At 34.1% G+C, this 115,343-nt stretch carries 109 protein-coding genes, 1 tRNA gene, 1 riboswitch and 2 other annotated features; of the genes, 18 read left to right on the top strand and 92 right to left on the bottom strand.

Annotated features, from left to right (window positions below):
- Positions 1-533: 533 nt before the first annotated feature.
- Positions 534-2,171: a hypothetical protein gene (locus Q0977_RS01655; protein ID WP_299510037.1), complete on the bottom strand. Its 1,638-nt coding sequence runs from the start codon at positions 2,169-2,171 to the stop codon at positions 534-536.
- Between the two features lie 193 nt (positions 2,172-2,364).
- Between Q0977_RS01655 and Q0977_RS01660 the strand changes: the two genes are divergently transcribed.
- The 6 genes from Q0977_RS01660 (at position 2,365) to Q0977_RS01685 (ending at position 7,190) form a co-directional block, all read left to right on the top strand.
- Positions 2,365-3,345 (top strand): ParM/StbA family protein, encoded by a 981-nt coding sequence (locus Q0977_RS01660; RefSeq protein WP_299510039.1) that lies wholly within the window; start codon positions 2,365-2,367, stop codon positions 3,343-3,345.
- Positions 3,338-3,619 (top strand): hypothetical protein, encoded by a 282-nt coding sequence (locus tag Q0977_RS01665; protein WP_124217086.1) that lies wholly within the window; start codon positions 3,338-3,340, stop codon positions 3,617-3,619. The genes Q0977_RS01660 and Q0977_RS01665 overlap by 8 nt, the downstream gene beginning before the upstream one ends.
- Before the next feature lie 857 nt (positions 3,620-4,476).
- Positions 4,477-5,142 carry a MutH/Sau3AI family endonuclease gene (locus Q0977_RS01670; protein WP_299510043.1) on the top strand — a complete coding sequence of 222 codons (666 nt, stop codon included), beginning with the start codon at positions 4,477-4,479 and terminating at the stop codon, positions 5,140-5,142.
- 77 nt (positions 5,143-5,219) lie between these two features.
- Positions 5,220-5,759: a hypothetical protein gene (locus Q0977_RS01675; RefSeq protein ID WP_299510045.1), complete on the top strand. Its 540-nt coding sequence runs from the start codon at positions 5,220-5,222 to the stop codon at positions 5,757-5,759.
- Between the two features lie 19 nt (positions 5,760-5,778).
- A complete protein-coding gene (locus Q0977_RS01680) occupies positions 5,779-6,570 on the top strand; it encodes a site-specific DNA-methyltransferase (protein WP_299510047.1) in 792 nt (263 codons plus the stop codon).
- Between the two features lie 62 nt (positions 6,571-6,632).
- Positions 6,633-7,190 (top strand): hypothetical protein, encoded by a 558-nt coding sequence (locus Q0977_RS01685; protein WP_299510049.1) that lies wholly within the window; start codon positions 6,633-6,635, stop codon positions 7,188-7,190.
- Between the two features lie 56 nt (positions 7,191-7,246).
- On the opposite strand, the gene Q0977_RS01690 is transcribed toward Q0977_RS01685, so the two are convergent.
- A complete protein-coding gene (locus tag Q0977_RS01690) occupies positions 7,247-8,173 on the bottom strand; it encodes a Dam family site-specific DNA-(adenine-N6)-methyltransferase (RefSeq protein ID WP_299510051.1) in 927 nt (308 codons plus the stop codon).
- 129 nt (positions 8,174-8,302) lie between these two features.
- Here Q0977_RS01690 and Q0977_RS01695 point away from each other — a divergent pair, with 129 nt between their 5' ends.
- Positions 8,303-8,533, top strand: a complete 231-nt coding sequence (locus tag Q0977_RS01695; RefSeq protein ID WP_299510053.1) for a helix-turn-helix domain-containing protein — start codon at positions 8,303-8,305, stop codon at positions 8,531-8,533.
- A gap of 251 nt (positions 8,534-8,784) precedes the next feature.
- On the opposite strand, the gene Q0977_RS01700 is transcribed toward Q0977_RS01695, so the two are convergent.
- A complete protein-coding gene (locus Q0977_RS01700) occupies positions 8,785-9,690 on the bottom strand; it encodes a type II restriction endonuclease (RefSeq protein ID WP_299510055.1) in 906 nt (301 codons plus the stop codon).
- Positions 9,691-9,928: 238 nt separating this feature from the next.
- On the opposite strand from Q0977_RS01700, the gene Q0977_RS01705 reads away from it, so the two are divergent.
- Positions 9,929-10,549 carry a type II restriction enzyme gene (locus Q0977_RS01705; protein ID WP_299510057.1) on the top strand — a complete coding sequence of 207 codons (621 nt, stop codon included), beginning with the start codon at positions 9,929-9,931 and terminating at the stop codon, positions 10,547-10,549.
- Positions 10,550-10,701: 152 nt separating this feature from the next.
- Here Q0977_RS01705 and Q0977_RS01710 read toward each other — a convergent pair whose 3' ends face one another.
- The 14 genes from Q0977_RS01710 to Q0977_RS01775 form a co-directional block, all read right to left on the bottom strand.
- Positions 10,702-11,208 (bottom strand): hypothetical protein, encoded by a 507-nt coding sequence (locus Q0977_RS01710; protein WP_124217078.1) that lies wholly within the window; start codon positions 11,206-11,208, stop codon positions 10,702-10,704.
- A gap of 397 nt (positions 11,209-11,605) precedes the next feature.
- Positions 11,606-12,106: a DUF7004 family protein gene (locus Q0977_RS01715; RefSeq protein WP_124217077.1), complete on the bottom strand. Its 501-nt coding sequence runs from the start codon at positions 12,104-12,106 to the stop codon at positions 11,606-11,608.
- Between the two features lie 552 nt (positions 12,107-12,658).
- Positions 12,659-14,509, bottom strand: a complete 1,851-nt coding sequence (locus Q0977_RS01720; protein ID WP_124217076.1) for an ATP-binding protein — start codon at positions 14,507-14,509, stop codon at positions 12,659-12,661.
- A gap of 196 nt (positions 14,510-14,705) precedes the next feature.
- Positions 14,706-14,867, bottom strand: a complete 162-nt coding sequence (locus Q0977_RS01725) for a hypothetical protein (RefSeq protein ID WP_164489513.1) — start codon at positions 14,865-14,867, stop codon at positions 14,706-14,708.
- 57 nt (positions 14,868-14,924) lie between these two features.
- Positions 14,925-15,236: a hypothetical protein gene (locus tag Q0977_RS01730; protein ID WP_299510062.1), complete on the bottom strand. Its 312-nt coding sequence runs from the start codon at positions 15,234-15,236 to the stop codon at positions 14,925-14,927.
- A 200-nt stretch (positions 15,237-15,436) separates the two neighbouring features.
- Entirely contained in the window at positions 15,437-16,411 is a 975-nt protein-coding gene (locus Q0977_RS01735; RefSeq protein WP_241155027.1) for a site-specific integrase, read from the bottom strand.
- 202 nt (positions 16,412-16,613) lie between these two features.
- Positions 16,614-17,588, bottom strand: a complete 975-nt coding sequence (locus Q0977_RS01740) for a site-specific integrase (RefSeq protein WP_124217074.1) — start codon at positions 17,586-17,588, stop codon at positions 16,614-16,616.
- Between the two features lie 183 nt (positions 17,589-17,771).
- Positions 17,772-17,845: transfer RNA gene (locus Q0977_RS01745), tRNA-Arg, on the bottom strand.
- A 77-nt stretch (positions 17,846-17,922) separates the two neighbouring features.
- Complete coding sequence (locus Q0977_RS01750) at positions 17,923-18,423, bottom strand: metallophosphoesterase (protein ID WP_299510066.1); 501 nt, start codon at positions 18,421-18,423, stop codon at positions 17,923-17,925.
- 12 nt (positions 18,424-18,435) lie between these two features.
- On the bottom strand, positions 18,436-19,029 hold the full coding sequence (locus tag Q0977_RS01755) for an XTP/dITP diphosphatase (protein ID WP_299510068.1): 594 nt from the start codon (positions 19,027-19,029) through the stop codon (positions 18,436-18,438).
- Between the two features lie 173 nt (positions 19,030-19,202).
- Complete coding sequence (racE, locus tag Q0977_RS01760; RefSeq protein ID WP_119415554.1) at positions 19,203-19,997, bottom strand: glutamate racemase; 795 nt, start codon at positions 19,995-19,997, stop codon at positions 19,203-19,205.
- A 1-nt stretch (position 19,998) separates the two neighbouring features.
- A complete protein-coding gene (locus Q0977_RS01765; protein WP_119415555.1) occupies positions 19,999-20,469 on the bottom strand; it encodes a MarR family winged helix-turn-helix transcriptional regulator in 471 nt (156 codons plus the stop codon).
- Between the two features lie 75 nt (positions 20,470-20,544).
- Entirely contained in the window at positions 20,545-20,763 is a 219-nt protein-coding gene (locus Q0977_RS01770) for a helix-turn-helix transcriptional regulator (protein WP_119415556.1), read from the bottom strand.
- A gap of 82 nt (positions 20,764-20,845) precedes the next feature.
- Entirely contained in the window at positions 20,846-21,313 is a 468-nt protein-coding gene (locus Q0977_RS01775; protein ID WP_299510074.1) for a thioesterase family protein, read from the bottom strand.
- 199 nt (positions 21,314-21,512) lie between these two features.
- Between Q0977_RS01775 and Q0977_RS01780 the strand changes: the two genes are divergently transcribed.
- Positions 21,513-22,037: a GNAT family N-acetyltransferase gene (locus tag Q0977_RS01780; protein ID WP_299510076.1), complete on the top strand. Its 525-nt coding sequence runs from the start codon at positions 21,513-21,515 to the stop codon at positions 22,035-22,037.
- On the opposite strand, the gene sdhB is transcribed toward Q0977_RS01780, so the two are convergent.
- The 3 genes from sdhB to Q0977_RS01795 are packed head-to-tail and all read right to left on the bottom strand — an operon-like array spanning position 22,034 to position 25,230.
- A complete protein-coding gene (gene sdhB, locus Q0977_RS01785; RefSeq protein WP_119415558.1) occupies positions 22,034-22,807 on the bottom strand; it encodes a succinate dehydrogenase iron-sulfur subunit in 774 nt (257 codons plus the stop codon). The genes Q0977_RS01780 and sdhB overlap by 4 nt on opposite strands.
- A gap of 2 nt (positions 22,808-22,809) precedes the next feature.
- A complete protein-coding gene (gene sdhA, locus Q0977_RS01790; RefSeq protein ID WP_119415559.1) occupies positions 22,810-24,561 on the bottom strand; it encodes a succinate dehydrogenase flavoprotein subunit in 1,752 nt (583 codons plus the stop codon).
- A 60-nt stretch (positions 24,562-24,621) separates the two neighbouring features.
- Positions 24,622-25,230 (bottom strand): succinate dehydrogenase cytochrome b558 subunit, encoded by a 609-nt coding sequence (locus Q0977_RS01795; RefSeq protein ID WP_119415560.1) that lies wholly within the window; start codon positions 25,228-25,230, stop codon positions 24,622-24,624.
- Between the two features lie 274 nt (positions 25,231-25,504).
- Here Q0977_RS01795 and Q0977_RS01800 point away from each other — a divergent pair, with 274 nt between their 5' ends.
- Complete coding sequence (locus tag Q0977_RS01800; protein WP_119415561.1) at positions 25,505-25,924, top strand: DUF2507 domain-containing protein; 420 nt, start codon at positions 25,505-25,507, stop codon at positions 25,922-25,924.
- 193 nt (positions 25,925-26,117) lie between these two features.
- Here Q0977_RS01800 and Q0977_RS01805 read toward each other — a convergent pair whose 3' ends face one another.
- The 13 genes from Q0977_RS01805 to zapA form a co-directional block, all read right to left on the bottom strand.
- Complete coding sequence (locus Q0977_RS01805; RefSeq protein ID WP_299510081.1) at positions 26,118-27,350, bottom strand: aspartate kinase; 1,233 nt, start codon at positions 27,348-27,350, stop codon at positions 26,118-26,120.
- A 123-nt stretch (positions 27,351-27,473) separates the two neighbouring features.
- Positions 27,474-27,657, bottom strand: a riboswitch (Lysine riboswitch).
- Between the two features lie 43 nt (positions 27,658-27,700).
- Complete coding sequence (gene uvrC, locus Q0977_RS01810) at positions 27,701-29,491, bottom strand: excinuclease ABC subunit UvrC (protein WP_119415563.1); 1,791 nt, start codon at positions 29,489-29,491, stop codon at positions 27,701-27,703.
- Between the two features lie 65 nt (positions 29,492-29,556).
- A complete protein-coding gene (gene trxA, locus Q0977_RS01815; RefSeq protein WP_102691131.1) occupies positions 29,557-29,871 on the bottom strand; it encodes a thioredoxin in 315 nt (104 codons plus the stop codon).
- A 155-nt stretch (positions 29,872-30,026) separates the two neighbouring features.
- Positions 30,027-31,001 carry an electron transfer flavoprotein subunit alpha/FixB family protein gene (locus tag Q0977_RS01820; RefSeq protein ID WP_119415564.1) on the bottom strand — a complete coding sequence of 325 codons (975 nt, stop codon included), beginning with the start codon at positions 30,999-31,001 and terminating at the stop codon, positions 30,027-30,029.
- Between the two features lie 31 nt (positions 31,002-31,032).
- Complete coding sequence (locus tag Q0977_RS01825; protein ID WP_119415565.1) at positions 31,033-31,806, bottom strand: electron transfer flavoprotein subunit beta/FixA family protein; 774 nt, start codon at positions 31,804-31,806, stop codon at positions 31,033-31,035.
- Positions 31,807-31,827: 21 nt separating this feature from the next.
- The gene (locus Q0977_RS01830) at positions 31,828-32,601 is read right to left on the bottom strand and encodes an enoyl-CoA hydratase (protein ID WP_119415566.1); all 774 of its coding nucleotides are present in this window, start codon (positions 32,599-32,601) and stop codon (positions 31,828-31,830) included.
- A gap of 65 nt (positions 32,602-32,666) precedes the next feature.
- Complete coding sequence (locus tag Q0977_RS01835) at positions 32,667-33,251, bottom strand: TetR/AcrR family transcriptional regulator (RefSeq protein ID WP_119415567.1); 585 nt, start codon at positions 33,249-33,251, stop codon at positions 32,667-32,669.
- Between the two features lie 96 nt (positions 33,252-33,347).
- Positions 33,348-35,036, bottom strand: coding sequence for an AMP-binding protein (locus Q0977_RS01840; RefSeq protein WP_119415568.1), 1,689 nt, complete (start codon positions 35,034-35,036; stop codon positions 33,348-33,350).
- 351 nt (positions 35,037-35,387) lie between these two features.
- Positions 35,388-35,801, bottom strand: coding sequence for a DUF350 domain-containing protein (locus Q0977_RS01845; protein WP_119415569.1), 414 nt, complete (start codon positions 35,799-35,801; stop codon positions 35,388-35,390).
- 27 nt (positions 35,802-35,828) lie between these two features.
- On the bottom strand, positions 35,829-38,195 hold the full coding sequence (locus Q0977_RS01850; protein ID WP_119415570.1) for an endonuclease MutS2: 2,367 nt from the start codon (positions 38,193-38,195) through the stop codon (positions 35,829-35,831).
- A 12-nt stretch (positions 38,196-38,207) separates the two neighbouring features.
- A complete protein-coding gene (gene polX / locus Q0977_RS01855) occupies positions 38,208-39,911 on the bottom strand; it encodes a DNA polymerase/3'-5' exonuclease PolX (protein ID WP_299510100.1) in 1,704 nt (567 codons plus the stop codon).
- Between the two features lie 53 nt (positions 39,912-39,964).
- Positions 39,965-40,504, bottom strand: a complete 540-nt coding sequence (locus Q0977_RS01860; RefSeq protein WP_119415572.1) for a CvpA family protein — start codon at positions 40,502-40,504, stop codon at positions 39,965-39,967.
- Positions 40,497-40,769 (bottom strand): cell division protein ZapA, encoded by a 273-nt coding sequence (zapA, locus tag Q0977_RS01865; protein WP_119415573.1) that lies wholly within the window; start codon positions 40,767-40,769, stop codon positions 40,497-40,499. Before zapA ends, Q0977_RS01860 begins: the two co-directional genes overlap by 8 nt.
- Positions 40,770-40,856: 87 nt before the next feature.
- Between zapA and rnhC the strand changes: the two genes are divergently transcribed.
- A complete protein-coding gene (rnhC, locus tag Q0977_RS01870) occupies positions 40,857-41,792 on the top strand; it encodes a ribonuclease HIII (protein ID WP_119415574.1) in 936 nt (311 codons plus the stop codon).
- A 186-nt stretch (positions 41,793-41,978) separates the two neighbouring features.
- Here the strand turns inward: rnhC and Q0977_RS01875 are convergent, their stop codons facing one another.
- From Q0977_RS01875 to Q0977_RS01915, 9 genes are all read right to left on the bottom strand, one after another.
- On the bottom strand, positions 41,979-43,769 hold the full coding sequence (locus tag Q0977_RS01875) for an oligopeptide ABC transporter substrate-binding protein (protein WP_119415575.1): 1,791 nt from the start codon (positions 43,767-43,769) through the stop codon (positions 41,979-41,981).
- 18 nt (positions 43,770-43,787) lie between these two features.
- Positions 43,788-44,702, bottom strand: coding sequence for an ABC transporter permease (locus tag Q0977_RS01880; RefSeq protein WP_119415576.1), 915 nt, complete (start codon positions 44,700-44,702; stop codon positions 43,788-43,790).
- 37 nt (positions 44,703-44,739) lie between these two features.
- Complete coding sequence (gene opp4B, locus Q0977_RS01885) at positions 44,740-45,702, bottom strand: oligopeptide ABC transporter permease (RefSeq protein WP_119415577.1); 963 nt, start codon at positions 45,700-45,702, stop codon at positions 44,740-44,742.
- Positions 45,683-46,654 (bottom strand): ABC transporter ATP-binding protein, encoded by a 972-nt coding sequence (locus tag Q0977_RS01890; protein ID WP_119415578.1) that lies wholly within the window; start codon positions 46,652-46,654, stop codon positions 45,683-45,685. Before Q0977_RS01890 ends, opp4B begins: the two co-directional genes overlap by 20 nt.
- Positions 46,651-47,664, bottom strand: a complete 1,014-nt coding sequence (locus Q0977_RS01895; protein WP_233548056.1) for an ABC transporter ATP-binding protein — start codon at positions 47,662-47,664, stop codon at positions 46,651-46,653. Before Q0977_RS01895 ends, Q0977_RS01890 begins: the two co-directional genes overlap by 4 nt.
- A gap of 441 nt (positions 47,665-48,105) precedes the next feature.
- On the bottom strand, positions 48,106-50,511 hold the full coding sequence (pheT, locus tag Q0977_RS01900) for a phenylalanine--tRNA ligase subunit beta (RefSeq protein ID WP_299510110.1): 2,406 nt from the start codon (positions 50,509-50,511) through the stop codon (positions 48,106-48,108).
- 12 nt (positions 50,512-50,523) lie between these two features.
- Positions 50,524-51,561, bottom strand: a complete 1,038-nt coding sequence (gene pheS / locus Q0977_RS01905) for a phenylalanine--tRNA ligase subunit alpha (protein WP_299510390.1) — start codon at positions 51,559-51,561, stop codon at positions 50,524-50,526.
- 125 nt (positions 51,562-51,686) lie between these two features.
- Positions 51,687-51,919 (bottom strand) — a binding site (T-box leader).
- A gap of 51 nt (positions 51,920-51,970) precedes the next feature.
- Positions 51,971-52,741, bottom strand: a complete 771-nt coding sequence (locus tag Q0977_RS01910) for an RNA methyltransferase (protein ID WP_119415580.1) — start codon at positions 52,739-52,741, stop codon at positions 51,971-51,973.
- Between the two features lie 21 nt (positions 52,742-52,762).
- On the bottom strand, positions 52,763-53,743 hold the full coding sequence (locus Q0977_RS01915) for a zinc-binding dehydrogenase (RefSeq protein WP_119415581.1): 981 nt from the start codon (positions 53,741-53,743) through the stop codon (positions 52,763-52,765).
- 116 nt (positions 53,744-53,859) lie between these two features.
- On the opposite strand from Q0977_RS01915, the gene sspI reads away from it, so the two are divergent.
- Together sspI and Q0977_RS01925 are read left to right on the top strand one after the other, a co-directional pair.
- Positions 53,860-54,066 (top strand): small acid-soluble spore protein SspI, encoded by a 207-nt coding sequence (gene sspI / locus Q0977_RS01920; RefSeq protein ID WP_119415582.1) that lies wholly within the window; start codon positions 53,860-53,862, stop codon positions 54,064-54,066.
- Between the two features lie 148 nt (positions 54,067-54,214).
- Positions 54,215-55,597 (top strand): FAD-binding oxidoreductase, encoded by a 1,383-nt coding sequence (locus Q0977_RS01925; RefSeq protein WP_119415583.1) that lies wholly within the window; start codon positions 54,215-54,217, stop codon positions 55,595-55,597.
- 98 nt (positions 55,598-55,695) lie between these two features.
- Here the strand turns inward: Q0977_RS01925 and Q0977_RS01930 are convergent, their stop codons facing one another.
- The 16 genes from Q0977_RS01930 to hmpA all read right to left on the bottom strand — a co-directional run bounded on the left by Q0977_RS01930 (position 55,696) and on the right by hmpA (position 71,425).
- On the bottom strand, positions 55,696-56,418 hold the full coding sequence (locus Q0977_RS01930) for an ABC transporter ATP-binding protein (RefSeq protein ID WP_119415584.1): 723 nt from the start codon (positions 56,416-56,418) through the stop codon (positions 55,696-55,698).
- Complete coding sequence (locus tag Q0977_RS01935) at positions 56,411-57,184, bottom strand: ABC transporter ATP-binding protein (RefSeq protein ID WP_119415585.1); 774 nt, start codon at positions 57,182-57,184, stop codon at positions 56,411-56,413. Before Q0977_RS01935 ends, Q0977_RS01930 begins: the two co-directional genes overlap by 8 nt.
- Positions 57,174-58,127, bottom strand: a complete 954-nt coding sequence (locus tag Q0977_RS01940) for a branched-chain amino acid ABC transporter permease (protein ID WP_119415586.1) — start codon at positions 58,125-58,127, stop codon at positions 57,174-57,176. The genes Q0977_RS01935 and Q0977_RS01940 overlap by 11 nt, the downstream gene beginning before the upstream one ends.
- A gap of 4 nt (positions 58,128-58,131) precedes the next feature.
- Positions 58,132-59,016: a branched-chain amino acid ABC transporter permease gene (locus Q0977_RS01945; protein ID WP_119415587.1), complete on the bottom strand. Its 885-nt coding sequence runs from the start codon at positions 59,014-59,016 to the stop codon at positions 58,132-58,134.
- 83 nt (positions 59,017-59,099) lie between these two features.
- Entirely contained in the window at positions 59,100-60,251 is a 1,152-nt protein-coding gene (locus Q0977_RS01950; protein ID WP_124217064.1) for an ABC transporter substrate-binding protein, read from the bottom strand.
- Between the two features lie 364 nt (positions 60,252-60,615).
- Positions 60,616-61,584 carry an ornithine carbamoyltransferase gene (argF, locus tag Q0977_RS01955; RefSeq protein ID WP_299510126.1) on the bottom strand — a complete coding sequence of 323 codons (969 nt, stop codon included), beginning with the start codon at positions 61,582-61,584 and terminating at the stop codon, positions 60,616-60,618.
- A 195-nt stretch (positions 61,585-61,779) separates the two neighbouring features.
- A complete protein-coding gene (locus tag Q0977_RS01960; RefSeq protein WP_299510128.1) occupies positions 61,780-62,100 on the bottom strand; it encodes a heme oxygenase in 321 nt (106 codons plus the stop codon).
- Positions 62,101-62,181: 81 nt separating this feature from the next.
- Entirely contained in the window at positions 62,182-62,859 is a 678-nt protein-coding gene (locus Q0977_RS01965) for an ABC transporter ATP-binding protein (RefSeq protein ID WP_119417166.1), read from the bottom strand.
- Positions 62,860-63,975, bottom strand: a complete 1,116-nt coding sequence (locus tag Q0977_RS01970; protein ID WP_119417165.1) for an ABC transporter permease — start codon at positions 63,973-63,975, stop codon at positions 62,860-62,862.
- A 99-nt stretch (positions 63,976-64,074) separates the two neighbouring features.
- On the bottom strand, positions 64,075-64,650 hold the full coding sequence (locus Q0977_RS01975) for a TetR/AcrR family transcriptional regulator (RefSeq protein ID WP_299510132.1): 576 nt from the start codon (positions 64,648-64,650) through the stop codon (positions 64,075-64,077).
- Positions 64,651-65,030: 380 nt separating this feature from the next.
- Positions 65,031-66,119: a M42 family metallopeptidase gene (locus Q0977_RS01980; protein ID WP_299510134.1), complete on the bottom strand. Its 1,089-nt coding sequence runs from the start codon at positions 66,117-66,119 to the stop codon at positions 65,031-65,033.
- A 68-nt stretch (positions 66,120-66,187) separates the two neighbouring features.
- Complete coding sequence (gene dut / locus Q0977_RS01985; protein ID WP_299510136.1) at positions 66,188-66,625, bottom strand: dUTP diphosphatase; 438 nt, start codon at positions 66,623-66,625, stop codon at positions 66,188-66,190.
- 97 nt (positions 66,626-66,722) lie between these two features.
- Positions 66,723-66,992, bottom strand: a complete 270-nt coding sequence (locus Q0977_RS01990; RefSeq protein ID WP_299510138.1) for a DUF1294 domain-containing protein — start codon at positions 66,990-66,992, stop codon at positions 66,723-66,725.
- A gap of 73 nt (positions 66,993-67,065) precedes the next feature.
- Complete coding sequence (locus Q0977_RS01995) at positions 67,066-68,514, bottom strand: DUF5776 domain-containing protein (RefSeq protein WP_299510140.1); 1,449 nt, start codon at positions 68,512-68,514, stop codon at positions 67,066-67,068.
- Positions 68,515-68,721: 207 nt separating this feature from the next.
- On the bottom strand, positions 68,722-70,005 hold the full coding sequence (locus tag Q0977_RS02000) for a DUF5776 domain-containing protein (protein ID WP_299510142.1): 1,284 nt from the start codon (positions 70,003-70,005) through the stop codon (positions 68,722-68,724).
- 232 nt (positions 70,006-70,237) lie between these two features.
- On the bottom strand, positions 70,238-71,425 hold the full coding sequence (hmpA, locus tag Q0977_RS02005) for an NO-inducible flavohemoprotein (protein WP_299510144.1): 1,188 nt from the start codon (positions 71,423-71,425) through the stop codon (positions 70,238-70,240).
- Positions 71,426-71,594: 169 nt separating this feature from the next.
- Between hmpA and Q0977_RS02010 the strand changes: the two genes are divergently transcribed.
- Positions 71,595-72,035: an Rrf2 family transcriptional regulator gene (locus tag Q0977_RS02010; RefSeq protein ID WP_299510146.1), complete on the top strand. Its 441-nt coding sequence runs from the start codon at positions 71,595-71,597 to the stop codon at positions 72,033-72,035.
- Positions 72,036-72,136: 101 nt separating this feature from the next.
- Here Q0977_RS02010 and Q0977_RS02015 read toward each other — a convergent pair whose 3' ends face one another.
- From Q0977_RS02015 to citZ, 17 genes are all read right to left on the bottom strand, one after another.
- On the bottom strand, positions 72,137-73,183 hold the full coding sequence (locus Q0977_RS02015; protein ID WP_299510148.1) for a serine hydrolase: 1,047 nt from the start codon (positions 73,181-73,183) through the stop codon (positions 72,137-72,139).
- 335 nt (positions 73,184-73,518) lie between these two features.
- A complete protein-coding gene (rplT, locus tag Q0977_RS02020; protein ID WP_299510150.1) occupies positions 73,519-73,878 on the bottom strand; it encodes a 50S ribosomal protein L20 in 360 nt (119 codons plus the stop codon).
- A 51-nt stretch (positions 73,879-73,929) separates the two neighbouring features.
- Positions 73,930-74,130, bottom strand: a complete 201-nt coding sequence (gene rpmI / locus Q0977_RS02025; protein ID WP_119417020.1) for a 50S ribosomal protein L35 — start codon at positions 74,128-74,130, stop codon at positions 73,930-73,932.
- A gap of 33 nt (positions 74,131-74,163) precedes the next feature.
- Complete coding sequence (infC, locus tag Q0977_RS02030) at positions 74,164-74,670, bottom strand: translation initiation factor IF-3 (protein ID WP_119417021.1); 507 nt, start codon at positions 74,668-74,670, stop codon at positions 74,164-74,166.
- Between the two features lie 409 nt (positions 74,671-75,079).
- Positions 75,080-77,017: a threonine--tRNA ligase gene (gene thrS / locus Q0977_RS02035; RefSeq protein ID WP_119417022.1), complete on the bottom strand. Its 1,938-nt coding sequence runs from the start codon at positions 77,015-77,017 to the stop codon at positions 75,080-75,082.
- A gap of 181 nt (positions 77,018-77,198) precedes the next feature.
- Positions 77,199-77,439 (bottom strand) — a binding site (T-box leader).
- A 75-nt stretch (positions 77,440-77,514) separates the two neighbouring features.
- A complete protein-coding gene (dnaI, locus tag Q0977_RS02040) occupies positions 77,515-78,459 on the bottom strand; it encodes a primosomal protein DnaI (protein ID WP_119417023.1) in 945 nt (314 codons plus the stop codon).
- 1 nt (position 78,460) lies between these two features.
- Complete coding sequence (locus Q0977_RS02045) at positions 78,461-80,278, bottom strand: DnaD domain protein (RefSeq protein WP_233548146.1); 1,818 nt, start codon at positions 80,276-80,278, stop codon at positions 78,461-78,463.
- A 24-nt stretch (positions 80,279-80,302) separates the two neighbouring features.
- Complete coding sequence (nrdR, locus tag Q0977_RS02050) at positions 80,303-80,782, bottom strand: transcriptional regulator NrdR (protein ID WP_119417025.1); 480 nt, start codon at positions 80,780-80,782, stop codon at positions 80,303-80,305.
- A gap of 206 nt (positions 80,783-80,988) precedes the next feature.
- On the bottom strand, positions 80,989-82,014 hold the full coding sequence (locus Q0977_RS02055) for a glyceraldehyde-3-phosphate dehydrogenase (protein ID WP_119417026.1): 1,026 nt from the start codon (positions 82,012-82,014) through the stop codon (positions 80,989-80,991).
- Positions 82,015-82,147: 133 nt separating this feature from the next.
- Entirely contained in the window at positions 82,148-82,744 is a 597-nt protein-coding gene (gene coaE, locus Q0977_RS02060; protein WP_119417027.1) for a dephospho-CoA kinase, read from the bottom strand.
- 14 nt (positions 82,745-82,758) lie between these two features.
- Positions 82,759-83,631: a bifunctional DNA-formamidopyrimidine glycosylase/DNA-(apurinic or apyrimidinic site) lyase gene (gene mutM / locus Q0977_RS02065; RefSeq protein WP_124218636.1), complete on the bottom strand. Its 873-nt coding sequence runs from the start codon at positions 83,629-83,631 to the stop codon at positions 82,759-82,761.
- 12 nt (positions 83,632-83,643) lie between these two features.
- On the bottom strand, positions 83,644-86,271 hold the full coding sequence (gene polA / locus Q0977_RS02070) for a DNA polymerase I (protein WP_119417029.1): 2,628 nt from the start codon (positions 86,269-86,271) through the stop codon (positions 83,644-83,646).
- 269 nt (positions 86,272-86,540) lie between these two features.
- Positions 86,541-88,082 carry a two-component system histidine kinase PnpS gene (gene pnpS, locus Q0977_RS02075; RefSeq protein WP_299510392.1) on the bottom strand — a complete coding sequence of 514 codons (1,542 nt, stop codon included), beginning with the start codon at positions 88,080-88,082 and terminating at the stop codon, positions 86,541-86,543.
- Positions 88,082-88,801, bottom strand: coding sequence for a response regulator transcription factor (locus Q0977_RS02080; protein ID WP_119417030.1), 720 nt, complete (start codon positions 88,799-88,801; stop codon positions 88,082-88,084). Before Q0977_RS02080 ends, pnpS begins: the two co-directional genes overlap by 1 nt.
- A gap of 101 nt (positions 88,802-88,902) precedes the next feature.
- Positions 88,903-89,349, bottom strand: coding sequence for a MaoC/PaaZ C-terminal domain-containing protein (locus Q0977_RS02085; protein ID WP_299510164.1), 447 nt, complete (start codon positions 89,347-89,349; stop codon positions 88,903-88,905).
- Between the two features lie 187 nt (positions 89,350-89,536).
- Positions 89,537-90,802 (bottom strand): NADP-dependent isocitrate dehydrogenase, encoded by a 1,266-nt coding sequence (gene icd, locus Q0977_RS02090; protein WP_119415111.1) that lies wholly within the window; start codon positions 90,800-90,802, stop codon positions 89,537-89,539.
- 78 nt (positions 90,803-90,880) lie between these two features.
- The gene (citZ, locus tag Q0977_RS02095; protein WP_119415110.1) at positions 90,881-91,996 is read right to left on the bottom strand and encodes a citrate synthase; all 1,116 of its coding nucleotides are present in this window, start codon (positions 91,994-91,996) and stop codon (positions 90,881-90,883) included.
- Between the two features lie 312 nt (positions 91,997-92,308).
- On the opposite strand from citZ, the gene Q0977_RS02100 reads away from it, so the two are divergent.
- Positions 92,309-93,217: an AI-2E family transporter gene (locus tag Q0977_RS02100; protein WP_158582322.1), complete on the top strand. Its 909-nt coding sequence runs from the start codon at positions 92,309-92,311 to the stop codon at positions 93,215-93,217.
- Here Q0977_RS02100 and Q0977_RS02105 read toward each other — a convergent pair.
- From Q0977_RS02105 to Q0977_RS02140, 8 genes are all read right to left on the bottom strand, one after another.
- Positions 93,198-93,587: an FxsA family protein gene (locus Q0977_RS02105; protein ID WP_119415108.1), complete on the bottom strand. Its 390-nt coding sequence runs from the start codon at positions 93,585-93,587 to the stop codon at positions 93,198-93,200. The genes Q0977_RS02100 and Q0977_RS02105 overlap by 20 nt on opposite strands.
- Before the next feature lie 60 nt (positions 93,588-93,647).
- Complete coding sequence (gene pyk, locus Q0977_RS02110; RefSeq protein ID WP_119415107.1) at positions 93,648-95,408, bottom strand: pyruvate kinase; 1,761 nt, start codon at positions 95,406-95,408, stop codon at positions 93,648-93,650.
- A 19-nt stretch (positions 95,409-95,427) separates the two neighbouring features.
- On the bottom strand, positions 95,428-96,387 hold the full coding sequence (pfkA, locus tag Q0977_RS02115) for a 6-phosphofructokinase (protein WP_299510174.1): 960 nt from the start codon (positions 96,385-96,387) through the stop codon (positions 95,428-95,430).
- Between the two features lie 286 nt (positions 96,388-96,673).
- Entirely contained in the window at positions 96,674-97,627 is a 954-nt protein-coding gene (gene accA, locus Q0977_RS02120; RefSeq protein WP_119415105.1) for an acetyl-CoA carboxylase carboxyl transferase subunit alpha, read from the bottom strand.
- Complete coding sequence (gene accD / locus Q0977_RS02125) at positions 97,628-98,485, bottom strand: acetyl-CoA carboxylase, carboxyltransferase subunit beta (protein ID WP_124217760.1); 858 nt, start codon at positions 98,483-98,485, stop codon at positions 97,628-97,630.
- Between the two features lie 2 nt (positions 98,486-98,487).
- Complete coding sequence (locus Q0977_RS02130) at positions 98,488-99,135, bottom strand: FadR/GntR family transcriptional regulator (RefSeq protein WP_119415103.1); 648 nt, start codon at positions 99,133-99,135, stop codon at positions 98,488-98,490.
- A 157-nt stretch (positions 99,136-99,292) separates the two neighbouring features.
- Complete coding sequence (dnaE, locus tag Q0977_RS02135; RefSeq protein ID WP_299510183.1) at positions 99,293-102,388, bottom strand: DNA polymerase III subunit alpha; 3,096 nt, start codon at positions 102,386-102,388, stop codon at positions 99,293-99,295.
- A 15-nt stretch (positions 102,389-102,403) separates the two neighbouring features.
- Entirely contained in the window at positions 102,404-103,345 is a 942-nt protein-coding gene (locus tag Q0977_RS02140) for a bifunctional oligoribonuclease/PAP phosphatase NrnA (protein ID WP_299510185.1), read from the bottom strand.
- A 116-nt stretch (positions 103,346-103,461) separates the two neighbouring features.
- Here Q0977_RS02140 and Q0977_RS02145 point away from each other — a divergent pair, with 116 nt between their 5' ends.
- Positions 103,462-103,779 carry a YtpI family protein gene (locus Q0977_RS02145; RefSeq protein WP_119415100.1) on the top strand — a complete coding sequence of 106 codons (318 nt, stop codon included), beginning with the start codon at positions 103,462-103,464 and terminating at the stop codon, positions 103,777-103,779.
- 44 nt (positions 103,780-103,823) lie between these two features.
- On the opposite strand, the gene Q0977_RS02150 is transcribed toward Q0977_RS02145, so the two are convergent.
- Positions 103,824-105,134 (bottom strand): DRTGG domain-containing protein, encoded by a 1,311-nt coding sequence (locus Q0977_RS02150; protein WP_119415099.1) that lies wholly within the window; start codon positions 105,132-105,134, stop codon positions 103,824-103,826.
- 106 nt (positions 105,135-105,240) lie between these two features.
- Entirely contained in the window at positions 105,241-105,921 is a 681-nt protein-coding gene (locus Q0977_RS02155) for a metal-dependent hydrolase (RefSeq protein ID WP_299510190.1), read from the bottom strand.
- Positions 105,922-106,081: 160 nt separating this feature from the next.
- Between Q0977_RS02155 and Q0977_RS02160 the strand changes: the two genes are divergently transcribed.
- Positions 106,082-107,179 carry a Xaa-Pro peptidase family protein gene (locus Q0977_RS02160; protein ID WP_119415097.1) on the top strand — a complete coding sequence of 366 codons (1,098 nt, stop codon included), beginning with the start codon at positions 106,082-106,084 and terminating at the stop codon, positions 107,177-107,179.
- Between the two features lie 119 nt (positions 107,180-107,298).
- Here the strand turns inward: Q0977_RS02160 and ald are convergent, their stop codons facing one another.
- Positions 107,299-108,411, bottom strand: coding sequence for an alanine dehydrogenase (gene ald / locus Q0977_RS02165; RefSeq protein ID WP_119415096.1), 1,113 nt, complete (start codon positions 108,409-108,411; stop codon positions 107,299-107,301).
- Positions 108,412-108,707: 296 nt separating this feature from the next.
- Between ald and Q0977_RS02170 the strand changes: the two genes are divergently transcribed.
- A complete protein-coding gene (locus tag Q0977_RS02170) occupies positions 108,708-109,166 on the top strand; it encodes a universal stress protein (protein ID WP_119415095.1) in 459 nt (152 codons plus the stop codon).
- A 141-nt stretch (positions 109,167-109,307) separates the two neighbouring features.
- Here the strand turns inward: Q0977_RS02170 and Q0977_RS02175 are convergent, their stop codons facing one another.
- The 6 genes from Q0977_RS02175 to Q0977_RS02200 all read right to left on the bottom strand — a co-directional run bounded on the left by Q0977_RS02175 (position 109,308) and on the right by Q0977_RS02200 (position 115,264).
- Positions 109,308-110,249 (bottom strand): class I SAM-dependent methyltransferase, encoded by a 942-nt coding sequence (locus Q0977_RS02175; RefSeq protein WP_124217764.1) that lies wholly within the window; start codon positions 110,247-110,249, stop codon positions 109,308-109,310.
- A 77-nt stretch (positions 110,250-110,326) separates the two neighbouring features.
- Positions 110,327-110,833, bottom strand: a complete 507-nt coding sequence (gene tpx / locus Q0977_RS02180) for a thiol peroxidase (RefSeq protein WP_299510194.1) — start codon at positions 110,831-110,833, stop codon at positions 110,327-110,329.
- Between the two features lie 98 nt (positions 110,834-110,931).
- On the bottom strand, positions 110,932-111,480 hold the full coding sequence (locus tag Q0977_RS02185) for an RDD family protein (protein WP_233548029.1): 549 nt from the start codon (positions 111,478-111,480) through the stop codon (positions 110,932-110,934).
- Positions 111,481-111,494: 14 nt separating this feature from the next.
- Positions 111,495-112,505 (bottom strand): signal peptide peptidase SppA, encoded by a 1,011-nt coding sequence (sppA, locus tag Q0977_RS02190; RefSeq protein ID WP_119415092.1) that lies wholly within the window; start codon positions 112,503-112,505, stop codon positions 111,495-111,497.
- Positions 112,506-112,549: 44 nt separating this feature from the next.
- On the bottom strand, positions 112,550-113,470 hold the full coding sequence (rarD, locus tag Q0977_RS02195; protein WP_299510197.1) for an EamA family transporter RarD: 921 nt from the start codon (positions 113,468-113,470) through the stop codon (positions 112,550-112,552).
- 213 nt (positions 113,471-113,683) lie between these two features.
- Positions 113,684-115,264 carry an acyl-CoA synthetase MbcS gene (locus Q0977_RS02200; RefSeq protein ID WP_119415090.1) on the bottom strand — a complete coding sequence of 527 codons (1,581 nt, stop codon included), beginning with the start codon at positions 115,262-115,264 and terminating at the stop codon, positions 113,684-113,686.
- Between the last annotated feature and the right edge of the window lie 79 nt (positions 115,265-115,343).

A 115,343-nucleotide genomic window follows, 5' to 3' on the forward strand; every position in this document is an offset into this window, starting at 1 on the left:
TATTCGGACACGTCCTCTCGTTTGTTCTATCATAAATAATTTAACTAGAGTGTGTCCATACATCTATACTACAATCAATTAATTGATAAGTGATGTTGTTTCAGTATCAAAGTAAGTTTTCAATCATCACAAATAAAAACTTTAGCCAAATGTAACTAAATAATTAATCCAAGCCTTAAGCCAAGGCTTAAACCAGGGCTTAATTATTTAATTGCATTTTTCTTTATATATCATATGAAAGAGCAATTTATCATTAACATTATCCATCACCTAATAGTTAAAAATTAATTTAAATGAATGTTTTTTATTATTTTTAACTCTTGAAAATTGGATAAACTTAACCTAATCATCCTTGTCTTTTTTTGATAATAAGCAAATAATGAGTCAATATTCACCAAATTAATTAGGAGAATATTTCACCAATCAATTAAACAACAATAAGCTTAAAGTTAACATCTACTACCTTATATATAAGAAAAGAAAAATGTTAACTTTACTAGTCGTGTATATAGGGGCAAGTCTGCTGGCAATTATTAACTTAAAACGAAGCATCGAGTTTCTACTTTAATATTATTCATTTTTAAAAATAGATTAATCTTTTTGATTTCCCTTGAAAGTTGATGCTTATCAATTCCAATCTTCTCGCAAACAGCTTTTTTAGAAATTGTAGGTATTTTATTTTGCTGACATTCTTCCAAACAACTAATCAGTCTATCAGATACCAATTCTTTTTTTGCTTTTTGAAATCTGATTTTTGGAACTTTACATTCTTCAAATTGTATTTTAGGTAGTTGTGTCCTCACTAGTTTTATGGCATCTTTGTTTGTCGTGTAAATATAATAAGTGGCCGTCATACCTGGTGAGCGAGCAATTCGGCGCATTGATTGATAATAATCGCATGCAATAAGTGATATTCGCATTTTTTCAATATTATCTTCTTCGAAAGCTTTAATTTTTTTAAAATTTCCTATGCCTTGAGAATTATAAAAAGCATATCTCAATAAATAATCAACATAGCTATAGTTAGGAGTTTTCATCAGAACGGCTACATTATAATTTTTGTAATTATTTTTCCCTATCAAATTTCCAAAATAATCAACTTCATAGTCTTTTATTAAATCTCTACTATCCCAGACTCGTAATTGGTTAGTATCGTCAATTACAGGTTTTAATTTTTTTGAATTATTCTTAGCAGTAATAAAAAGTATTTTATCACTAGATTTTATTTCTAAGGTATCAAAAATAATCTGATGTATTCTTTTTTTATCACTACGATAATCAACATCTCCTGTCTTTAATTCAAAAAGCTTTATAAGACTTGTTGAATAATTAAATGCCTTTTTCTGAGGATGAACATTAAAAATATCCGATATTGTATAACGATAGTCAATCTCGGCACTGGCATCTAAAATAATATTACATTCTAGTAAAATGAAATTAAAATTACTATTATATGTATCGATGTTTCTATCTATAATAAAACTTGGATTTTTTAGAATAAACTTTAATTTTTCAAGCATTTCCTTATCTTCATTCGACTTCTTTTTCTTTAATATATCTATCGCCCCTATATACTCACTTATTTCTTCTTCTGTATAATTCAACTCTAGTTTATTAACTATTCTTTTATCTCTGCTATCAATTTTTTCTAAGCAAACGATGATTTTTTTTGCAATATCCTTTAATATCTCATTTTGTTCAAATCTTGCTAATAAAGCTGCATGGCCCAAGTCAGCAAAGCTAAATGTCACTTTATTAAATACATCAGGATGTTCATCAATAATTAAAATCTCTCTATCTTTTATTAAATCTTGATGATAACCTAAACAAATTTGCAGATACATTTTATGAGAAATGCATAATACCTGTGATTTTTCTGCTTCTACCATTTTGGCTTTTTTTCCTGATTCGACAGTTGTAAATTTACAAGCTCTATTCTTATCATTTGCTAACTTATTTATAGTATCCACTGTATTTTCAATTCCACTATCTTTAACGAATCGTTGTACATATAATGCTCTATAAGGTGTGCTAGCTAATAACTCTTGGACTTTTTTACTTTTTCCTGCCCCAGCTTCGTACGAATAAACATCAAAATGCTTATTATCCCATGATTGCGTATTCGTCATCTTTTCTACCAATTCTTTAAAGTCAATAGAACTACTTAACATTATTCAATCACTTCTTTTATTATATTTATATACTTTATTATACACCCCATAAGTATTATAAATAATACTATTATTACCTTAAACTAGTACGATTTATATGAATATTATTACGTCTACTGCATATTATATAAATATAGATTCTTTCAATATTATTGTTGAAATTATCTAAGTAAAATAATAGAGGAGTGATATTATGGCAAATAGTTTATTAATTGCAGTTGATAGCGGAAAATATGCTACTAAAGCTAGATATAAAGGTGGTGATTTTGAAAATAGTAAGAAGATGTACTTTCGTACAAAGGTTCAAGAAATAGATAAAGGTTTATCTTACAATATTAAAGGTGTTGATATAATAGAGTATAATAACAAAACATATATTATAGGCGATAGTGTATCTGAGAAAAGAGCTAATTATGATGTATCAAAAGACACGACAGAACATCTTGTATGTATTTACTTAGCAATATCAAAAGCAATAGAAAAATTACAAATTACAGCAAACTTAATAAGAATAAATCTAGCGGTTAACGTCCCTATTAACATCTATCAGAATGTGGATTTGAAAGAACAGTATGCAAATCATATTAATAACAATAAAATTATTCATATTAAGCATAATGGAAAGCAATTACATCTTCTTATTGATAATTTAATATTATTACCAGAAGGAATGGCCGATATCTATACAAATCTTAGTAAATATCGTACAACTAAAAACTTAGTATTAGATATTGGAGGACTGAATACAACTTATTGTGTTTATAAAGGTATTGTGCCTCAGATAGATACAATGATTTTGGCTAATACAGGTGGTAACATTATACGCAGCAAAATCGCTAGCGCTCTCTCAAAGCAATATGGGATTGTCATTGCAGCTGATGATGTAGAGCAAATCATTAAAGATTCTTTTCTATCAAAAAATGGAGTTGTTATGGAAGACAGTCATGATTTAATTCTTAAAGTATTAACAGAACATGTTAATGAAATTATTAATTTCGCGAAATCTCATGATATTTCCTTTTACAATACCAATGTTATTATTTGCGGTGGTGGTTCGCAATTGCTTAAAAAGGTTTTGCTTTCTAAAATACCTAATGCGAATATTGTAGAGGATGGAGCTTTCTCGAACGTTAATAGTTTTTTTACAATTTTAGATGTGAAAATCAATGGGTAATCGCAGAATTTCCATAAGTATTAGAACAGACTTTAATGATGTATATACATACTTGCAATCACTTGATAACGTTAGTCTATACGTTTGTAAGCTTATTAGGGGTGATATTCAACAAAAAAAGAGGACATCAACAGATGATGAATCTTTAAAACGCCTTGTTGATTCACTTATTGATAATAAGCTCGCCAATCTTAACCTTGACAATTTGCCAACAAGCAGTAATGTCAAAGAAATCACTGAGGATGATAAAGATTTAATCAGTTCAATATTTTAAATACATACATAAGGCTATTCATAGTAGAATAGCTTTTTTCTTTTATAAACCCATAGTTGATATGAAACTGAAGTGACTTACTAACCTCTTCAATAATGGATATTTGATAATTGCCAAAAATTGATTTACCCCTAAGAATTTTATATATTAATAGAATTATTTTTATAAATCCATATGTTAATTACAGATAAAATCATGCTTAATTTTTTTGTGATTAAAATAAAAATTCAACTTTTTTAATGTATATATAGGTTTATGTTTCGGAATTGTTTCCTCTAGGAAACTTTTGATTAATTATTATAGTGTGACATTTTATTTTAATCTATAGCATTACAATTATTTTTTTGCTATTTAATCAATTTATATAAAATACATTTACCACAATATGTTTTATCTTGTATATGAAATGTCTTTAAGCTTTATTTTTTAATTAATTTACATAATGATAGATTATATTAAATAGATTATATTTTAATATGGCATTACGGTAACTAAAGACTATAAATTATCATCTTTCATGCCATATTTTTATAAAGAAAATCATTATATAGGTTATTTTATTAGCATTTACAATTAATATTTCAAATTATCGACCACAAATAATATTGAAATATTTGAAATAAATTCTTCTCTCGTCTATATGTAAAAACAGCTTATATATGTACCCTGTCTATATTAAACTAAATAATTCCAATTCAAAATTCAAAAGCGGTAATATTCGTGCCATAGCAACTTATTCAATTTGATTAAATATGTTCAGCTACCAATAGATACAATTTAATAACTACAATGCTTACTTTCACCTTTTATTATACAATACAGTTAGTAAGGTAAAAATATACTAAGGGTGATTATTAATGAAATTAATGGATGCTTTAGAAATTTTAGAGAATGGTAAAATTGAGAATATCCCTTTCAAAGAACTATTTTTAAATGTTCCAATAGACAAATTAAACAAAGGAAAAGTCGGACAACTTCTTGAAATATATTTAGGCCTTGCTAATACTCCAAACGCTCTAGATTTTGAAGATGGCGAGCTTAAAACTAATAAAGCTAAGTTAAACGGTGAACCCCTTGAAACTATGTTCATTTCACAAATTGCTTCGCAAGTTGATAATATGTTTTCTGGTATGACATTTGAACAATCATGGGTATTCAATAAGATTAAGCGAATGATATATCTACCAGTAGTTAAACTTTCGAAAAAACCTGAAGAATGGTATTTTAAACCACCAATTTATTTTGAAACAAGTCCTGACGACAATTTTTTTGCTCAACTTCAAGATGACTATAATAATATAGTTTTTCAAATGAAGAACTCTATAGAAAAAGGTGATGGTTACTTACATACTTCTAATGGAAAATATATTCAAATACGAACTAAAGACTCCAAACCTTATCATCCTATCTATTCAAATCATTACAAAAAATACATTTCAAATAAAAATTTTGCTTTTTATTTCAAAAAAGAATTCATGACTGATTTATTAAAAAATTCAACAAAATATCCTAATATAATCTAAAAAATTTTTTAGGGTTACTTTGCATAAAAGGCAACTCTCCAAGAATTGCCTTTTAATATAGGAGATGAAGTTTTATTATGCCTTTTTCTTATTCTATGAACGAAGCGGATAATATTGCCCAGCTAGCTTATAAAGATATTGAAAAGTATTTGAAACATTTTGATGTAACAGATGAAGTAATAGATGTTCAAAACGACAAAAGATTTCAATCTTTAGATATCGATTTACTTTGGAAGAGAACGGTAAATGGAAACAAGGAAACGATTAAAATAGAAATAAAAGGTGATAGATGGCATAGAACAGGAAATTACTTTTTTGAAACAATTAGTAATAACAATAAAAACACTCCTGGTTGTTTTATGTATACAGAGGCAGATTATATATTTTACTATTTTCTTGAAATAAAAGAATTACATATACTGCCAATGCCTACAACAAGAAATTGGTTTGTTTTGCACCAAGATGATTTTGAAGAAAAAGCTACATCAACACCTGGAGCAAATGGTCAAATAGCATATAAAACCATTGGTAAACTTGTTCCCAAAAAAACTTTACATGATAATAAAAAGCTTCCATTTCAAATTAAAGTAGTAAAATTAAATAACTGTTTAAAGTAAATTAAAAGTGAGGAATTTTATGAACATCAAATATCCTAATCCTTATTACACATCAATAGACCAAGACTATTCCCTAATTCTTGGGGATAGTTTAGAAATATTAAGTTCTCTTCCAGACGAATCTATTGATGTAGTTTTTGCTGACCCACCGTATTTTCTTTCGAACGATGGAATTACATGTTCAGGAGGAAAAATGGTGTCGGTAAATAAAGGTTCTTGGGACAAGAAAAACTCGTTTGAAGACATTTATCAATTTAACTTGGCATGGTTAATAGAGGCAAGACGAATATTAAAGCCAAACGGAACACTATGGGTATCTGGTACACTTCATAACATATATACTGTAGGATTTATCTTGCAGAAACTAAATTATAAGATTCTAAATAATATCACATGGCAAAAGACTAACCCTCCCCCTAATTTAGCCTGTAGAACTTTTACACATTCCACAGAGACAATTATTTGGGCAAAAAAGTCTGAGAAAGCTAAGCATTATTTCAACTATGACTTAATGAAGAGTTGGAATAGTGGGAAACAGATGAAGGACGTATGGACCACTTCGATTACTAAAAAGTCTGAAAAATCATTTGGTAAACATCCCACTCAAAAGCCACTTGAATTATTAGAACGTATAATCTTATCTTCAACACACGAAGGTGATGTTGTTTTAGACCCTTTTAATGGAAGTGGCACTACAGGTGTTGCTTGCTATGAATATAATCGGAATTACATTGGAATTGATATTAATTCTACTTACTTAGATATCACGATTGATAGAATAAGTCATACTACCAAAAAGTTTCTAATTTAAAGAGAAGAGTAATAACATTATCTGAATTATATTATAAAAGATAATATTTGGAGGTTATTGATATGAGTAGAATAATGTATGTAAGTCCTGGAAAAGAAAATTTCAAAAGAAACTCCCAATCTTTCCAGTCAATATTAGATATTCATATAAATCAAAAATATATTTTAGCAATTTTTCCAGGGAGTTTATCCATAAATGATTATTTAATAAAATACCGTGAAGTTATTAACGGAAAAAAGACTCGTCTAAGAACTCCTAAACATATCCATTGGGTAACAGATTTACTAATAAAAAAAGAATGTAATCCTAAATTAACTGATAAACTGATTTATGCCTTATTAAAATCTTGGAATAACTCTTCTTCTATTTCTAATCTTAATAAGAACTCTATTGTTAACATACTAAAATCCTCCAAAGTGATTTCCAACATGGGCCACTATTCCGTATTAAGTAAATACGGATTTTACGATATAGAGTTTCTCATTATACTTGCAGAGCTTTTAGCAGTACAGGAAAAAACAAATAATTCTAATGCATATATGTTCAGGCATGTTTTAGAAAAATCTTTAACAAATGATTTATTTAGTATAATTTCAACAGCAACACATAATGGTAGATAACTTTTTTTATTCATTTAAAAACACCCCTTTCCAAATAGAAAAGGGTGTTTATTAATTTATTCGTTTACAACTAGTATCTCCGTAACTGCTCCACGCTTTGATGCCTTTGAGTTAATTGCTCTTGCAGCTTCTATATCTTCATAAATTTTAAATCCATTATACAATTCTTCAAAAAATGTATCATCTGGATTAGTATTTTTAGGATTTGAGTTACTAAGCATCATAGCTGCACCCTTATCACTCATACTATGGTACCACTTTGCTAAACGACACTGTTCCTCATCATCAAAATTCCCCTTAGAATAACTATTAAAGCTTGATGTCACATTTAAAGGTCTATATGGAGGGTCCAAGTATACAAACGTATCTTTCGTCACAAAATCAGATAGTTGTTCAAAATCTATATTGGTTAGTTTTACATTTTTTAAAACTTCACTAACATCACGAAGATTTTTAGCATCTACTATTTGTGGATTTTTATATTTTCCAGCTGGAACATTAAAACCACCCTTTTTATTTTCACGATAAAGTCCATTAAAACATGTTCTATTCAAAAATAGAAAACATACACTAGCTTCTATTCTAGTATTATCGATAATATTTTCTCCATAGCTGTCATATTCTATTTTATTCTTAATATTATTAAATTTATCACGCATTTCATAATAATAACTTTCTCTTTCTTCAGGAGATTTCTCCAAATAATTCGCTTGCACTCTTTCTAGTTTATCAATCAATACTTCCACGTTTTGTTGAATAATATAATAGGTTGAAATCAATATATTATTCACATCATTTAATATTACTTCTTCAAATTGATATTTTTTTATTAAATCAAAAAATACAGCACCACCACCAACGAATCCTTCAATGTATTTCTTAATTTCTCCATTCTGTAACCGTTTAGGATACTTATCTACGTAAACAGGTAATAGTTTTCTTTTTCCTCCTGCCCACTTTACAAATGGTTGCGCTGAATTCATTCTTATCTTTTCCTCCTGAATTTTATTATAATTCTTATATTTATAATAGCACACTTTCACTGTGAGTGAAAGTTTAAGTTTTATTTATATGTTATAATTTGCTTAAATATATACCGAAGGAGAAGTAATATGTCAGCTGATATTATCTTTGAAAAAGAGTATTACAAAATCGGTCAAGTTATTAAAAATATTCGGATATCAAATCAATTGTCGCAAGAAGACTTTAGTAATTCTATAGGAATTAGCTTGAGCCATTTATCCAAACTAGAAGCTCCAAGTTCATGTCAAAAAGTTTCATTAGATGTCTTATTATGCATTTCTAAAAAATATAATATACCTATGAAAAAGTTTTTTGATTAGTAAATATAATTACAAAAAAGGAACATTTAACTTAATGAAAATTTATATTTGCTTTTTAAAATAGTCAGACTTATTCCACATTGCAGCTTTAATCTAAAGATATCTCTTTAATGCCTCAAATTTAATCGATTGCTGCTAAACTAAAAAAGGAACTTCTCATCATCGAGGAGTTCCTTTAATTTGAGGCAATTTCTATTTTCTAAATGGTCCATTCTTTTCTCTTCAAAACTAAGCTAAATTAAATGCACTACTTAATTAAACAACTCAAACAGATAATTTTCACTTAACATATTTAAATTAAATACATAACTAATATGTCCAAATGCTTCTTCAAGAGGTAAATGAGCAGTGTGCCATCCTTGTCCATCTGTAACCCAAACAAAAGTAACATCATCTGCTGAGTTTGAAACAAATTCATTCAGTGTGGTAAATTCTCCTGCTACCGCTTTTAGCTTACTACCTCCCCCACCATAGTAATTTGTTTCTATCAACCATAAACGGTTTGTATTAGGGTCAAACACTGCATCATCAAATCTACGTTCTGACTTATCGACTGGAACGTGAATCCCCCAATTACTTAATATCCATTTAGCTGTAGCTTGTGGATGGTGTTCAAGTGAGAGTTTATTTGCAACTTTTGCAACATTTCTTTCAAGTATCCCTTCCATTGTTGTCCCACTACGATTCTTACGACCGTTACTATCAAGACCAGCTTCTACGCCGTAAACATAATCAACTAAAGAACGATTAGCTTCATTTTCTAAGAAATTCAGTAACCCTGATTGCTCTGCAAAATCAACATACGACTTAATGTTATTTATATCAATATCTTTGAAATCGAGTTGATAAAACGACATACTATCATTTTCATCTATTGATAAAACATCTAGAATTTTATCCCTGCTAGCAATTAGACTCGGCAAAGCTTTGATTAAGTCAGGTTGTTTTGTGAATAAATTAAGAGTTTCTTGATAGATATTTTCTTTACCTATTAAATAGTTTAACGTGTTTAATTCTAACTCATATTTTTTTGTTTCACGATTCACTTTTTCCCAATTCACATAATACTCGGGAGTACGATTGGTTACAGATAAAGTATCCATAAAATAAGCCAACCGTTTATCAGGTGATAAGTTTGCATATTCTTCAAATTTCATATGTAAAATCCCTCCATTTATGTATTCCTATTAGAAGTTTCTGGTTTTATTTTAACAGATAGATAACTATGTCTGTTCAATAAAATCTTTTAGCTTTTTACCTTATGACTATTTTAAACCCTTCGGTCAACCTATAAAATTGCAACTATTTTTAAAACATATAAAAGTATTTCATCACATATTATATTATCAAATCGAAAATATAGATAAAGGAAGTGCCAATAATGAGTAACAATTCTTGAAAAAAATCTTTGAGGATTTGAACTTAGACCAACATGATTTTGAAACTTCACCTTACTATTTAAGTGCTGAACAAATAAAAGTCGCTTGCCAAGACTTTACGAAAGTGGCGGAAAAAGAAGTAAGAATTTTATGCAAACAAGATACACGTGAAAGTAGACCCGATGTTTTTAAGGAGAAAAACCTTTTTCTATTACCCGTAAAAAACGGTAATTATGCTATTATCCGAGATGAAGGGTATATAGATATACCAGAAATAGATACGGATGCAATTCTTTTTAAATCAAAACTTTCATTTAAACCTATTACAAGCACTATCGGGAATTCCGAGATGCAGCATGTTGATTATGCATTTGCAGCTGGACTTATAGAGAAATTTGTTAATGATAATTCTTTAATATTAACAATAAGGGGAAGAAAATATACACCAAAGTTCGAATTTTCTGTCGGCAAAAATCACATAGAAGTAGAAAGTGTTCAAACAGAGGTAGATGCTGGATACGAAGGAAGTAATAAAATTGTTTTAATAGAAGTTAAAAACTCTTCAACTAGAAATACAATTATTCGTCAACTTTACTCCTTTTCACATTATAATAAAAACCACCCTAAGCCACTGTAAAGCATTAGGTTGGTTCAACAAAAATAAATTAGTGACTACTACCACTCAGATAGTAATAGTTGTAAAGTGAGAAATTGTTACTAGCAGTCTTCATTTTAATTATTAAATTCCTATAAAAACTTGAATTACCACATTTACACGTATCTGCTGTACTAATAAGTATTCTTTCCTACATCTTTACATGCAGCCAAAAATTCATCATTAAAGTTGAGCTTAAAATTATGTTCTTCGCCATTTAAAACTTTACCTTGAATACTTACATTAAATAATGAAGATAAAATAAAAACATTACCTGTTGGCTCACTGATTTCCAGTTGCAATAATGAAAGTCCAGATAATATATCTTCAATCTCTTCTATCCCCATATTAGTTTGCTTAGATATGTTTTCTAGAGTACAATGAAGCGTACTTTGATAAACATATCTTGGATTGAAAATTAATTTAAATAGTATTTCGTTGAACAATCTAATTTCTGATACTTTCATTTTACTAAAATAGATTTGGAATTTTTCTTTATCGTCATAGTCTTTTAACCTATTTTGAATATATTTATCTAAACAGTCAAAAAAGATTCCCTTTTCTCTTTTATAGGGAATTAGCTTTCTTGGTTCTATTATAGTAATGTCCTCTATTAATTGGTGCAAAAAATTATATTTCATTGATTCTACATTCCTTCTTAATAATGTATTTGATATTCATTTTTCTTATCATGCCTTATAATAGTATCGTATTTTTAATAAAAATGCATTATTTATATTGAATTTTGAAATCAAAGAAAATGAAGAATGAATTGGACATACTACCATTAAAAGCTTTCCCTACAATGTAAATTACTGGTTATTAATATCACTTTTTCTAATAATACTTGAAGTTTTTTAGGAGGTTAATATCTCTTACTCTTTTTCAGATTTTTTCGTTGTTAGTATTCTCCATACATTTTCATCTTTTTATTAACATCTATTTTTTTCAAGCTTAAAACTCATCTTTCATTTAATATACATAAAAACAGTCTATTTATCGTTAATACAAGCATCACCGATAAATAGACCTGGAATTTTATCTTCTTAAACCACGTTCATCACATAAATTAGCAATTTCTCTCCATGGTCGCCCAATAGAAAAATTACACGCTTGTTCAACCGAATAACCCTCATAGAATAACTGATAAACAGCTAAACCTTTAATACGTTTACCAACTTTAGTTTCAACCCCATTTGCAAGCATGCGGTTTTGCTCGGCTAACATCACCAAATACAATGTACCGAATAACTTTTGGATTTCAAGATTATTAAAGTAATTATTTTCTAGATTAGTAGCTATTTCAGGTATTACATTATTCAATATTCTTTCTTCTACTTCTCTACCTGTTAAATTGTAAAGATTTAAAAACTCATTGTACACTTTATCCATTCCACAAGTTTGACCTAATTTATGAAGACTACCTAAATAATCTCTATCATAGGGTGCTCTTCCATTTATATAAATGCACCATTCATCAAAATTACCTTTATCACGTGATAATTCAGTTCCATCTTCGTATCTTTTTACTAATACCATAATTTATATATATATTAAACTAAATACCTATATTATTGTCAAAAAAAACATTTAATATATTAGATAAATAATATACTTCATTATGTATATATCAGTTATAGTAGATTGATAAATTAAGCATTCTATTGATAAACATACTTAAAATTTTCATTTTAATAAAAAAGCACACTGTTTAACTATTTGAACAATATTTAAATTCGTAAATGAATACGTTTTGACTAGGTAATTGACTACGTTCATTTTATATTTATCGAAACTACATGCAATTAAAAAAGTGCCAAAATCCTTATCTATAAAGGATTTTGACACTCATTGAAATCATCTATTTTCGTATTATGGAGACGGTGGGAATCGAACTCGCGTCCAGAAACTCCAATACTCAAACTTCTACGCGTGTAGTTTGCCTATTTGCAATTCGCGAGTCCTTATGCCGACTCTTACTGCTATAAGGGATTGGAGACTTTTCCCTACTCTTCATTTATCATTTTTTTCATTAGGGAGTATTACATATTTACGAACTTGGTTCAAAGACCTTAATAATCATATCATATTTTAAGAGGTTTCAACTAGATTTCCATTTACACATTGACTAATAAATGCAAACCACTTTCCTTCTATATCATCTTCGGTGTCCATTTCTTTAATCTGTTCATAAGTTAATTTCTGTGCTACATGATTATTAAGTTTTTTCTTCACATTACTTTCAGAATATCTTGTTAGACTTGCAATCAAATTAGGTACATCATCATCTGGACCAAATGTAAATCCATCTTCCAATGAATAAAATTCTTTAATTACATCTGGATGAATATAATTTTCTATTTCTCTTTTACTAGTTAGAAATGCAACGGAACCATCGTTTCTTTCTCTAACTTTTCTACACCATTTCTCATATTTAGGTTCTTCACCTTCTTTTACTACATCTCTATCGTAAATATGAATTTCTGGTATATTTAATTGTTTTAAATATTGATTTTCAACCCAACCTCTTAATGTATCCCCACCACAAGGAATTATTATTACTTCATCTGTATTAGTTAAATCTACAATATTAGGATTTCTACTTGCAATTATTTGGCTAAATATTTTTAAAATACTAAAGTCATTCGGTCCTTCAACAAAAACTGCTACCTTTACTCTACTACCAATAGGCGATGGATATACCCCTAATGTTTCAGCCACTTTTTCAAGAACTGTTTCGTCATTTTTAGATGACATTACTACTTTTCCATCATCTATATTCAATATCAATCTTAATGAATCTATAGGTAATAAACTAGCAAAGGCTGGAACATGTGTAGTAAGAATCACTTGTGTATTATCTTTTTTGCTTAATTCCAATAAAGCATCAGCTAACATGACTTGATTAGCAGGATGCTGGGCTGTTTCTGGTTCTTCTATAGCATAAATAATGTCCCTAGAATTAGTTATATCTTTTTTTTCCGCCGCAGCCCTAAAAAAGTTCAATAAAATTAACCTTCTAACTCCACTACCTCTCTTATTAACAGGTATCCCATTATCCCCCTCTAGCGTCAATTTAAATAAATTTTGCCACTTTGGTTGTTCTGAAATATATGGTGTTAATTCGTTCGCCAATGTTGGGTCCATTTCTTTTAATTTTTCTAATGTTTGTTTTGCTACACTCATTGCCTTATCTTGAACTAACTTTTCAATATCATCTAGCTTATCTCTTACTTCTTCTAGTGCTTCTCTTATAGCAACCTTCATTGGGTCTTGAACTTCAGAATCCCCATCGCTACTTGGTCTATCAGATTGGAATAAAGTGAATATAGGTAACATAGGTTCAATTTTTTCCCATACTGTACCACTGCTTCCTCTATGTAAAACGATTTTATGCGGTTCCAATTTGTTAGTATCAACTGTACTAAATATATCTTTACGCATTAAATGATTAGTTCTTAAATCTGTTGGTCCATTTTCAATATTCAAAGTCTTTACTTTACGCTGTAACTCTTGTTGTGTAAGTTGAATAAGAAATTTTCCGTTTTCTATTGCATCTGTAGGATATAATGCTTTCAAATAAATATCTGGTTTTATATTTTTCTTAGAACAGTCATATACTTTGTGAATCTCTAAATAACCATCTTCATTTAATAAAAATTCTTCTCTAAATGTTGTAGGTGCTGTATCGTCTAAAATAATTTCTTCATCAAATCCTGAAAAAACACATCCTATTAAGACGTTACGATTTTCCGATGTAACACAATAATCTTTACTATCAATTTTAACTGTACTGTTATTAAAGAATATCTCCAGTGCCTCTAAAATAGTTGATTTTCCTACATCATTTTTTCCAATAATAGTTGTTAAACTATTAAAGTCAATTTCTACAAGGTCTTGATACGAACGAAAATTATGAATGATAACTTTTTCTAATTTCATGCATTCACCCCTTATATTTTATATACAAATATTACCATGAAATATTTTGGAATGAAAGTATTATTTTGTGCGCAAAAAGGTTTCCAAACCACTGTGTAAATTGTGCATCCACTAGTAAAGGATACAGCTATCCCCGTCCCCCCTAGGGTAGAGCTTATACTGTATTTTTTATTTGCACAACTTCGCACAGTTTTTACTAAGCTACTTGCATAATGTCACTCACTTGTTTGAAGTCATTCAACGTCATCTGGACAGCTATTGGTTTACTATCTTTCATTTCTATCACCTTTATTGGTAGTCTATTTTTTACTGCGACTTTCATCATTTGTTCTAGTATTCGTGGCGTACATGAATACATCTCAATTTCGCCCGTATATTCCACTACCAATCTTGTTTATCACATAGGTTTGTGACTTTAACTTTCAAATAAATCCTCTAATCGTACTTTATCCATAACTACTTTTGATTCAATACTCTCCTTTCGTTTTTCAAATTTTAAAAATAAGTCTGGCACTTGTTTATATAACTCCTCTTTACAATGGGGCTGTAGAGGAAAATAAATATTATCGTTATTTTTGTGTTTTTTAATTATCAATAGACCAGCTTGTTCTAATCGTTTATTAGCAGTAACTATATTTTGCCTACTACAATTAAGAAGTAATTCTAATTGATAAATCGTTGGATATGCATAGGCTTGATTAGGATTAAATAACTCTAAATATTTCACATACAAAGCTACATCGAATGGTTTGATTAAACCTAACTCAACATAGCGAAATATATCTGTAGAAACCTTCTCCATCTTCTGTTGCAAAAGATTTTTTAGGAGTAATCATTATTTCACCTCTCTTTTCCAAAATAAAAAAGTGCAAAGAATTTATCCCTCACAGTTATGTACTTTCAAATATGTTTTAGTTTAGGACATTATTATAAAAAGTCTCTTAAATTAGTTGCCACCTCTTCTACATCTAAATCTAAATATTGTGTTGTGACAGCTAAATCACTATGTCCTAATGCTTTACTGATTAACGCTATACTAGCACCCTTCTCTAATAAATTCTTAGCATGAGCACGTCTAATAGCATGGGCATTGATATTCTGTAGTCCAAATCGTTTAGCATATTTGTTTAGCTGTTTAGATATTGCAAAATTAGATGACTTACTTGTATTCATTGGTAATCCATTTTGCGTAATAAATACATTAAAGTTCTCTGTTCCATAATAATTACGAATACCATTATTAAGCTGTATTAACGTTTTTAGCATATTTGCAATTTCATCATCAATTGGTAACTTTAAATGTTTATGATTTTTTAATGTAGAACCATCTAAACTTAAAACTAAGTTTTCAAAATCGATATGACGTTCCTTGAGTTCCCCTAAAGTACGGATACGAATTCCAGTCTTATACATTAACTTAATAGCCACCGCATCTCTAAAACCTATAAATGTAGTCTGGTCTATTAACTGTAATAATTTTTCAATATCTGATAACTTAGCACCACTTTTTACTTCTTTGTCTACTCTAATTTGAATTGTTGTCCAAAAACGGTCACTAAACCAACCGTTGTTATAGAACTTACTAAGAACTGCTTTAATTGATTTTAAACGAATTAACTTTGTTCGCTGTGATACTTCAATTGAATCTAAATAATGATAGATTGAATCAATTGTTATCTCTTCCACGTACTCTAATTTATTTATCTCTATAAATTGTTTAAAGATATAATCATAACTTTGAATTGTACGTTCACGATTACCCCCAATTTTCATTTGCTTAAAAACTGTTTCTAAAGCTGTTTCAATAGTAATAGCATTACGAACTTCCTCACGATTCATTGTAGTTAATGCCACTACATCACCACTTACAGCAAAGATTCCATGTTTTCTACTCTTAGACAAAATAAAAAACCTCCATTTTCATTAGTGAATTTGAAGGTCTTGAACAGTGTAAATATGTAGGTATGAAAAAAGGGACATTCAACAAGAGTTCAACTCCCGTTCAATATCCCTAATCTCGAAAATCGTTGATATGATTGCATTTACAGCCATTATTTTTATGGAGACGATGGGAGTCGAACCCGCGTCTAATAACCTTATTATTTCACAAATAATTCCTTAAATTTTCAGCAACTTCATCTACATCTAAATCTAAATACTGCGTAGTTACTTCTAAATTAGAGTGACCAAGTGCTTTTGATATAAGAGCTAAATTTGCTCCTTTTTTCAACAAATTCTTTGCATAAGCCCTTCTTATTGCATGTGCATTGATATTTTTTAAACCATATTTTTTACTATATTTAGTAAGCTGCTTAGAAATTGCGTTATTAGTTGATTTTGTATTTAGCGATTTACCTTTATATGAAATAAAGATAAATGAATTATCCTCATGATAGTAATTCCTAACTTTATTGTTTTGTTGTATTAATACCTTGTACAAATGAAGTAATTGATTATCCAAAGGTAGCTTTAGATACTTATGATTTTTCAATACATCCCCATCTAGCTTTAATACCCCCTCATTAAAATCAATGTGTTTTTCTTCTAACTGGCCTAATGTATTAATACGTATCCCCGTCTTATACATTGTAAGAATAGCAGTAGCATCCCTTAATCCAACAAATGTTTTTAAGTCTAACAAAGATAACAATAAATCAATATCTGATGGCTTGGTTCCCTGTTTTATCTTCTTGTCTACTTTTACATTGATGGATGCCCAAAATTTAGTCTCATACCATCCATTGTTGAAACACTTGCTTAAAAAGGATTTCAAAGATTTTAATCTTGTCAATTTTGTTTGGTTTGCTACATTCATTTTATCTAGCCAATTATATATTGTTTCCATAGTTATTTCCGACAAATATTTTATACCTTGAGCCTTTTCGAAATTACTGACAATTCTTCTGTAATCATCAGTAGTACGCTTTCGATAACCACTAGCTATCATTTGTCTAATAACTATCTCCAATGCATTATCTATCGTACGTGATTCTATATCCTTCTTCTTATTTTTCTTTTTTGTTTCAATCGGCAATAACCCATCAAAATCAACATCAAAAACGCCTGACTTTTTTGTCATAAAAAAATCCTCCATTCTTTTTTTGCAATGGAAGATGAAATCGGCTAGCTGCATAGAGCAACGGTGTTCTAAGCCAGAGGTGGTGCAAAAATAGGGATTTTTCTTTCCGGACCGACACCCTGACCGAATCCCTAAAAACAGAAAAACCCTTGCGTAGCAAGGGCTCTAGAGGCTAAAACTGTATGTCCCAGGAGGGATTCGAACCCCCGACCGACGGCTTAGAAGGCCGTTGCTCTATCCAGCTGAGCTACTGAGACAGGATGTCTTTTTGATATGTTATCCTTAAGACATTTCCTATTATAGCATCTCTGATAAAATTGTCAACACTATTTTATCAATATAATAAAGTTTTTTCTTCAATTACCTTTTTTTCTTCTGTATAGAAAATTATATGCCAACCATTTTCGATGTTTTCAATGATTGCGTAACTTTTTTCTTTGCGGCCTCTCGGTAGTAAAAGACTTCCCGGATTGATATAAAGAATATTATCAACGAGTTCAACGCCTAGAACATGAGAATGTCCAAATAAGACTACGTCTGCTTGTACTTCTCTTGCTCGATAAGATAACGCAGTTAGGCTTGATTTTATATGATATAAATGACCATGCGTCATATAGATTCGCTTTCCATCTATTTCTTTTATCATTTCAGTTGGAAATTCAATATCCTGATCGCAATTGCCTCTAACTTTTAAAACACCTTGAAGTTCTGGGGCCGAGCATGATAACTCGCTATCTCCACAGTGGAAAATAGCGTCTACATCGGGGTTTTGCGCGATTACATTGGTAATTACTGCTGCATCACTATGTGTATCACTCATGACTAATAGTTTCATCGCTACCCTCTCCTATTTAAACCAAGATGGTAATTCTTCTGCTAATTTACGAATTGCATTTCCACGGTGTGAAACAGACCCTTTTTCTTCAGCAGTCATTTGAGCCATTGTTCGTTCCATTGAAGGTACATAGAAAATTGGATCATAACCAAAGCCATTATTGCCACGTTTTTCAGTTAAGATAATACCTTCGGACGTACCAAATACAGTTTTTGTTTTATGTTCTGGGCCGGTAATAGCTAAGCAACAGCAAAATCGTGCTGTACGCTTTTCTTCAGGTACTCCCTCTAAATTTTCTAATACTTTCTTAATATTCGCTTCATCATCATGATCTCCTGCATATCTTGCAGAATATACGCCTGGTTCTCCATTTAAGGCATCTATTTGAAGTCCACTATCATCTGCAATTACAAATGTATTGAGATGTTTTGCAACGGTATCTGCCTTTAAAATTGCGTTTTCTTCAAATGTTGTTCCTGTTTCTTCAATTTCCATATCTGGTGCTACATCAAATAATGTTAAGACTTCATAGCCAAGCGGTGCAAAAATAGCTTCAAAATCTTTAGCCTTTCCTTTATTCTTTGTAGCAATAACAACTTGTTTCATAAAAATTCCTCCTAATATTCCAATTTATTTTATCATTTCGCTTTCTTTAACTCCAGTAGCTTAAAACATAACATTTTATAACTAAGAATCAATGACGAGCCGAGCAAAACTACTCGTCCTATGTATAATAACTCAAAAAGAAAGCCCGAAAAGAAAACTTTTCGAGCTTCATACTATAGTTTTATTCGTTTGACATGGACTTCTTTTAAGGGTAACCAATTACTTGCAATTGTTTTGAAGATAGGAACTGAGCCTGTTGTATAAAAAAGATACTCTGGAGATTTTTTGTCTGTTCTAGCAATATGCTGGAACTGTAAAATTTCCTTTACATGTTTTGCTGTTTCCTCTGCAGATGAAACAACATGAACTTGGTCGCCTACTACTTCTTCAATTAGACTTTGAATAATTGGATAATGTGTACATCCTAAAATCATCGTATCAAACTTTTCATTTTTTAATGGCGCTAGTGTTTCCGCTACCAAGCTTTTGGCAAATTCGCCTTGGTATTCTCCACTTTCAACAAGTGGTACTAATCTTGGACACGCTAAAGATGTTACGTTACTAGAGGAATATAATGAATAAAGTGCATTTTCATATGCACCGCTTTTAACTGTTCCTTGAGTTGCAATAACTGCAATATCATGTGATTTTGTTGCTTTGACAGCTGCTTGAGCACCTGCATTAATCACACCGATTACAGGGAATTTACAACGTTTTTGTAGTCCTTCTAATGCGACTGCTGTAATTGTGTTACAAGCAATCACAAGCATTTTAATATTCATTTTTTCAAGCTGATCGACTATTTGCCAAGTAAATTGAATCACCTGTTCCTTGGAACGGGGACCATATGGGCAACGAGCAGTGTCGCCTAAATAGGTTATCGATTCATTTGGTAAATAGCGAAGCATTTCCTTTACAACGGTTAGCCCACCAACTCCTGAATCAATTACTCCAATGGGAGCATTCACATTAACCGCCTCTATCCTGGTTCATTTCTTTGTATAGTTTGCTTAATAATATTGAAAGAGATTGAACTTCTTCGCATTTAAAATCTTTGACGATATCTGCCAAATAATTTTGACGTTGTTCAATTACTTCTTCAATAATACGTTCTCCTTCTTTAAGCAAATGGATACGAACGACACGACGATCCTGATTATCCCGAATTCGTTGTACTAGTTCGTTTCTTTCCATACGATCAACTAAATCGGTTGTCGTACTGAACGCTAAATACATTTTATTCGAAAGATCTCCAATTGTCATGTCTCCTAGCTCATGAAGCCATTGTAGAGCGATGAACTGTGGTGGTGTTATTGTGTAATCACTTAAAATTTCTCTACCTTTTTGTTTTATAAGAGCTGCAATATGACGTAACTCTTTTTCTAACAATGCAATTTGTTCAATATCATGTGTGTTATTCTGTTGCTCTTGGTTTGACATGTAGCTACTCCACTCCTCAAAAGGATTACTTATTCCTATTGTGAAGTGTTTTTTTCAAAATGGCAAGTGTACTTTTTACTCTAAAGTAAACTCCCCTAAACGGATTAACTCAAGCATTGCTTGTGCGCGACTAGATACGCCCAGTTTCTGAATAGTATTAGAAATATGGTTTCGAACTGTTTTTTCACTTATACCTAGCTCTTTAGCAATTTCTTTTGTCGTATAATCCTTCATTAATAAAAGAAATATTTCGTGTTCTCTTTTCGTCAAAATTGAATGATGAAAACGACTCATTTACGTGCGCCCCTCCAATCCCCTCACACTGTAAAGTATGATAGGAATTGAATAGCGGTGACGGCATTTGCCCGAAGTTTTTTTATAGAATAATATTACTTTTCTTTTGGTTGTTTATTTTGGATAATTGTCGTTCTTCCCAAGGTACTGATTTTCCAGTTTCTTGGTTCATCTGAACGACTGTCCCTCTACCTGTAAAACATATATGGTCAAGATCATCTACACCTAGATAATGTAGATCTAATGAAGATGTACCTATCTTGGCAATCTTAACATATACCTTTAATTGTTCATCAAAATATACCTGTTTTACATAATCACATTGTATGTCTGCAATCACAATTATGTTATTTATTTTCCTATCTAGCCATTCTTCCATAATTCCTAAATTATTTAGAAACTCAATTCTTGCTTGTTCAAAATATACAATAGGTACTGTATTATTCATATGCCCATACAAATCAGTTTCAGAAAACCTAACTTTAATAGGCGTGAAAAAAGTAAAATCCTTTTGCCACTCTTCTAAATCTTCAATATAACTTTTTATCATTTCAAAAATCCCCCTTGTTGTAAAATGAATGATTATTCATTTTATTATATCAGAACATTTAAATAATTCCACATAACTACTACTTCTGTTTTTCACAACTTATTACAGGATTATTTATTGTACATCTTTTAATGAAGGAATATAGAAACATCCATTGAATAGATATGATTACAAATTTATACACGCTAGGGGGATTTGTTTGGAAATAGAAATAAAACTTTTAAGTGAAAACAAGGAGTTTGTTAAAGCTGTTTCGCAGATGGTCTATGAAGAATTTGTATTACCTTCGAGTAGCAAAATGTCTTTTGATGATGTTGTAGACTTTTTTTCAGATACTTATTCATCGAAATTCCCAATAACATTTATAGCTATATTAGATCATCAATGTGTTGGCACAGTATCAATATTTGAAAATGATTTCAAGAAATGCACACATTTTAAACCTTGGTTAGCTTCCCTTTACGTGGACCCGAACTACAGAGAAAGAAAAATCGGAATGAGCCTTATTGATGCCTTATTAAAACACTTAGTCTCATTAGGTTTTAGAGAGGTTTATCTTAAAACTGAAAATGCTGCTGAATATTATCTAAATCGTGGTTGGGAATTTGTTGAGTCAGTAATAGATGATCGAAATGTGAATTTAGATATTTTTAAACACAATTTAATAAATAAAAAACTCCGTACCAGTAAGTACGGAGTTTCTCGTTATCTATCTTTTTACTAGTCAACCATATGGTCAGAACCAAAGAAGTTCTTGAACATTTGAACAGTTGTAGCACGGTTTAATGCTGCGATAGAAGTTGTCAAAGGAATACCTTTTGGACAAGCTAATACACAGTTTTGTGCGTTACCACAGCCTTCAAGACCACCTGGTGTCATAATAGCGTTTAAACGTACATCTTTAGTCATTGCGCCTGTTGGATGTGCGTTGAATAAACGTACTTGTGAAAGTGGAGCTGGTCCCATAAAGTCTGAATGACTGTTAACATTTGGACATGATTCTAAACATACACCACAAGTCATACATTTAGATAATTCATATGCCCATTCACGTTTACGTTCTGGCATACGAGGACCTTCACCTAAATCGTAAGAACCATCGATTGGAACCCAAGCTTTAACTTGTTTCAAAGAGTCAAACATGCGGCTACGATCGATTTGTAAGTCACGAATTACAGGGAAAGTACTCATAGGTTGTAATTTCAATGGTTGTTCCAATTTATCAACCAATGCTGAACATGATTGACGTGGGCGACCATTAATTACCATTGAACATGCCCCACATACTTCTTCTAAACAGTTCATGTCCCATGCAACAGGAGTAGTTTGTTTTCCTTCAACTGTTACAGGGTTTTCACGAATTCCCATAAGAACAGAGATTACGTTCATATTTGGACGATACGGAACTCTGAATTTTTCCCAATAGGGATTAGAGTTAGCATCATCTTGACGTTGAACTTCAACCTCAACATATTTTTGCGCTTCGTTTCCCATAATTAGTGAGCTCCTTTCGTATAGTCACGTTTACGAGGTTTGATAAGAGATATATCAACGTCTTCGTAGCTAATTTTTGGATCAAATGAAGGTGTAAACTCAGCAATTGTTGTTTTAAGGAATTTTTCATCGTTACGTTCTGGGAATTCAGGTTTATAGTGAGCTCCACGAGATTCATCACGAAGTAAAGCACCTTTAGTAATAACATTTGCTAAAGCAATCATATTTCTTAATTGGCGAGTGAATTGAACACCTTGGTTTGACCATTTAGATGTATCATTAATATTAATGTTGTTCCAACGTTCTTTTAATTCTTGTAATTTTACAAGAGTTTCTTTTAAACCATCGTTGTAACGAACAACAGTAACGTTTTTAGTCATTACTTCACCAAGTTCTTTGTGAAGTAAGTATGCATTTTCAGTACCATCTAAACGTAATACTTCATCCCATTTAGCTTGTTCTTCTTTAACAGCTTTATCGTACATAGATGATGGAAGATCATCAACGTGTTTATCAAGTCCATGAATATAGTTAACAGCATTCGGACCTGCAACGCTACCACCGTAAATAGCTGAAAGTAATGAGTTAGCACCAAGACGGTTACCACCGTGTTGAGAGTAATCACATTCACCTGCAGCGAATAAGCCAGGAATTGAAGTATGTTGATCAAAGTCAACCCATAGACCACCCATAGAGTAGTGAACTGCTGGGAAGATTTTCATTGGAACTTTGTGTGGATCATCACCAACGAATTTTTGGTAGATTTCAATGATACCACCAAGTTTAACGTCAAGTTCATGTGGATCTTTGTGAGAAAGATCTAGATAAACAACGTTTTCGCCGTTAATACCAAGTTTTTGGTTGATACATACGTCGAAGATTTCACGTGTTGCGATATCACGTGGAACTAAGTTACCGTATGCAGGATATTTTTCTTCTAAGAAGTACCAAGGTTTACCGTCTTTATAAGTCCAAATACGGCCACCTTCACCACGAGCTGATTCTGACATTAAACGTAATTTGTCATCACCAGGGATTGCAGTTGGGTGAATTTGAATCATTTCACCATTTGCATATTTTGCACCTTGTTGATAAACGATAGATGCTGCAGAACCAGTATTAATCATTGAGTTAGTTGATTTACCGAAGATGATACCAGGACCACCACTAGCCATGATTACAGCGTCAGCACGGAATGCTTTAATTTCAGAAGATGTAAGGTTTTGAGCTTTAATACCTTTACATACGCCTTCATCATCAAGAATTACACCTAGGAATTCCCAGCCTTCATATTTCTTAACTAATCCTTCAACTTCCCATTTACGAACTTGTTCATCAAGTGCATAAAGAAGTTGTTGACCAGTAGTCGCACCAGCAAATGCTGTACGGTGATGTTGTGTACCACCGAAACGACGGAAATCTAATAAACCTTCTGGGGTACGGTTGAACATAACGCCCATACGGTCAAACATATGAATAATAGATGGTGCTGCATCACACATTGCTTTAACTGGTGGTTGGTTTGCTAAGAAGTCCCCACCATATACAGTATCATCAAAGTGGATCCAAGGAGAGTCCCCTTCACCTTTTGTATTTACGGCACCATTAATTCCGCCTTGCGCACATACAGAGTGTGAGCGTTTTACCGGAACTAATGAGAATAATTCAACTTCTGTGCCCATTTCGGCAGCTTTCATAGTAGCCATTAAGCCAGCTAGTCCACCACCAACGACTATCAATTTACTTTTAGCCATGTTTTTTTCTCACTCCTCGTTCAAATAGTAATCAAGCGCTTACAAGTCTTCACTAGACTATTACAAAAATGCAAGTAGAGCGCCAACGCCGATTACAGATAACACTACAAAGAAAATCATTGTGATGAAAGTTGCAACTCTTTGAGATTTTGGAGATTGTGTAATACCCCAACTTACTAAGAATGACCAAATACCATTAGCTAAATGGAAAGTAGCTGAGATAATACCTAATGCATAGAATACAACCATGATTGGGTTAGATAAAATATCAACCATCATGTTAAAGTCAGCTTCTGTACCAAGTGCTTTTTGGATTCTTGTTTGGAAAATATGCCAAGCAATGAAAATTACTAAGAATACACCAGTAATACGTTGTAATAGGAACATCCAGTTACGGAAAGTACCAAAACGTTTGTTATTTGGTGATGCTGTAAATGCAATAAACACACCATAGAATGCATGGAACATTAAAGGAATGTAAATTACGAACCACTCAAGGAACCATAAAAATGGTAGATTCCCCATAAATTCACTTGCTTTGTTAAATGATGCTTCTCCGTTTGTTGCTGAGAAATTGATTAACAAGTGTTGCGTCAAAAATAGCCCTACTGGAATAATTCCAAGAAGAGAATGCAGACGACGCCAATAAAACTCTCGATCTTTCGACAAGACTGTTACCCCCCTTAGTACTTGGAAACAAGATGTCAATTTTTTGCCACGTTTTTGTAACCGGACATCTATTGACTGCTTGTTTCATAATGGTACAATATTATGACAAGTTTATTGTACTCTCATACCACAATAGCGTCAAGGAATCATGAACTTTTTATATAAGTAGTTCTTGTCTAGATTATTCTTAAATAAGTAGAGATTTCCTACTTGGCATTTGATATTTCTTTTTTAGAAATAATATAGGCAAAAAAATATGAAAGAAGGACCTTCAATGTCTACTCAACAAAAGCATGAAATAACACAATTTGGATATGAATTAATCCGTGATCACGTACTATCTTCTATTTTGGGCAAAAATGAAGAAGATATTCTATATTGGAGCGGAAAAGAATTAGCCCGGAAATTTCCACTCTATGAATTAGAAGAAGCAATCCCTTTCTTCCATGAAGCTGGTTGGGGAGATTTGACTATCGATAAGGTTTCCGCAAGTGAAGCATTTTGTACTTTAACTGGTGATCCAGAGATTCTTAAATTTGACCAACGTTGTTTTCGTCTAGAAGCGGGTTTTTTAGCTCAAAACCAACAAAAATGTAGTGGCTTTTTAACGGAATGCTATGAAGAGAAAAAAGTTAAGCAAGGTCAAGTCAAATTCCATATTAAATGGGACTTAAAAGATAAAATAGAAGAATAATAGATTAATACCACTTAGAAGATTAGCATGTCTTTAAAATCTTATATTACATAATAATCTAAGTATACGTCGGGTATTCAAAAAAATATTACTCTCTCATTGAATATTAGTGAGAGAGTCTTTTTATGCAAAAGGACTCCACTAAAACTATTTTTGTGAAGTCCTTTTAACATATCTATACATTTCTTTTTTATTATTGTGCAACCTTTTCTTTTAATGAAAGACCAAATTCCTCATGTAGTGCATTCGCAGCTTTTAACATATCTTCTTGTGGTACTACAACTGATACTTTTATTTCAGAAGTACTTACCATTTTTACTGGTATACCTTCACGATATAAACGGTCGAACATGGAAGCTGCTACACCTGGATTTGATACCATACCTGATCCTACAATTGAAACTTTTGCTAGTTCGCCTTCGTAATCTATATGATCATATCCAAGGATATCTTTATGTTCAGATAGAACTTGTAATGTATCTTGTAAATTTTCTTTTTTTACTGAAAATGATACAGATGGTTGTGTTCCTTGAATAATCGTTTGAACAATGATATCAACATTGACATGATTTTTTGCTAATGTTGTAAAAATATTAGCTAACGATCCATTATAGGCCTCTTTATAATATACTGTTAAACGAATAATATCCGGTTCAAACGCAACACCACGTACTACTAAATCTTTTTCCACTTCGATTTCCTCCTTCAAGATTGTACCTTCAACATCCTCGTAACTCGAACGAACAGACATAGGAATGTTGTGGTTTTTTGCTACTTCGACAGATCGTGGATGTAAGACACCTGCTCCTAGGTTCGCTAGTTCAAGCATTTCGTCATAAGACAATTCCTTTAACTTTCTAGCACCTTTTACAAATCGTGGATCACTCGTATAAACACCATCAACATCTGTATAAATATCACAACGTTCGGCATTTAACGCTGAAGCAATAGCAACTGCAGTCGTATCTGAACCACCACGTCCAAGCGTAGTAATATTTCCTTCGTCATCTATCCCCTGGAAGCCAGCAACGACAGCCACTTCCCCTGCTTTTAACGCATCATTGACTGCTTTTGGCTTTATGTTCTCGATTCTCGCGTTACTTGGTACATGTTCTGTAACAATACCTGCTTGCCAGCCAGTAAATGATTTTGCCTCGATTCCTAACTTATGTAATGCAATTGATAACAATGAAATCGTCACTTGTTCTCCAGTGGTCAACAATACATCCATTTCCCTCTTTGAAGGTGATTCGGAAATTTCGTGGGCCATATCCACAAGTTGATCCGTTGTTTTACCCATTGCTGATACGACAACGACAATGTCATATCCATTTTTTTTCTCACGCTGAATGCGCTTAGCAACATGCATAATTCTTTCTGTTGTTGCAACGGAAGTTCCGCCAAATTTCACTACTAAAGTACTCATCAAAACGCTCCCCCTACATCAGAATGTGTGGGCGACTTTCACAATGACTTCTAATGAAAAAAGAGCAGCTCTTCACATAAAGTGAATAGGCTGCTCTTAGCATGCACGTTCAAAAGAACATTCATGTGAGATAGCCCTCCAGAATCTATTTTTGACTCTGACAATTCTACATTTCTTCAATGTAGAACCAGCAGCAAGTTGGAATTAGCAAACTTGCAACTTCGGCGGCTTCCCCTTTCACCGACTTTCAAAGAATCTAATCATCCTCCGGTCGGGTACTATTGAAATCCGCGCCTCTATCATCACTAAATCAGTGATTTTTAATTGGTGACACTAAGATACCATATCATTTACTTCCCTTGCAATCGTTTTTCCGAAAAAAAGTCAATTATTGTCTGAGCTAGTTTTTTAGGTACACCAGCTTTTTGCAATTCATCAAAAGTTGCTTTTTTAATCTTATTAATCGATCCAAAATGTTTTAGTAATTGTTGTTTCCTTTTTGGGCCTACTCCTGGAATCTCATCTAAAATAGATGTAATAGCATTTTTTTCATGTAATTGTCTATGGAATGTAATTGCAAATCTATGCACTTCATCTTGGACACGCTGTAATAGATAAAACGCTTCACTAGTTCGTTTTAATGGAATAATCTCAGGCGGATTTCCATAAAGCAATTGAGACGTTTGATGCTTATCATCTTTTGCCAATCCAGCTATTGGTATATCTAGCCCTAGCTCATCTTCCAAAATTTCTCTGGCCACTTCCATCTGACCTTTCCCTCCATCAGTCACCAGTAAGTCTGGAAGTGGTAAACCTTCTTTTAAAACTCTCGAATAACGCCGACGAATAACTTCTCTCATTGCACCATAATCATCATGTGCATTTGCATTTTGGATTTTAAATTTACGGTATTCTTTTTTACTAGGTTTACCATCTATAAAGACAACCATGGCTGAAACAGTATCAGCCCCGAAAATATGCGAGTTATCAAACGCTTCAATTCGTAGTGGAGTAGCAATATTCATCGCATCACCTAGTTGTTCACAAGCACCCACTGTTCTTTGTTCTTGTCTCTCGATTAGTTGGAATTTTTCTGAAATTGCTATTTGAGCATTTTTTGATGCTAGATCAAGCAATTCCTTCTTATTTCCTCTTTGTGGTTGTAACACGTTGATATCTAAGACTTGTTGCAACATATCTCCTTCAATTTCTTTGGGAATAAGAATTTCTTTCGGTTTAATATGTTCCGCCTTTTCATAAAATTGGCCTACAAAAGTTAGAAACTCATCTTCCGGTTCACCATATGAAGGAAATAAAGATACATCTCGTTCAATAAGTTTTCCTTGTCTTACAAAAAATACTTGGACACACATCCATCCCTTATCTACCGCATAGCCAAATACATCTCTATTGGTAAAATCAGTTGTCGTAATTTTTTGTCTTTCCATTACAGACTCGATATGAGCTATTTGATCTCGATATTCTTTTGCACGCTCAAAATCTAGCTGTTCAGAAGCAGCTAACATTTTTTTCTGTAATTCTTCTTTAACCTTTGCGTGGCCACCATTTAAGAAATTCACAATCTCCTGAACCATATCATCGTATACCTTTTTTTCTATATCTTTTATACAAGGGGCTAGGCATTGACCGATATGGTAATACAAGCAAACACGATTAGGAAGGGTTTGGCATTTTCGTAAAGGATATAAGCGATCAAGCAATTTTTTAGTTTCATTTGCTGCATAGACATTTGGATATGGTCCAAAGTATTTGCCTTTGTCTTTTTTAACTTTCCGAACTGTCAATAATCGTGGGTGTTTTTCGTTTGTGATTTTGATATAAGGATATGTTTTATCATCCTTTAACATGATGTTGTATTTTGGATCATGTAATTTTATCAAATTTAGTTCGAGCAAAAAGGCTTCTTTATTTGAGGAAGTTACAATGTATTCGAAATCTTCAATTTCACTAACAAGTCGTTGTGTTTTACCATTATGCGTTCCAGTAAAGTATGAACGTACTCTATTTTTAAGTACTTTTGCCTTTCCCACGTAAATGATAGTACCTTGTCGATCTTTCATTAAATAGCATCCTGGTTGGTCAGGTAAGATAGATAGCTTTTGTTTGATTAAATCATTCATCAAATCACCTCTAAAAAAAACCGGGTACCTAGTAGGAACCCGGTTTCGTTTATAACCAAAAAAACTTACGCGTGTTTTTGGATGAATTCAGCTAATGCTTCTTTTGGTTGGAAACCAACAGTTTTATCAACTTGTTCGCCATCTTTGAACAATAATAGTGTTGGGATTGACATAATACCAAATTGGCTAGCAGTTTCTTGGTTTTGGTCAACATCTACTTTTACAATGTTCACTTTACCAGCTAATTCCTGATCAAGTTCTTCTAGTACTGGAGCGATCATTTTACATGGTCCACACCAAGTTGCCCAGAAGTCTACTAATACTAATCCATTTGCAATATCATTTGAAAATGTTGCGTCTGTTGAATGTACAATTGCCATTTTTATATTTCCTCCTTAATACTATATGTATCGGTAGTGTAGCATAAAAGAAATTATGAGGCGACTGTTCTGCTCACTATTGCACTATTTTAACATAATATTTTGTTTTAATAAAAATTAAAGCTCTGCAAAAGTTCACAGAGCTTTTCGAATCATTATTTTACAGCAACACTTTTGAATTCTTCGATCAACATTGGTACGACTTCAAATAAGTCTCCAACTATCCCGTAATCTGCTACTTTGAAAATATTAGCTTCAGGGTCTTTGTTAATCGCTACGATGATTTTTGAATTAGACATACCTGCTAAATGTTGGATTGCTCCAGAGATTCCGCAAGCAATATATAAATCTGGAGTTACGACTTTTCCAGTTTGACCAATTTGCAATGAATAATCGCAATAATCTGCATCACATGCACCACGTGAAGCACCTACAGCGCCGCCTAAAACTTTTGCTAATTCTTGTAATGGAGCAAAGCCTTCAGCACTTTTAACACCTCGGCCACCAGATACCACTACTTTTGCTTCAGATAAATCTACTCCATCTGTAGTTTTACGTACTACTTCTTTAATAACAGTACGTAAATTTGTAATATCTACTGATATACTAGAAACTTCACCTGAACGAGACTCGTCTTTTTCAAGTGGCGCAATGTTATTTGGACGAATTGTGATAAATACTAAGCCATCCTTTACCTTTACTTTTTCAAATGCTTTACCTGAGTAAATTGGACGGATAAATAAAGCATCATCACCTTCACCCTCAATTGCTGTCACATCTGAGATTAATCCACTTTGTAATTTACTTGCAATCTTCGGTGACAAGTCTTTACCAAGTGCTGTATGACCAAACACAATAGCATCTGGCTTTTCTGCATCTGCTACTGCAACAAATGCTTGGCTAAAGCCATCAGATGTGTATTGTTTTAAATGAGGATGTTCCACAGTCACAATACGATCAGCACCATATTGAATCAGTTCTGCACTTAAAGTTTCTACTGCATCTCCAATTAGAACGCCAACTACTTCACCGCCATCAGCAATTGTTTTTGCAGATGCAATTGCTTCAAACGAAACATTTCTTAAAGTTCCTTCACGTACTTCACTTAAAACTAGTACTTTTTTTGACATACGATTTCCTCCTCAGCAATATTAAATCAGCTTATATAACTTTTGCTTCTGAATGTAGTAATTGAACAAGTTCTTTTACTTGGTCTTGCAATTCACCTTGAAGCACGCGACCAGCTTCTTTTTGAGCTGGTAAGAAGATTTCTACTGTTTCTGTTTTTGCTTCAACGTCATCTTCATCAATGTCTAAATCATCTAATTCTAGTTCTTCTAATGGTTTTTTCTTAGCTTTCATGATTCCAGGTAAAGACGGATAACGAGGTTCGTTTAAACCTTGTTGTGCTGTTACTAATAATGGTAACGAAGATTCAATCACTTCTGAATCACCTTCTACATCTCGCACAAGTTTAACAGTATCACCATCGATATCTAAGTCTGTAATTGTAGTAACATAATTGATATCTAATAATTCAGCAACACGTGGACCTACTTGACCAGATCCACCATCTATTGCAACATTACCAGCTATAATCAGGTCTGCTTCTTTGTCTTTTAAGTATTCGGCTAAAATATATGCTACAGAGAATTGATCTAAATCTTCTACATCTTCTTCTGCATTGATTAGTACTGCTTTATCGGCACCCATTGCTAAGGCTGTGCGAAGTTGTTTTTCAGCGTCTTCTCCGCCAATTGTAACAACTGTCACTTCTCCACCTTGTGCATCACGGATTTGAATGGCTTCCTCAATTGCATATTCATCGTAAGGATTGATGATAAATTCTGCACCGTCTTCTTGAATAACGCCACCGTTTAATACGATTTTCTCTTCAGTGTCAAAAGTTCGTTTTACTAATACATAAATATTCATATAACTAACCTCCCAATACTTTTATTGACCTTTAAAAACAGGCTCTCTTTTTTCGATAAATGCTTGGATTCCTTCTTTCGCATCTTCTGTTGCAAAAACTTTTCCAAATCCTTCAGCTTCAGCAGAGATCCCTTCATAGAAAGATGCGGGTTTTGTAAATTGCAGTAGTTCGATTGCTGTTTTTAAAGCAATTGGACTTTTCTTTGCAATTTTCTTAGCAGTTTTAAGTGCTTCTTCTAATAAGGACTCTTCGGGTACCGCTCGATTCGCAAGCCCCCATTTTACAGCCTCAATACCAGATATAGGATCACTAGTGAACATCATTTCTGCCGCTTTTGCTGCACCAACATAACGTGGTAAGCGCTGTGTGCCACCAAACCCTGGTACTAGACCTAGCTGTAATTCAGGTAAACCTAATTTCGCTGTCTCACTTACGTATCTAAAATGACAGCTCATTGCAAGTTCAAGCCCTCCACCTAAAGCCGCACCATGAATTGCTGCTATGATTGGTTTAGGAAAGGCTTCCAGTTTTTCGAAGACATCTTGTCCTCTAGTTGATAATGTTGAAAAAGCATCAACTGTTGAAAATTCAGTAAATTCTTTTATATCTGCTCCAGCTGAAAAGAACCTACCTTCCCCATGTAACAAAACTACTCGTATATCTGGATCATTTTCAACTGTATCTAAAAGACGATTTACTTCCTCAACTAGTCCGCTAGATAAAGCGTTTGCAGGTGGACGATTAATCGTCACAATAGCAACACCTTCATCCACTCTATAATTTAGATATTCCATTCCCTATTTCCTCCTTTGTGAAAAAATATGTATGTGGCAAAGTTGTGACACTTTGCCACCTTTTATTACCCCTTTTGAATCCCTTTTTGTAAAATCTGATGAACGCGTGGTGCCATTTCAACTAAATCATATTTTTGCTCTTTCATTACCCAAGTTGTAGATACTTCATCTATCGTTCCAAAAATCACTTGTCTTGTTAAACGAATATCAATATTCTCTTGAAACTCTCCATCTTCAATACCCTTTTGTAATATTTCGTCAAGCAATTTTAAATATCCTTTTAAAATACTATTAATTTTCAAACGAAGTTCTTTATTGGATTGACGAAGTTCTAATTGAGTAACAACTGCTAAATGATGATCATTCGATAGCACCTTAAAATGTCCTTCAATCATTCGATAGAGCATTTCAGAAGCTGAATTACTATCATTAATAATTTCCCGCAAGTTATCAACAAAAACTGACATTTTCTCTTGAAAAACAGATATCAAAATATCCTCTTTGTTTTTGAAATATAGATAAATTGTTCCATCAGCTACACCTGCTTGTTTCGCAATCTTGGAAACTTGTGCCTGGTGATAACCATTTTCCGCTATTGCGATGACAGCAGCGTCAATAATCTGTTTGTATTTAGGCTTGTTTTTTTTCAATCTGATCACCACCGGTTTTTTAAAAATATGAATGACCATTCATTCATATTTTTATAATATATTTTCAGCCGGAGGATGTCAAGCATCGTACAATTTTTAGTTTAACTGTTCTTGTTTTGCTTTTTCTTCTTCCACTAAAGATCTACGTAAAATCTTTCCTACAGCTGTTTTAGGAAGTTCTGAACGAAACTCATATATTCTTGGGACTTTATATGCCGCTAAATTTGCACGACAATATTCATTGAACTCATCTTCGGTTACTTGATAACCTTCTTTTAATACAATATATGCTTTTACTGTTTCACCGCGATATGGATCTGGTACACCTGCAACAACACATTCTTGTACCGCATCATGCTCATATAAAACTTCTTCTATTTCACGTGGATATATATTAAAGCCACCAGCAATTATGATATCCTTTTTCCGATCAACCACGAAGAAATACCCGTTTTCATCCATATAGCCTAAATCACCTGTTAGTAACCAGCCATTACGTAAAGTCATCTCTGTATCCTCAGGACGATTCCAGTATCCTTTCATCACTTGTGGGCCTTTTACTGCAATTTCACCCACTTCACCTACAGGCAACTGTTCTAATGTATCTGTCTTAAAAATAGCCGCATCTGTATCTGGCCATGGAACACCTATAGAACCTTTTACACGTTCTCCATACCATAAGAAATTGGCATGTGTTACCGGTGAAGATTCTGTTAATCCGTATCCTTCTACCAATTTTCCTCCAGTAACTTTTTCGAATTTTTCTTGTACTTCAACAGGTAATGAAGCTGATCCACTTATACATGCTTTAATAGATGAGAGATCATATTTATCAATATCTGGATGATTCAGGAGGCCAATATATAATGTTGGTGCACCAGGGAACAGAGTAGCTTTTTGTTTTTGAATGGCTTTTAACGTATCTGTTGCATTAAATTTAGGCATTAACACCATTTTATCTTTACGCATTACTGATAGTAGTAAAACAGTTGTCATACCATACACATGGAAAAATGGTAATACCCCCATAATTACTTCTTCACCAGGTGTACATTCAGACATCCAGACACTGCACATTTGTACGTTGGCCACTAGGTTTTTATGCGTCAACATAACGCCTTTCGGAAAACCTGTTGTACCTCCAGTATACTGAAGTAACGCAATATCATCTTCATTGTTGGTTGAAACTTCAACCTTTTTCACTTGGCCAATCTTCATAATTTCAGTAAAAAGATGATTCATGCCACTATGCTCAACTGTCACTTTAAAACCATATTCCTTTTTTTGAACAAAAGGATACAACAGATTTTTCGGGAATGGTAAATAATCTTTTATGCCCGTTACAATTATATTTTCTAAATCTGTATTCTTTTGCACTTTCATAATACGAGGATAAAGTATATCTAATGTAACAATTGCCTTAGCACCTGAATCTTTAAGTTGATATTCTACCTCCCTTTCAGTATAAAGTGGGTTTGTCTGAACCACAGTACCCCCAGCATATAAGATACCGTAATAAGCTATAACACTTTGCGGACAGTTTGGCAGCATAATTGCTACGCGATCCCCTTTTTCGATGCCAATTTTCACTAAATAATTTGCAAACTTTAATGAGGATTCATATAACTCTTGATAAGTTAATTCTTTACCAAGAAAGTGAATCGCAATTTTCGTAGGAGTTTTTTCTACAGCCCTCGTCAAATATTCCTGTAATGGAATTTCCTCGTATTCCATTGTTGTAGGAATATTTGGAGGATAGTTCTTTAACCAAATTTTTTCGGTCAATTGATACGCCTCCTTTACCATGCAAAATTTTAGAATATTGCTAATTTTAATTATAAGGAAAATAGGGAGCGCTTTCAATTAATATTCACTAATTTTACGTTTTTTCTAGAAATTAATTGATTAATAGAGAATTTAATTAACATATCATCTTTATCATTTAAAGAATAGCCTTAAAATAAAAAGCTAGGCTCGCATCTAATTTGAGCCTAGCTTTTTATATATTAATCTATAATTACATCGTCTAACTGGCTTTTAGTTCATCATTAAATAGACAATTCCTGTAATAATGAAAAGGCCACATACCACCATTAAAACTTTTGCTAAAGTTTCCATTTGAACTCTCCTAAACTGCTAAGAAATACTTGCACCTATCACAAATGATAAACCAACTGAAATTGTAAAGGAAATAAAACCAACAGATTTATTATCCTGTTCAATTTCCTCATCAATATTAAATGTTGGTGTCAAAAATTCAAAAAGAATATAAGCGAAGATCAGTAAGATAAATCCAAACAATCCCCAACCAATCATTTCTATCAATGAATTGTGTCTCTCGATCGAATAACGGAATATATTACACACCCCTAAGATTTTACCGCCAGTTGCTAAGGCCACAGCGATATTGCCGTTCTTTATTTCTTGCCAGTTTTTATATTTTGTAACTAGCTCAAATATTACCATTGATACAACGAGGCATAGTACAACAATACTGAAATAGCCTGCTGTCTCAACAATTGGATGATGCCAAAAGCTACTTAGCAACATAAAATCCCCCACTTCCATAATTCTCTATTATTTCAATTCCACAACGGTAACACCATATCCGCCTTCCCCAGCTTCACCGTAACGGTATGATTTCACTCGTTTATGTCGTTTTAGTAATGCTTGGATTCCTTGTCGAAGAGCACCTGTACCCTTACCATGAATAATGGATACACGATTATAGTTAGACAATAATGCATCATCTAAATATTTTTCAGTACGGATCATTGCATCTTCATAGCGTTCTCCTCGTAAATCTAATTCCAATTTCACATAAGAATCACGATTTCGAACATTGGCAACTGATACTGTATCTTTCACTTTTTCAGGTTTCACATATTCTAAATCAGATTCTTCGAGCTTCATCTTCAAAATACCAATTTGAACAATCCATTCTTTATCTGAAACTTTTTCTAGTAATGTTCCTTTTTGACCGTAGCTTAGTACTTTAACTTCATCGCCCTTTTGCAAGTTGATAGCACGAGCATTTGCTTGGCGTTGTTTTTTCAAAATGCGATTTTCTTCAGGAGCAGCTTCTTCTAGTTTTTTACGTGCTTCAATGATTTCATGTTCTTTAACAACTTTGTTTGCATTTAAACGCATTTTATGAAGTTCATCGATTACTTCTTCTGCTTCTCGTTTTGCATCCTCAACAATTTTGCGAGCTTTTTCTTTTGCTTTTTTAGCAAGCTCTTCTTTGTTTTCTTCATATTCTTTTAGCTTTTTATCAAGTTCTGCTTGTAATTTTTCGGCCTCTTCTAATAATTGATGAGAGCGTTCTGCATCAGCTTCGGAACGACGACGACTTTCTTCAAGAGAAGCAATCATCGATTCGACTTCATGTCGATCTGTACCTGTGAAAGATTTGGCACTATTAATAATATGCTCTGGTAATCCTAGTCGAGTTGAAATTTCAAAAGCATTACTGCGTCCTGGGACACCAATTAGTAAACGGTAAGTTGGGCTAAGTGTTTCAATATCAAATTCAACACTGGCATTAATAACACCTTCACGATTATAGCCATATGCCTTAAGTTCGGGATAGTGTGTTGTTGCCATAACACGAGCACCTCGTCCATGAACTTCGTCTAAGATAGATATTGCAAGCGCTGCACCTTCTTGAGGGTCAGTACCTGCGCCTAATTCATCGAATAAGATTAATGAACGCTCATCAAACTTTTGAAGGATATCTACAATATTCACCATATGACTAGAGAATGTAGATAAACTTTGTTCGATGGATTGTTCGTCACCAATATCAGCAAATACTTCTGTAAATACAGATAACTCCGATCCATCTAATGCAGGTACAGGAATTCCAGCCTGCGCCATTAAAGTACATAAGCCTACTGTTTTTAAAGTAACTGTTTTACCACCAGTATTTGGACCAGTAATAACAATTGCTGTAATATCACGACCAAACTCGATATCATTGGCTACTGCTTCGTCTATTGGCAATAAAGGATGACGTGCTTTTCCTAATTTAAGATAACCTTCATCATTCATAATAGGCATTGTACATTTGTTGGCCTGTCCATATTTTGCTTTGGCCAATATAACATCAATTTCACCTAATAACTGAACTAGTTCGAATAACGAGTGTGCAACCTCTTGAACCAAAGCCGAAAGATGAAGCAATATTTTTTGAATTTCTACTTTTTCTTTTGCCTTTAGACGGTGAATTTCATTATTAGCTTGAACTACAGCATCAGGCTCAATATAAAGTGTTTGTCCTGATGCAGATTGGTCATGTACGATACCGCCATAGTGTCCTCGGTATTCTTGCTTTACAGGAATTACAAAACGATCGTTACGAATAGTAATGATTGAGTCAGAAAGCATTTTAGAAGCGTTGCTACCTCGAGTTAAACTTGCCAACTTTTCACGTACACGGCCTTCTTGCGCACGTAATTGTTGACGAATTGAGCGTAATTCAGAACTTGCAGAATCCATGACTGCTGCATTTTCATCAATACAAGAATTAATCTCATGTTGTAATCCAGTGAGCACAGGAATATCATTTTTCTTTTGTATAAAATGCGGAATTTGAATCACATCTTCATCTTCAATAACTTCGATAAATTCACGGAAGATGCGACTCGCACGAATGGTACTTGAGATTTCCATCAATTCTTGAGGACTCAACATACCACCAATTTGTGCACGTTTTGCATGAGGGCGAATATCGAATATTCCTCCCATCGGCACAGATCCTTTTACGCGTAAAATAGATAACCCTTCATCCATTTCATCTAATAATTTCTTCACTGTTGCTAAATCTGTTTCAGGTACTAATTTTTCAATTGCTGATGTACCGATAGAACATGTACAATAAGTTGCCACTTGGGCACGTACCTTATCAAACTCTAGTGTTTTTAGTGCGCGTTCTGCAATCACTTAAAACACCTCCTATTTTTTCTCTAAAAAATTCACAAAATCATTGAATGACCATGTGTTTACGATATTTTCTTTTTTCAACCAAGCTTTTTGAGCGTATTTTGTCCCAATTTCCATATAACGTAATTGCTCGATTGCATGAGCATCTGTATTAATCGCAATAGGAACACCCGCATTTGCAGCCATTTCTAAATGCTCAACACAAAGATCCAGTCGATACGGATTTGCATTTAACTCTAAAATTTTACCATATTCTTTCGCCCATGCAATAAGTTGAGGTATATCAGGATTATACCCATCACGTTGACCAATCACACGCCCCGTTGGATGTGCAATCATATCGACATGAGGATTTTTCATTGCATTATGCAATCGCTCCATGATTTTCTCTTGGGGTTGTGAAAAGCTAGAATGAATCGATGCAATCACAAAATCCAATTCAGCCATTACATCATCTTCAAAATCGAGGGAGCCATCTGGTAATATATCCATTTCAGTTCCCGCTAATAATCGGAAATCTGGATGTTTTTCATTGAAGGACCAAATTTCTTTTCGTTGCTCGATTAATCTCTCTGGTGTAAGACCATTCGCTACTTTTAGATATTGGGAATGATCTGTTATGACTGCATATTGATAACCTTTTGCTATTAAAGCTTCCCCCATCTCACGAACTGCATTCGCACCATCTGACCAAGTCGTATGCATATGCAAATCAGATTTAATATCACTAAGTTGCACTAGATTTGGTATATCATCAAGACGTTCAAATTCGTGAGTACCTGCACGTACAGTTGGAGGGATAAAAGGCAAATCAAAATGTGCAAAGAAATCCTTTTCAGTATTAAAAGTTAAAATAGATCCATCTTGCTGTTCTACACCATATTCACTGATTTTCTCGCCACGCTCTTTAGCGATTTGTCGCATTCGAACATTATGTTCCTTTGAACCAGTAAAGTGATGAAGCGCTGTTGCATATTCAGCCTGTGATACTAAGCGAAAGTCAACATTCACATCTTCTGTTTGTAACGTGACAGATACTTTCGTGTCTCCAGCCGCAATGATTTCTTTTACAGCCAATTTAGACAATAATGCTTCCTTCACTACTTCCGGCTTACTTGTTGCAATGATAAAGTCAACATCCTTACTTTGTTCTTTTACACGTCTAAAACTACCAGCTACAGAAGATTGTTGAATCTCCGGTATCTGTTCTAGGATCTCCTCAATTCCAGAGACAACTCCTTCTAATAACCATACAGGATGAAACTCTGCTCTTTTGCCAAAAGATTCTAGCTCTTTTAGTATCTTTTCTTCTGTTTTTTTACCAAATCCAGATAGTGCTGAAACTTTTCCATCTTCACAAGCTTCTTTTAAACTTTCTGCTGAGTCCACTCCAAGTTCTTGATAAAGTTTTGCTATCTTTTTCCCACCTAAACCTGGCAATTTTAACAATGGTGGCAAGCCTTTTGGAACTTCATTTTCCAATTGTAGCAGCACTTCAGATTGTCCATTTTCTAACAAATCATGAATAACAGCTGCTGTTCCTTTACCGATACCCTTTATAGCTGTAATATCTTCAATCTCATCTATACTTCGTGTGTCCGCTTCTAATGCTGCAGCAGCTTTTCTGAATGCAGATATTTTAAATGGGTTAACGCCTTGAAGTTCTAAATAGAGTGCTATTTTCTCAAGCGTGTTAATAATTATTTTTTTATTCATCATTTACCTCCTAATCGACAAAAGACTTCTCTCTATAGAGAGAAGTCTATCATTTACTTCATATAAACAAACCATAGATTTTGGAATGTTTTAGAAATTATAGGTGTATAATCTAGTATTAATGTCGTTAAAAATGAGCTATCTACGTATTTTTGAATACTAGCTAATGGTAACAAAGCTAATACATAAAGTACGATAAAAATAAGTAAGTAAGCTTCAATAACTCCAAAAAGTCCACCTAATATCCGATTTAAGCCACCTAGAATTGGGATATGTCTTAAAAAATCAAATAATGATGCGAAAATTTGTATAGCAAATTTCACAACAAAGAAGATCAATGCAAATGCTAGCAACTGATAAAAAGTCTGGCTTAAATCTAATTGCTCTACTGCAAATTTTAATGTAGTATTTTCATCAACGGAAGGATATGGAATCCATAACACTAATTTTTCCGCTAATGGCTTATAATATAAATAAGCTACAATAATAGAGATCAAAAAGCCAGCCATTTGGATTAGTTGTACGATTAAACCCCTTCTAGCACCGCTTACTAATCCAACAAGTAATAATATAATTATGATTAAATCAACCATTCACTTCATCCTTTAATTTTTTCAATTGTGATTCTAGTAATTCTACTTGTTTTTTTAATTTCAAGTAATCATTTACTGCATTACAGGCAGTAAGGACGGCTAATTTGGCACTGTCGAGGCTTGGGTTTGCTCGCTTAATCATACGCATTTGTTCATCAACACTTGCTGCTACAAATCGCATATGTCCTGGAGACTCTATTCCAACTATATTATATGTTTGACCATAGATTTCAACTGAAACTTTATTTTTTTGTTGCTCTGACAAAGCCGTAACCTCCTTCAAAGTCCTATTTCTTATGATAGCATGAAGTGTCTAAGTTGTGAATAATTTGAGAAGAAAGGAATATTAAATATGTCTAATATTGTCATTAAGTTAACTACAAAGGTACAAAAAGAAGTTATGAACTATTATTCTCAAAATATTATCGAACGAAAGGCTCCTGGCGTTATTTTTGCTGCAAAACTACCAGATTGCGCCATTACTGCCTATTCATCTGGTAAAGTCATGTTCCAAGGTAGCGGTTGTGAACGTGAAGCCAATCATTGGAAGTCACAAGCTGAAGACACACCTTCTATGACGTCATCTAAAGGTGATTCGTTGCCTAAAAACTTGTCCTCTTTATCTGTATTGGGTTCTGACGAAACTGGAACCGGAGATTATTTTGGTCCAATAACTGTAGCAGCTGTCTATGTACCACAAGACAAAATTGAATTGGTAAAAGAATTAGGTGTTAAAGATTCAAAAATGCTATCCGATGAATACATGCTCAAAATAGCACCAGATTTAAAAGCGACACTTCCTAATTGTGTATTAACACTCCCTAACGAAAAGTATAATGAAGTTCAAAAAAAGGGATTTTCCCAAGGAAAGATGAAAGCCTTACTTCATAACCAAGCACTTCGAAAAGTTCTCAATGAAATTGAGCCAGAAAGACCAGCTCACGTACTTATCGATCAATTTGCTGAAAGAAATACCTACTATAATTATATAAAAAATGAAAAAGAAATCGTATCAGAAAATGTGTTATTTGCAACAAAAGCTGAACAAATCCATGTTGCTGTCGCTGCTGCATCCATTCTAGCTCGCTGTGCTTTCTTACACGAAATGGACAAACTAAGCAAAAAAATCGGTATCTCATTGCCAAAAGGTGCCGGCCATCAAGTAGATGAAGTTGCAGCAAAAATATTATTAGCTCAAGGGGAAGATACCCTTTACAGTGTCACAAAATGGCATTTTGCAAATACCCAAAAAGCTTCGCGTATTGCATCTAAAAAACGTTTTAGATAAAGTAAACCTAAATTCAGAAGACATAACGATACTCAAATAACTTCAACTTTTACTGAGTATATCGTAATCATATTGCAAGAATATAACTAAATCATGATAATTCAATGACTTAAAGTAACAACGAAAAAGTGCTAATGGAAATAAAATCCACTAGCACTTTTTTCTTAAAGGTAAATAACTGTTAAATTATTTCACTGGTTCGTCAGCTACTAATTCAAGGTCTTGTAATTCAGTTTCATTTAAATAATCTATATTGTAGTTTTTCACACGTTTGTTAACTGGAATGATTTCAGTACGGAAGTACATTGGAATCGTAGTAGCTTGTTCACTCATGTATTCTTGCCATGCTCTGAATGCTTTACCACGATATTCTGAATCCATTGCTTCCTTAGAATCTATATCTGATAATAATTTTGTTAGATCATCCGAAACGAAACGGCTGAAGTTAAATTGAGCTTCTTTTCCGTATAATCCTACAGGTGATGGATTAGTACCTGTACCCCATGCAGCCATGAACATATCGATATCTTTATCATCCGCTTGTACTTTATCATAGAAACTGTTGAATTCTATCAGACGGCCAGTTGATAGTTCCACTTTTAGGCCAACATCTTTCCAATTTTGAATATAGAATTGAATAATTTTTTCATCTTTATCAGAACCCGACATCGCTGCTAGTTTGATAGAGAACTCTTTACCATCTGGATCTTCTACATAACCATCATTATTAGTATCTTTGTAACCTGCTTCTTCTAATAATTTTTTCGCTTGTTTCGGATCATATTTGTAGCCCTCTAATGAATCATCATAGAAGCTAGAGAATACTGGTGGAATTAAAGAATTAGCACGTGTACGTAATCCTTCATAATATACATCTGATACTTGTTCAATATCCATTGCATATGCAACCGCTTTGCGTAGATTCACGTTATTCATCTTCGCAGTATCATTCATCACACTTACGCCTTCTTTAGTATCGTATTTACCTAGTTTAAAGCCTACATAAGAATAAGCTAACTCTGGACGACCTAAGATTGTAGTATTTGACGCATCTTTAATAGCAGAATAATCATTTGCTGGGTAATTCTTCACAACATCATATTTACCTGCTTTAATAGCAGCTGCAGAAGATGATGATGGTACAACTTCTACTACAACACTATCAAGTTTAGGTTTTCCTTTGAAATAATTTGGATTGGCTTTAAATTTTACAGATTCACCTTTTACAATATTATCGATAACAAATGCACCCACTGTTACTGGATTTTTACGAACTGCATCTGATTTAATTAAATCTTTGATTTTGATATCTTTTAATTGGTGTTTTGGTGCAGCATAACCCCAAAGGCCATCACCGCCAGAGTAGATTGCTGGTGAAACTTTTTTGAATGAAATTTCCATTGTATAATCATCCACTTTTTTGATACCAGAAATCTCTTTTGCTTTGCCATCATGATATTCTTTAGCCCCAACGATATTTTGGAAGTCTGCATCATAACGAACTCCAGTATAATCCTTATCAGCGATAATATAGTAAGGGTAAATAACGTCATCAATTGTAAATGGCTTACCATCTGACCATTTAACATCTTTTTTAATTGTTACAGTTGCTTTGTTTGCATCCTCATCTACTTTAAGTTGTCCTAGACCTGTATCAGCAATTAAAAAGTCTTCTTTTGTATCAAAAATTGAATTTGAGGCGTAATCCAGAATATCCTTATCATTTCCATCTTCATATAACTCCCAGTTAAAAATCCCTTGGAATGGTGAATCTGTCACTAAGCCGACTTTTAATGTTCCTCCTTCAATCGAATCACCATCATTTTTTGCCTCAAAAGGTAATTTACTTGTATCTACCTTTTCCTTTTTAGTATCTTCTCCTTTGCTTTTATCTTTAGAATCTGATCCTCCACATGCAGCTAGTGCCAACATTAATACACATACTAAAGATAGTAAAAGCCATTTCTTTTTCTTCATCCAATCTCCTCCTCTTTTTTATCCTATTCTTTGTTTTGCATCTGCTGAACGACGTAATGCCTGCCCAACATAATTTATTCCTAACATCAATACTAAAATTAGCATAGATGCTGGTAACCATACCCACCACTTTTCAGCTAAGACTGTTTGGTTAAATGCAGAACTGACAAGTGTGCCTAAACTTGGCGTAGATTCAGGTAAACCAAAACCTAAGAATGAAAGACCTGTTTCAATCCCTACATTTCCTGCAAAGTTTAATGTCATTTCTACAATTAAGATAGAACTTAAATTTGGCACAATGCCCTTCAACATAATGGCAAAATCGCTTGTCCCCATAGTTTTAGAAGCATTAACATAATCTCGTTTTGACTCAGATAATGTCTTACTTCGTACTAGCCTTGCTGTTCCAACCCACATAAATGCACTCAATATTAAGACGAAAGATGTAACATTATATTTTGGAATGATTGTCACAAAAACGATGACAATCATCATAGTTGGTAAAGTCATGACAAAATCAACTAAGCGCATTAGAATATTATCGACTATGCCACCATAATAGCCTGCTAAAATTCCTACACCTATTCCAAGAATTCCAGTAATGATCGTAATCGCAATTGCGATAATCAGAGAATTCCTTGCCCCAATGACCAATTGGCCTAATACATCACTACCACCTTGATCAGCACCTAATATAAAACCATTTTCACCTGGTCTTGCAAATTCATCTAGTAAACTAATTTTCATCAGTTCCTCTTGATTGATAAAAGGTGCCCAAATAATAGAGCCAAATATAATTACAAACAATATAAGAAGTGAAAACATAGCTAATTTATCTTTTTTAAATTCACGCCAGATAACACGCCATCCCGTGACGGGCAAACTTGATGCTTCCACTTCTCTATCTGGACTCTTTTCTAACACTTTTTCCATATTAGATTCACCCCTCTTTTTCTAATATTTTTGTAGTTTATTCGATTCGAATACGTGGATCAACAATGCTTAAAATAATATCCGATAACAAACTACCTAATAATGTTAAGAATCCATATAGCATAATAAGTGTTGTAATAACGCTATAGTCACGGGCCATTATCGAGTCGATAAATAATTTCCCCATACCTGGATATCCAAAAATGGTCTCTATAAAAAACGATCCACCTAGTAATCCAGTAATGGTAAAACCTAGGAATGCAGCGATTGGCAATAGCGAATTTCGAAAAATGTGGCGTGAATATACTTTTTTCATCGGAATTCCCTTACTTCTTGCAGTTTTTACATAATCCTGTAATTGTGCATCTATAATTTCTGATCGTAGATATTGAATAATAGCTGTTGTACCAAGTACAGCATATGTAATTGCAGGTAGTAGAAGATGGTATATAATGCTCCAATAATAACCAAGTGTTCCCGCCTTTTCTTCTACATCTTTTGTTCCTGAAGTAGGAAACCACTGTAATTTGTAGCCGAAAACATAGACGAAAATCAAACCTAATACAAATGTTGGAATCGCATAGCTAATAAAGCTATACAATACGATTGTTTTATCTTTTAATGAGTTTTGATAACGTCCTGCTATAACACCTAATGGAATTGCAATAAGATACACTAAGAAAACACTTAATAAAGATAACCAAAGTGTATTTAATCCTCTATCACCAATAAGAGAAGCTACGCTCACTTTAAACGTATAACTATCACCAAAATCGCCTTGGAACATATTAACAATCCAATTCCAATATTGAACGTATACCGGATCATTTAATCCTGCCAATTCTCGTAATTCCTCAATACGATTTGGATCGGTTTGTGGTGTTATCAATCCCGAAAAAGGATCACCTGGCATAAATTGAGCTAAGATGAATATAAAAATACTTAAAACAAATAGTTGCGGTATCATGATTAAAAAGCGTCTAGCTATTGTTTTCCACACTTTCGTAACCTCCTTTCTCAATGCTCCCTATTGCAACAGAATGATTAGAGGAAACACTACTAAGCGGATATACCTTACCATCTTCATCGTAGTATTTATGTTGTTCTTTTTTATAGTCAACTTCTACTTGTCGTCGCTTATGTTTTCTTTCCAAGCGTGATTCGGGTGCAATATTCGGAATTGCGGACAATAAACGCTTGGTATAAATATGCCGTGGATCTTTAAATATCTCATTTTTACTTCCAGTTTCAACAAAGCGCCCTTTATACATGATAGAAATATGATCACACATATGACGGACAACCCCTAAGTCATGAGAAATAAATAAGTAGCTCAAACCATATTCGTTTTGAATATCCTTCATAAAGTTCAATACTTGGGCTTGTACAGAAAGATCCAGAGCTGACACTGGTTCATCTGCTATTATCATTTTAGGATTACAAGCAACTGCCCTCGCAATACCAAGACGTTGACGTTGACCACCTGAAAACTGATGAGGATACTTGTACATTGCTTCTTCTGACATTCCGACAATTTCTAGTAGTTCAATAATACGTTTACGTTCCTCTTGAACTGTCATATTCATAAAATTACGAATAGGCTCTGCAATAATATCAAGCACACGTTTTCTCGGATTCATACTTGACTGTGAATCCTGGAAGATCATTTGAATATCTCTGTTATAAGCACTATCACGCTTACGGCGTTGGTGCGTTACGTCTTCACCTTCATAAATTATTTTTCCAGAAGTAATTTTCTCTAGTCCAATAATTGCTTTACCAGTTGTCGATTTACCTGAACCTGACTCTCCAACTAATCCATATGTCTTTCCTTTTTCAAATTCCATAGATACGCCATCTACTGCATATACATGATCAATCACTGTATTAAAAAAGCCACCGCGAATTGGATAGTGCACACATAAATCTTTTACTTCCATAAAGCTACTCATAGATGGCTTCCTCCTTTCTCCCCATCGAAATGAAAGTTCTTCCAACAGGTACATCTGACAAAGTGCCCTGGAGAAATTTCATGAAGCTGCGGTTCTTTTTCATGTTTACTTTCATCAATCCACGGAATTCGAGGTGAAAAACGGCAGCCGTGTTTGGATAGCTTTGTCAATGTTGGCACGATTCCCTGTATTACTTCTAGTTTTTCACTTTCTCTTTCTACTTGAGGAATAGAATTTAACAATGAACGAGTATATGGATGCTTTGGATTATTAAATAATTCCTGTACGGATGCAATCTCAATAATTTGTCCTGCATACATCACTGCTACTCGATCTGCTACTTCAGCTACAACTCCCAAATCGTGAGTAATTAGAATAATTCCTGCGTTTGTTTCTGCTTGTAAATCTAATAATAAGTCTAGGATTTGGGCTTGAATTGTTACATCAAGTGCAGTAGTAGGCTCGTCTGCAATCATTATTTTAGGCTTACATGCAATCGCGATTGCAATCATGACACGTTGTCTCATGCCACCTGATAATTGGTGTGAAAACTGTCTCGCTACGCGTTTTGGATTGATAATTCCTACTTGATCTAAAAGCTCAAGCACTCTTTTCTTTCGTTGTTGTTCATCCAGCTTTGTATGAAAAAACAAGGACTCTTCAATTTGATCCCCTATTCTCATTAAAGGATTCAATGCGGAAAGTGGATCCTGGAAGATAAACCCTATATCATTTCCACGAATCTTATTTAAATCATCCTCTTTAAGCTTCACAATATTACTTCCGTTATATAGGATTTCTCCAGTTACCTTTGTATTTAATGGATTATGCAAACCTACAATGGAAGTTGCTAATGTACTTTTACCACAGCCAGATTCTCCAACAATAGCTAGAACTTCATTTTCCTTTAGTGATAGTGAAACATCATCTACAGCATCGTAGTAACTGTCCTTTATTCTGAAACTAGTGCGCAAATGATTGATTTTGAGTATTTCATTTGAGGATTTCAAATTGTTTGCTAGTACTTCTTCTGAGGTTTTCAAATATATGCCCTCCCTTAATAATTTGAATATTAAAAATATTAAAGTTGAACCAATAAACATTATGTAGAGAACAATCGACATATTTCGTTTTTCTAAATATATTATTTTTACTAATATAACATAAAATAGAATTTTGTCTATCTTTTTATTACAATATTCTGAAACTTTTATATATTATAAGTATATCAATATATAACATTAAGGTCTGACAACATTTTTATCCATTATAGCATACTGATATTAATTATCAATAATATTTTACTATTTATTTACATTAATAGAATTGCTTTGTATATCATATTATATATTCAAGTAATTTATGTGAAAAATATTACATAAACCATTTTTTCAAAATAAAAAGGCGATAACTAAAAGTTATCACCTTTTTAAAATAAGGATTATTACATATTAACGTAATTCTGCTCCAGATTCAGTAAGAGCGGCTACAACTTTATCATGTGCAGCTACAACTTCTTCATCAGTAAGTGTTCGTTCTGGTGTGAAGTAAGTTAATGTGAAGGCAACTGATTTTTTGCCTAGTTCCATTTTTTCTCCTTCATAAAGGTCAAATACATTGACTTCTTTAAGTAATTTACCACCAGCATTACGGATTGTTGCTTCTAAATCTGCTGCTTTTGTAGTACGATCAACGATTAATGCAATATCACGTGAAATAGATGGGAAACGTGGAACTGGAACATATACTAATGGTTCAATAGATGCTGCAATAATTTCTTCTAAGTTTAGTTCCATCACATACGTTTCTTTAAGGCCGTTTGCTTTTTGTTCCGCTGGGTGCAATTGACCTAAGAAACCAATTCTCTTGCCATCTAAAAGGATGTTAGCTGTGCGTCCTGGATGTAAACCATCGACAACTGCCGTTTCGTAAGTGATACGAGTTGTTAAGTCTAATTTAGCAAATAAAGATTCTAAAATTCCTTTGAGTACAAAGAAGTCGACTTTTTTATGTTCACCTTGCCAAGCGTTATTCAACCAATTACCTGTCATAACAGCCGCAAGATGTGATTCTTCTCGTGGAAGACCTTCTTCTGTTTCTCCTAAAAATACGGAACCAATTTCGTAAAGAGCTACAGAATCTTGTTGACGAGATACATTATAAGTAACACTTTCAATTAGATGAGGCAAAATACTTTGACGCAATGTACTGCGTTCTTCACTCATTGGCATTAAAAGGCGAGTTGTTGGAGCTGTTTCTAATGCGTATTTTTGTGAAAGCTCATCTGAAGTAAGTGAATAAGTCAATGCTTGATACAAACCTGATCCTTGTAATTGGTGATGAATAAGACGACGTTTTGCTTGGTATGCATTAAGGCCACCAGCTTTAGATTCACCAACTGGTACTGTTGCAGGGATTTCATCATAACCATATAATCGAGCAATTTCTTCTACGATATCTTCTTCAATTTTGATGTCTTGACGACGTGTTGGTGCATCGATATAAAGAAGACCATTAGCAGTTTCAACGTCAAATTTTAAACGAGTTAAGATAGTTACCATTTCGTTAAGAGAAATTTTCATACCTAAACGTGAATTGACAAAATCAGGTGAAACAACAACTTTGGCAGGTGTTTTATCTAATTCATCAAAAACAACAGCACCTGATAATACTTCTCCACCTGCAATTTCTGCTAATAACTGAGCAGCACGTTCTGCAGCAGGAATGACGCGGTTTGGATCAACGCCTTTTTCATAACGGGCACTTGCTTCACTACGTAACCCAAGATCTTTTGCAGTATATCGAACAGTTAGACCATCGAAGTATGCAGATTCAATTACTACAGTTGTTGTTTTATCTGTTACTTCTGAGTCATAGCCACCCATAACACCTGCTACTGCTACAGGTTCTTTACCATTTGTAATGACAAGATTTTTTGCATTTAGCACTCGATCTTGACCATCTAATGTTTTAATCGGTTCTCCTTCTTTTGCTAAGCGAACAACGATTTCACCAGTACCTAGTGCATCATAGTCAAATGCATGAAGTGGTTGACCATATTCCATTAAAATGTAGTTTGTAATATCAACGACATTATTTAATGGGCGTACACCAGCAGCCATTAAACGTTGTTGTAACCATAATGGTGATTCACCGATTTTGACGTTTTTCACGACTTTAGCAGTGTACATTGGGTTGACATCTTTTGCTTCTACACGAACTTTTAAAACTTCTTCAGCTTTTTGGGCTGATTCCTCATGAGCTGTTTCTGGGAGTTTGATCTCTTCTGAAAGAATAGCTGCAACTTCATATGCAACCCCTAACATACTCATGGCATCTGAACGGTTTGGTGTTAAACCTAATTCTAAAATGACATCATCTAAACCTAAAGCTTCGATTGCATCCATTCCTACTGGAGTTTCTTCAGGTAAAACATAAATGCCATCTGCATATTTTTTCGGAACAACTTTACCTTCAATACCTAATTCTTGTAAGGAACAAATCATACCATTAGATACTTCACCGCGAAGTTTCCCTTTTTTAATTTTTTTGCCGCCTACATATCCATTCGGACGAACAGCAACAATTTTTTGACCTTCTGCAACATTTGGAGCACCACATACAATTTGTGAAAGCTCATCTTCACCGAAATCTACTTGGCAAATATTTAAATGATCAGAATCAGGATGTTTTTTAATTTCCTTGATTTGACCAACCATAATTTTTTTAATACCTTTTGATAGGTGATGTACACCTTCAACTTCAATCCCTGAACGGGTAATTTTTTCTGCTAAATCTTCAGGTTCTAAACCTTGTAAATCGACATATTGTGATAACCATTTTAAAGATACTAACATGCCTTCCCCTCCCTACTCTTCTGTGCGATGGAATTGTGATAAGAATCTTACATCATTTGTATAGAAATGACGGATATCATCCACCCCATATTTCAACATTGCAATACGTTCTGGTCCCATTCCAAATGCGAATCCAGAAACTTTTTTAGGATCATAGCCAGCCATTGAAAGTACATTTGGGTGGACCATACCAGCACCAAGAATTTCAATCCAGCCTGTATGTTTACATACGTTACAGCCTTCACCACCACATTTGAAGCAAGAAATATCCATTTCAACTGAAGGTTCTGTGAATGGGAAGAAGCTTGGACGTAAACGGATTTCACGGTCTTCACCGAACATTTTCTTAGCGAAGATGTCTAATGTGCCCTTTAAGTCACTCATACGAATGTTCTCACCAACTACTAAACCTTCGATTTGAGTGAATTGGTGTGAGTGAGTTGCGTCATCATTGTCACGACGGAATACTTTCCCTGGACAAATAATTTTAAATGAGGCACCTTGTTTTTTCTCCATTGTACGTGCTTGTACTGGAGATGTATGTGTACGCATTAGGATTTCTTCTGAAATATAGAAAGTATCTTGCATATCACGTGCAGGGTGACCTTTTGGTAAGTTTAATGCTTCAAAGTTATAGTAGTCTTTTTCAACTTCAGGACCTTCAGCAACTTCATACCCCATAGAGATGAATAAATCTTCAATTTCTTCAATGACACGAGTTAAAGGATGTGCATTTGCTACTTTTACAGGACGACCTGGAAGTGTCACATCAATTGCTTCTTTTTCTAATTGTTCTTGGATTGCTTGTTCTTCTAATGTAGCTTTGCGTACATCGTGAATATGTTGAACTTCTGCGCGAACTTCATTAACTAAAGCACCCATTTTAGGACGTTCCTCTGCAGGAAGTTTCCCCATACCTTTTAATAGATCTGTAATTGGACCTTTTTTACCTAAATAAGCAACACGGACTTCATTTAATTGTTTAATATTCTCTGTTGCCGTGATTTTTTCTATAACTTCTTCTTTTAGTTGAGTTAGTTGCTCGATCATTGCCATTTGTAAATTCCTCCTTCCAAGATTGAAACAAATAGTAGGTGAAACCATTAAGATAGGGCGTTTTGCTATATTAGTTTCTACAAAATACATAGAAAAAATAAAAAAATCCTCGCCCCCTAAAAAGGGACGAGGTTATATTCGCGTTACCACCCTAGTTATTGCAAGAAAAAACTTACAATCACTCATTACTTAACGGCGTTTCACCGGCCATCCTTTACAGTAATTATACTGGTCCCGGTGGCTGCTAACGGGGTGAACTTCCATCCATCAACACAATATGCACGCTTTCAGTCTATGACATGCACTCCCTAAAAAGGTCAAACAATGTACTTTTCCCGCTCATTGCATTTTATTTATTATTTACTCTAAATCATTATACGCAATTCAAGTCTTTACTTCAAGTTTAGAATTCATCTGTTGAGAAATAATAAAGTACAATTCCTGTTGCAACAGCAACGTTTAATGATTCAGCTTCACCCATTATAGGAATAATTACATTGGCATCTGTTTTCGCTAAAATATCTGAATCAATGCCACTGCCTTCATTTCCCATTATGAGTGCAAACTTACCTTCTTTTTTCACTTGATGATAAAGCACTGCATTTTCTAATGCAGTACCGTAAACAGGAATGGCTTTTTCTTTTAATGAATCAATCCATTCACTTAAATCCCCTCGTACTACAGGTATATGGAAAATGGAACCTTGTGTTGATCGTACTGTTTTTGGATTATAAGGATCAGCACAGCCTTTTCCTAAAATAACAGCATCAATTCCAGCAGCATCGGCAGTTCGAATCATTGTACCAATATTACCTGGGTCTTGAACGGCATCAACTAGTAAAAGTTTCTTCCACTTAGTTTGCTCCTCTTTTGATACTGTAGGTTGTTTAACTTGAGCGAAAATACCTTGTGAATGTTCAGTTTCTGCAAATTCATTTGCAACTTGAGCAGTAACTTCTACAACATAGATATTATCGATATTCCAGTTTGATGGTATATCTACATCTTCACGCACAATTATATTTAGTATTTCGCTTTTATTTTTTATAGCTTCTTCCACTAAGTGGAAACCTTCTATTAGAAATTCGCCAGAGCGATCACGTTCTTTACGAGTAGTCGCTAGTTTTTTCCAATACTTCACAAGGGAATTTTGTGGAGATTCGATTCTTTTCATGTATTCTTTACCGCCTTTATATTATGAAATCGTTAAGACAATTTTGCCAAATTGACGATTTTCCTTTAAATAATCTAGTGCATTTTGTGCTTCATCCATTGAAAAACTACGATCTAAAATTGGGTGCGTATCATACTTTTCCAAGTGATCGATGCAAGCTCTAAATTCTTCACGACTTCCCATTGTCGTACCTAGCAATGTATATTGACCATAGAAAAATTGACGTAAGTCAAAGTCTACTACATCCTCAGTTGTTGCACCAAATACCACTATTTTACCACCCTTTTTCAAAACCGACAAAGAACGGTTGAACGTTGCACGGCCAACACTTTCAATGACTAAATCGATTGTTTCATTTTCAAGCTCTTTTAACCAATCACCATTTGTATCAACTGCAAGATCTGCACCGATTTTCAATGCAGCTTGTCGCTTTTCTTCTGAGCGTGATGAAACGATTACTCGTGCACCTACGTTTTTGGCCATTTGAATAAGGAATGTTGCAACGCCGCTACCTGCTCCAGGGATAAAGACAGTTTGCCCTGCTTGAATTTGTCCTTTTGTAAATAATGCCCGATAGCCTGTTAATGGTGAAATACCAATTACTGCAGCTTCTTCAAGCGTTAGATGAGATGGCTTTTTTTCTAGTTGTTCTGCAGAAATTGCAATCTTCTCTGCAAATGTTCCGTTATCTGGTAAACTTAAAATCTCAAAGCCTTCAGGCGGAAAATCAGATTGCTCATACCAACGTAATGATGGGTTAATAATTACCTCATCACCTATTTTCCAATCTGTTACACCTTCACCAATTGCCTCGACTACACCTGCTGCATCTGAACCAAGGATTAATGCTTCACTGTTATTTCCTAAACGGCCAGGTGTGTATAGATCCCGTCGATTTAAACCTGCTGCTTTAATCGCTACTAATACTTCACCAGATTTTAGCTTTGGTGTTGGAACATCTTTCACTAACAATTGACCTTTTTCAAAAACAACTGCTTTCATAAAAACATTTCCCCCTTGTATGTAATTGTTTATCACAAAATTATTCTTTTTAAGTGTACCAAATGTATGTATAACAATCGAGCTGTGGGTAAAAATATCTTTAGGAGGGATGCTAAATGAATTTCAAAATTCGCGATGCCATCAAACAAAATGTTACAGGAAATAGTCCAGATCAGTTAAAAGATATTGTGGAAGACGCGATTAGTCGCGGTGAAGAACATTTACTTCCTGGACTAGGTGTATTCTTTGAAACTTGGTGGCAACAAGCTGACAAGAAAGAACAAGACAGTTTTATGAACGAGCTATCAAAAGCTTTGGCTTAGAAAATACATGTAGTCCCTTTGAGACTACATGTATTTTTTATGTTTCGCTATTTATTCAAGCTTTGAAAAACCAATATGGAAGTTTCGATCTATCTACTATATAATTATTAGAAAATACAGATTTTTCAAAGAAAGAGGCGATTCAAATATGATTACTACAGAAACAGTCGTGTCTACATTAAAAAGCTTTTTAAAAGATGAACAAGTTTCGATAAATGAAACCATTCGAGAATTACATAGTAAAGATGAATCTTATCACGAAGGTCAGTTACCAGATGTAGTTGTTTACCCTTCTTCTACAAAGGAAGTCAGTGACATTCTAAAAGTTGCAAATGATTTTGAAATCGCTGTCATTCCATTTGGAAGAGGTTCAAGCTTAGAAGGACATATTGTTCCCGTAAAGAAAAGTATTACAATCGATTTTTCTTTAATGGATCAAATAATCGAAGTTCGCCCGGAGGACTTACTAGTACGTGTTCAACCTGGTGTAACAAGAACTCAGTTAAACAAAGAACTAAAAAAATATGGTCTTTTCTTCTCGGTAGATCCTGGTGCCGATGCATCATTAGGCGGCATGGCAGCGACAAATGCAAGTGGTACTACTGCCGTTCGTTACGGAGTTATGCGTGACCAAGTACGTGATTTAGAAGTTGTTCTTGCTGATGGTCGTATTATTCATACTGGCAACCTTGCTGCTAAATCATCTTCAGGCTACCATTTAAATGGACTTTTTGTAGGTTCTGAAGGAACGCTTGGCTGTTTTACAGAGCTAACATTACAAGTTTACGGAATTCCTGAATTTGAAACAGCTGCTCGTGCTGTATTTCCAACTGTTAAATCTGCTGTTGATGCTGTTACCTCTATTTTACAAGCTGGAATTCCAATTGCACGTGTAGAACTTGTTGATGAACAATCTATTGAGCAAGTAAATCACTATAGTGAAACAAATTACCCACTTAAACCAACACTCTTTTTAGAGTTTCATGGGAATGAGGCAGGACTTGCACAAGACGTTGAGTTTACAAAGGAAATTATGAATGATCATGGCTGTTTAGAAATTGAATTTGAAACTGATACCGCCGCTCGCAACAAGTTATGGGATGCTCGCCATAACTTAGCCTATGCATTTATCCATGGCTACAAAGGGAAAAAGTTAATGAGTACAGATGTATGCGTTTCAATTACTGACTTAGCAGATGCTGTTCTTTTCGCACGTACTGAATTAGAAAAAGCAGGTTTGCCAGGTGGCGTGGTAGGTCATGTCGGAGATGGAAACTTCCATGCTTTAGTAATGATTGATATGAACAATGCTGAAGAAGTCGAAAGAGCAAAGCAATTTAATGCCGCATTAGTTGAATTCGGTTTACAACGGAACGGAACGTGTACTGGAGAGCATGGTGTTGGTATAGGCAAAATGCAATATCAAGAAAAAGAACACGGTACATCCCTGGATGTGATGAAAACTATTAAGCTAGCCCTAGATCCAAAGAATATTATGAATCCTGGTAAATTAATAGATATTAAAAACTAATCCAACAAACTTCAAGTAAGGAAGGAATTTTTCTATTACACTATAAAAAATTGCTCTTCACATTTTAATATGAAGAGCAATTTTTTCCTTTTTTCAAGTTAAGCAGATGTAGAAGTCGATTTTCTTCCTAGGTATGCTTCTACAATCCTTGGGTCTTCCAATAAATTTGATGCTTTTCCTTCTATAATAATCTTACCGGTTTCCATAACATAACCATAATCAGCAATTTTCAATGCTTGTTTCGCATTTTGTTCTACAAGAAGGACAGTTGTTCCAGCATCCTTTATTTCTCGAATGATTTTAAAGATGTCCGCTACAATCAGTGGTGCAAGCCCCATTGATGGTTCATCTAACAATAAAAGCTTAGGCTTAGATAACAAAGCACGAGCAATGGCTAACATTTGCTGTTGTCCACCCGATAATGTACCTGCTAACTGTGATTGTCGCTCTTTCAGTATAGGAAAACGTTCCATTACTTCTTCTATATCTCTCTCAATATTTTTGTCCTTTCGATGATAGGCACCCATATCTAGATTTTCAATTACAGACATACTAGATAAAATAGCACGACCTTCAGGAACTAAAGCCACACCTTTTCGAAGTAATTGATCAGGACGTAATCCGGTTACGTTCTCTCCTAAAAAATCAACCGAGCCTTTTTTAGGTTTAAGAAGTCCTACAATGGTTTTCATCGTTGTTGATTTTCCTGCACCATTTGCACCGAGAAGAGTGACAATTTTACCTTCTTCAACATTTAAACTTATCCCTTTTAACGCTTGGATTTGCCCATAAAATGTTTCAATATTGGATACTTTAAGCAATGTCATCTTCCTCCTCTTTCCCAAGATAGGCTTCAATAACTGCTTCATTGTTTTGAATTTCAAGTGGTGTACCTTCTGCTAATTTTTCCCCGAAGTTTAATACGGTAATTCTGTCACATAATTTCATCACAAGTGGCATATCATGTTCAATTATTAAGACAGTAATCCCTCTCGCTTGTACTTGTTTGATCAAGTCAAACAAACTATCTGTTTCATTTTCATTCATACCGGCAGCCGGTTCGTCTAATAGTAGTAAACTTGGATCACTCGCTAATGCACGTGCTATTTCTAATCTTCTTTGTTGACCATATGCTAAATTTTCTGCCAAGACATCTTTATATTTGATCAATCCAACAATTTCTAAAAGTTCTTCAGCATTTTCTTTTAATGTCTTCTCTTCTGAACGTTGATACCTTGTACGAAAAACACTTCTCATAACACCTGATTCACTTCGACAGTGCCCACCCACCATTACATTTTCTAAAGCAGACATTTGTGAGAAAAGGCGTATATTCTGGTAGGTTCTACAGATTCCTTTTTCTGTAATCTTATGCGGTTTAATCCCTGTGATATTATCTTCTTTAAAAATTATTTCACCAGAGGAAGGAGAGAAGATATTTGTTATTAAATTAAACATCGTTGTTTTACCTGCACCATTTGGACCGATTAAACCGTAAATTTCTCCTTCATTTATAGAAAACGAAACATCTGTCAATGCAGAGATTCCTCCAAAGTTTTTAGAGATATGATTAATCTTAAGAACCATGAACGTCTCCCCCTTTCGACCGTTTCAACCTTTTCAGTATATTTGCATCAATGATTCCTTGAGGGCGTACAGCCATTAAAATTACTAGAAGTACACCATAGATAATATACCGGTATTCACTAATAAAACGTAAAACTTCAGGCATCAATGTTAAGAAAGCAGCACCAAATACCGAACCCACAATCACTTCGCTACCACCAAATACTGTAAAGATCAAAATCTCTACCGCACGATGATAGGCAAAATCAGATGGCGAAATATATCCCATTACATGGGCGAACAATGCACCTGCAAGCCCCGCTAAAACTGCACCTTGGGCAAATGATAAAACCTTATAGTATGTAACATTGATCCCCATAGATTCAGCTGCCTTTTCATCTAATTGAATGGCAGAAAAAGCTCTACCAACACGCGAATTCTTTTGTCTTACGATAAACCAGATGATAAAAATATTTAAAACAAATAAGATTAAAAAGACACTTAAACTTGCAAACTGGTTATTTTGCAATCCTAATGACGTCGCATTAAAACCTAAATCTCTAGTCGTAAAAACAATTTCTCTACCAATCTGAGGTATATTCGAAATGCCAACAGCACCATTTGTTAGAGACTCCCAATTAACAAAAATCACACGAATAACTTCACCTAAACCTAAAGTGGCAATAGCCAAATATACACCCGATAAGCGCAAAGCAGGAATGCCGATTAAAATTCCAAGAATACCTGCCACCACAGCTCCTACCAATACACCTACAATAATTGGAAACTCAAAATGAATGGTTACTAATGCAGATGTATATGCACCAATCCCCATAAACCCAGCACTTCCCAGTGATAATTGCCCAGAAGACAATGTAACATACACACTGATTGCTAGAATAATATTAATCAGTACAAATGAAGCTATTTGCAATTGATATGGATTTAACAATTCTCCTAGCATATGATCACCTTCCTTCCTGGGCAGCTTTTGACCCGAAAATCCCTTGAGGTTTTAATAGAAGAATAATAATAATCATAATAAAGGCAATTGCATCTCGATAGCCTGAATCTCCATATGCAACAAGGAAGGTTTCAGCTAATCCAAGTATTAAACCACCAACCATTGCGCCTTTTACATTCCCCATACCACCTAGGATGATAATTGCTAAACCTTTTAAACCAATTGCTAGTCCCATTTGAGGACTTACGGAGTTAAATGCCATCCCTACTAAAACGCCAGCAATACCACCCATAGCAGATGCAATGACAACAGTCATAATGATGGTGCGCTTCGTATCAACACCTAATATACTTGCTGTTTCTAAATTTTCTGCGGTTGCACGCAAAGCTTTTCCCGCTTTTGTCTTTGATAACCAGATGGATAGCCCCATCATTAAAAGAATAGAAATAACAAAAATAATGATTTGTACTACATAAATGGTAACTGATCCAATTTCAATGCTAAGTTGTGCAAAAGGTGTTCTAAAAGGTTTGTTTCCTGCACCAAATAAATGATGTGTCATATTCTCCAAAAATATCGAAACCCCTATCGTACTTATTAGAGGAGCTAAATGTGAAACCCCTTTTTTACCACGAAGAGGCCTTAATGTAAGACTTTCCAACAGATATCCTAAAAATGCTGTAACAAGTATCGCCGCGATAAATCCTAACCATAACGGCCATCCAAGTACACCTGTGGTCATGACGCCTACATAAGCACCTACCATAAAAATTTCACCATGCGCCATATTGATAATGCCTAATACGCCAAATACAAGGGTAAAACCCAGTGCCACAATCGCATAAATACTTCCTAACGTAATTCCATTTACTAATTGCTCAAGCAGCAAATTTAATCACCCTTTTCTTTTATGTTTTTCAGTTATGAGACTACAAGCTTTGACTTAAAAATAGCCAAAGCTTGCAATTCTAATTACTTAAATTCAACGAATTTTCCGTCTTTAATTTCTACAACTGTAGGGTCCATGACAACGTCACCTTCTTTGTCAAATGAAAACTTACCTAAAATCCCTTCATAGTCTTTTGTTTCAGCTAAAGCTTTATGGAATGCTTCACGATCTGCTTCACCAGCTCTTTCCAAAGCGTCTGCATAAATATATAAAGCATCATAAGCCTGTGCAGCAAACTGATCTGGCAACTTACCGTAAGCTTCTTTATATTTGTTGTTAAAATCAACAACTTTTTGTTCTTGTGAATCACCAAACCAAGGTGTTGCTACAACTAACCCATTTGCAGCATCTCCTGCAATTTCAATCACTTGTGGCGAGTTAAAACCATTACCACCTACAAATGGTACATCAATACCCATTTTTCGTGCTTGATCCATAATTACCGCACCTTCGTTATATAAAGCAGAAGCTAAGATAAAATCAGGTTTTTTACTTTTGATCTTCGTTAACTGTGCGTTGTAATCGCTTTGTCCTTTTTGGAATGTCTCTGTTGTAACAACTTCTAAGCCCATTTTTTCAGCTTCTTTTTTCATCGTGTCATAGCCGGACTTTGTGAATACATCATCATTTCCATAAATAATTGCTACTTTTTTTCCGTTTGTTTTTGCAACCACTTTTTCCATTGCAGCTGGAATAGCTAGTGCTTCAGGTATTGAATTTCTAAAAACATAGTCGCCAATTTGTGGAATACCTTCTGCAGTAGTGGATGTTCCCATAATTGGTATTCCATTTAATTCGGCTTCTGGAGCAACTACTTTAAATTCGGTACTTAATGTCGGTCCGATAATTGCAAGAATATCATTATCAGCCATAATTTTTTGACCAGCAGATAATGCTTGTTCTTGTTTCCCTGCAGAGTCCTCTGTAACCAGTTCGATGTTAACATCGCCCTTTGCATTAATCTCTTTTTGTGCTAGTTTAAGCCCATTTGTAATGGCTTCACCATAAGCAGCTCCAGCACCAGTCATATAAGCAATTACCCCTATTTTTGCTTCAACCTTACCACCGGACTTTCCAGATGATTTTTTGTCAGAGTCAGAACTACCACATCCTGCTAGAAAAATCAACATAAATACTGATAATAGCGTAAATATTCTCTTTGTAATCGTATTCATAAAAATCCCCCTTGAAGTTATTAAGTTGATACAAGTTCTATTAAATTACATTTACATTGATATGTAAATAGAAATTTCTAAATTATTAGTATTTTCTGATATTTTTTATTAATATTCTTTTAGTAGTGTTCTTTATAAATTTATTATTCTTTAACTTTTTTATGCATAGATTTAATAGGTATATTTTTAGATTGGGAAATTCTAAGTAGTAAAAAAAGAGCAGTAGAATTACTCTGCTCTTGGAACACGATTTTTTAATAAAATTACCGTATTTCAATTGAATACAATGAAATACGGCACTTTATTTATATAATGGAACTTTTATTAGTTAGCATCTTACCGACCTTTATATTACATGTACTTTTTATTCCCCTAAAATAGAGGCAAGAACTGCTTTTTGTGCATGAAGGCGATTTTCTGCTTGTTGGAAGATGAAAGAGTTCGGTCCATCAATAACAGATGTTGCAACTTCTTCTTCACGATGGGCAGGTAAGCAGTGAAGGAACATGTAATCTTTTTTAGCATGCGCTACAAGTTCATCATTAATTTGATATCCTTTGAAATCTTCTAAACGTTTTGCTGCTTCTTCTTCTTGGCCCATTGATGTCCACACATCTGCATAAATGACATCTGCATCTTTTGCAGCTTCTACAGGATCATAAGTATGTGCAACAGTGCTTCCGTTTTTCGATGCAATTTCTGATGCTTTTTTCATGATTGCTTCATTAGGTTCGTAATTTTTCGGAGTTGCAACAACAACGTCAATTCCAACATGTGCACATGCAACTACAAGAGAGTGAGCTACATTATTGCCATCACCAACATAAGCTAATTTCAAACCTTTCAATTCGCCTTTTTCTTCAGCGATTGTTTCTAAATCTGCTAAAGCTTGGCAAGGATGAGCAAGATCTGTTAAGCCATTGATAACAGGAATTGAAGCATGTTCTGCTAGTTCTTCTACCATTTCATGTGAGTTTGCACGAATCATAATTCCGTCTAGGTAGCCTGATAATACGTGACCTGTATCATGAATAGATTCACCACGACCGATTTGCAAGTCGCGTGCATTCATATACATCCCTTTACCACCTAGTTGATTCATCCCAACTTCAAATGAAATACGTGTACGAGTTGAATTTTTTTCGAAAATCATTCCTAATGTTTTGCCTTCTAATAACGGAGGACAACTGCCTTCTTTTGTAATCACTTTTAGCTTCATAGCAAGATCAAGTAAACCTTTTATTTCCTCGCTTGTGTAGTCTGCAAGTGCTAGTAAATCTTTATCTTTTAAAGAAGTCACCAATTTAAGTTGAACAAGTTCTAATAATTTCATCAAAATCGCTCCTTACATTTCTTGTGATAAAAACCATTATACATATGAATAAATATTAAATCAATTGTATTTTTATAATTTTTTCAAAAAATTAAAATCCTTTACGATATAACGTAAAGGATTTTAAAGGAATGCTATTTTAAAGTAACATATACATTCAATTTCTAAATTTGTTAACTCTTACAAATAATTTACTTATTTGTTTTCAGTAGAAGAAGCAATTTCAGAAATTACAATTTGGCTACCAAGTAAAGGTGATTCTTTTGCAGCATCACTAGGTGATTGTTTGTGTGCATTTTTGAAAGCATCACTTTCACGCCAAACATTAAAGTTTTCTAAATTATCCCAATACATATTAACATCCATTTCATCGAATTCTTCATTAGATGTGCAAACTAAAACTTCAGTTTTGATAAATCCTTTGAATTCCCCGATTTGTTTATCAGCTGTGAAAGCTGGTGCCATACGACTAGCGAATCCTTTTTTAGTTTTAATACGGTTTGTAATAACGAACATGTTAAATCTCTCCTTAATTTTCGTATTTTTTATCTATTTTAGTGTATTACAATCATGAAAAAACATGTAACACAGTTAAAATTATTTTTGTAAAGTTAAAGTACCGTCTTCCATTTTATACACTTTATCGCAGTATGCTAACATACGTTCATCATGGGTTACCATGATGGCTGCTTTGTTGCGTTTTTTTACTTCATCCGCGATTAATTTTACGACTTCGTGTGCACGTTTAGAATCTAAACTAGCAGTTGGTTCATCAGCTAGAATAACATTAGAGTCATTCATCAATGAACGAGCGATTGCAACACGTTGACGTTCCCCACCGGAAAGTTCATTTGGATACTTTTTCAATTTATCGCCTAATCCAAGTTCAGTCAATAATTTTTTAGCTTTTTCTTGATCTTCTTTTGTTACTTTACCTGTCATTTTCTTCACTAAAATTAGTTGATCTACTACGCTTAAATAAGGGATTAAATTTGAGCTTTGTAGGATAAAACCAATTTCTTGTAAACGGAATTTTGACAACGCTTTTGAAGATAGATTAGTAACTTCTTTATCATTGATATTAACAGTTCCTGAAGTTGGTTTTAATAATGCGCCAACAATAGATAAAAGTGTACTTTTACCAGAACCTGATGGTCCAACAATAGCTACAAATTCTCCTGGTTTTACATCCATAGAAGCATGATTTAATGCTGTAATAGAAGAATTTCCTTCTTTATAGGTTTTTGTAACATTTTTAATCTGCAATCCATTCATTTATTCCACTCTCCCTAATGCAGTTAATGGATCAATCTTGGCGATTTGACGGACTGAAATAAGTGAGCTTAACAAGCTAATAACAAGTAAGGCGATACCATATAAAACAACTAGTTTGCCGTCTAGATCAAATGGCATATTCTCTGGGAAGATAAGAGCTGTTAAGTAGGTTAATGCAACCCCTATCAAAATACCAATAACTGATAAAACGAATACTTGTGATACGATGGCTTTTGTGATGAATCCGCTACTTGCACCAATAGCTTTCATTACACCAAATTGTTGTGTTTTTTGAATTGTAATAACATAGAAGAATACTGCGATAACAAAAGCAGAAATAACGATTAAGAATGCAAGCATCATTAAAATCGTTCCGTTTTCTTCCATGTAACCTGGCATACCGTTAATTGCCGCACTTTTTGTTACAGTTTCAATACCATTAATAGATTTATCTAATTGTGCTGGGTCTAAATCTGGTGCTTGTACAACAATTGCATTTACCACATCTTTGATTCCGTTGTTTGATCCTGGTGCAGCAAATGCATAATCTCTCCATTGATCAACGTTTGAGAACAATACTGGTAAATGGTTATAAGTTTCTCCTTCTACGAAACCAATAATTTTTAGTTTAATAGTAGAGCTATCTACTTGAACTTCGTCACCAATTTTATATCCTTTATCTTTTAAAGTATCGTTAGCAAGTACTCCATTTTTTACATCTGGATCTAATTGTTTACCTTCAATTACTTTAGGTTCGATAAATTCACCTGGATTAATACCTAATACAGCGATATCTGTTTTTTCCTCATCTTTTTTACCATGAGAAATGGCAGCCATAGATGCACCAAATGGTGTTGCATCTTTGACGTCTTTATTTTTCTTAACATCGTCTACTAACGAATTAGATATTAACGATTTACTAAATGTTGCTTTGGCACCATCTTCATATACTACATAATCTGCATCTAAATTCTTTACTGCAGCTGCACTTAGTGTAGATAAACCATTACCAAGTCCAGATAAAATAAAGACTAACCATGCGATTAATACGATGATGATACTCATCAATGTATAGCGCAGTTTTGCGTGTTTTAACTCTTTTAATGCTAAAAACATGGATTTATTTCCTCCTTATAAGTTACACTCATGTCACTTTTGACTTTAAAAAAATCAAAAATACTTACAAATCTATTATACACATAAGTTACACTTGTGTCACTTATTTTCTCCGCATACGCCGTGTAATATTAATCGTTTAATATATTGAAGTTGTTCTTCTGTAGATAAATTAGGTTGTTTAGGGATATCAATGGTTTGAAAAATAAATCCCAATACTAGTGAGTCAGGAATTGTTGAATCGATATACTTTTCTCTTTTACCATTTGTAACAATCCTTAATAAAGGCTCATACAAATCCTTATGCATAGATGATAGTTTTGCTTTTTTTTGAATGATTTCCTCAGATACATCTTGAATAAGTGCAACCATCCCTAGAATTTGATGTAACTCATTGAAATGAGCCATACGATTCAACAAATCCTCAAGCTGTTGTTCAAATGTACCTTCTTGTCTTACTTGTTTTAAATCGCCTACACTTTTATCCATCTCATACAACATAAAATCCATTAATAATTCGTCTTTGTTTATATATTGTTTATAAATGGCTGCTCGTGATACCTCTAAAGTCTCTGCTAAATGGCTGATCGTAAAGCCATCGTAGCCAACTTGAAGAATTTGTTTCTTTGTAGCTATGAAAATATCAATTGTTGAAAACTTACGGTCCCTACCCAATCTGCCACCTCATTTCTTCTATTTGTTTAATCGTATCACTTATCAGTATTAGACGACAACAATTATTATCTAAAAAGACTGAGGATACTGAAGAAGTCCTTTCTAATTCTTATTGTGAGTATTAGAACGAATTAATTGTTCTCGTACTCGCTTTTTTCATTTAAAGCCGCGGATTTCCGTTCCAGACAGACGCTTTCCGCGAGCACGTCCTCAGCTTCTTCCTCGCTACGCTCAGTCTCCATTCATCACTATTTCACTACGCAAAAGAAAAAAACTACCCCCTAACAATTTTAGTTAGGAGGTAGTTAATAACTAAGTTTTATTTGAATTCGTAGAAGCGAAAGAAATCAAATAATTTATACTCGTTCATTCTTTTTCTTTTATTCAAAAGTAATCTTATTTACTGTTTCACGGTCTAATTTTTTAATAACTTCAATCACTAATTTGACTGTATTTTCAAAGTCATCGCGGTGTAAAATTCCTGCATGTGAGTGAATATAGCGTGTAGCGATACCAATTGATAATGCGGGTACACCATTTGCTGTTAAATGGATAGAACCTGCATCTGTTCCTCCGCCAGGGATTGCTTCAAATTGGTAAGGAATATTATTCTCCTCTGCTGTATCCACAACAAGATCTCGCAAACCTTTATGAGCCACCATCGAGCCATCATAAATAATGATTTGTGGACCGGCACCCATTTTACTATTCGATTCTTTTGAGGTGATTCCAGGAGTATCACCAGCAATACCGACATCAACTGCAAAACCAATATCAGGATTAATCTTGTTTGCAGCTGTTTTAGAGCCACGAAGTCCAACTTCTTCTTGAACAACCCCACAACCGTACACGATATTTGGGTGTTGTGCATTTTTTAAACCCTTTAAGACTTCTATGGCAATTGCACAACCGATTCGGTTATCCCATGCTTTTGCTAGTAAATGTTTTTCATTTTTCATGACGGTAAATTCAAAATAAGGTGTTACCATATCACCTGGTTTAATGCCCCAGCTTTCTACTTCTTCTTTTGAAGTTGCACCGATATCGATGAACATATCTTTAATTTCATACGGCTTTTTACGTGCAGCTGCAGGCAGAATATGCGGTGGTTTTGAACCTATGACACCGACTATTGTTTCACCTTTACGGGTAACAACTTGCACTCGTTGAGCAAGCATTACTTGTGACCACCAGCCACCAACTGTTTGAAATTTCAAGAAACCTTTTTCATCAATTTGAGTTACCATAAAACCGACTTCATCAAGGTGTCCTGCAACCATAATTTTAGGTCCGTTTGAATCGCCGACTTTTTTAGCAATAACAGCACCTAAGTTATCGTTTTCCACTTGATCTGCATAGGGTGTTATATATTTAGTCATGACATCACGAGACTCTTTTTCATTTCCTGCAATGGCACGAGCATCTGTTAACTCTTTTAACATCGTTAATGTTTCATCATATTGAACCATTATTTCGGCCCCCTAAGTATTTGTTCATGTCCATTATAATACCATTTGTCTCTATTTTCAAAAAATAATTAAAATTTGCCTGAAGACCCAAACCCTTGTGCAGAACGAGTTGAATCTGAAACTTGTTCTACTTGTTCTACTTGAACTTGAAGTACGGGTGCTATAACCATTTGAGCAATTCGCATATGCTTTTCTACTAAGAAATCCTTTTTACCATGATTTATTAATATGACTCTTATTTCCCCTCGATAACCTTCGTCAATAGTACCAGGACTATTTAGTACGGTAATGGAATGTTTTAGTGCTAGCCCACTTCTAGGACGAACTTGTGCTTCCGTTCCTTGTGGTAGTTCAATTACAATCCCAGTAGGAATTAATGCAGACTCTCCTGGTTTAATGAGTTTGTCTTCAACTGCATATAAGTCTAATCCTGCATCCCCTGGATTAGCTCGAAATGGCATTTTCGCATCTTTATGAATAAGTTGTACTTTTAATGTGTATTCCATCGTTTAGCCTACCTTTTTTCTTAAATAATATAATCCTCACTCATCGTATAGGAAAAACTAGATGTTGAAAAGAAATATAACAGAAATCATGAATATTCTAAATAACATAAAGAATAAAGCCTTCAATAATAGTCAGCATTGTAAAACCATACACAAAATGATTATGACGAATTTTGTGACGAAAGATAATCATTCCTAGCCACGTACCAGCTGCTCCTCCAATACATGCGATTAACCATAGCTGCTTTTCTGGAATACGCCATCGACTATTTATGGCTTTCCACTTATCAATACCCATAAAGGTAAATCCGATGAAAAACATGATTAAAAAGTAACTATTTACTAAGTTCAATAGATTAGTGGACATAAATTCTCCTTTAGTAAAACTAATTAAAAAAGCATATAGAGAAATTTTCTCTATATGCAGATATACACTTATCTTATTTTGCTACTACATAAGATTTATTAGCAGTTATATAATTACCATTTGCTACTTTTAATCGCGGAATCCCGTTAGAGTTAAATACAATAGATTTAACTGTATACGTCTTTCCTTTAGCAAGTGCTGTTTTTCTTGCTGCGGATGTAAAGGTAGTGCTGGTATATTGATAAACCTTTTTCTTTAATTGTACTTTACCTGGATTTACATATATATAATTTGTAATGTTAGGTGTCACGACTCTTACATAATCCTTACTTGCCGTAATATATGATCCAGATGCTGTTTTAAGACGAGGCGTACCACCTGTTGAATAACCAAGGTCTTTAATCGTCAATATTGTATTTTTCTTTACACCAACAAGTTTCTTTTCTAAATTGACATTATTGTATGCATACAAATAGGATTTAACGAGAACTTTACTTGGTGTTGTTGTGTAATATTGATCAATTGAAGATGTAACTTTCACGACATAATCTCGATTAGCAGTTACATATTGTCCATTTGTTAGTTTTAATCTTGGTGTACCAGCAGATGTTTTTTCAATACCTGTTATATTTAACAAAGTATTTTTTGCAATAGATTTACCTTTTGTGGCATCAGTGAAACTGGTAGATGAGTATTGATTCAATTTTATCTTAGTTGCTATTTTTACTGGATTTGTCGTATAGTATCTTGGCTTACTTGCAGTTGTGATACCACTTGTCCCAGTTAGATAGCTCAAACTAACTTTTGGATTTAGACGGTTTAAATCTACATATGTGCTAATTCCTGAAACTGTACCTTGGTCTGTATATTGCCATAAGTCATAGGGATGAGATGGCGCTGCAGTACTGTTGTTATATCTTGGAATCCATACAAAATCAAATTTAGACGTATCTAAATTAAATGAATCATATAAGTGATTGGCTATATAGAGCCCAATTTTCTTATCTGTTTTCGTACGTAATTGTTTTACATATGCATTAATAATCGTTCGCATACTTTCGCCGGATTTACTTGTGTTTTCTTCTACATCAAGTACATAAAATTTTGTATTCTTACTTGCTCTATTATAAAAATTATTCGCTTCTGTCTTAGCATCACTTGAGGATTCAGCTAAACTATATGCATAGACACCAAATGGTACTCCATATTTCTTTGCACCTGCTTCATATGTCGCATGCTTTGGATCTTCAAAGGTACTACCATATTGAGTTCGGATAATTACTAGATCCAAAACCTTACTCGCTTTACTCCAATCGATATCCTTTTGATAATAAGAGATATCTGCAATAGTCGGCTCTGAAGAAGCTTTTCTTAATAGATTTTCTGTAATTGGCTCTGTTTCCCACTTTTCTGTATGGTCAGGGTTCGCAGGTGCTAGTTCTTCTGCAGATACAGTATGTAAGGTTACAAGACTCGCTATCAACATTGTTACGATAAACGCTAATTTCCTCAGTACTTTCACTTCTCTTTTCTCCTTTAATATTTTTCTAACAAATTCTTATATGTATAAGTTTCTGCTAATTTTAAGAATAACAAACTATTACTAGAAAATATAAAACATCTTGCCTTCAAATACATTGCAAAAGTTACATTTCTATTAAAAATCGCTAACTTTTCCAGAAAAAAAGCACAGATTTCCTTTTGGAAACCTGCGCTAAATTTTAGGATTTTAATATGCTATCAAACTATTTTTATTGGCAGTTATATAATTACCATTTGTAAGTTGAAGGCGTGGAGTACCTGCAGCTGTATAACTAATTCCCTTTATATTAAGAGTCGCTCCTTTTTTTAGGATAGATACTTTTGATGAGTTCGTAAATGAAATATTGCTATATTGATTAACATTTTTTATTAATTTTACATAGTTAGGTTTTGTTATGACATAATTTTTATACTTTGATGTTAGTCCAATCACATATGATTTGTTCGCTGTAATATAGCTACCTGAAATTGTTTTTAACCTTGGGTAACCAGTTGAACTATATTCGATACCTTGTATTGTTAAAATCGTATTCTTTTTGACATTGCCAATCTTAGTTTGGTTATTAAATGTCGTAGAAGAATAGGCACCAACAGCTGTTTTTGTAATAATAAATGCAGGTTTTACAGAATAATATTCGGTATGGACACTTGCTGGTTCTGTTACAGGTTGCTCATTTTCTTTTGTATCCGTTTTTGTATCTTCTATCGATTTAACAGGAGCTAATAATTCAGCCAATGTTAGATTTGGATTTAACCGATTTAAATCTACATTTTCGTTAATCCCATCAATTCTCCCTTTATCTGTATATTGCCATAAATCATAAGCAAAATCTGGTTTCGATGTACTATAACGTGGAATCCATACAAAATCCGCTTTTGATGTATCTAGATTAAAGCTCTTATATAGATGATGAGCAATATATAATCCAATTTTCTTATCTGTTTTTGTACGAAGTTGTTTAATATATGCATTTGTAATTGTTCGCATACTTTCGCCAGATTTACTTGTGTTTTTTTCAACATCAATCACATAAAATTGTGCATCTTTGTCTGCTCGGTTATAAAAATTATTGGCCTCCACTTTTGCATCACTTGAAGATTCAGCTAAACTAAATGCATAGACTCCAAATGGTACTCCATATTTTTTAGCACCAGCTTCATTTTTCTTATGATATGTATCTTCTTCCGTACTGCCATGTTGTGTTCGGATTATAACTAAATCTAGTTTTTTACTAGCTTTTGACCAATTAATATTTCCTTGCCATTTTGAAATATCCGCAATAAGTGGCTCTGATTTCAATAATCTAAGTTTATCGTTTTTCGTTGTATCGACAATAATTGGTGTCGTCTCCCAGGTTGTCGTACTATCTGGGTTAGCAGGGCCAAATTCTTGCGCATGTGCACGATGCATACTAAATGTACAGACAATCATAGCAACAAATATTGCGGTTAACACTTTCACATTCTTCATCCTTATAATCTCCTTTTTCAAATTGTTCTATGTATTTAACTCTATAGTAATAGAATAACAAATTTTGTATAGGTATAAAGATTCATTAATAGGGAACTCAATGGATTACAGTAATATTTTGTTAATGGCAATCGAAAGTAAAGCAGATACTAATGAAAAAAGTAGTCAGAAATATTTTCCTGACTACTTGAGCTCTTTACTATTTTTAATATGTTATTTACGGAATTTCACATTAAGCATTTACTGTTACTTTTAATTGTTGTGCTGGTCCGAAGAATTCAAAGTGAATTTGAGATTCTTTAAACCCAATCGCATATAAGTGGTTAATGATTGCTTCCATAAATACGGATGGCCCACAAACATATACGTCATGGTCTAAACCTACGTTTTCTTGTAAAAATTCTTTTGTGATATATCCAACTTCATCTGTATTTAAAGTAATATAACTAGCATTTGGCATCTTTTCTAAGTTTGCAGAAATTTCTTTGTCAAATACATGTAATTTTGCTGTACGCGCACTGTGAATAAGTGTTGTCGCTCTATTTGGATCAAGTGCAGCTAAAGTATCAAACATTGCCATTAATGGTGTAATACCAACGCCACCTGCGATAAATGTTACAGGTGCTTTTGAAGCTAGATCTAAATGGAAATCACCTGCTGGAGCACTTACTTCGATACGATCTCCAACTTTTGCTTGGTTGTGTAAGTAAACAGATACTTTACCTTCTGGATCGTTTATATCCTCACGTTTCACAGAGATACGGAATGCATTTTTGTTTGTAGCTCTTGATAGACTATATTGACGACGGTGTGTAAATTTTTCACCAGGAATATCAATTTTCACTGTAATATATTGACCTGGTTTGTATTCAGGTAAAGTTTCACCATCAACTGGTTTTAAATAGAATGATGTAATTTCTTCGTTTTCTACTACTTTATCGGCAATTTCAAATTCTTTAAAGAATCTCCAACCGCCTTCTTTGTTTTCAGCCTCTTGATACATACTTTCTTCCGTTGACATAAATGCATCAGCGATTACACCATATGCCTCAGCCCATGCATTTATAATATCATCAGTTGCTGCATCTCCAAGTACTTCTTTAATAGCTCCTAGTAAAAACTCACCAACGATTGGGTAATGTTCTGGTTTTATACCTAAGCTACGGTGTTTTTGAGCAATTTGATGTACAACTGGCATAATTGCTCCAAGATTTTCGATATGAACAGCAGCTGCATAAACTGTATTTGCTAACGCGGCTTGTTGACGACCTTTCGCTTGGTTAGCGTGGTTGAATATATTTAATAGTTCTGGATGTGCGACAAACATATTTTTATAAAAAGCTTTAGTGATTTCATTTCCATGTACTTCTAATACTGGTGCAGTAGATTTTACAATATCCATTGTTTGTTGAGATAACATGTTGAACACTCCTTTTCTTTTAACAATTTAAAGATACACCTTCATGTCCTTTAAAACAATATTTCAAATACATCTTTAACAGAAAAGACACATTTGAAATACATCTTTTAAAATCGCCTTGATTTTTACTTTACATGCTATAATAGTCATTGAAATGGTGGTGGATTGGATGCGATTAACTTTATATACCGATTATTCTTTGCGTGTCCTGCTCTATCTTGGCGCTATGAATCCCGAGAAACTAGCCACGATTAAAGAAATATCGGATGCATATGGAATTTCAAAGAATCATTTGATGAAAGTAACGCATGAGCTTGGTAAGCTTGGATATATAGAAACAATTCGAGGTCGTGGTGGCGGTATTCGTCTTGCTATGAAGCCTCAAGACATTATTATTGGTCAAGTAATTAGACAAACAGAGGAAGATTTCTATTTGGTGGATTGTTTTAATCCTGAATCAGTTGGATGTATTATCTCTCCAGTTTGTAATTTAAAAGGTGCTTTAAATAAGGCACTACAAGCCTATTTGGCTGTTCTAGATGAATACTCTTTAGGGGATTTTCTACATTCAAAAGAAGAACTGGCCTCTTTACTTTTTAATGATGAGTAACATAACAATCAATCAAAAACCTGTCATCCAGTAAAGTAATCTGGACGACAGGTTTTTTATTACAGGAATCTCTACCCCATCGATCAAAGGAAACAGAAAGATTAGATTATTTCTTTGACTTCCACTCGAAATTTTTCTTCTTTTAAAAATTTTAATTGAAATGCATTAAGGTTTTGTGAGAGCTTCTTCTGCTCTAATATACTTAAATCATTTGAAAAGAAAACAATCTCTGTCTTATTTTGTTCTTTATCTGTTGCATACATGGCACTTGTGAGAACGAATGCAGTAGAACCACCCTTTTGTCCCGCATGGGTAAGCCACTCCCTATTTTTAGGATTTTTCATTAATTGCTCCATTACAGGATCAAGATATTTATACACCTCTTTTTTATAATAGGTTTTAGAATTTAGTGTATTCATAATGGATACATAATCACTTGTAGTAGATCGAGGTAATCGATCAGACCATATCTTCTGAAAATCCATATCTAAAGTCTTTAATAATTGCTTTTTTTCTTGACTAGTGAGTGGTTGCTTTACCCATTTATTATGAATATCAATCGCTCTTCTCCGATATTCTGACATATCCATTTCTTTTAGTATTTCTAGTATTTCTTGTTTTGATGATCCTAATTTTTCATTCATCAATTGACTAGGAATATATAGTGCACTTGTAGTTGGGTACATAGGTTCATGATTTAAGATTCCTAGACTTTTGGGAACTTGATTGATATTTTGAAGGCCAAGTACCTCAATCAAGTATTCTGTATTTGCATTAGAGCTATAAGCTATCATTCCATTGGCTACTTCATATAATGGAACACTATCTATATTATTTTCTTTCCATTGTTTAATCCATTCTTCATGTGCTCCCCCATCTGTCTTCGGGATATAGAATTTATCTAGTTCTTTTAGTTTTACTTTTTTATCCGGATCAATTTTCCCTTCTGCTGCTTGTTTGGCATATTCAATTGCAAGGATAATTTTGACCGTACTTGCTAGAGGAAGTAGCTTATTGGGGTTAATTTCTATCCAAGTTTGATCATTGTGTCTTATAGACAATGAAACATTTCCAGTATCTAATTTTTCTTTTATAAAATGATTAATGTATTTAGGATTTGTTTTTCCATTTTCCCTTTGTAATATCAAGTGCCCTATTGCTCTCATTAAAAATGCAATTACTATGCCCCCAATAAACCAAAATGCAAACTTTACTATCGTGACTCCCCCTTTTAACAATCATTTATTTTAAATACTACCATTAAAGTACTATAAATTCCCATAAAAGGATATTGCATTTTTACATTAACGATTTAAATCATCATATCTACTTTTATATAGATTCAGCTAATCTGAGGTCATAATTTGCATAAAAAAAAGCCTATGAATATTAAATATTCATAGGCTTTAATTAAGCATAACAAATATATAAGGAATAGTGTCTCTAATCATACGATAGAAACATTACGTTATCTATTGTTATACTATTTTGCGATTGCTTTTTTAGCAGCGTCTGCTAATTGAGCGAATGCAGATGCATCATTTACAGCAAGATCAGCTAACATTTTACGGTTAACTTCGATTTCAGCAAGTTTTAAACCGTGCATTAAACGGCTGTAAGAAAGACCGTTGATGCGAGCAGCTGCGTTGATACGAGTGATCCATAATTTACGGAAATCACGTTTCTTTTGACGACGGTCACGATATGCATATTGACCTGATTTCATAACTGCTTGGTTAGCAACTTTATATAATGTATGTTTAGAACCAAAGTAACCTTTAGCTAATTTTAAAACTTTTTTACGACGTGCGCGTGTTACAGTACCGCCTTTTACGCGTGGCATACTAATTACCTCCTGCTATTCAATTACATGAATATTAATGTATTTTCGGAATTATTTAATGTTCGCAAGTAAAGATTTAATGCGTTTGAAGTCACCTGAAGATACGATATTTGCTTTACGTAAGTGACGTTTTGCTTTAGTAGATTTGTTTGCGAATAAGTGGCTACCGTAAGCACGGTCATATTTTAATTTACCAGTACCCGTTTTTTTGAAACGTTTAGCTGCGCCACGGTGAGTTTTCATTTTTGGCATTTCGAATTCCTCCTAAACTGTTCGACTAAAAACTTATTTTTTTTCGTTCTTAGGTTGTAATACTAAGAACATGCTTCTGCCTTCCATTTTCGGTTTTTGTTCAACCGTTGCAACTTCAGCACAAGCTTCCGCAAAGCGATCTAACACTTTTTGACCAATCTCTTTATGAGTAATAGCACGGCCTTTAAAACGAATAGATGCTTTTACTTTGTCTCCTTTTTCAAGGAATTTGATCCCGTTACGCAATTTTGTTTGGAAATCGTGTTCATCGATAGTAGGACTTAGTCTTACTTCTTTCATCACGATAACTTTTTGGTTTTTGCGTACTTCGCGATCTTTCTTTTGTTGCTCGAATTTAAATTTACCATAGTCCATGATACGAGCGACTGGTGGCTTGGCTTGAGGAGCCACAAGGACAAGATCCAAATTTGCACGTTCTGCAATTGATAAGGCTTCGTTTCGTGATTTAACTCCAAGCTGATCACCATTATGATCGATTAGACGAAGTTCACGAGCGCGAATACCTTCGTTTACATACATGTCTTTGCTAATAACAATCCACCTCCAAGTAGTGTCGCGAATACATGGTTTGGGCTAGTTGCCCGAAGATCGGTACGGGTATTTCGATGTCCACTAAAAAAGGGCGGACATAGTCGAAATGTCCGCCCGCAAGATATATGTACACGCCGAAATGCGTGATCCGTTCTATCATGTAACCTGTCAACACTAATTTCTTAGATCAATCAGGTGAGAAGCGGGCAGCCTCTACTTCAACCACAAACTTTGTATTCATTAACCTTTTATACTTTATCATGTAAGAAATAATTTGTCAACATTTTTTATAAAATATATATTGTAATCATAAGATAATACAATGCAATACGAAAAAAAGAACACATCCTCAAATTAAGGATGTGCTCTTTCTTCAATATATAAACTAATAACAAATTTATCCTTTATGAGCTACGTCAGCTTGAATAGCTTTTAAGAATTCGTCAAATGAAACAGTTTCAGAATCTTTAGAGCCGTAGCGACGAACATTTACGCTACCACTTTCTAATTCTTTATCACCTAAAACAAGCATATAAGGGATTTTTTTCATTTGAGCTTCGCGAATTTTGTAGCCAAGTTTTTCATCACGATAATCCATTTCTACACGGAAACCTGCAGCTTGAAGTTTTTCTTGTACACCTTTAGCGTAATCGAAGTGAACATCGTTAGATACAGGGATTACTTGTACTTGAACTGGTGCTAACCATGTTGGGAAAGCGCCTTTGTATTCTTCGATTAAGAAAGCAACAAAGCGTTCCATAGTTGATACTACACCGCGGTGGATAACAACTGGGCGATGTTGTTTACCATCTTCACCTACATAACCTAAATCGAAACGTTCTGGTAATAAGAAGTCAAGTTGTACTGTAGATAAAGTTTCTTGTTTACCAATAGCTGTTTTTACTTGAACATCTAGTTTTGGACCGTAGAATGCAGCTTCACCTTCAGCTTCATAGTAGTCTAAACCAAGATCATCCATAGCTTCTTTCAACATACTTTGTGCTTTTTCCCACATTGCATCGTCGTCAAAGTATTTTTCAGTATCTTCAGGATCGCGATAAGAAAGTCTGAATTCGTAGTCGTTTAAGTCAAAATCTTTATAAACAGATAGGATTAGTTCAACTACTTTTTTGAATTCTTCTTTGATTTGATCTGGACGTACGAATAAGTGAGCATCATTTAAAGTCATGCCGCGTACACGTTGTAGTCCAGATACTGCACCACTCATTTCATAACGGTGCATTGTACCAAGTTCTGCCACGCGGAATGGAAGATCACGATATGAACGCATTGCTGATTTATATACCATCATATGGTGTGGGCAGTTCATAGGGCGAAGAACTAAAGTTTCGTTATCCATTTCCATTGGTGGGAACATATCATCTTGGTAGTGATCCCAGTGACCTGAAGTTACATAAAGTTCTTTAGAACCTAGTACTGGAGTATACACATGTTTGTAACCAAGAGATACTTCTTTATCCACAATATAACGTTCAATTGTACGACGAATAGTAGCACCATTTGGTAACCATAATGGTAAACCTTGTCCTACTAATTTGCTTGTTGTAAATAATTCAAGTTCTTTACCAATTTTACGATGATCGCGTTCTTTTGCTTCTTCAAGCATTTGAAGATGTGCTTTTAATTCATCTTTTGTAAAGAATGCTGTACCGTAAATACGTTGAAGCATTTTGTTATCAGAGTTCCCTCTCCAGTATGCACCAGCGATTGATAATAATTTAAACTCTTTAATTTTACCTGTTGAAGGTACGTGTACTCCACGGCAAAGGTCGAAGAAATCACCTTGTTCGTAAATAGACACTTGTTCATCTTCTGGAATTGCTTCAAGAAGTTCTAATTTGTATTCGTCATCAATTTCTTCAAAGCGTTTTTTCGCTTCTGCACGAGAAACATCGTGACGGACAATTTCAATATTTTCAGCAATGATTTTTTTCATTTCCTTTTCGATACGTGGGAAATCATCTGAAGTAATTGGTTCAGGTGAATCGATATCGTAATAGAAACCATCGTCAATAACTGGACCTACACCAAGTTTTACTCCTGGGAATAAGCGTTTTACAGCTTGAGCTAAAAGATGAGCTGTAGAATGACGCATTACTTCAAGTGCTTCTTTATCAGCAGGTGTGATGATAGAAATTGAACCATCTTCTTCAAGAGGTGTTTTTGTATCAACTAATACATCGTTAAATTTACCGACGATTGCTTTTTTACGTAACCCTGGACTGATTGATAATGCTACAGCATCAGTAGTAATTCCTTTTTCAAATTCTTTCACTGAGCCATCTGGGAATGTTAATTTGATCATGTCTGCCATAATAATCTCTCCTTTTTTATATTCTAGAGCTCTGGGCCACAAATAAGTGCGGAAGGCGATCGTTTAGCTACTACAAGCTCTGGAACCTTCAAATTGAAAGCGTCTTTTTGCTTTTAACCGAGAAGGTGAATGACTCGTTTAGCTGTGAAAACATCGATTCTACACAAAAAAATCCCGTCCACAAAGGGACGAGATTTATACTCGTGGTTCCACCCTTCTTCCTTCTAAACAAAGATTACGAAACATCTTTGCATAGATGAAGCTCTAGTTCGGCTAACGGGCCGCAACCGTCGACAATTACTTTTACTTCACTGTCGCTGCTCCAAGGCGGTAAATTTTATGTCGTTACTAAGAAGCTTTCAGCCGTGGCTTCCCTCTCTTTGAGTCGTGCAGAAAATTGTTGTCCTTATCAAAGCATTTCATATTTAGATTATGGTTGAAATTATATACTGAAATGCTTTTAAAATCAAGCGACAATTCAAGTCATTTCATCAAAACTAATTGTGATATAATCTTCTATTTTCGCCAACCATTTCGAAATCCGTCGTTAAAGCTCTAACACGTTCCATTATCCTTGCTGCTTTCATCACATCTACTTCGCCTTTTTGAGTTGTAGCAAAGTGTTCTTCTAACTGTTCATAATTGTAATTAGATGTGATAAAAACTGGCAAGCCTTCATTCATGCGAAATTGTAAAATTGTTCCTATAATTTCATCTCTTGTCCAAGGAGATAGATTTTCTGCTCCTAAATCATCCAACATTAGAACAGGTGCATTTTTTACAAATTCAACTTTTTCTTGTAACGATTGATCTTGAATCGAACTTTTTAACTCACTTAAAAAATCAGGAACATAAACCATTACTGTCTTGATCTCCATCGAAGCAAGTTCGTTTGCAATCGCACCAAGGACAAATGATTTACCAACACCAAAATTGCCATATATATAATAGCCTGTTCTAGGTAAATTACCAGTATTTTTAACCTTTTGAATAAACATCTCAGCAAATGTACGGATTGCTTTTTTAGATTCATTGCTCGTATCTAAGTCACTGATTTTGGCCTTTAATACATCCTTTGGCATATGCATACTAGAAATCATAGATGCTGCTTTACGACGCGCATCTTCCATTCTTTTTGTCTGACAAGGTGTATATTCTACATCGATTTTCCCTCTAATGATTGTTAGTTTTGGAACAAAACCGTTTATTGCATTTTTACAAGTAGCGACAGATTCACATTGGCTACAATCATGTTGTTGATTGACATATTCATAAAGTTTTCCTAAACCTCTTTCGACCATTTGACGATTTGCGACTTGGTCGTTTTCAGCAAGAAATTTTTGCACACCTTTATCTTCGAGGATTTCTTTTTGCATTTCATCAAAACGAGCTTGAAATTGTGAATCCATGATTTTCGTTAATCTGTTGTTGATTGGTTCCATTCTATGAATCCACCTCTCCTTCATTCATACCTAACTTCTTCATAATTTCCTGACGTTTCTTTTCATAATCTGTTTGCTTATGATCTATTTGTTTTACTTCTTTTTTCTTTTGCTGCTTTAACTTATTTTCATAATACCAATCAGGAACATTTTGTGATTTAGCAGTTTGTTTCCCCTTAGGCATATATTGTTTACGGTTTTTCTGTATTTGATAATCCTTCGCAAAATTAAGCGCTTGTTCCGCTTTTTGAATATTATTTTTTTGCCAATTGGCTGCTATTGCCTGTATGAATGCACTATTTATATTCGCATTACTTAAATAATAAGCATAATGTATAAGAACATTTACAACAGGAACAGGCATATCATATTTCTTTATAAATTCATTTACTACTTTAACATCTCTTTCAAACGGTGCCTTTCCTTTGACGAGCATCGATAACAATTCTAGAGATTCTGCATTATTTAGTATTTCTAGTAACTCTTTTTTCAACTCTTCCGCATTGGCAAAATCAGAATCTACAAACTGTGGAAGTTGATAAAAAGTACCTGCCCCTGCTTTCAATATCTTGTATTCTTTCGAGTAATCCTTGGTTTCTATAGAAGCATCTTCTTGTTTAGAATCTATTCCCTTTTGTTCTTCAAAATCTCTTGCCAATTTCATGGCTTCTCTTGCTGATTTAACACCAGTATTACGCCAATGTGACGCAATAGTTTCTATATATTTCCGATTCAATTTACCGTGATTTCGCAAAAAGACATAGTGAATAAGTACGTTGACTACAGGCGTTGGCATACCATATTGCATCACCAAATCTTCGACTAACTGGCGATCACTTGGAAATGGTTCCTTGCCTCCTGCTACAGCTGTTAATACATCAATAGGAGAAGAAGTTTCAAACCATTTTATCAGCTCTTGTTCCATCGGGTTTATATCGTTATCATCCACTGGAGTTTGCGTGAATAATTCTTGCTTTTGTTTTACATTTTCCATAACAGATTGCATTGTTGGCGGTTCTTTCGATACTGTCAATTTATAATAATCAGCAGCTTCTTTCTTTAAGCGTAAATCACTTAATCCCATTTCATCATCAAGTGCTAAAAGAATGATCTTTTGCATATCAAATGGTGTTAAATGATAAAGAAACGCTAATTTCGCAATCGTTGCTTTCGCTTCAGCCGTTAAAACAGATGAAGGTACAAGCTGTTCAGAAAGAGTAGATCTTAAAAGATGAAAATCAAATTCTTCATAGTTGAACGGTAATTCTTTTGGCTTTTCTTGTATTCCAGTAAGGTGGATTTCATCAGACGGTATATTATGCTGAACAGGTCTATAAACATCTGTAAATGTTCTAGATACTTCCTGATAGCCATAACTAGACAGCCCTTTTGAAACAAAGCGTTGACGCAAATTTCTATATGCTGATTCACCAATCTTACTATATAAGAACATAGATAAAAGTGGATCATCAAAAAAAGTAGCTGCATCGAGTGGCGGCATTACATCATAGAGAAAAGAACGCATTTCTTGTTGGTCTTTGCGCCATGTTCGAAGTAAACCAATCGCTTCGAGCGCAATGCGTGATTCGAAGATTTTACCTATTGGCATGTTCAATGCGTTCATCAAATGATAATGTGACATCGTACTATCTTCAGAATTTTCGCCCTCTGCCCATAATAAAAAATATAAACTGATGGGTTCTGCTCCAATAAGCGGTTGATACAAAAGCGTGATTAACTTTCGATCATAACTTGATAGAGGAAATGGAACACGAATGGATAGTCGATCAACAGGTTGCAATTCTTTATATAAATTCACCAACGGTTCCCTCCAAAACTTCTATTATTGATCATTTTCTCGTTCTTTAGATTGTTTTTCGATTAATTCTCTAAGCTCATCGATAAAGACATTGATATCCTTAAATTGACGATAAACAGAGGCAAAGCGAACATAAGACACCTCATCTATTTTAGAAAGGCGATCCATCACCATTTCACCAACATCTTCTGTTTTCACTTCAGCATTCCCAATACGACGTAAATCTTGCTCTATATTAAACACTAAATCCTCTAAAATATCTAATGATACTGGACGCTTTTCACAAGCTCGAATAAGGCCACGAAGTACTTTTTCATGGCTAAACTCTTCACGTGATCCATCTTTTTTGATCACAATAAGAGGCATTTCTTCTACTTTTTCGAAAGTTGTAAAACGAAACCCACATGATTCACATTCCCGACGTCTACGAATTGCTTTGTTATCATCGACTGGTCGACTATCAATGACTTTTGTTCCATTAAATTGACAAGTTGGACATTTCATAATTTTTCTCTCCTGATTTCGAAAACATATTAGTTTATCTATTATATCAAAAAATAATGGTATAAATCGAAAAAAAGAGTAGAAAATCCTCTTTACATAAAAAATAACTCGAAATCCGTCATATTTATCAAAAAAGGCTGTTTCAAAAATCCAGTTTCCACTGAATTTTTGAACAGCCCATTCGTTTTAGTATTATTTAAAAATTTTTAAACGTTAACTTCTTGTTGTTTTAATTCAGAAACAACTTTTTTTGTTAAGTCTACAACACGTGCAGAGTAACCCCATTCGTTATCGTACCAAGCAATAACTTTTACTTTATTGCCACCAATAGTCATTGTTGTAAGACCATCAATAGTTGCTGAAGCTGGATTTGTATAGTAATCACGAGAAACAAGTGGTTCCATCGTGAAATCTAAAATACCTTTTAAAGGACCTTCAGCAGCATTTTTAAATGCTTCGTTTACTTCTTCAATAGTTACATCACGTTGCAGGTCTACTACTAAATCGACTAATGATACATCAGGTGTAGGAACACGTAATGCCATACCATGTAATTTACCTTGTAATTCAGGTAACACAAGTGTTAACGCTTTAGCTGCACCTGTAGAAGTAGGAATGATCGATTCAGCACATGCACGAGCACGACGTAAGTCTTTATGTGGATTATCAATATTTTTTTGGTCATTTGTATATGAATGAACAGTTGTCATTAAACCATTGATGATACCAAATGTATCATTTAAAACCTTTGCAACTGGTGCAAGGCAGTTTGTTGTACAACTTGCATTTGAAATAACATCATGTTTAGAAAGATCTAATTTTTCATCATTAACGCCCATTACAATAGTGACATCTTCATTTTTTCCTGGTGCTGTTAAAATTACTTTTTTTGCACCTGCTTCAAGATGTAATGCTGCTTTACTACGTTCATTGAACTTACCAGTTGCTTCAATAACAACATCTACGTCCATTTCTTTCCAAGGTAAGTTTTGAGGGTTACGTTCATTTACAAGTTGTACACGCTTACCATTTACGATTAGCGCATCCTCTTCTGCTTTTACTTCACCATCAAATTTACCATGAGATGTATCATATTTAACCAAATGAGCTAATGTCTCAGCTGGATAACTTGCATTTACCGCAACAATATTTAAATCATCTTGTAGAATCGCTTGACGGAATACCATACGTCCAATACGGCCAAATCCGTTAATAGCAATCGAAACTGTCATGAATAATATCCTCCCTATTCACTACGTTATACTTAATTTGTATTATTCACAAATAGTATAGCACATTTATTAGAAAGTAAAACATAATTTAATCTATATTTTAAAATTTATATTTTCAGAAATTTATATCTTTTTAACAGTTGCAGTCCCATAAATCCAGTATTTTCAACAGTTGAGCACGGGTATTTTCTAAGTTTCCATTATTATAAATGACCGCATCAGCACCCTTTTCTTTTACAGAAAGAGGTAATTGAGAAGCTATTCTAGCTTTTGCTTCCTCCTCTAATAAGTGATTTCTTTCCATCAATCTTGCTAGTTGGGTTTCCTCAGAAACAGAAACGACTAAAATTTTCTCCACAAAATGTTGTAATCGACTTTCAAAAAGTAATGGAATATCCATTATTATATGTTTTTCCCCTTTTTCAATCCATTCATCCCTTTGACGCAACATTTCTTGACGAATAGCTGGATGCATAATATCATTTAATTCTTTTCTTTTTGATGGATTATGGAAAATTATATCTCCTAATTTTGCACGATTTAAACTGCCGTTATCTAGTAATATATCTTTTCCAAATACATCTACAATTTTATCTAATGTCTCTGTACCTGGTTCTACTACAACTCTCGCAACAATGTCGGCATCGACAATTGGAAAACCTAATTCTTGTAACATTTTTGCTACTGTACTTTTACCACTTGCAATACTTCCTGTTAAACCAATAATCATTTCTTCACTCACCCTTAATGTTGACAATTTGGACAGTACACTGAATTACGTCCTGAAATTACCAATTGTTTTGTATTAGTATGACATATTGGACACGTTTTCTTTCCATACATCTTCAATCGATCCTGCATGCCACCTGCTTCACCATTGATGTTTCGATAATCAGAAATACTAGACCCACCAGCATCAATACTTTCTTGTAAAATGTCCACAATTGTATAAAATAAGTCTTTCTTTCTTTTTTCACTGATTCTTGAAACTTTTCGTGCAGGATGAATTTTCATACGAAATAAAGATTCAGTTGCATAAATGTTGCCGCAGCCTGCAATTACATGCCCATCCATAATCACTTCTTTCACTGCCTTGTTCGCATATTTTGGTAATTTTGCTTTTGCTAAAAAATAAGGCAATGCTTCTTTTGAAAAAGGCTCTGGTGCTATTTCTAATAGAGGTGGATACTCCTCAATTGAATGGAGTAGACGCAGTTCGCCAAATCGTCGTATGTCAGCATATACAAGAAATTCTTTCTCTCCAAAAGTAAACACGATATGTATGTGCTTTTGAAATTTTGCTTCAGTTATTTCTTCTAATGAACGTACGTGAAACCACGCACCTGTCATCCCTAAATGATTCACTAGTACATAGTTTATATTGTCTTTCTCTAAGAAGAAATAGATGTACTTAGAACGTCGTTTAACTTCTTTAATAGTCATATTTTTTATTGCGTCTGAAAAAATTTCAGGGTCCATCCCCTTGATAATACATGCTTTTCCTTCTTTTATAGAGGTACAAATTGTATTTGAAACCTGAACGCGACGGATTATTTTCCCCGTCACGACAGGTTGAAGTGCACGCACAACTCCCTCAACTTCAGGTAATTCTGGCATGCGATCACTCCTTTATTTTGTTTCATACCATGTTGGACCTGATGCATAATCAGCTTTTAATGGTACTTGTAATTTAAATGCATTTGCCATAACTTCTGGTACTAATTTTTCAAGTACAGGAATTTCTTCCTCGGGTGCTTCGAAGATCAATTCATCATGTACTTGTAATAACATTTTCGCTTGAAGTTTTTGCTCTTTTAAAGCTTTAGCCATATCAATCATTGCTTTTTTAATAATATCTGCTGCACTTCCTTGAATCGGTGTATTCATAGCAGTACGTTCTGCAAAACTACGTAAGTTGAAGTTTGAACTATTTAAATCGGGCAAGTAACGTCTGCGGTTTAGTATTGTTGTTACATAGCCTTTTTTCTTTGCCTCTTCTACGATATTTTTCATATAATTTTGGACGCCAGGGAAGCTTTTAAAATAGCGCTCGATAAATTCAGCAGCTTCTTTACGGGTAATATTTAAATTTTGTGATAAACCATAATCACTAATACCATATACTATTCCAAAGTTAACGGCTTTGGCAGTACGTCTCATATTTGATGTAACTTCTTCTTCTCCAACATGAAAAACATCCATTGCTGTTTTCATATGAATATCCATGCCATGGTTAAAAGCATTGATCAAATTTTCATCGTTAGACATATGTGCAAGTACACGTAATTCGATTTGAGAATAATCGGCAGCAAACATTTTCCAACCTTCATGAGAAGGAACAAATGCTTGGCGAATTTTTCGCCCTTCTTCTAGACGAACCGGAATGTTTTGTAAGTTAGGATCTGTTGAACTTAAACGTCCTGTTGACGTTAACGCTTGTTGATAGCGTGTATGGATTTTTTGGTCCTCTTCATGAATGACCTTTAACAACCCTTCAATATAGGTAGATTGTAGTTTGCCAAGTTGACGATATTGTAAAATATGTTGAATAATTTCATGCTCTGGAGCTAGTTTTTCTAACACATCTGCAGCCGTTGAATAACCTGTTTTTGTCTTTTTAATAACAGGTAGACCAAGTTTTTCAAACAAAATAACTCCTAGTTGCTTTGGTGAATTGATATTAAATTTTTCTCCTGCGATTTGATATATATTCTCTTCAATCTCTTTTAGCTTAGCGGTTAGTTCTGCACCCATTTCGATGAGACGATTGCGATCAACTGCAACTCCTTCACTTTCCATTTCACTAAGAATAGTAGCTAATGGCAATTCTAGATTACGGTATAGATCATATTGTTCGTTGGTTTTTAACTGTTCTTCAAGTTTTACTTGAAGATTCCATACAGCTGAGGCTTTTCGACATGTATGTTCTGCTATAACTATTTGTTCAGGGACTGTTTTTTTAGCTCCTTTTCCATAAACAACGTCATTCGATTGAACATCTCTATAACCAAATTCTTTTGCCACAACAGCTACATCATCTGATGACATTGCGGGATTTAAAATATAGGCTGCTAGTAGTAGATCAAACTCTACTCCTTTTAACTTAATACCACTACGCAAAAATGCTGCTTGAGTTGCCTTCGAATCAAATAAATATTTTTTCTTTGAATCATCTTCAAGCCAAGATTTAAGATTTTCTGACGCCAAGACTTTTTCAAACGGAACAAAGTAAGCTATGTCACCATTTGCAATTGCCACACCAAATTTATCGCAAGTATGATAGTGTTCGTCAGCTAATTCTAGATGGATCGCCATCGGACTAGTTAATTGATCAGCAGTAAGATCGTCGATAATTTCAAAATTCAACTCTGCTGTTTCCTTTGCTTCAGATTCGTATTCACTTTTTTCGATTAATGATTTAAACGAAAGTTCTTGCCATAAAGCAAATAGATTTTCCACATCAGGGCCTTCATAGTTTAGATCATCCAGTTTAACTTCAATTGGAGCCTCACGATTAATCGTTGCTAGTTGTTTACTCATTTTCGCTTGTTCTTCGTTGTTTCCAAGCTTTTCTTTCAGTTTTGCTCCACTTACTTCTTCTAGATGCGCATAAACTTCTTCTACAGTAGGAAATTGTTTTAAAAGCTTAATCGCCGTTTTCTCACCTACGCCAGGAACACCAGGAATATTATCAGATGAGTCACCCATTAATCCCTTCATATCAATAATTTGGTGGGGTGTCAGTCCATATTTTTCACTAATATGATCCGGCGTATAATGTTCAATATCTGTCATGCCTTTACGAGTAATATATACAGTTGTATTGTTAGATGCTAATTGTGTTAAGTCTTTATCTCCTGAAACAATAATAACTTCAAGACCTTTTTCATCCGCTTCTTTACTCAATGTGCCAATAATATCATCTGCTTCATACATTTCTAACTCATATTGTTTAATCCGATAAGCATCAAGTAATTTTCTAAGGTACGGGAATTGCTCAGATAATTCTGGAGGTGTTTTTTGACGACCACCTTTGTATTCGGAATATGTTTTATGTCGGAAGGTTGTTTTCCCAGCATCAAATGCAACAAGCATTTTCGTCGGCTTTTCCTCTTCCAAAATTTTTTGTAACATAGTGGTAAATCCATAAATCGCGTTTGTATGAATTCCTTGGTCATTTGTTAACAATGGCAACGCAAAAAACGCTCGATAAGCCAAACTATTACCATCTAATAAAAGTAATTTTTCCTTTGTCATTTTGGCACACTCCTAAATAATTAACTCATTTTTTATCTAATAATAATTTTTCATGAATGATTCGTTCTTATTATTTTACCATGCCTATAATAAGAAAGGAAAAGACGACTATGTAAAATGCGAAAAAACGTTCGCTCATACAAAAAGAGAGCGCATGTAATAATGCAACTCTCTTTTTGTATTATATAATTTGAAGGGGGCTTCATAAATTAGTATAATTACTAAATTTGAAGATAATATAAACTTAATGTTAAGTCATTGTAAATGAATTACTTTTCTATTCTCGGAAAGATCAGACGCATTGTTGTTCCTTTTCCTACGCTGCTTTCAACTTCGATTTTCCCATGATGTGCCTCAACTAAATGTTTAACAATAGCTAAACCTAAACCTGTTCCACCCGAATTTCTACTACGGTCGCGATCTACACGGTAAAAGCGTTCGAATACTCGCGGAAGTTCTTCTTCACTAATACCTATACCCTCATCTGATATTTCGACAATAGCATTTTGAGATTCTTCATATAGATGAACTAGTATCTTTGTGTTTTCAGGTGAATAATTAATGGCATTAATCATTAAATTCATCATGACTTGGACTAAACGGTTATTATCTCCATTTATATAAACCTCTTCATCAATAATTGCTTCAAAATGCATATTCTTTTCGTCTAATTTCTGATTTGTCATTTCTATAGTTCGAATAATGACATCTTTTAAACTTGTTTTTTCCATATTCACTGTAAAACCTGTTTTTTCTATTTTAGATAAATCTAGTAGATCATTTACAAGCATCTGCAAACGATTGCTTTCTTGATACATTATATCTAAGAAATTCAATAAGGTTTCTTGATCTTTATATGCACCGTCTAACAATGTTTCAGAAAAACCTTTAATAGATGTAATAGGTGTTCTTAGCTCATGTGATACGTTTGCTACGAAGTCTTTACGAACTTGTTCAAGCATTTTCAACTCCGTAATATCATGCATTACGATCACTACACCAAGCCAAAGTCCATGTTCTCCAACTACAGGCGCACCGTAAACCTCCATATCAAAATAGCCTTTTTCAACTTGAATATGAATTTGTTTCCTATATGGAATTTCGGTCATAAAAACATGATCTACAAATTCCTCTAATTCGATAGGTAGCCCCAATTCTCGAAATAGTTGTCTTTTAACATCTTCATATGTTTGATCAAATAACTCAGTAAAAGTTCGATTGACAATTGTTATTTCGCCTTCTCGTCCAATCATGATTAGTGCACTACCCATATTCTCAATCAACGTTTTTAAACGTTCTTGTTCAATTTCACGAACAATCACAATATCTTGTAAATTACGTGCTAGAACATTGATTGCCTTACTTAAACGCAATGTCGGTGAACCAGTAATTTCATATGCACGTGCACGGTAATTGCCCTTCGCAAGTTCAAATGCTGTCATCATAACATTATCTATAGGCTGCGATAAATTTTTAATAAGACGATACGTCACCATTATTAAAATAATAAAAGCTAATATGAAAATAATTGCAAGCAAAATCCAAAACTGCAATCGTATATCAGATAAATCTTGTAAATTTGTATTATCTTTAATGGAATTAATAATTGCACGTTCTTGAGATTCTGTTAATGAAACATGTTGTTCCTTAATAGCATGCATCACATCATCTTTAGCTTTAATAGAATTTGACCTAACAGTATCTTTTACTAATAGCGGGAAAAGCTGACCCAGAGTAATTCCTAGACCAGCTAAAGTAACAATATATAATGAACTAAAAGTAATCAGTAAACGAAATCTTAAAGATTGTATCAATTTTTTGGCTCCTCGAATTTATAACCTAAACCTCGAATTGTCTTGATAAACTTCGGCTTTCTGCTATTTTCTTCAATTTGATCACGTAAATGGCTAATGTGAACATCTACTATACGTGTATCACCTGCAAAATCATAATGCCATACAGCACTTAATAATTGATCACGAGTTAAAACTCGATTCTTATTTTCCAAAAGATATACAAGCAATTCAAATTCCTTTGGCGTAAATTCCAATAACTTATCATCCATAAATACTTCAAAACGATCTGGATAAACATTTAAACGACCAAAGTGATAAGATTTTTCCTCTGAACTCTCTTCCTCTATTTCTTGAGAGTTTTTGATCACCTTAGAACGTCTTAAAACTGCTTTAACGCGTGCCATTACTTCTCTTGGACTGAATGGCTTTGTCATATAGTCATCGGCACCTAACTCTAGGCCAAGTACTTTGTCAAACTCATCGTCCTTTGCAGTAAGCATTATTATTGGGATATCCAGTTTTTTTATACGTAATTCTTTGCAAACTTCCATACCATCTAATTTTGGTAGCATTAAATCTAACAAAATTAAATCTGGTTTTTCAGAAATTGCTTTCTGCAAACCATCGCGTCCATCATTTGCTATGATCACATCGTATCCAGCTTGTTTTAAATTGTATTGTAATAAAGTCGCAATTGATAATTCATCGTCCACTACAAGTATTTTGTTTGTCATTTATATGCCTCCGCAATTGATTTGAAACCCCCATCTCAAATCTAATTTGCTCTATGATGTTTTTAATCCAGTTTTTAATCCAATACCCTTTGTTACCAAATTCATTTTGGATGAATTGGTGGAACAGCTGTTACAGTACCCTCTAACACAATTTCTTCCTTACTATTTAATCCTTCAACTTTCACTTTTATCTGACGATTAATAGTGTCAATATTTTCTACCGTTAATTGAATTTGAACTGTTTCATAATGATATAAAGGAGTAGGAAAGTGAAAGGTTTGAGCACAAATATATGATCCTGCACCTGGTAAATGTTTGGAAATAGCTGAAGTAACTATTCCAGTCAGCATAATAGTCGGTACTACTGGTTTTTCATAAGCGGTTGATGCAGCATAGTCATGTTGTATGTACAAAGGATTATTGTCATTTGTTAAACCTAAATATAATAATAAATCCTTATCCTCTATTCTCTCTGTTAGCTGAATCGACTCCCCTACTGATAATTCTTCAAGCTGTTTGCCCAGCCTTCTTTTTTTATCAAGTAACACAGGATTCCCCCTTTGAAGTATTCAGTAAGTTTATAGTATCAATAATTGTATGAAAAATCGAGTATGAATATAAAGTTGTCATTTCTATCACTAAAAAAGCCGTGTAGATATCATTTTCCTACACGGCTAGTTAATAAAAAAGGGAATCGAGATTACACTCGATTCCCTTTAACCTAAATTTTATAAATTATAGGTTTTTGATAAGTTCGTTAGCGAACTCAGAACATTTAACTTCTTTTGCGCCATCCATTAGACGAGCAAAGTCGTAAGTTACAACTTTAGAAGCAATTGTTTTTTCAACTGAAGCAGTGATTAAGTCAGCAGCTTCATTCCATCCTAAGTGTTCAAGCATAAGTACGCCTGAAAGAAGTACAGAAGATGGGTTTACTTTATCCATGCCAGTGTATTTAGGAGCTGTACCATGAGTAGCTTCGAAAATAGCATGTCCAGTAACGTAGTTAATGTTTGCTCCTGGAGCAATACCGATACCACCAACTTGTGCAGCAAGTGCATCAGAGATATAATCGCCGTTTAAGTTCATTGTTGCAACAACATCGAATTCTTTTGGACGAGTTAAAATTTGTTGTAAGAAGATATCAGCGATAGAATCTTTAACTAAGATTTTACCTGAAGCTAAAGCTTCTTTTTGTGCTTTATCAGCAGCTTCTTGACCTTTTTCAGCTTTAATAGCATCATATTGGTTCCAAGTGAAAGTTTGATCAGCGAATTCATTTTCAGCTACAGCATAGCCCCAAGCTTTGAATGCACCTTCAGTGAATTTCATAATGTTACCTTTGTGTACTAAAGTTACTGATTTACGTCCTTCTTTAATAGCGTAGTTAATAGCAGCGCGAACTAGACGTTCAGTACCTTCTTTAGAAACTGGTTTAATACCGATACCAGAAGTTTCTGGGAAGCGGATTTTGCTAACTCCCATTTCATTTTGAAGGAAGTTAAGAACTTTTTTAACTTCTTCTGAGCCTTCTTTATATTCGATACCAGCATAGATATCTTCAGTGTTTTCACGGAAAATTACCATATCAACATTTTCTGGATTTTTAACTGGAGATGGAACACCTTCGAAGTGACGTACAGGACGTAAGCAAACGTATAAGTCAAGTTGTTGACGTAATGCAACGTTAAGTGAACGAATACCTCCGCCGATTGGTGTTGTAAGAGGACCTTTAATAGCGATTAAATATTCATTGATTTTATCTAGAGTTTCTTGTGGTAACCATTCGCCAGTTTTGTCGAATGCTTTTTGACCAGCTAGAACTTCTAACCATTCAATTTTCTTTTCACCATTGTAAGCTTTTTCTACTGCTGCATCGATAACACGTGAAGCGGCTGCCCAGATATCAGGACCAATTCCGTCACCTTCGATGAATGGAATAACAGGGTTGTTTGGTACGTTTAGTACACCGTTTTCTACTATGATTTTCTCGTTAGACATTATTTCTTGCCTCCTATATTCATACACGTAGGGCAGGAACTAGATTAGTCTGCCCTACGATTATTACCATTATACCAATTATCTCTCTTCAACTGGTACATATTTTTGCATACCAGGTCCAACATATTCTGCACGTGGACGGATTAAACGGTTGTTAGCATATTGTTCTAAGATATGAGCAACCCAACCAGATACACGTGAAACAGCAAATACTGGAGTGAATAGATCATGTTCAATACCTAGAGAATCGTAAACTGATGCTGAGAAGAAGTCTACGTTTGCAGGTAGGTGTTTTTGTTCTTGAATCATGTCATGAATTTTAACTGACATTTCATAAAGTTCAGGTTTACCATTTAGTTTAGTCAATTTTTCAGACATTAAACGTAAATGTTTTGCACGTGGGTCACCTTTACGGTAAACACGGTGTCCGAATCCCATGATTTTTTCTTTGTTATCTAATTTGTTTTGGATGTATGATTCAACATTATCAATTGATCCAATTTCAGATAACATCTTCATAACTTGTTCATTTGCACCGCCATGAAGTGGTCCTTTTAAAGCTCCAATTGCTGCAGTTACACCAGAGTAAATATCTGATAATGTAGCAACACATACACGAGCAGTGAATGTTGAAGCGTTTAATTCGTGGTCAGCATGAAGAACTAATGCTTTGTTGAAAGCTTCCACTTCAATTGGTTGTGGTTCTTTATCATGTAGCATATACAAGAAGTTTGCTGCATATGATAAGTCTTTTCTAGGTGCAACTGGTTCTTTACCAGCACGGATACGACCAAATGCTGTAACTACAGTTGCCATACGAGCTTGCAATTTGATAGCTTTGCGATAGTTAGCTTCAGCTGACATATCTTCTGCATCTTCATCATATAAACCTAATAAAGAAACAGCTGTACGTAAAGCAGCCATTGGGTGTACTGATTTTAGATCGTAAGTTTTGAAGTGATCTAATACCGCTTGTGGCACTACCATATTTTCTGCTAGTTGTTGTTTTAACTCAGCTAATTCGTCAGCTTTTGGTAATCTAGTGTGCCATAGTAAGTATACTACCTCTTCAAAAGATGCGTTTTCTGCTAAATCATCGATGTTATAGCCTACATATGTAAGAGTATCATCAATGATTGAGCTAATCTTAGTTTCTGCTGCTACAACGCCTTCTAAACCTTTAGTTGTTGCCATTATTTCTCGCTCCTTTTTGGGTTAACGTTAGTTAAAAACAAGTTCTAACTTTTAAATAAATCGTCAAAATCCATATGAACCTATAAGTAAATCGCTTACATTGATATTATAATAAATTTTGACGGCTTTGTGAATGAAAAACCTTCATTTTTTCTAAAAACAATGCTAAAGAGAATATTCAGACGTTTTGTAGAAAATATCATCATTATCAAGATACATAAATTGGTGGAAGAGGAAGAAGGTGACTATATTATTAATTCTCTTGATAAAAATACGAAGAATAACATAAAGCTTTGGAGTTTTATAATATTTTTGGTTTTTGTTGCATGGCTTATACTACCAGTAACATTAGCAATCGTATTAGCCTATCTTTTCTCACCTCTATTACAATTATTCCATAAAAAACTAAAAATCCCTTCATTTATTACTGCACTATTAACAGAAATTATAATTGTACTTAGTTTATCAGTAGGACTATTATTTCTTGCCACAGCATTAATGGATACTCTTCCAGTTTTAAAGGACAATTTGTTAGACGCTTCATCATTTATTCATATTCCTGATGCCATAACAACTCAGATTAGAGATCAGTTATTTGAGTTATTCGATATAATGATATCCAAAATATTTCAATCTATACAAGACATTATGCAACATCTAGTTGAGGTTACGATTTTTATCGTAGCATTTTATTTTGCATTATATGAAACAAGCCGTAATAAGCATTGGTTTTTTGTATATATTCCTTCAAATTTCAGAAAACATATAAGAAAAATTTTTGAAGAGGCTACAACATTATTTAGTTATTTTATTTCGGTGGAAATTCGTTTAGCATTTATTACTTTCGGCCTTTTATCTATCGGATTTTATATGCTCGGTTTTTCCGAACCTATAGGAAAAGCATTACTTGTCTCCGTATGTGATTTCTTACCTTTTTTAGGGATTGGTATATTCTTAATCCCGATAAGTATTTTGTTTATGGTAACTGGGAAAATGGCCATTGGAATTCAAATTATTGTTCTGTATATTATAGTACAACTTACACGACAATTTGCGGAATCAATGATGTGGGCGTCTACCATGCAAATTCGCTCGGTACACGCCTTCATCTTAAGTGCCATAAGTTTACTACTTTTTGGAGTAGCAGGTATTATTCTTAGCCCATTCATATTATTAATCGCTGTAAAGTTAAAAAAGCTACCTATTTTTGCATCAAAATAATTTGCCCTTTTTTCATCTTTTTTCTTAACCAATAATAGATGGCTGGTTTAAATAACTTTCTAGTTATTGGTATGATCAATAAAATCCCTATTATATCAGAGATAAACCCTGGAAGAACAAGTATGATAGAGCCAATAAAAGTTAATACTCCATCAATAATTGCATCACCAGGTGCTTGTCCATTTTCAATCGCAGCTTTCAATTGTTGAAAGGCATTTAACCCTTTGGATTTAGCAATATATATTCCTAATAACCCAGTAACTACAATTAAAAACATAGTAGGAATCATACCTATTAGCTTTCCCGATAGTAAGACAACAGTTAATTCAACAATTGGAACTGCAATTAAAAACAAAAGAAACTTCCGCATTGTCTTCACCTCTTTTTTAGCGTTAAAACAGAAGTAAAATTTTATGATTGCGGCTTATCATTATAAAATTCTAGATGATCCATAGTAAATTACACCTGAAACAGCATCCATTGAAACTTCTTGCTCATTTTTAATAAGTTTTGTGGCATCTTTTACACCTACAATAACCGGAATCCCTAGACTAAGCCCTACAACGGCAGCATGACTAGTTAGTCCCCCCTCTTCGGTGATCAATCCAGCACAATTTGAAATAGCAGGCATCATTTCACGATCTGATCCAATCGTAACAATAATACGTTCCGAAGTGTCTTGTGCAAGTGCTTCTTCTGCATTACGAACTACTAAAGCTTTACCAATAGCAGTAGATTTACCAATTCCTTGACCTTTTGTTAACACATCGCCAATAACATGTAATTTCATCAAGTTAGTTGTACCTGCCTCACCTACTGGAACTCCAGCTGTAATAACTACTAAATCACCGTGTTTTACATATCCTCTATCTATACTTTGTTGAACCACTTTTTCTAATACTTCATCTGTTGATGTAACTTGTGGTGCTACTATAGGTTGTACACCCCAAACAAGAGTTAGATTTCGGCACACTTCCTCTGAAGAAGTCATAGCTATGATTGGTACACCTGGTCGGTATTTAGCGATCATTTTCGCTGTATTTCCACTTTCAGTTGGTGCTAAAATAGCAGAAACTTGAAGGTTAAGAGATGTATGAACGACAGCTTGGCTAATCGCTTCAGTCATGTTAGCGCCTTTTTCTTTGCTTCTTTCATTGACAATACGTTTATGGTCTAAAGTTTGTTCAATGCGGCTGGCAATTTTATCCATTGTTTGGACCGATTCTAATGGATAAAGTCCTGCAGCAGTCTCACCGGAAAGCATGATTGCATCAGTACCATCAAGAATAGCATTTGCAACATCACTTGCTTCTGCACGAGTTGGACGAGGATTACGTTGCATGGAGTCCAACATTTGGGTAGCTGTTATTACTGGTTTTCCTGCTCTATTACATTTATGAATTAGATTTTTTTGCACGATTGGAACTTCTTCGGCTGGAATTTCTACACCCAGATCTCCACGTGCCACCATTAACCCATCAGATACTTGGATAATTCCATCAATGTTATCTACGCCTTCTTGGTTTTCGATTTTCGGAATGATATGAATATGAGATCCACCATTTTTTTCGAGTAATTCACGTATTTCCATTACATCTGAAGGACGTCTTACAAAAGAAGCTGCGATAAAATCTACTTTTTGTTCAATACCAAATAATATATCTTGAGCATCTTTTTCTGTAATTCCTGGAAGTTGAACTGAAACTCCTGGTACATTTACACCTTTTTTGTTTTTTAATACGCCTGCATTTTCAACTGTTGTATGAATAATTCCAGCTTGTTGATCAATACCTGTTACATGTAATTCGACTAAGCCGTCATCAAGTAAGATAACTGAACCGACTTGAACATCTTCGATCAATCTTTCATAAGTAATGGAAAATACTTTACTATTACCCAGAACTTCTTTCATAGAGATATCAATAGTTTGACCTGTTACAAGTTCGATTGCTCCATTTTCCATATTATGAGTTCTTATCTCAGGTCCTTTTGTATCAAGTAAGATAGATACAACTTTCCCTGTCTTTTTAGCTGCTTCACGGATTGCTTGAATACGAACTGCATGTTCTTCATGACTACCATGAGAGAAGTTCAATCGAGCAACATTCATACCTGCTTCTATTAATGAAACTAATGTTTCTTGTGATTCACTTGCTGGTCCAATAGTACAGACTATTTTCGTTTTTCTCATTGTTTACCACTCCAATTTATTAGATAGACAATTCTTTAGATAGTGTATACATAGATAGTTCATCTTTCCGTTCTTTATTAAATGCATCTTTCAACTCATAGTCTACCACCTCATGATTGCGAATGCCAATCGCTACTCCTCCACGGTTTTCCATCAAAACTTCTACCGCTTTTGCACCAAGTTGACTAGCAAGTACGCGATCTCTAGCAGTTGGGGATCCTCCTCGTTGGATATGACCTAAGACAGATACACGAGTTTCGATGTCCGCTTTTTCTTTTATAACTTTAGCTAAGTCTCCACCAGACATTACACCTTCAGCTACAATAATAATACTATGTTTTTTTCCACGTTCATGACCTTGTTTTAAACGTTGTACTAAACCTTCAATATCTGTAGTAACTTCTGGAATTACAATTGTTTCAGCTCCACCAGCTAATCCTGCCCATAAAGCTAAGTCTCCAGCATCACGACCCATTACTTCAATGATAAATGTTCTTTCATGTGAAGTAGCTGTATCACGAATTTTATCGATACATTCTATGACTGTATTTAAAGCTGTATCAAACCCGATTGTATAATCTGTACCAGGTATATCATTATCAATAGTTCCAGGTACGCCAATACACGGGAATCCTTTTTCTGATAATGCCAAAGCTCCTCTATAAGAACCATCTCCACCTATGACAACAAGACCTTCAATTCCGTGTTCTTTTAATTGCCCAATTGCTTTTTCTTGCACTTGATCTGTCTTGAATTCTGGGCATCTGGCTGAATAAAGCATTGTTCCGCCTCTTTGAATAATATCTCCAACATCACCAACATCTAAATTTTTTATTTTCCCTTCGACTAAACCTTGATATCCATGATATATACCCGCAACTTCAATTCCATGATAAAGTGCCTTTCTCACAACTGCTCGAACTGCAGCGTTCATACCAGGAGAATCTCCGCCACTCGTTAATACACCTATTTTTTTCATTTGTCTCAACCTCCTGTTCTTCTTATAGGAAAAATTGATTTTCCCATAACAAATAACGTATAAAGTGATGAACATATAAGTAAATATTGCTCATTTCCTTTGAATTATGACTAAACCTTATTATATATCAGTATTTATTATTAGAAGTTTTATGTATAACTTCCAACATGCTAATTTCTCCAAAAGAAATAAGAGGCTGGTTCAAACGATTATAGTATTCGTTTAAAGCAGCCTTTTATATAAATATACCATTATTTTAATTTGTCAGACGTCTATATTGAAATCTTTATTCAGAAAAGACTCCGATTTTTCTAAATTTATCGTAACGTTGTTCGATTAATTCCTCTTCGGATAAGCTCTTTAACTCATTTAAAGAATTTAATAAAACATCTTTTAAGAATTCAGCTTGTTTATGAACATTTTTGTGGGCTCCGCCTAACACTTCTGGAATAATTTCTTCTATTATTTCTGCTTCCTTTAAATTCGGTGCTGTAATTCGCATAGCTTCTGCAGCCTTTTGTGCAAGTGCTGCATTCTTCCAAAGGATGGAAGCAGCTCCCTCTGGTGAAATTACAGAATAAGTAGAGTTTTCTAGCATGTGAACATGATTCGCTACACCCAAAGCTAATGCACCACCGCTACCCCCTTCGCCAATTACAACACTAATAATCGGCACTTTTAAACCTGCCATTTCTAACAAGTTTCTAGCGATTGCTTCACTTTGTCCTCTTTCTTCTGCCGCTTTACCAGGATAAGCTCCCTTTGTATCGATAAAGCAAATTATAGGACGACTAAATTTCTCTGCTTGCTTCATTAGACGTAAAGCTTTTCGATACCCTTCAGGATGTGGCATACCAAAATTCCGACGAATATTTTCCTTTGTGTCTTTCCCACGTTGATGACCGATAATTGTAATTGGCATTCCTTCAAAAGAAGCAATCCCTCCTACAATTGCTGCATCATCACCAAAGTTACGATCGCCATGTAGTTCGATAAAATCATTAAAAAGTTCCTTAATATAGTCGAGAGTAGATGGTCGTTCAGGATGACGCGCAATTTGAACTCGATCCCACGGTTTTAAATGGTGATAAATATCTTTTTCAAGATTTATAAAACGTTGCTCTAACTGTTCAATCTCTTTTGATAAATCCACATCTGCATTCGATGTAAATTCTTTTAACTCTGTAATCTTTGAACGTAATTGAACTAGCGGCTCTTCAAAAGGTAATGTTTTGACCAATTAAATTGCCTCCTTTACATGCAATTTTACAATTGTACTAACAGTTTTTCGCATTTCATGTCGTGGTACAACTGCATCTAACTGACCATGTTCTAATAAAAACTCAGCTGTTTGAAAATCATTTGGTAGTTTTTCTCGTACAGTTTGTTCAATGACACGTCTACCAGCAAAACCGATTAATGCTTGTGGTTCTGCTAGGTTGATATCACCAAGTGAAGCAAAACTTGCGGAAACTCCCCCCGTTGTTGGATGAGTCATAATAGAAATAAATAAGTTCCCTTTTGCGCCATGACGTTCTAATGCCACACTAGTTTTGGCCATTTGCATAAGGGAAATCACACCCTCTTGCATTCTTGCTCCACCACTTGCAGTGAAAATAATAAATGGAACCGAAAGTTCTGTTGCTTTTTCTATTGCTCTAGTAATCTTTTCACCAACTACTGACCCCATAGACCCCATACGGAAAAATGAATCCATTACAGCAACAACAACTTGTTGTCCATCTAATTTTCCAATTCCAGTTAAAACCGCTTCATTTAAACTAGTTTTTTTCATATCTGAATTTACTTTTTCAATATATCCTGGGAAATTTAGTGGATTTACTGTTTGTAAATGATCATCTAATGATTGAAATGAACCTTCATCCAAAAAATCATCAATTCGTTCTTTTGCCGTCATTTTATGATGATATTGACAGTTCGGACAAACCTTTTTGTTTTTTTGTAGATCTTTGGTTAACATCACATGATTACATTCTGGACATTTTGTCATGATTCCTTCTGGAATATCATGATTTTCTCTTGTAATCGTAATACTCTTATTAGGTTTATTTTTTTTAAATAAATCTCGAATACTCATAATCACTCTCGCTCCTTATGTAAAAGTGTTGTCCAATCTTCAAAAGCCTGAATTGCTTTATTTGTATGGCCAAGCATCAGTTCACTGATGAATGTTTTTAAAACTGGCTGTTCTTCTTCTGTTGACATACCACTATAAGGTTCCTTACCATATTGTTTTAAAAGTATCCAAATCTTCAGTACAAGTCGATTATTTGATGTAATAACAATTTCTCTCATCAAGTCTTCTCGTACAATACGCCCTTCTATAATCACGTTTTTTAACAAACTTTCCCACACAGGAAGATTTCGAAGCATCTCGTCTTCAGTTACGATACGGATTGCATCTCGTTCTAAAATTTTCCTTGTTTTGTGAACATTTCTTAAAGTCTTTTCCTCTTGTAATATAAATGTCGATAACACTTCTACTAATTGATGATTACGAAAATCCGCAACAAAGGTCCCCCCACCTCTGCGGGTTTCGATCAAGCCTAATAATTCAAGGCTACGTAGTGCTTCTCTAATAGATGATCTTCCAACATTCAAACGCTCTGCTAAAACTCTTTCAGATGGAATTTTACCTCCTGGAGGAATATTCTCATCATGAATAATTTCACGCAATTCACGTACTATTTGTAAAAACATTTTAGAAGCAGGCTTATCTACGCTCATTATTAGTCTCCCCATTATTTAAGTATTATTAAAGTGGTCTGACCACTTTTGAACAATATAATCATACAAAAATTGCTAACACAAGTAAAGCGCAAAACAAAAAAACTGTGCGATAGTCGCACAGTTTAGACAAATTCCCTATTTTTTCATATTCATTTTATGGTGATATAGGCTTACATTTTTTTAATATTATTTGTGGATATCCTTTTCTTATCTCAAGAACTCCTTCTACATATAATATTTGTTCTTCTTTAATCCATTCTAGTAATTTTAAATATTCTTTTGGAAAAATAGTAATCGAAATACTTCCTGTTTCATCTTCCACTTCTACAAAGCCCATTAATTCGCCCTTTTTTGTCCTTATTTGTTTAATAGCTACAATAAGGCCAACGATTTTAACATACTCTCGATTATTCATATGCCGTACTTCATCAGCCGTATTAGAATGAATATGTTGTTCTCTTTTTACTTTTTGGACTGGGTGTATAGATATATATAAACCAAGTACATCCTTTTCAAATTGCAATTTTATTTTCTCTGGTATTGGGCTAGCTTCAGCGTACTTAGGTTTACCAAAGAAAAATGATTCATCATCTAAAAGTTGTTCCTCTTCATCAGGTCGATATAACTCAGCATGTCTTACAGCCGCATCAATAGTTGCTAAGAGTACTGCACGATCTTTTCCAAATTCATCTAGTGCACCTGCTTTAACTAAGGGCTCAATTGTTTTCCGAGTAAAATGTATGGCTGTCAAATCAATCGCCATATCAAATATATCGCGCCACTTTTTATGCCCAGCAGCTTTTCTAATTTCCATAACTTTGTTTATAAAGGTATGAGGAACACCCTTAATCGCTGACAAAGCTAGACGAATTGCACCATTTTGTACACGGAAGGATCCTCCACTCTCATTGATAGATGGACCTAGTATCACAATTCCTTTTTGCTTTGCCTCGTTCAGTATTTTATTGAATTTTTCACGATTTCCCATCGAAGAGCTTAACATTGCAGCATAAAAATAAGCTGGAAAATGAGCTTTTAAGTACGCCATTTGATAAGAAATCATACTATATGCAACTGCATGGCTTTTAGGAAAACCGTAATTTGCAAAACGAACGATTAAGTTATAGACTTCCTCTGCTATTTTCTCAGAAAACCCATTGGCTTTAGAATTCTCTACAAAATGAGCTCTTTCACTATCAAGTACTTCCTTTTTCTTTTTACTTACGGCTCTACGAAGAATATCTGCTTCTCCCATTGTAAACCCTGCCATACGTGAAGCAATAAGCATAATTTGCTCTTGGTAAACAATAACACCGTACGTTTCTCTTAAAATAGGTTCTAGTACAGGATGAGGCATATTAACTTGTTCGTATCCATGCTTTCGTCTGCTATATACGGGTATAAAATCCATTGGGCCTGGACGATATAGTGCATTTACAGCAACGATATCTTGAAATGAAGTTGGTTGAATTTCACGTAAAGCTTGTCTCATTCCGTCCGATTCTAATTGAAAGACTCCTGTCGTATCACCATTTTGCAGTAGTTCAAAAGTTTTTTGGTCAAACATAGAGATTTTGTCGAATCGCAAATATCTTTGTTGATCATAGTAAATCATTGAACGGATTCTTTCTAATATAGTTAAATTACGTAAACCTAAAAAATCCATCTTTAATAGACCTACTGATTCAACTTCTTGCATTGGCCATTGTGTTAAGTATAGACCTTCACTACCTTTTTCAATTGGCGCTATATTAACGATTGGCTCAGGACATAAAACAACCCCTGCCGCATGTGTTGATGCATTACGTGGCAATCCTTCTAAATTCAGAGCTACTTGCATCCACTTTTGGCGAATTTCACTTGAGTTCACGTATTTTCTCAAAGAATCAGATTGTTGCAATGCTTCTTTTAATGTTATACCTGTTTTTCCAGGTATAAGAGAAGAGATTTGTGTCAATTCTTCATTGCTAAATCCAAAAACTCTTGCAACGTCACGAGCGACAGCCTTAGCTGATAATGTGCCAAATGTGATAATTTGAGATGTATAGTTAGTACCATATTTCTCTGCTACATACTGGATGACTTCTTGTCTCCGATAATCTGCAAAATCCACATCTATATCCGGTAATGTGATTCGTTCTGGATTTAAAAACCGTTCGAATAATAGACCGTATTTTAAAGGATCTACATCTGTTATTCGCAAACTATAAGCGACTAAAGAACTTGCTGAAGATCCCCGTCCAGGTCCTGTTAAGATATTCTTACTTCTTGCAAATTGAATGTAATCTGCGACGATCAAAAAATAATCCGCATATCCCATTTTTATAATGATATCTAATTCATAAGATAATCTGTCATAATATTCTTTTCCCGCATCAGGTACACGCTCTTGTAAACCTACTAAGCAATTTTCTCTTAATATCCCCTCGGCTGTCTTACCATCGGGAACTGGAAACTTCGGCATATAAAAATGGTTATATTCAATATCCATTTTACATGACATAAGCATTTCTTCTAATGTTTGTAGCCACTCTGGATGGTCTTCAAACCAATCGTAAAAATTGTCCCCAGTAGGTAAAAATTGCTTACGTTCTCGGGATGTAAGTTGTTCTTGATCAGCCATTTTGGCACCTGTTGAGATAGCCTTTGCCACTTCAAATGTAAATGCATCTTCTTCTTTTATAAACGTACTTAAATGGGTTGCACATACTTGAAGTCCATTCATTTTACAGTAAGAAATTATATTTTCTTCTGTTGGATATTTGATACCATTCGGTCGATCAATTCCTATATATAAATATTCTTTCTCAAAAATCTCGATAAGTTTCTCGACAGCGCCATAAGGTTGTTCTTGTTGCCACAAATCATTTGTAATCGGAACTAATGCTATACAACCTCTGTGATAGCCTTCTAACCATCGTAATGGTAATGTTTCATTTTCCCTTAAAGAAGTAGAAGAAGTTATCTTTAGTAGATTCTGATACCCAGTAATATTCTGTGCATATAACACAATAGGTCGAATATCTTCAGTAGAAAACTCAACTCGAACTGTTAAGCCAATTACCGGATGAATAGACGTTTCTTTTAGAGCACGCCAAAAAGGCAACAGCCCATATAATTTGGAATTAGTAATGGCTGCAGCCTTAGCATTTTCTTGTTGAAGGAAGGAAATGAGCTCACTTGTGCGAATTGTACTTTTTAACATGTCCGCAGCTGTAACTATTTGGGAGTAAACAGGTTGCAACTTCATCTCTTCCTTTCCGTTTTAAGCTTCTTTACATAGCATTTGTAATTTGCTAATGATTTCATCCGCCTCTGCCCATTTAAAAATTTTAGCCCCTGAAGCCATCGGATGACCTCCACCACGATATTGTTTTGCTAAATTATTTATAATTGGTCCTTTTGAGCGTAAGCGAACACGAATCTGATCCTCTTCTTCTACAAACATAACCCAAGCTTTAATACCTTTGACATCTCCCAGAGAACCTACTAAAGCTGAAGTATCACTTGCAGTTACCCCAAATTCTTTTAAAGTACTAATAGGTAACTTAATGTAGGCTGCTCCGTTTTCATCTATTGTAAAGTTTTGATAAATATAGCCTTGTAAATGTAATAATGATCGGTCTAGCTCATACATACTATTGAATAATTCTGTACGATCAAAATCATATTGAATAAGCTCACCCACTACATTAAATGTCTTTTCTGTTGTACTTGGATAGATAAAACGTCCTGTATCACCTACAATACCTGCAAATAACAGACGTGCTCCTTTCTTATCCATTTTCCAACCATCAACTTCTTGACCTTCTTTAAATAATTCATAAATCATTTCACTGCATGAACTTGCAGATGTATTCACCCATAACAAATCTCCATAAGCATCATCATTTGGATGGTGGTCTATTTTAATGAGAAATTTACCAGTGTTGTAACGTTGGTCATCCACTCGATCAGTATTAGCAGTATCTGTACAAATGACTAGTGCATTACGGTATACATCATCTGCTATTACTTCAGGCTTACCTAGATAATCGAATGCTAAATCATGTTCACCAACAGCATATACCTTTTTTTCTGGGTAAGTAGTTTGTAAAATTGCTTGTAATCCAAGTTGTGATCCGTACGCATCGGGATCTGGATGTACATGTCGATGTACAATAATGGTATCATACGATTTAATCGTTTCAATAATTTCTTTTTTCAAGAAAAATACCTCCTACAAATATATAATCTCTAAAAGGTTACCTCCTTACTTTCTACTATCTTTTTTAAGTTATTATCGTTAAAATAAAGACAGATTTGCTATTTAGGAGGAACACCATGAGTAATATCTTAAATATTATTTTAGCATTATTAATCATTATTACATTTGTGTTTTACTTATATTTTAAAACAAAACAATTCCGCACAAACTTACCTATTCGTAAAAAATGGTATGCAAATAGAGCAGGCATTGCACTTGGTATGCTATTAATCCTATTTGGGATAAACCAAATTATTATATATCATACGATTCTTACATATGTAGTTTGTGCTATTTTGATTTTATTTGGCTTATACGCAACAGTTAATTATAACAAACGTGTACGCCATTATGCTCAATATATTGCGGAAGAAGAGGAATTGAACAAAAAGTGATGCACTTATTTGTGCATCACTTTTTGTATATTTGTAAAAATAGATTAACGTTCTAGTATTTGGAATGTAGCCATTGCTTTACCTACTAACATCTCTTCACTAAACACTTCAAAATCCATCTTAGCAAATTTACGACTCATATCAAGTATTCTTGGTTTTACAATTACCATTGTTTCCATTTGAATTGGTTTGATAAAGTAAATAGACATATTCTCTAATACGCTTTCTCCACGTTTTACTTTTTTCAATGTAATAGAACCAGACTCAACAATTAACGTCGTAAATGCCCCATAAGAAATAGCACCAAATTGATTTGTCATTTGTGGTGTTACTGAGAATTTCACAATATTATCTTCTTCTGAAGAATTGATCATGATTTCATTTTTCACTAAATCATCAATCGTTTCTCCATGTTGCGGTTGTCTTTGTGCCATTTGCAAAGCCTTTAATACGTCTTGACGACTAACAACTCCTTGCAATATTCCATGTTCATCAGCAACAGGTAAAAGGTCAATACCTTCCCAAATCATTCGATGTCCTGCGGTAGCAACACTTGTTTTCATCGTTACAGTAATTGGATTACGAGTCATCAAACGGTCAATTTGGTCATCTTCTTGTTTACCTATCAAATCTCTAGATGTTACAATCCCAACAATTTTACCATGCTTATCAACGACAGGATAACCACCATGATTCGTTTCAGAATTAAGGAGATTATAGTCTTTTACAGTGTCTGTCGTTTTTAAATAAGATGTGTGCGTGATAGGTACAACAATATCTTCAATTAATAAGATTTCTTTTTTTATCAATTGGTCATAAATAGCACGGTTAATCATTGTTGCAACAGTAAACGTATCATAACTTGTTGAAATAATAGGAAGCTCTAACTGGTCTGCTAATTTTTTTATTTCCTCGTTAGTATCAAAACCACCCGTAATAAGTACAGCTGCACCTGCTTTTAGCGCATACTCATGTGAGCGATCACGATTTCCGACAATCAATAGACTACCTGCATCTGTATAGCGCATCATATCTTCTAATTTCATCGCACCAATAACAAATTTTGTTAACGTTTTATGCAGACCATTTTTGCCACCTAGTACTTGCCCCTCAACAATATTAACAATCTCTGCAAATGTTAGCCTTTCAATATTCTCTTTTTTCTTCTTTTCAATACGAATCGTACCGACACGTTCAATCGTACTAACTAGTCTTCTCGTTTCAGCCTCTTTAATCGCACGATAAGCTGTCCCTTCACTTACTGACATTTCTTTAGCAATTTGTCGAACTGAAATTTTGTCTCCGACTGGTAAGGATTCAATATATTGAAGTATCTTTTCATGTTTTGTAGCCAAAAAATCACCTATTTTCTAACATCATTCTTGGCTTAAGTGTAACATATCTCGCTCATTTTCTTTAGTAATTTAGCATTAGAAGTCGATTTTATTGTATATATTTCAATTAAATGTCAAATTCATCTCCTGATTTCATCACACGAACACTTGTAAATGAAACCATTTTGGCAAATTCTTGAGGATCCTGCTCAATAACAGGGAATGTATTGTAATGGATTGGTATTACTTCTTTTGGTTTTAAAAACTCAACAGCCCTAGCTGCATCTTCTGGTCCCATAGTAAAATTATCCCCAATTGGTAAAAATGCAACATCAATCGGATGGATATCACCGAGTAATTTCATATCTGAGAATAATGCTGTATCACCTGCATGATAAATTACTTTCCCTTCTATAAATAATAAAATACCTGCAGGCATACCAGTGTAAATTATTTGTTGGTCGTTCGTGATATATGAAGACCCATGAAAGGCTTGAGTCAGTTTTACTTTACCAAAGTCAAATTGATGTGCTCCCCCTATATGCATAGGATGTGTTTTGATACCTTGCCAAGAGAGATATTCAGCAAGTTCATTTGGAGCAACAACCAAAGCTCCTGACTGCTTTGCAATTTCAACAGTATCACCTACATGATCGTTATGACCGTGCGTTAACAAAATTACATCTGAGTGCTCTTCTTTCACGGATAAATCTGTAAGACGATTACCTGTAATAAAAGGATCTATTAAAATGGTATAACCTTTCGTTTTAATCTTTACTATGGAATGACCATGATAAGAAATTTGCATTTAGAATCATCCTTTCAATATTTTGTATCATTGACTTCTATTCGTTATAGGTACTTATTTTCCTCTTTTTTTGGTAAACTATAATTGCGAAGAGTTACTTAAACTAAAATGTACTTATATCATTATTTCAAGAGCTCTAACAATTCTAAGGAGGATTCTTATGAACAAGGTTCAATTGATTCAAAAGTATTTACAAGAAAAAAATATCGATGCAGCATTTATCACAACACCTGATAATGTTTTCTATCTTTCAGGCTTTAAAAGTGATCCTCATGAGCGTCTTCTTGGCGTAATGGTATTTAAAGATGCTGAACCATTTATGATTTGTCCTAAAATGGAAGTTCCTGATGCGAAGGCTTCAGGATGGGCATATGAAGCTGTAGGTCATGACGATACAGATAACGCATGGGATATCTTCCATAACACTGCTGAAACTCGTAAAGTTACATTAAATACAATTGCGATTGAAAAAACACATGTAACAGTTGAGCGTTTAGAAGCTTTACAAACTGTCTACCCAACATCTACATTTGTTGGCATTGACGAACAACTTATTAATATGCGTTTAGTTAAATCAGAAGACGAGTTAGAAAAACTACGTGAAGCTGCTAAATTAGCTGATTATGCAATTGAAGTAGGTTGTAACGAATTAGCGGAAGGTAAAACTGAAATTGAAGTTCTATCTGCAATAGAATCTGCTATGAAAGAAAAAGGCGTTTATATGTCATTTGACACTATGGTCCTTACTGGATTAAATGCCGCTTCTCCTCACGGAACTCCAGGTACCCAAAAAATTCAAAAAGGTGATTTAGTCTTATTTGATCTTGGTGTTGTTTATAAAGGATACTGCTCAGATATTACTCGTACAGTAGCATTTGGTGAACCTTCTGAAGCACAAAAAGCGGTTTATGAAGCTGTCAAAAATGCAAACGAGTCTGCAATTGCTGCAGTAAAACCAGGAGTAAGAGCAATGGATTTAGATAAAATCGCTCGCGATGTCATCACTGAAGCTGGTTACGGTGAATACTTCACTCACCGTCTTGGTCACGGTTTAGGAATTTCAGTGCACGAATTCCCATCAGTACATGGTGCAAACGAAGTTGCTATGAAAGAAGGTATGGTCTTCACTATTGAGCCAGGTATCTATAAAGGTGATACAGCAGGTGTTCGAATTGAAGATGATGTATATGTAACTGCTAATGGTGTTGAGGTTTTAACAAGTTTCCCTAAAGAACTACAAATTATTCAACCTAAATAATTTGTATCATTAAAATTCAATACGTTATGAATATTAAAAGCGCCGGATAAAATCTCTATCGAAATCTTATCCGGCGCTTTATATATGCTTTGAATCTATTAATTTTTTTCAGTCATAATTTATAATAACGAATCAGCAGGAACATATGGATAATTTAAAGCTTCTGCAACTGCTTTAAATGTAACATTACCCTCTAAAGTGTTAATACCTTTTTTCAATGCCTCGTTTGTTAAGCAAGCCCGTCTATAGCCCTTATTGGCAATTTCTAAGGCATAAGGAACAGTGTTATTTGTAAGTGCGATTGTTGAAGTTCTTGGAACAGCACCAGGCATATTCGCTACTGCATAATGAACAACACCATGTTTTATATATGTTGGATTATCATGCGTAGTTATGCGGTCAGATGTCTCAAAAATACCACCTTGGTCAATCGCAATATCGACAACTACAGAACCTGGAGACATAGATTTTATCATTTCTTCTGTTACTAATTTTGGTGCTTTTGCTCCCGGAATGAGTACAGCACCAATAACTAAATCAGAATTTTTTACAGATTCAGCGATATTGTATGGGTTAGACATTAATGTTTGGACATCATTGCCAAATTGGTCATCTAATTGACGCAATCTCTCTGGACTTAAATCTATAATCGTTACTTCAGCGCCCATACCAATTGCAACTTTTGCAGCATTAGCTCCTGCCATACCCCCACCAATAATTGTTACTTTTGCACGCGGCACCCCTGACACGCCACCAAGTAAAATACCTTTACCGCCTTCTTGCTTCTCTAAATATTGAGCACCAATTTGTGTGGCCATTCTTCCTGCCACTTCACTCATAGGAGTCAATAATGGTAAAGTACGATTTGGTAATTGTACAGTTTCATATGCAATTGCAACTACTTTTTTATCTAGCAGAGCTTGAGTTAGTTCAGGCTCAGGCGCTAAATGTAAATAAGTGAAAAGAATTTGACCTTCAAAAAAATAATCGTATTCTGAAGTAATCGGTTCTTTCACCTTCATAACCATTTCTTGCTTCCAAGCTTCACTTGCTGTAGAGACTATTTTTGCCCCTGCTAGTTTGTAATCTTCATCTGTAAAGCCAGAACCTAGACCGGCACCTGTTTCAATAAATACCTCGTGTCCAAACATTGCTAAGTTCACCACACCAGCGGGCGTCATTGCCACACGGTTTTCGTTGTTTTTAATCTCCTTTGGAACACCAATTTTCATACCCATCCTCCTCAAGTGTAAAAAAGTAATTGATTGTTTTTTATGTATAATCTTGTGACAACATAAAAACAAGTTCATTGTATCAGATTTCAAAATCAATTTGTTAATAATTTAGAAAATTTCTTTTTTTAGGATAACACTATGAACATATTGGAAATTATAAATCTCTTAAATCCTTCATAACCCCTCTGTTTTCATAGCATTATAAGATATTACGAATTTTCGAACTTGGAAAATGAGGAAGTATTTATTAAACAAAAATGTTATAATGGATTTATATAAAGGAGGAATTTATTATGGCATTAACTTATAATAATATTGTTGTTGCAGTAGATGGCTCAAAAGAAGCGGAATATGCATTTAAGAAAGCAATTGCCGTAGCAAATCGTAACAAATCAACTCTTAACTTAGTTAATATTATTGACACTCGTTCATTTGCCGCTATTGAAGCTTATGATCGTTCCATCCAAGAACGTGCACAAGAGTTCGCTGAAGAATTGCTAGAAGGCTACAAAAAAGAAGCAGAAGCTGCAGGCGTTAAAAATGTAAACGTATTAATTGAATACGGATCACCTAAAACAATTATTACAAGAGAAGTGTCTAAAAAAGTAGAAGCAGATTTAATCATCTGTGGTGCTACTGGACTTAATGCTGTAGAAAGATTCTTAATCGGTAGTGTTTCTGAAAGTATTGTACGTTCTGCTAAATGCGATGTGCTTGTTGTTCGTACAGATTCAGTTATTGAAGAAAAATAAGTTTGATAACCCACTTCATAATTGGAGTGGGTTTTCTTTACATTTTATATTTCGAACATAATAAAAGCTTACAGATCATGTTACATTGTCTGTAAGCTTTTATTATGTCGGTATTTAACAATAAACGGAAACATTCTTCTGTTAAAATTTCTTTTGTTCTTTTTTCCATTTTCTAACTTTTGCAAAGAAAAGTTCTAATGCTTTTATGTTTTTCATATTAGGAACTTTTGCAAGCAATACTTCTTTTACTGCTTCACCTGTATCATTTTTCTTTTGCAATATAAATAAGCTTTTTGCATGTGCTTTGTTTGAAAATAGCTCTTCAGGTAATTGTACGACTGCTTGTATCCAAGCTTTTGAAGTGATTAATTTGTTTAAAATAGAAGATTGTTCAGACTCAAATATATGGTCTGGTACTAAAAAGAAAAGGTAACCGCCATCTTTTACATATTTTAATGATTGTTCAATAAATAAATGATGAGCATATGTCATCCCTTCAGATGATTTGACCTCATATTGCTTTGCAACTTCATCATTCGGATAATATCCAACCGGCAAATCACAAATTACGGCATCAACTGGATCAATCAATAAATTTTCTAATGCATCTTGGCAATACAAAGAAATAGGTTGCTTTTCTAATTCGCCTGATGCAGCTGCAAGTTGAATTAACAAGTCATCAATTTCTACGCCGGTTCCTTCAATTTTATCTCCTACTAAATTCATAACTGTTAATAATAAATTCCCTGTACCAATTGCTGGGTCTAGCACAGTAATTTTCTCATCAGATTTGAATTCCTTTTCGTAAAATTGTTCAACAAAATAGCCTAATAATAGCCCAAGTGAATCTGGCGTCATTTGGTGATTAGGCTGTGCACTTTTACGCATTCCCTTTAAAATTGCCAACTGGATGGCCTTACGAATTTCCTCTTTAGAAAGTTCGTTAATACTAGGTTTTCTATCTCCATCTAACCATGTATTTAATGTTTCAAGAACACCTTCTAAGTAAGTAATATTATGTTCTTTTGCCACTTCTTCTGAATATTCATCGATAAAAGAAAATAATTTTTCAATAGTTTCCATTTTTTTCTCCCTCAAAACTGAAACCCACTCAATCCTACTCGAGTGGGTTTCATATTATTTCCTGACATCAAGTTAACTTATTTAGTAAGTGATTTAACAGCAGCTAATGCGCTATCATAATCCGGATGGTTTGTACCTTCAGATACATACTCAACATAAGAAACTTTGCCATCTTTATCAATAACAAAGACAGAACGAGCAAGTAAACGTAATTCTTTCATATGGACACCGTATGCATCTCCAAATGATAAGTCACGATGATCTGATAAAGTGTGGACGTTTTCGATGCCATTTGCACCGCACCAACGTTTTTGCGCAAAAGGAAGATCACATGAAATTGTTAAGATTACAACATCTTCTCCTAATGCAGTAGCTTCCTCATTAAAACGACGTGTTTGTGCATCACATACACCTGTGTCTAATGATGGAACAACACTAATTAAAATAGTTTTACCTTCAAAATCAGATAAATGTTTTTCTGTTAAGTCTGTAGATAATACAGTAAAATCAGGTGCTTTGTCACCTACTTTAATTTCTGGTCCGACTAATGTTACTGGGTTGTTAATAAATGTTACTTGTACCATTTCAACGCCTCCTCTAAACAATATTACTTGAATCCTTCTCGCCCTTGCAACTTTCACGCCTTATGTTTGTTTTGAATTGTATTTTCTGATTAATTTTCTTAAAATTCCGTTTCTTTTTGTTCCTGTTTAATTTCTACCGCGATTTCTTTTTCTCTTTCCTCAAATGTATTTTCATGCACAACTATTGTATCTGCAATATAGTCATGAATTGCCTTATTACATGGGGTGAACGCAACAATTATATAAAGAATTTTAACTGTAACCGATATAATTCGACCAATACATTCACGGAAGAGCACAGTTCCCCAAGTTAAAGGCTTTTGGTTTTCAGAAACAACTCGAATACCAAGCGCCATTTTCCCTATAGTCTGTCCCCAGAGTTTCGTCATTAAAACAAAATAGATATAAAATATAAAACTAGTAACTGATCCATAAAGGGAAAGATGAAGAATTTCTAAATCCTCCCAACCGATTAACAAAAATAAAGGTTTTACTAATATTGACGTTAGAGAAGAGATAACGATTAAATCAATCAAATATGCCCAAAATCTAGTCCAAAATCCTGCTGTCTTCAATCGGTAATCTTTTACTTTTTTTATTTGCATTGGTTCTGGGCTTAGTGCTCTAACATTAACTGTTTCTGCCATCTTTCTAGCCCTCCTTATTCTTCACCATACAAATACATCATACGAGGTGCACTATTTTTGGTTAACAATTTGGTTATAGCCTCTTTTTCGGCTGAACTACCAACTAATGTATTTACCTTAGAAGATAAAAGTGATGACCAGTCACCTTGCTCTTTATATTCATAAACTTCTGCCCCTTCAAGATCATTGTCTTTCAAAAGAGCTTGAAGCGCGTCTTCGCTATACCCTAGTTTATCGACCAGTCCCGCATCCACAGCTTGTGAGCCATTCATAATGCGACCATCCGCAATTTCTCTTACTTCTTTTTTAGACATGCCACGTCCATCAGCTACCACATTAACAAATCGTTCATACGAATCATTCACCATGTCTTGCAATAATTTACGTTCTGCTGCAGTCATTTCTCTTGAACCATTTAAAATATCTTTATACGGTCCAGTTTTGATAGTATTAAATTCAATACCATATTTTTTAGCTAGTTTACTATAATCCATTCCTTGCATGATTACACCAATAGATCCTGTAATTGTTTCTTCATCAGCAAATATTTGATCTGCAGGGGCAGAAATGTAGTATCCTCCAGAAGCGGCCATAGATCCCATCGAAACATATATAGGTATATTCCGTTCCTTTTTTATTTGCTCTAGTTTTTCATAAATTTGTTTTGATTCGTTCGTACCTCCACCAGGAGAATTGACTTTCAAAAGTACACCTTTTACATTAGAGTCATCTAAAATTTCATCTAACTGCTTTATGAAAAATTGGTGATTGTACGTTTCGGAATTAAATAAAGAAGTCGTTTCTCCAGTATCCTGAATAGTCCCGTTTACTGTTAAAACGGCTACCTTTTTCCCCATATCTCCTTGTTTTATAACCTTTGTATTATATGTAGCATCCATATTAAACGCAGAATTAATCTCTTTCTTAATATCTGATTTAACAAATGACCAAAATATTGTTGTAAATGTAGAAACGACTATTAATATTGCTGCGATTGCCAAAGCAATCCATCGTTTTGCTGTCATTAATCTTCCTCCTTTTTGTTCCATTTATTTATACGATTAAGATTTCAAAACGTTTCATGCTTTTCATGAATTCTGTGTGATTTTTTCACTTCTACTATAGTAGAAATTGAAAAAATCATTAAAGCTAACCATATAAATGAAAATGAAACTAACTCAGTTCCTCCAAATGATTCATGATAAACGACAACACCTAAGATTAACGTCATTGTCGGTGAAATATATTGTATAAAGCCCACTAAGTATAAAGGAATATTTTGAGCCCCTGTTGCAAATAAAATAAGAGGGATAGCCGTCACAATTCCAGTGCCAATTAAAAACAAATTCGTCTTTAAATCGACATGTAAAAACGACATATTTCCCTGGAAATAAAGATAAATATAATACATTAACGCAACAGGCAATATAAACATCGTTTCAATGACTAAGCCCCGAGTTGCATCTAAAACAATTTGTTTTTTCAATAAACCGTATATACCAAAACTCAATGCTAATCCAATAGCAACCCAAGGGATTTGTCCATATGAAACAAATAAGATTAGAACTCCAATTATTGCAAACAAAAACGCAACAATTTGATATTTTGATAATCTTTCTTTTAAGAAAATAATACCTAAAAGAATCGAAATTATAGGATTCATATAATATCCTAAACTTGTTTGTACTATATGGTTATGGTTCACTGTCCAAATATAGATAAACCAGTTAATCGAAACTAAATAGGCAGCAATAAAGAGTAACCAAAACGATCTCTGATTATGCCATAATGCTTTAAAATCTGATACTAATACTTTTCGTTGCTTCAATAACACTACAAATATTAACGTTAAAACAAATGACCAAATTACTCTGCTTGCTAAAATTTCTTCACTAGAAACATGTTCAATCACTTTCCAATAAATAGGGAAAAGACCCCATAAAAAATATGCTCCTATTGATGCAAGTATTCCTTTTTTCTCATCTTGCACATTCCCACCTCAATTTCTAATACACCTATCCCCAAATTATAATTTTTCAACTAATGAATGTAAATATGAAAGAAATTGTTCTAACATTTTATGTTAAGCAAACTCCCCTCACTATCTCGTACATTATTATTTTGATTCATATAAAAAGGCCACCCAAATTGGTGACCTATCTGTATTAATCTTATTCATATAAGAGTTTTTCCTAGTAGCCAATTAAATATTGATTTTATTTTTTTCCTTTTCACGTAATTCCATTCTACGTATTTTACCTGATGACGTTTTTGGTAAGCTATTTACAAACTCTATCGCTCTAGGATATTTATATGGTGCAGTTAGATTCTTCGCGTGTTCCTGTAATTCTTTTATTAATTGTTTGGAAGCTTTCGAAGCATCTTTTAAGACAATAAATGCTTTTACGATATTTCCTCGAACTTCATGTGGACTAGCAACAACTGCGCATTCTTGAACTTCTGGATGCTTAACTAATGCATCCTCTACTTCAAATGGTCCGATAGTATAACCTGAACTTATGATAATATCATCATTTCTCCCCTCGAAGAAGAAATAACCATCTTCATCTTTTTTTGCACGATCTCCAGTTATATAATAATCCCCTCTGAATTGTCTTGCTGTACGTTCAGGATCATTCAAATATTCTTTAAATAGTGCAGGGGTTGATCGATGTACTGCTATATCCCCAACTACTCCTGGAGGGCAAGGTTGTCCATCTTCGTCTACTACATCCACAACATTTCCTGGTGTTGGTTTCCCCATTGCTCCAAGTTTTGTTGGGGCTCCTTTTAAATTTCCAATTAATAACGTATTTTCCGTTTGACCATATCCATCACGAACATCTAGATTGAAATACTTTTTGAAAGTTTTTATTACCTCTTCATTTAATGGTTCACCTGCTGAAACCGCACTTTGTAAAGAAGATAAATTATAATCTGATAGATTATCAACTTTTGCCATTATACGATACTCAGTAGGTGTACAGCATAATACTTGAATTTGATATTCTTGAAGTAATGATAAATATTTGTCTGCATGGAATCTTCCATTGTAAACAAATCCAGTTGCTCCACTTCCCAATACCGATAAAAATGGACTCCAAATCCATTTTTGCCATCCCGGACTAGCAGTTGCCCATACTAAATCACCTTCATGGATATCTAGCCAATGAGCCGCAGCGGTTTTTAGATGAGCGTATGCCCATCCATGAGTATGGACAACTCCTTTTGGATTTCCTGTTGTTCCACTTGTATATGATAAAAAAGCCATATCTTCACTTTTGGTTTTAGCGTTTACAAACTGTTCTGACTCTTTTTCTGCTTCTTGAATCATTTCAATCCATGAGGCATGTCCCTGTCCAATAACGTACTGTTGAACATTTTGTAAATTTTTCACTTGATCAAATTGTTCTAAAAATGGTTCATAAGCAATTACTGCCTTTGCATTACTATGCACTAAACGATAATCTATTTCCTTTGCTCTTAACATTTCAGAACTTGGAATTACTACCAACCCCGCTTTTAATGCAGCCACATATGTAATATAGGCATCAATTAAGCGCGGCACCATAATTAGTACTACATCCCCTTTTTGCAAACCATGTTTTACAAAAACATTCGCCACTTGATTGGCTCTTCTTATTAAAGCGTCATAAGTAATGTAGTCTTTACTGCCAAGCTCATTTTCAAACTTAATAGCAATTTTCTCTGGATTTACTGCAAATTTTTCAATCTCTTCTACTAAATTGTACTCTTCAGGTGCAATTAAATCTTCTCGTTTCATAAAAAATCCCCCCTGAATAACGTTTGGCATTTCACATTAATTATATCCAAAGTGTTGAATCATTACAACCAATTACCAG

It is taken from the genome of uncultured Rummeliibacillus sp. (assembly GCF_934216135.1).
Taxonomy (GTDB): domain Bacteria; phylum Bacillota; class Bacilli; order Bacillales_A; family Planococcaceae; genus Rummeliibacillus.

Coding starts and splice junctions, on each gene's coding strand:
- Q0977_RS01720 (WP_124217076.1), bottom strand. CDS start 14,509: ATGAAATTAGAAAAAGTTATCATTCATAATTTTCGTTCGTATCAAGAC.
- rpmI (WP_119417020.1), bottom strand. CDS start 74,130: ATGCCAAAAATGAAAACTCACCGTGGCGCAGCTAAACGTTTCAAAAAA.
- hmpA (WP_299510144.1), bottom strand. CDS start 71,425: ATGTTATCTCAACAAACAATGGATATTGTAAAATCTACTGCACCAGTA.
- Q0977_RS01685 (WP_299510049.1), top strand. CDS start 6,633: ATGAGTAGAATAATGTATGTAAGTCCTGGAAAAGAAAATTTCAAAAGA.
- rplT (WP_299510150.1), bottom strand. CDS start 73,878: ATGCCACGCGTAAAAGGCGGTACTGTAACACGCGCACGTCGTAAAAAA.
- Q0977_RS01960 (WP_299510128.1), bottom strand. CDS start 62,100: ATGTTCGTTATTACAAACCGTATTAAAACTAAAAAAGGATTCGCTAGT.
- nrdR (WP_119417025.1), bottom strand. CDS start 80,782: ATGAAATGTCCAACTTGTCAATTTAATGGAACAAAAGTCATTGATAGT.
- Q0977_RS01765 (WP_119415555.1), bottom strand. CDS start 20,469: ATGTCAAACCAAGAGCAACAGAATAACACACATGATATTGAACAAATT.
- Q0977_RS01690 (WP_299510051.1), bottom strand. CDS start 8,173: ATGAATTCAGCGCAACCATTTGTAAAGTGGGCAGGAGGAAAAAGAAAA.
- Q0977_RS01660 (WP_299510039.1), top strand. CDS start 2,365: ATGGCAAATAGTTTATTAATTGCAGTTGATAGCGGAAAATATGCTACT.
- Q0977_RS02145 (WP_119415100.1), top strand. CDS start 103,462: ATGAGTAATATCTTAAATATTATTTTAGCATTATTAATCATTATTACA.
- Q0977_RS01725 (WP_164489513.1), bottom strand. CDS start 14,867: ATGTATTCATGTACGCCACGAATACTAGAACAAATGATGAAAGTCGCA.
- Q0977_RS01680 (WP_299510047.1), top strand. CDS start 5,779: ATGAACATCAAATATCCTAATCCTTATTACACATCAATAGACCAAGAC.
- Q0977_RS02130 (WP_119415103.1), bottom strand. CDS start 99,135: ATGAGCGTAGATAAGCCTGCTTCTAAAATGTTTTTACAAATAGTACGT.
- dnaI (WP_119417023.1), bottom strand. CDS start 78,459: ATGGAACCAATCAACAACAGATTAACGAAAATCATGGATTCACAATTT.
- Q0977_RS01755 (WP_299510068.1), bottom strand. CDS start 19,029: ATGAAACAAGTTGTTATTGCTACAAAGAATAAAGGAAAGGCTAAAGAT.
- Q0977_RS01700 (WP_299510055.1), bottom strand. CDS start 9,690: ATGAAATTTGAAGAATATGCAAACTTATCACCTGATAAACGGTTGGCT.
- Q0977_RS01655 (WP_299510037.1), bottom strand. CDS start 2,171: ATGTTAAGTAGTTCTATTGACTTTAAAGAATTGGTAGAAAAGATGACG.
- Q0977_RS02155 (WP_299510190.1), bottom strand. CDS start 105,921: ATGCAAATTTCTTATCATGGTCATTCCATAGTAAAGATTAAAACGAAA.
- Q0977_RS01750 (WP_299510066.1), bottom strand. CDS start 18,423: ATGAAACTATTAGTCATGAGTGATACACATAGTGATGCAGCAGTAATT.
- accD (WP_124217760.1), bottom strand. CDS start 98,485: ATGAGTATTCGAGATTTATTTAAAAAAAATAAACCTAATAAGAGTATT.
- Q0977_RS01675 (WP_299510045.1), top strand. CDS start 5,220: ATGCCTTTTTCTTATTCTATGAACGAAGCGGATAATATTGCCCAGCTA.
- Q0977_RS01880 (WP_119415576.1), bottom strand. CDS start 44,702: ATGGAAAAAGTGTTAGAAAAGAGTCCAGATAGAGAAGTGGAAGCATCA.
- Q0977_RS01845 (WP_119415569.1), bottom strand. CDS start 35,801: ATGTTGCTAAGTAGCTTTTGGCATCATCCAATTGTTGAGACAGCAGGC.
- mutM (WP_124218636.1), bottom strand. CDS start 83,631: ATGCCAGAATTACCTGAAGTTGAGGGAGTTGTGCGTGCACTTCAACCT.
- Q0977_RS02010 (WP_299510146.1), top strand. CDS start 71,595: ATGCGATTAACTTTATATACCGATTATTCTTTGCGTGTCCTGCTCTAT.
- sppA (WP_119415092.1), bottom strand. CDS start 112,505: ATGACAGCAAAACGATGGATTGCTTTGGCAATCGCAGCAATATTAATA.
- Q0977_RS01910 (WP_119415580.1), bottom strand. CDS start 52,741: ATGAAAAGAATCGAATCTCCACAAAATTCCCTTGTGAAGTATTGGAAA.
- tpx (WP_299510194.1), bottom strand. CDS start 110,833: ATGGTACAAGTAACATTTATTAACAACCCAGTAACATTAGTCGGACCA.
- Q0977_RS01775 (WP_299510074.1), bottom strand. CDS start 21,313: ATGATAAAAAGTTATATTGAAGATTTAGAAGAGTGGCAAAAGGATTTT.
- Q0977_RS02185 (WP_233548029.1), bottom strand. CDS start 111,480: ATGGCAGAAACAGTTAATGTTAGAGCACTAAGCCCAGAACCAATGCAA.
- Q0977_RS01935 (WP_119415585.1), bottom strand. CDS start 57,184: ATGGTTCTTAAGATTAATCATATCTCTAAAAACTTTGGAGGAATCTCT.
- Q0977_RS01980 (WP_299510134.1), bottom strand. CDS start 66,119: ATGGTTCAATATGATGAAACATTAACGATGTTAAAAGAGTTAACAGAT.
- sdhA (WP_119415559.1), bottom strand. CDS start 24,561: ATGGCTAAAAGTAAATTGATAGTCGTTGGTGGTGGACTAGCTGGCTTA.
- Q0977_RS01915 (WP_119415581.1), bottom strand. CDS start 53,743: ATGAAAGCAGTTGTTTTTGAAAAAGGTCAATTGTTAGTGAAAGATGTT.
- Q0977_RS01970 (WP_119417165.1), bottom strand. CDS start 63,975: ATGTTTTTAGCATTAAAAGAGTTAAAACACGCAAAACTGCGCTATACA.
- Q0977_RS02055 (WP_119417026.1), bottom strand. CDS start 82,014: ATGACAGTTTCGATTGCTATTAACGGATTTGGCCGTATTGGACGTATG.
- thrS (WP_119417022.1), bottom strand. CDS start 77,017: ATGGCAGACATGATCAAATTAACATTCCCAGATGGCTCAGTGAAAGAA.
- Q0977_RS01710 (WP_124217078.1), bottom strand. CDS start 11,208: ATGAAATATAATTTTTTGCACCAATTAATAGAGGACATTACTATAATA.
- ald (WP_119415096.1), bottom strand. CDS start 108,411: ATGAAAATTGGTGTTCCAAAGGAGATTAAAAACAACGAAAACCGTGTG.
- polA (WP_119417029.1), bottom strand. CDS start 86,271: ATGACAAAGGAAAAATTACTTTTATTAGATGGTAATAGTTTGGCTTAT.
- Q0977_RS02175 (WP_124217764.1), bottom strand. CDS start 110,249: ATGGAAACTATTGAAAAATTATTTTCTTTTATCGATGAATATTCAGAA.
- Q0977_RS01950 (WP_124217064.1), bottom strand. CDS start 60,251: ATGAATACGATTACAAAGAGAATATTTACGCTATTATCAGTATTTATG.
- Q0977_RS01805 (WP_299510081.1), bottom strand. CDS start 27,350: ATGAGTACTTTAGTAGTGAAATTTGGCGGAACTTCCGTTGCAACAACA.
- citZ (WP_119415110.1), bottom strand. CDS start 91,996: ATGGCAACAACTAAAGGTTTAGAAGGCGTTGTAGCAGCAGAAACTAAG.
- uvrC (WP_119415563.1), bottom strand. CDS start 29,491: ATGAATGATTTAATCAAACAAAAGCTATCTATCTTACCTGACCAACCA.
- dut (WP_299510136.1), bottom strand. CDS start 66,625: ATGGAATACACATTAAAAGTACAACTTATTCATAAAGATGCGAAAATG.
- dnaE (WP_299510183.1), bottom strand. CDS start 102,388: ATGAAGTTGCAACCTGTTTACTCCCAAATAGTTACAGCTGCGGACATG.
- rnhC (WP_119415574.1), top strand. CDS start 40,857: ATGTCTAATATTGTCATTAAGTTAACTACAAAGGTACAAAAAGAAGTT.
- sdhB (WP_119415558.1), bottom strand. CDS start 22,807: ATGGGAAACGAAGCGCAAAAATATGTTGAGGTTGAAGTTCAACGTCAA.
- infC (WP_119417021.1), bottom strand. CDS start 74,670: ATGTATGTAAACGAAGGTATTCGCGCTCGTGAACTTCGTCTAATCGAT.
- Q0977_RS01830 (WP_119415566.1), bottom strand. CDS start 32,601: ATGGAATATCTAAATTATAGAGTGGATGAAGGTGTTGCTATTGTGACG.
- Q0977_RS01820 (WP_119415564.1), bottom strand. CDS start 31,001: ATGTCAAAAAAAGTACTAGTTTTAAGTGAAGTACGTGAAGGAACTTTA.
- Q0977_RS01825 (WP_119415565.1), bottom strand. CDS start 31,806: ATGAATATTTATGTATTAGTAAAACGAACTTTTGACACTGAAGAGAAA.
- polX (WP_299510100.1), bottom strand. CDS start 39,911: ATGAATAAAAAAATAATTATTAACACGCTTGAGAAAATAGCACTCTAT.
- Q0977_RS01665 (WP_124217086.1), top strand. CDS start 3,338: ATGGGTAATCGCAGAATTTCCATAAGTATTAGAACAGACTTTAATGAT.
- Q0977_RS01715 (WP_124217077.1), bottom strand. CDS start 12,106: ATGGTATTAGTAAAAAGATACGAAGATGGAACTGAATTATCACGTGAT.
- Q0977_RS01695 (WP_299510053.1), top strand. CDS start 8,303: ATGTCAGCTGATATTATCTTTGAAAAAGAGTATTACAAAATCGGTCAA.
- pheT (WP_299510110.1), bottom strand. CDS start 50,511: ATGTTAGTATCTTTAAAATGGTTATCACAATATGTCGATTTACAAGGT.
- Q0977_RS01670 (WP_299510043.1), top strand. CDS start 4,477: ATGAAATTAATGGATGCTTTAGAAATTTTAGAGAATGGTAAAATTGAG.
- Q0977_RS01800 (WP_119415561.1), top strand. CDS start 25,505: ATGTCTACTCAACAAAAGCATGAAATAACACAATTTGGATATGAATTA.
- Q0977_RS01940 (WP_119415586.1), bottom strand. CDS start 58,127: ATGCTAGGAGAATTGTTAAATCCATATCAATTGCAAATAGCTTCATTT.
- Q0977_RS02000 (WP_299510142.1), bottom strand. CDS start 70,005: ATGAAGAATGTGAAAGTGTTAACCGCAATATTTGTTGCTATGATTGTC.
- Q0977_RS02080 (WP_119417030.1), bottom strand. CDS start 88,801: ATGACAAACAAAATACTTGTAGTGGACGATGAATTATCAATTGCGACT.
- trxA (WP_102691131.1), bottom strand. CDS start 29,871: ATGGCAATTGTACATTCAACAGACGCAACATTTTCAAATGATATTGCA.
- sspI (WP_119415582.1), top strand. CDS start 53,860: ATGAATTTCAAAATTCGCGATGCCATCAAACAAAATGTTACAGGAAAT.
- Q0977_RS01740 (WP_124217074.1), bottom strand. CDS start 17,588: ATGACAAAAAAGTCAGGCGTTTTTGATGTTGATTTTGATGGGTTATTG.
- Q0977_RS01890 (WP_119415578.1), bottom strand. CDS start 46,654: ATGAGTAGCTTTATGGAAGTAAAAGATTTATGTGTGCACTATCCAATT.
- pheS (WP_299510390.1), bottom strand. CDS start 51,561: ATGATCGAGCAACTAACTCAACTAAAAGAAGAAGTTATAGAAAAAATC.
- Q0977_RS02170 (WP_119415095.1), top strand. CDS start 108,708: ATGGCATTAACTTATAATAATATTGTTGTTGCAGTAGATGGCTCAAAA.
- Q0977_RS02160 (WP_119415097.1), top strand. CDS start 106,082: ATGAACAAGGTTCAATTGATTCAAAAGTATTTACAAGAAAAAAATATC.
- Q0977_RS01925 (WP_119415583.1), top strand. CDS start 54,215: ATGATTACTACAGAAACAGTCGTGTCTACATTAAAAAGCTTTTTAAAA.
- pfkA (WP_299510174.1), bottom strand. CDS start 96,387: ATGAAAAAAATAGGTGTATTAACGAGTGGCGGAGATTCTCCTGGTATG.
- argF (WP_299510126.1), bottom strand. CDS start 61,584: ATGAAATTATTAGAACTTGTTCAACTTAAATTGGTGACTTCTTTAAAA.
- Q0977_RS01860 (WP_119415572.1), bottom strand. CDS start 40,504: ATGGTTGATTTAATCATAATTATATTATTACTTGTTGGATTAGTAAGC.
- Q0977_RS01965 (WP_119417166.1), bottom strand. CDS start 62,859: ATGAATGGATTGCAGATTAAAAATGTTACAAAAACCTATAAAGAAGGA.
- coaE (WP_119417027.1), bottom strand. CDS start 82,744: ATGATTATTGGTTTAACAGGAAGTATTGCAAGTGGTAAAAGTACAGTA.
- Q0977_RS01990 (WP_299510138.1), bottom strand. CDS start 66,992: ATGTCCACTAATCTATTGAACTTAGTAAATAGTTACTTTTTAATCATG.
- Q0977_RS01875 (WP_119415575.1), bottom strand. CDS start 43,769: ATGAAGAAAAAGAAATGGCTTTTACTATCTTTAGTATGTGTATTAATG.
- pyk (WP_119415107.1), bottom strand. CDS start 95,408: ATGAGAAAAACGAAAATAGTCTGTACTATTGGACCAGCAAGTGAATCA.
- Q0977_RS02200 (WP_119415090.1), bottom strand. CDS start 115,264: ATGAAACGAGAAGATTTAATTGCACCTGAAGAGTACAATTTAGTAGAA.
- Q0977_RS01770 (WP_119415556.1), bottom strand. CDS start 20,763: ATGAGTCGTTTTCATCATTCAATTTTGACGAAAAGAGAACACGAAATA.
- icd (WP_119415111.1), bottom strand. CDS start 90,802: ATGTCTAACGAGAAAATCATAGTAGAAAACGGTGTACTAAACGTACCA.
- Q0977_RS02105 (WP_119415108.1), bottom strand. CDS start 93,587: ATGCGGAAGTTTCTTTTGTTTTTAATTGCAGTTCCAATTGTTGAATTA.